The following is a 111,953-nucleotide window of genomic DNA, read 5'->3' on the forward strand; positions in this document are numbered from 1 at the left end:
GTGGGGGGGGGGGGGCCCCGCGCGCGGCGGGGGGGGGGGGGGGGGGGGGGGGGGGGCCCGGGGGGGGGGGGGGGGGGGGGGGGGGGGGGGGGGGGGCCCCCCCCCCCGCCCCCGTCGTTTGTGCGAGCAAGACCACGTCCGGGGAAACCGCTTCCGGGACGGCCGGGACGTGCGGCAGGATCCTGGGATGGAGCACGTACGTGATGTCTCTCAGCTGCCGAAGGCCCACCTCCACCTCCACTTCACCGGGTCGATGCGGCCCTCCACCCTGCTGGAACTGGCCGACAAACACGGCGTACGGCTGCCCGACGCGCTGACCGGGGCGCTGGTCAGCGGGGAGCCGCCGCGGTTGCGGGCGACGGACGAGCGGGGCTGGTTCCGCTTCCAGCGGCTGTACGACGCGGCCCGCTCGTGCCTGAGGGAGCCGGAGGACATCCAGCGGCTGGTGCGGGAGGCCGCGGAGGAGGATGTGCGGGACGGCTCGGGGTGGCTGGAGATCCAGGTCGATCCCACCTCGTACGCGCCGCGCCTGGGCGGTCTGATCCCGGCGCTGGAGATCATCCTGGACGCGGTGGACTCGGCGATGCGGGAGACCGGGCTCGGGATGCGGGTGCTGGTCGCCGCGAACCGGATGAAGCACCCGCTGGACGCCCGCACCCTGGCGCGCCTGGCGGTGCGGTTCCGCGACCGCGGGGTGGTGGGCTTCGGCCTGTCGAACGACGAACGCCGGGGCATGGCCCGGGACTTCGACCGCGCCTTCGCCATCGCCCGTGAGGGCGGACTGCTCTCCGCCCCGCACGGCGGCGAGCTGACCGGGCCGTCGTCGGTGCGCGACTGCCTGGACGATCTGCACGCCGACCGGGTGGGCCACGGGGTGCGCGCGGCCGAGGACCCGCGCCTGCTGAAGCGGCTGGCGGACCGCGGGGTGACCTGCGAGGTGTGCCCGGCGTCCAATGTCGCCCTGGGCGTCTACGAGAAGCCCGAGGACGTACCCCTGCGAAAGCTGTTCGACGCGGGCGTCCCGATGGCCCTGGGCGCGGACGACCCGCTGCTGTTCGGCTCGCGTCTCGCGGCCCAGTACGAGATCGCCCGCCGCGACCACGGCTTCTCCGACGCGGAACTGGCGGAACTGGCCCGGCAGTCGCTCCGCGCCTCCGCGGCCCCCGAGGACGTACGGGCGCGGCTGCTGGCGGGGGTGGACGCGTGGCTGGGGAGCGGGGGGTGAGGGGGCGCGCGGCGGTGGCGGCCGCGCGGAGGCGGGCCGGGGGCCGTCGCCGAGGACCGTCGCCGGGGGCCGTTGTGTGCCGCCGCCGGTCGGGTGGACACCTGACCATCCATCCGTGATCTGCGACGGAGTACGGGGTGCGGAGGTACTCATGAGCTCACCGTTTTCGGTGGGCCTGACAGTGGTCCGCACCGCTCTGGCGGACCAGGAGGAGGCCCGCGCCGCCGTCCGGGGCCGGGACGCGGTGCTGTCGGGGCTCGGCGCGCGCAGCCGGAAGGACGCCGGGGTCGCCACCCGGCTGACCCGGACGGTGCTGGACGCCATGGCGGCGGAGGGGGCGCGGCGGCTGCTGGTGGTCAGCGCCGCTCCGGTCGGCCCGGAGGTCGGGCTTCAGAGGGTGGAGCTTCGCAGGGTAGGGCTTCGGAAGTCAGCGCTTCGCAGGGTGAGGCTTCACAGGGTCACGCCGACCGTCACCGGTTCGTTGACCAGCGTGACACCGAAGGCCTCGCGGACCCCGGCGACCACCTCGCGGGCCAGGGCCAGCAGGTCCTCGGTGGTGGCGGCGCCCCGGTTGGTGAGCGCCAGCGTGTGCTTGGTGGAGATACGGGCCGGGCCGGTGCCGTATCCCTTGGTGAAGCCCGCCTTGTCGATGAGCCAGGCCGCAGAGGTCTTGGTGTGCCCGTCACCGGCCGGGTAGGCGGGGGGCTCGGTGTCCTCGCCCAGGCGCTGCTTCGCCCGTGCCCGGAAGGCGGCGAACTCCTCGTCGCCGAGGATCGGGTTGGTGAAGAAGGAACCCGCCGACCAGGTGTCGTGGTCCTCGGGGTCCAGCACCATGCCCTTCCCGGCGCGCAGCTTGAGGACGGTCTCGCGGGCGGCGGCCAGCGGCACCCGCTCCCCCGGCGCAACACCGAGGGCGCGGGCCGTCTCGGCGTACTTGACCGGGCCGGACAGCCCCTGGGCGTCCTCCAGCGCGAAACGGACGCGCAGCACCACATAGCGCTCGGGCTCGGCCTTGAAGCGGCTGTGGCGGTAGGAGAACGCGCACTCGGCGTTCGAAAGCGTGACCGTCTCGCGGGCCGTGCGGTCGTAGGCGACCACCTCGGTGATCGTGGCGGAGACCTCCTGGCCGTACGCCCCCACGTTCTGGATCGGGGTGGCGCCCGCGGAGCCGGGGATTCCGGCGAGGCACTCGATCCCGGCGAGTCCGGCCTCCACGGTGTGGGCGACGGCGTCGGTCCACACCTCGCCCGCGGCCAGCTCCAGCGCCGTGCCGTCGAGCGAGAAGCCCTCGGTGGCGATGCGCAGGGCGGTGCCGTCGAAGCCCTTGTCGCCGATGACCAGGTTGGATCCGCCGCCGATCAGCAGCAGCGGGGTGCCGGAGTCGTCGGCCTCGCGGACCGCGTCGATCACCTCGGCGTCGGTGGTCGCGGTGATCAGGCGGGTGGCCGGGCCACCGAGGCGGAAGGTGGTCAGCGGGGCGAGCGGGGCGTCATGGTGTTCCTGCACGCGCCCAAGACTACGAGACACCACCGACAGCCCCGGCACGACCGTGCTCGGGGGCCGACCCCGCACCCATGGACTGATGCGGGGCCGGACAGGGCTCTCAGGCCAGTCGTACGACCGCCCGGGACATGCCGAGGACCTTCTGGCCCGCGCTGGTGGCCGTGAGGTCGACGCGGACGGTTCCGTCGTCGAACTTGGCCGCGACCTTGCCGCTGACCTCGACGACGGCGCCCTGGTCGTCGTTGGGGACGACGACGGGCCGGGTGAAGCGGACCCCGTACTCCAGGACCGCTCCCGGGTCGCCCACCCAGTCGGTCACCACACGGGCCGCCTCGGCCATGGTGAACATGCCGTGTGCGATGACGTCCGGCAGGCCCACCTCCTTGGCGAACTTCTCGTTCCAGTGGATCGGGTTGAAGTCCCCGGAGGCTCCCGCGTACCGCACGAGCGTGGCGCGGGTGACGGGGAAGGTCTGCGCGGGCAGTTCCGTGCCGACCTCGACGGTGTCGTACGCGATCTTCGCGGTCATGGGGGTCACGCCTCCTCTTCCGCCGCGCGGGCGACGAGCTTGGTCCAGGCGGTCACCACATGCTCCCCGGCCTCGTCGTGGACCTCGCCGCGGATGTCGAGAACGTCGTTGCCGGCCAGCGACTTGATCGACTCGATGGTCGAGGTCACGCTCAGCCGGTCCCCGGCGCGCACCGGGCGGGTGTAGGCGAACTTCTGGTCGCCGTGCACGACCCGGCTGTAGTCCAGGCCGAGTTGGGGGTCCTGGACGACCTGACCGGCGGCCCGGTACGTGATCGCGAAGACAAAGGTCGGCGGGGCGATCACATCCGGGTGACCGAGTTCCTTGGCGGCGTCCGGGTCGGTGTAGGCCGGGTTGGCGTCCCCGATCGCCTCCGCGAACTCGCGGATCTTCTCCCGGCCCACCTCGTAGGGGTCGGTGGGCGGGTAGGACCGCCCCACGAAGGACTGGTCGAGCGCCATGGGCTCGGCACCTCCTGGTTGTTCTGCGGTTTCTGGCCTCACGGGGGACGCCGGGGCCGCGGCGGCGGGTTCGCCGTTCGGCCGGCCGGTCCGGCGGCCTGTGGCCGACGGGAGTCACACAACGGCCGGTCCGGCATGCTCGGGTCCCGGTCGGGCGGCCCGCGGCTCCGTGGGCCTCAACGACGTGAGGCCGTCCCCACGAATGGGGACGGCCTCACATACGAGCCTGATTTATCGCGTTTCGCGGTGCGCGGTGTGCGCATTGCAACGCGGGCAGTGCTTCTTCATCTCCAGACGATCCGGGTTGTTACGCCGGTTCTTCTTGGTGATGTAGTTCCGCTCCTTGCACTCCACGCAGGCCAGCGTGATCTTCGGGCGGACGTCGGTGGCAGCCACGTGAGTGCTCCTTGACGAACGGATTGACGGAGGTAATGCAAAAAGAGTAGCCGATCGAAGGACCGACCCCGCAATCGGCTACTATTAGTAGCGGTGACCGGACTTGAACCGGTGACACAGCGATTATGAGCCGCTTGCTCTACCGACTGAGCTACACCGCTGCGATGCGATCGGGCCCCGTCTTGCGACGGGAACCTCTCACATCAGAGCCCCAAAACGGAATCGAACCGTTGACCTTCTCCTTACCATGGAGACGCTCTGCCGACTGAGCTATTGGGGCGAGCGATGAAGACATTACACGGTCGTCCGCCGTTCGCCCAAATCCATTGCACCGGCCCCTCCACGACCCTCCGCAGCGCCCCGGCGGCCAGCACCACACCGGTACGACTATTGCGCTCCTCCCCGCCCCGGCCCGGTCGCCACCCTAGGCTCGACTCACTCTCCGTGATCTTGCCCCCTGGTGCGCAGCCGCCCGAGCCACAGGAGCGCGATGCCCGACAGCCGACCGCAGCCGCCCCACTCCTCGCCGCCGCCGTCGGGACCGGCCGACCCGAATCCGCTGCTGCTCTGCGGAGCGCGGCTCACCGACGGGCGGACGGTGGACGTGCGGCTGGGCGGCGGGCGCATCGAGGCCGTCGGCACCGCGGGCAGCCTCGCGGCGGGAGCGGCGGGCACCCGGGTCGACCTCCGGGGCTATCTGCTGCTGCCGGCTCCCGCCGAGCCCCACGCCCACGGGGACGCCGCCCTGTCCGCGGACGACGACGGGCCGGTCTCGCATCACCCCGAGGAGGTGCAGCGGCGCGCCACCGAGGCCGCGCTGCTCCAGCTCGGGCACGGTGCGACGGCCCTGCGCTCCCATGTGCACATCGGCGACGTCCAGGGTCTTGAGGGGCTGGAGGCGGTGCTCCAGGCGCGGCACTCCCTGAGCGGGCTCGCCGAGCTGACGACGGTGGCGATGCCCCGGGTGCTGACCGGGGCCGCAGGGGCGGACGGGCTGGCGATGCTGCGGGACGCGGTCAAGATGGGCGCCACGGTGGTCGGCGGCTGCCCGGACATGGACCCCGATCCCTCGGGCTATGTGGAGACCGTTCTCGAGCTGGCCTCCGAGTACGGCTGCCCCGTCGACCTGCACACGGACGCCGACGACCCGGCCCGGCTCGCCCGGATCGCGACCATGGCGGGCGGGCTGCGCCCCGGGGTGGCGCTGGGCCCGTGCGGGGGGCTGGCCCGGCTCCCGGAGGGCACGGCCGCCCGCACCGCGGACCTGCTCGCCGCCGCCGGGGTGACGGTGGTCTGCCTGCCCCAGGGCGGCTGCGGCGGCGCCGAGCGGCGCGACACGGCTCCGGTACGGCTGCTGCGGTCGGCCGGGGTGCGGGTGACCGCGGGCAGCGGGTCGCTCAGGGACGTCTCGAACCCGGTGGGGCGGGGGGATCCGCTGGAGGCCGCCTATCTGCTGGCGTCGCGCTACGGGCTCCGCCCCGAGGAGGCCTACGACACGGTGAGCGCCGCCGCCCGGGCCGCGCTCGGGCTGCCGGAGGTGCGGGTGGAGGCGGGCTTCCCGGCGGAGTTGCTCGCCGTGCGCGGCGAGCGGCTGTCGGGGGCCCTGTCGCTCGCCTACAGCCGGATCGTGGTGCACCGGGGCCGCGTGGTCGCCCGCACCAGCGCGGTACGCGAGTACTGCGGCTCGGCGGCAGTGGCCCTGGACCTACCACGCCAGGGCCGGGTCCAGCCTTCCTGAGGACGGGCGGGGGCCGTGCCGCCGGGCTTTCGGATGGGGCGGGGCACCGCGTGGTGCGGCTTGATGCGGCGCTGTGCCTCTGCCGGGCCGTGACCCGGGGCGTCCTGGCGGGACGGCGGGGCCGCGTCCGACGGGACGCGGGAGCGGCGCGGGGCCGTAACAGCCTTCGGGTGTGACGCGGCGGGACGCGAGGGCCCTCCCGGGCCGTTTGGGAGGTCGTGCGGCAGAGGCGCCCCCGCGGGCGTACGGTCGGAAACATGCGCATTGTCATCGCTGGTGGTCATGGTCAGATCGCGTTGCGGCTGGAGCGCCTGCTCGCCGCGCGCGGTGACGAGGTCGCGGGCGTCATCCGCCGGCCGGAACAGGCCGACGATCTGCGGTCGGCGGGTGCCGAACCGATCGTCTGCGACCTGGAGTCGGCGCCGGTGGAGGAGGTCGCGGCACGGCTGGAAGGGGCCGACGCGGCCGTCTTCGCGGCGGGAGCGGGCCCGGGCAGTGGCGCGGAGCGCAAGCACACGGTGGACCGGGATGCGGCGATCAAGTTCGCGGACGCGGCGGAACGTGCGGGCGTACGACGCTTCGTCATCGTCTCCTCGATGGGCGCGGACCCGGAGCACCCCGGCGACGACATCTTCGACGTGTATCTGCGGGCCAAGGGCGAGGCCGACGCCTATGTCCGCGCCCACAAGTCCCTTGACTGGACGGTCCTGCGCCCCGGGGCGCTGACGAACGACGCAGGCAAGGGCCTGGTCCGCCTGGAGGCCCACACCGGCCGCGGCCCGGTCCCGCGCGACGACGTGGCGGCGGTTCTCGCGGAACTCATCGACACCCCCGCGACCACCGGCCTGACCCTGGAACTGATCAGCGGCTCCACGCCCGTGTCGGTCGCGGTGAAGTCCGTGGCGGGCAACTGACGCCTCCCGAGCGGCGGCTGACGGGGCATCGGAAGCGTCGCCGTGCGGCCGCCGTACAGCCGCCGACCGGCAGATCAGAAGAGCGGCAGCTGACCTGGGAACTCCGGTACGACGTACCCGTCCAGCGTGGGCTGGGCGGCATCGGCGTGCGCGAGCCGACGGGACCCGGGGCACGACACCATGGCCCCCTCGGCACGCGCCCCCGGCGGATCATGCCGCGCGAACCGCCCCGCCACAACGGCGATTTCCCGGTGACACTCGGGACAGCTCCTACGACGCGACGACATGCCCCCAAGCCTACGGAACGCGCCCCCACGGCCAGGCACCCGCAACGTCCGGAGAATGCGGAACAGCGGGCCGCTCCGGACGGGAAACCCGGCAGCCGAGGCGAAGCCGCAGACGGCGGACTCTACCCGCCCAAAGCGCCGTACACCTCAACGCAAAGACCCCCTCTGACCTGTGTTTCCACAGGTCAGAGGGGGTCTTCCCCAAAGTGGCGGCGCTAGGATTCGAACCTAGGAAGGCGAAGCCGGCAGATTTACAGTCTGCTCCCTTTGGCCGCTCGGGCACACCGCCAGGGGTTGCCGCCGGGGAGCCGCTTTTCGGCGGTGTTCCTCGGCAACGACGTAAACGATACCTGATGGGTAGGGGTGCTTCGCCACCCGATAGATCGGCGTCCGGAGCGGGGCGGGGTGACTAGGCTTAAGCGGATGCGGCCCGGCGTCGGAACCGGGCCACGCGGCCGCGCTCCCGCACGCCGATACGCACCCCGATCCATCCCGATACAAGGAGCCACAGGACATGGCCGACTCCAGTTTCGACATCGTCTCGAAGGTCGAGCGGCAGGAGGTCGACAACGCCCTCAACCAGGCCGGCAAGGAGATCTCCCAGCGCTACGACTTCAAGAACGTCGGCGCTTCCATCTCCTGGTCCGGCGACAAGATCCTGATGCAGGCCAACTCCGAGGACCGGGTGAAGGCCGTCCTCGACGTCTTCGAGTCGAAGCTGGTCAAGCGCGGGATCTCGCTGAAGTCCCTGGACACCGGCGAGCCGCAGCTCTCCGGCAAGGAGTACAAGATCTTCGCGTCCATTGAGGAGGGCATCTCCCAGGAGAACGCGAAGAAGGTGGCGAAGATCATCCGCGATGAGGGCCCGAAGGGCATCAAGGCGCAGGTCCAGGGCGACGAGCTGCGGGTCACCTCCAAGAGCCGCGACGACCTCCAGGCCGTGATCGCCCTGCTGAAGGGCAAGGACTTCGACTTCGCGCTTCAGTTTGTGAACTACCGCTAGGTCCAGCTGTCCGGCTCTCGGTCCTCCAGGGGGTCGGAAGCCCGGTACGACCAGCCCGGCCGGTCGGGCCGCTACGGCCGGTACGAGAAGGGCGGGCATCCCTGCACGGGGTGCCCGCCCTTCTTCGCTGCCCGGTCGGCCTGCGGCTTCGGGGGCGCGGTCAGCGCCGTGAGTCGCCGAAGAGGACGCGGTAGAGGATCAGCAGCACCAGGGAGCCGCCGATCGCGGCCGCCCAGGTCGGGCCGTCGTAGAAGTGCTTGGCGATCGGGTGGTGCAGCCAGCGGGAGGAGATCCAGCCTCCGATGAACGCGCCCGCGATCCCGATGAGGGTCGTGCCGATGAAGCCGCCGGGGTCCTTGCCCGGCAGCAGAAACTTCGCGATGGCGCCCGCCAACAGTCCCAGAATGATCCAGCCGACGATGCTCATGCCCTGAACCTGCCTCTCCACGCTCTGCCTGTGCTGTGCTCCTGCTCCGGCCAGGCCTTGTGCATGCGTTGGCGTCGCCGCCTGTTGCTGCTGGTCGCGCTGTTCCTGCGGCCGTGTCCGTCACCGGGGAGGACGCCACCGGAGGCGTCCGCGGTTGCGAGTGGCTCGATGCGGTCCGTGGCGCAGCCCGGGGTGCGGCACGGACCCGGTGCGCGGACGGGGCCGCCCATGCCGTCCGTGTGGGGGCGGCCGTGCGTATGCGGAAGTCCGGCCAGGGGACCGGGTCCGGGCTGTCGGGGGACTGTTCATACCAGCCGGTGCCGTCGAGCCAGGCTCGGAGCCACTCCGCGAGGTCCGGGGCGTCCACATACCAGGCGTGGTCTGCGCTGTCCGCGTTCGGCTCGTAGAGCAGGACCGTGCCCTGCGGGCTGTGGCAGTCCACGCAGGCGACATGCCGCAGCCCCAGGGGGATATCGGCAGGACGCCCTCGGGCCAGGGCCACTCGGGGCCCTGACGGGCGCTCTCGCGGTGGGCGAGGTACTGCGGGACGGCGGCCGGTGCGCCGGGCCGGGGGCCTTCGAGCAGGGGCAGCAGACCGTACTCCGGGCCGAAGCCGCCGTCGGCCATCCGTACGTACAACTCGGCGAGCAGCGGCGGCAGGCAGAACCCCAGGGCCTCCTCGGCACGGGCGAGTGCGGCCCTGTCCACGGGGGCGGGAAGCGGGCGGATGCTGCGGGCCTTCTCCGCCACCCGGTCCAGCAACTGCTCGGTCTCGGTCATGGGTTCATGATGCAGGGCGCCTCTGACATGCGGGCGGCCTGTGGAAAACCCCGGCCGCCCGCCCTCTGCGACGTCCTCAGCGTGCCGAGAAGGGCTGGTCCGTGGGCACGATGTCGCGGCCCAGCGGCAGCAGCGAGACCGGGATGAGCTTGAAGTTGGCGATGCCGAACGGAATGCCGATGATCGTGACGCACAGGGCGATGCCCGTGACGATGTGGGCGAGGGCGAGCCACCAGCCCGCCAGGATCAGCCACAGGACGTTGCCGACGCAGGAGGGCGCGCCCGCGTCACGGCGCTCGACGGTGGTGTAGCCGAAGGGCCACAGCGCATAGACGCCGATACGGAAGGCCGCGATACCGAAGGGTATTCCGATGATCGTGATGCACAGCAGCACGCCCGCGAGCAGATAGCCGAGGAACAGCCAGAAGCCGCTCAGCACGAGCCATATGACGTTCAGGATTGTCTTCAACGGTGGCGACCTGCCATCTGTTCGAGCCGGGCAATGCGCTCCGCCATCGGCGGGTGCGTCGAGAACATCTTGGACACTCCCTGGCCCGGGCGGAAGGGGTTCGCGATCATCATGTGGCTCGCGGTCTCGATCCGCGGCTCGGGCGGCAACGGGAGCTGCCTGGTGCCCGCCTCCAGCTTGCGCAGGGCGCTGGCGAGGGCGAGGGGGTCGCCGGTCAGCTGTGCGCCGGAGGCGTCCGCCTCGTACTCCCGGGAGCGGCTGATGGCGAGCTGGATGAGGCTCGCGGCGAGCGGGCCCAGGATCATGATCAGGAGCATGCCCAGCAGACCCGGGCCCTCGTCGTCGTCCGAGCGGCCCACGGGGATCAGCCAGGCGAAGTTCACCAGGAACATGATCACGGAAGCGAGGGCTCCGGCGACCGACGAGATGAGGATGTCCCGGTTGTAGACATGGCTCAGCTCGTGTCCGATCACGCCGCGGAGCTCGCGCTCGTCGAGGATGCGCAGGATGCCCTCGGTGCAGCACACGGCCGCGTTGCGCGGATTGCGGCCCGTCGCGAAGGCGTTCGGCGCCTCCGTCGGCGAGATGTAGAGCCGGGGCATGGGCTGGCGGGCCTGGTTGGACAGCTCTCGGACCATGCGGTAGAGCCCGGGGGCCTCGAATTCGCTCACCGGGCGCGCGCGCATGGCGCGCAGAGCCAGCTTGTCGCTGTTCCAGTACGCGTAGGCATTGGTGCCGAGCGCCACGAGAAGCGCCACGACGAGACCCGTACGCCCGAAGAAGCTGCCGATGAGGATGATGAGCGCGGACAGCCCCCCGAGGAGTACTGCGGTCCTGAGCCCGTTGTGCCGGCGGTGCACGGTACGCCCTCCAAGTGGTGCGGCAGGGGAACCCTTTGTCTGCTTGTCTGCGGATGCTGCTGACTCCACCTCTCAGTGGACCCTCCCGTACTGGTCAACGCCAGGCGGGGAGCGCAAGTTCCCTTGTGCGGGCACCGGGGCGCGTAGGCCGTCCGGGTGACACGGTGGCCTCCCCGCGCGGGCCTGGTGTGGGGCGCCCGCGCGAGGGGCGGCGGTCAGAAGAGGGCGGCGGCCGAGAAGCGGAGCACCAGCTGCGGCGCTCCGGACAGGACGATGCCCAGGACGGCGGTCAGGGCGAGGGCCGCCGTGAGCGGGGCCGGGACGCGGTGCTTCTCGGGCTCGGCCTCGGGGGCGCGGAAGAGCAGGGCCGTCCACTGGAGGTAGTAGAAGAGCGCGATCACCACATTGACGGCCATGACCACGGCGAGCCAGCCCAGCCCGGCGTCGACGGCCGCGGAGAACACGGTGACCTTCGCGAAGAGACCGATGATGCCCGGCGGCAGACCGGCCAGGCAGAGCAGGAAGAACGCCAGCAGCAGCGCGGCGAGGGGGTGGGAGGCGTACAGGCCGCGGTAGTCGGCGAGCCGGTTCAGGGGCTTTCTGCGGCCCACGAGCGCGGCCACGGCGAAGGCGCCGAGGTTCACCGCCCCGTACATCAGTGCGTACGCGATGGTGGAGCCGACCGCCTTCTGGGCGTCCTTGGAATAGGCGGCCGCCGCGATCGGCACCAGGAGGTATCCGGCCTGGCCGACGGAGGACCAGGCGAGCAGGCGTACGGCGCTGTGCGCGCGCCCGGCCTGCTGGCGCAGGGCACCGACGTTGCCCACGGTCATGGTGAGGGCGGCCAGGGCGGCGAGCGCCGGTCCCCAGACGTCGGAGTACGACGGAACGGCCACCACGGTGACGAGGATCAGGCCGGTGAAGCCGACCGCCTTGCCGACGACCGACAGATAGGCGGCGACCGGCAGGGGCGCGCCCGCATAGGTGTCGGGGACCCAGAAGTGGAACGGTACGGCGGCCGTCTTGAAGGCGAAGCCGACCAGGGTGAGGACGACTCCTGCCTGGGTGAGGGTGTGCAGCTGGCCGTCCACGTGCTGGATCCGGTCGGCGATCCGGACGAGGTACAGGCTGCCGGTGGAGGCGTAGACGAAGCTGATGCCCATGAGGCTCACCGCGGTCGCGGTGACGGACGACAGGAAGAACTTCAGGGCCGCTTCGGAGGATTTCCGATCGCCGTACCGGATGCCGACGAGCGCGAACGCGGGCAGGGAGGCGACCTCCAGGGCGACGATCAGGGTCGCCAGGTCGCGGGAGGCGGGCAGCAGGGCGGCTCCGGCCGCGGAGGAGAGGAGCAGGAACCAGAACTCCCCCTCGGGGATCTCCTCGCGGGCGTCCTTCAGGGAGGTGACGGACAGCAGGGCCGCGAGGAGGGCGCCGACGAGGACGAGCAACTGGACGACGAGGGTGAAACGGTCCGCCGTGTAGCTGCACAGGCGCGGGTCCCCGGTCAGGCAGAAGGTGGCGCGGTCGCCGTCCAGGAGGGGCAGCAGCATGAGCGTGGCGGCGGCGAGCCCGGCGACCGAGACCCAGCCGAGGAGGGCCTTGCCGCGCTCGCCGGTGAAGAGGTCGGCGACGAGGACGCCGAGCCCGACGACCGCCGTGATGGTGGGCGGTGCGACGGCCAGCCAGTCGACGGACTGGACGAGGGAGCTCATCGGGTGCCTCCTGCGAGGAGCTGCTGCACGGCCGGGTCGGTCAGGCCGAGCAGGGCCCTGGGCCACAGGCCGGCGGCGACGGTGAGGACGACGAGCGGCGTCCAGGACGCGAATTCGTACGTGTGGACGTCGGCGAGGCGCGGGGTCTCCTGCGTCACGGCGCCCATGCAGACCCGCCGCACCACCACGAGCATGTACGCGGCGGTGAGCAGGGTGCCGAAGGCGGCGACCGACATGAAGGTGAGGTAGGCCGGGCGGCTGAGGTCGGCGGCAGGCCTGAAAGCCCCGAACATGGCGAGCATCTCGCCCCAGAACCCGGCCAGGCCGGGCAGTCCGAGCGAGGCCACGGCCGCGAAGGCGAGCAGACCGCCGAGGCGGGGGGCCTTGGCGTAGAGGGCGGCGCCGGTCTCCTCGGCGAGGGTGTCGAGGTCGGTGGTGCCGGTACGGTCCTTCAGCGCCCCGACGAGGAAGAAGAGCAGGCCGGTGATGAGGCCGTGGGCGATGTTGGCGAAGAGGGCGCCGTTCACTCCGGTCGGGGTGGCCGTCGCGATGCCGAGCAGCACGAAGCCCATGTGTCCGACGGAGGAGTAGGCGATGAGCCGCTTCAGGTCGCCCTTGGCGCCCCGTTTGGCGAGGGCGAGACAGGCCAGGGAGCCGTAGATGATCCCTACGACGGCGAAGGCCGCGAGGTAGGGCGCGAAGGTGTGGAATCCGTGCGGCGCGACCGGCAGCAGGATGCGGACAAAACCGTAGGTGCCCATTTTCAGCAGCACTCCGGCCAGCAGGACGGAGCCGACGGTGGGTGCCGAGGTGTGGGCGTCGGGCAGCCAGCTGTGCAGCGGCCACATCGGGGCCTTGACCGCGAGCCCGATCCCGATCGCCAGAACGGCGATGACCTGCACGGATGCAGTGAGTGACCGGCCGTTGTCAGTGGCGAGTGCCACCATGTCGAAAGTGCCTGCCTTGAGTCCGATCAGGAGCAGGCCCAGCAGCATGACGACGGAGCCGAGCAGCGTGAAGAGGATGAACCGCCACGCGGCCCGGGTCCGCCCCTCACCGCCCCAGCGGGCGATCAGGAAGTACATCGGGACGAGGACCGTCTCGAAGGCGAGGAAGAACAGCAGCAGGTCGAGGACGGCGAAGCTGGCGAGGGTGCCGGACTCGAGGACGAGCAGCAGGGCGACAAAGGCCTTCGGGGACGGTCCCGCAGGCGGCTTGAAGTACGAGTAGAGCGCGCAGAGGAAGGTCAGCAGCGCGGTCAGGACCAGAAGGGGGAGCGAGATGCCGTCGATGCCGAGGTGGATCCGCACATCGAGTGCCGGGATCCAGCTGATGTCGGTCGTGGCCTGCATCTTCGACGGGTGGTCGTGGTCGAAGCCGAGCGCGAGGGCGATCGCGGCGATGAGGACGGCGCCGGTGACGGTGACCCCGTGCCGCAGCACGGCCTGTTCCGGTGACGTTCCTTTCAGTCCGGGCGGGGCGGGCAGCAGGGCGGCGAGCGCACCGATGAGCGGCACGACGACGATGAATGCCAGAAGGAACTGCATCACGGACTCGCTGATATCGATCACGTCTGCTCACACTCCCGTGGCGACGAGGAGGGCGGCCACCGTCAGGACGACGGTGCCGGCGAGCAGCGCGCTCACATAGGTCTGCACATTGCCGGTCTGGGCTCGGCGCACGGCCGCACCGAAGAGGCGCGGCACGGCGCCCGCGCCGAGCACATAGGTCTCGACGACCTCGCGGTCCAGGAACCTGACGAGGGCGGCCGCGGCCGCGACCGGGCGGACGAAGAGCGTCTCGTACAGGGCGTCCAGGTGGAATCCGACGGCCGCGTGGCGGTGCAGCGGGCCGAGCAGGAGACGGCCCGGGTCCGCCGGGTCGGGCGCGTAGGCGACGCTTCCGTACGCGGCTGCGTGGGTGGCGATCGCTTCGGCTTCCACCAGTCCGGCGTCCGCCTCGGGATGCGCCGCGACCGCGCCCAGCGGTACGCGGGCCGCCAGGGCGGTGGTGTGCCGCCAGGCCCCGTAGGTCACGAGCACTCCGGCCAGGGCGAGTCCCGTGCCGAGGACGGAGGTGGTGAGCGCCGGGGTGAGGGAGCGTCCGTCGAACCAGCCGGGCAGTTCCCTGTAGGCGAGGCCGAAGGCGAGCGAAGGGACGGCGAGCACCCAGAGCACGGCGTTCATGGAGAGGGGCTGCCTGCCGTGGTCGGGTGCCTCGGGGCCGTGGCCGCGGAAGGCGAGCAGCCACAGGCGGGTCGCATAGGCGGCGGTCAGCAGGGCGGTGACCAGACCGGAGACGAGGACGATCCAGCCCGCGGCACCGGGCGCGTGGCCGGTGTGGCCGGTGGCGGTGTGCTCGGCGGCACCGAGGACGGACTCCTTGGAGAAGAAGCCCGCGAACGGCGGGATCGCGGCGAGCGACAGCAGCGCCACGGTCATCGTCCAGTAGGCGTCGGGGACGCGGGCCCGCAGGTCCTTCATCCGGGACATGGCGGCCAGCGAGTTGGTGCCCGCGGCGTGGATGAGCACGCCCGCGGCGAGGAACAGCAGTGCCTTGAAGGCGCCGTGCGCCAGGAGGTGGAAGACGGCGGCTCCGCGGTCGCCGACGGCGAGGGCACCGGTCATATAGCCGAGCTGGCCGATCGTCGAGTAGGCGAGGACGCGCTTGATGTCGTCCTGGGCGAGCGCGGCGAGTGCCGACCCGGCCATCGTCACGGCGGCCATCACGGCGAGCACCACCATCGCGGCCGAGGAGGCCTCGAACACCGGGAGGAGACGGGCGACGAAGTAGACACCGGCGGCGACCATGGTCGCCGCGTGGATCAGCGCGGAGACGGGGGTGGGGCCCGCCATAGCGTCGGGGAGCCAGGTGTGCAGCGGGAACTGCGCCGACTTGCCCGCCACTCCGGCCAGGAGCAGCAGGGCGATCAGGGTGGGGTGGTGCAGTCCGCCGCTCGCCGTGGTGCCGAGGATCCGGGTGATGCGGAAGGACCCGGCGTCGGTGCCGAGCGCGAACAGCCCGATGAGGAAGGGGACGTCGCCCAGTTTGGTGACGAGGAAGGCCTTGAGGGAGGCGGCGCGGGCCTCCGGGGTCTCCCAGTAGTGGCCGACCAGGAAGTAGGAGCAGATGCCCATGACTTCCCAGCCCACCAGCAGCACGATCAGGTCGCCCGAGTAGACGACCAGGAGCATCGCGGAGGTGAAGAGGGAGACGAGAGCGGCGTACGAGGGGTAGCGCGGGTCGTCGCGCAGATAGCCCGTCGAGTAGATCTGCACACCAGTGGCGACCACGCCGACCAGGACGGCGACGAGGGCGGCGAAACCGTCGATGTGCAGGGCGAGTTCGACGGGGACCGAGCCGGTGGGTGTCAGCTCGGTGGCGGAGTCGACGGCCGGACCGCCGCCCTGGCGCGCGGCCACCAGCACGGCCAGCGCAAGGGAGACGAGGGTGGGCAGCACCGCGAGGGGGCGGACGAATCCGGGTGCCGTACGGCCGAGCAGCAGTCCGGCCGCGGCACCGAGGAACGGGAGAAGGGGGACGAGGACGGCGAGGGTGGTCGTGGTCACGCGGTGGCCTCAGCCTTCTCGGCCGCGGGGGTGTCGTGGCCCTCGGCGGTGTCGCGGAGCCGGTCGATGTCCGAGGTGCCGCGGTTGCGGTAGACGGCGAGGACGATCGCCAGGCCGATGCCGATCTCGGCGGCGGCGATGGCGATGGTGAACAGGGTCAGGGCCTGGCCGGAGTGCAGCGTGTCGCGGGCGGTCCGGCTCAGCCAGACGTCGAAGGCGACCAGGTTGAGGTTGACGGCGTTGAGCATCAGCTCGACCGACATCAGGACGAGGATCGCGTTGCGGCGGGCGAGGACGCCGTAGAGGCCGGTGCAGAACAGGAGGGCGGAGAGTACGGCGGGATAGGCGAGGTGCATCAGCGGACGCCTTCCTTCTCGCTCCGGCCGGCGGGGACGGCCGGGGTGTCCGCGGTACCGGCCGCCGCGTCCGCCTTGGCCTTGCGGGACAGGACGATCGCGCCGACCAGGGCGGCGAGAAGGAGGACGGAGAGGGCCTCGAAGGGGAGGACCCAGTTCTGGAAGAGGCTGGCGCCCGTGACCTTGGTGGAGCCGGAGGCGGCGCCGCCGAGGTCGATCCAGGTCGACCGGAAGGCGTCGGTCACCACCCACACGAGTGCGGCAGCGGCGGCGACGGCCACGGTGAGGGCGGCCCAGCGGTTGCCGGAGTCGGCGTCCGGGGAACGGCCGATGGGCGCCCTGGTGAGCATCAGACCGAACAGCAGGAGGACGACGACGGAACCGACATAGATGAGGACCTGCACCCAGGCGATGAACTCGGCGGTGAGCAGGAGGTATTCGACGGCGAGCCCGCCGAGGGCCACCACCAGCCACAGGGCGGCGTGCACCAGCTGCCGGGTGGTGACGGTGACCAGCCCGGCGCCGAAGGTGACCAGGCCGACGAGGAGGAAGGCGACCTCCACGCCGGTCGGGGTGAGGAAGCCGTGCGTGGGGGCGGCCGCCGCGGCCGCCGCGGCGGAGACGAGGCTCACGACGCTCCTTCCTGCGGGTCGGCGGGGGCGCCGGGACCGGCGGGTTCTGTCGGCTCCGCCTGGGCGGCGGCCAGCTTCTCGGCGCTCTTGCGGGCGGCGGCGATCTCCTTGGGCTCCTCGGCACCGGGGTCGAGGGCGGGCGGGGCCGGCACGGTCCACATCCACTCGCGGAGCTTGTCGCGCTCGTGGGTGAGTTCGCGGATGTCGGTCTCGGCGTATTCGAACTCCGGGGACCAGAACAGGGCGTCGAAGGGGCAGACCTCGATGCAGATACCGCAGTACATGCAGAGGGAGAAGTCGATGGCGAAGCGGTCGAGGACATTGCGGCTGCGCTCGCGGCCGCCGGGGGCGGCGGCCGGGACCGTCTCCTTGTGGGAGTCGATGTAGATGCACCAGTCCGGGCACTCGCGGGCGCACAGCATGCAGACGGTGCAGTTCTCCTCGAACAGACCGATGACACCGCGGCTGCGGGGCGGCAGGGCGGGCTGGGCCTCCGGGTACTGCTCGGTGACGGACTTCCTCGTCATGGTGCGCAGGGTGACGGCCAGTCCCTTGGCGAGGCCGGAACCGGGGAACGACATCCGGGGCCTTTCGGGGGGCGTCGTCGAGGAGCGGTGGTCGGACGGGGTGCGGGACATGGTTAGGAGATCACCACCTTGACGATGCCGGTGAGGGCGATCTGGGCGAGGGAGAGGGGGACGAGGAGGGTCCAGGAGAACTTCTGGAGCTGGTCCTCACGCAGACGCGGGTAGGTGACGCGCAGCCAGATGACCACGAACGCGAGGATCGCGGTCTTCAGCAGGGTCCAGAGCCAGCCGAGGCCGTCGGCACCCCATGGGCCGTGCCAGCCGCCCAGGAAGAGAACGGTGGTCAGCCCGCACAGCACGACGATTCCGGCGTACTCGGCGAGCAGGAACAGGGCGAAACGGAGACCCGTGTACTCGGTGTACGCGCCGAAGATGATCTCCGAGTCGGCCACGGGCATGTCGAAGGGCGGCCGCTGAAGCTCCGCGAGGCCCGCGACGAAGAAGACGAAGGCCCCGACGATCTGCCAGGGCACCCACCACCACGCGAAGGCGTCGAGGATGCCGGGCAGGGAGACGGTGCCCGCCGCCATGGCCACCGAGGCGGCGGCGAGCAGCATGGGGAGTTCGTAGGAGAGGAGCTGTGCGGCGGTGCGGAGGCCGCCGAGGAGGGAGAACTTGTTCGCGGAGGCCCAGCCGGCCATCAGCGAGCCGAGGACACCGACGCCCATGACGGCCAGCACGAAGAAGATCCCGGCGTCGACGACCTGTCCGACCGCGCCCTCGCCGGGCCCGATCGGGATGGCCAGCAGCACAAGGAGGTAGGGCAGCAGGGCGACGGCCGGGGCCAGTTGGAAGATGCGGCGGTCGGCACCCGCCGGCACCACGTCTTCCTTCTGGGCGAACTTCACACCGTCGGCGACGAGCTGGGCCCAGCCGTGGAAGCCGCCCGCGTACATGGGGCCGAGGCGGCCCTGCATATGAGCCATGACCTTGTGCTCGGTCTGCCCGACGATCAGGGGGAAGGTCAGGAAGACGACGAACACGACGAGGAGCCGCAGAGCGACGTCGAAAGCGCCGTTCACTGCGTGCCTCCGGTGGGGTCGTCGGGGGTGGGGTCTTCGGGGGCGGGATCTTCTTCGGGGGTGGGTTCGCCGGGGGTGGGTTCTTGGGAGGCAGGGTCGTGGGGGGCGGGGTCGTTTTGAGTGGTTTCTTCGCCGGGGTGGGGTTGCTTGTCGGGGGCTCCTGCCTCCGGTGCGGACTCGGGCTTCGCCGGGCGCGCGGGATCGTCGAAGGCCGGGCGGGCGTGGTGCCACGGGGCGTCCGCGCTGTGCGGGGCGGTGGGGGGTTTGCGGTCCGCACCGGTATCGGCGTCATCAGCGGCCGCCGGGGCAGCCGCCCGCTGGGAGGCAGAGCCTCCCGAGGCACTGCGCGACCGACGGGCACCGGACGGAGAAGCAGTGGAGTCAGGAGATGGAGCGGAATCGGTGGGTGAGGAGGAAACGGTGGGTGAGGAGGACTCGGTGGGCGAAGAGGGGTCCGGAGGACCAGCCGTTGCGCCGTCGTCGCTCCCCGCGCGCTGCGAAGCCGAGCCCTGCGAGGCGCTCCGGGCGCGGCGCGGGCCTGCCGGGGCCGCGGATGACGTGTCGGCCTCCGCCCCGCGCTGCGAGGCCGAGCCCTCCGAGACAGTGCGGGCACGGCGCGGCGCGGGTGCGGCCTCCGTCGCTTCGGCGGCTGCCGGGGCCTGGCTCGCTGAGCCCTCGGCCGCCGCGCGGGTGCGTCGCACCGGGCGTTCGCCCGCCGCGCGGCCCGCGCCTCGGGCCGGGCGGGCGGGAGCCGGGGGCAGCTGCCCCTTGAGGGGCCCCCACTCATTGGGGTCGGGCACGCCCGGGGGGAGCATCTGGCGGCGCTTGGGGCCGCCGTGGTCGGACTCGCCCGGTTCCTTGGCGCCGGGCCAGGCCTTGGCGACCCGGGCCGCGAGGACGAAGTCCTTGCGCAGGGGGTGGCCCTCGAAGCCCTCGGGGAGCAGCAGATGGTCCAGCGCCGGGTGACCCTCGAACGTGATGCCGAACATCTCGTGGGTCTCGCGTTCGTGCCAGGCGGCCCCCGCGTAGATCTCCACGGCCGAGGCAAGAGCGGGAGTCCCGTGGGGGACCGTGGTCCGCACCAGGAGGCGGCGGACCGGGGCAAGGGCCACCACATGCGCCGAGACCCGCAGTCCGGTGCCCGGTTCGTCGACCGCGCTCAGCCAGTCGAAATAGGTGCAGCCCAGCTCGTCGCGGGCGGTCCGGAGCGCTTCCGTCCAGTTCGCGGGCGGAACGTCGACCGTCAGGACCTCGTAGGACTCCTCGGCCGTGGCCTCCGGTCCGAAGAGGTCCTCGACGGATACGGGCAGCCAGCCGACGGCGGTCATCGCCCCTCCCCGGAACCCGCATCCGAACCCGTATCCGAGCCCACATCCGCACCGGAGCCCGAGCCCGTGTCCGAGCGCCCCTCCGCGTCCGGGCCCGTATTCGAGCCCGCGCCCGGCCCCCCGGCCGTTCCCGAACCCGGAACCGGCGATGCCGACGGCGGCTGCACCAGCCCGCTCTGCAAAGCCGCGGCGGACGGGCGCGCGGTGCCGTACCGCTCCCCCAGCGACTCGCGGGCGATCTTCTCCTGGAGCTTGAGGATGCCCTGGAGCAGCGCCTCCGGGCGCGGCGGGCAGCCGGGGACATAGACGTCCACCGGGATGATCTGGTCGACGCCCTTGGTGACCGAGTACGAGTCCCAGTAGGGGCCGCCGCAGTTGGAGCAGGCGCCGAAGGAGATGACGTACTTCGGCTCGGGCATCTGCTCGTACAGGCGTTTGACCGCAGGAGCCATCTTGTCCGTGACCGTGCCCGAGACCACCATCAGGTCGGCCTGGCGCGGCCCCGGCGCGAAGGGGATCACCCCGAGGCGGATGAAGTCGTGCCGGGCCATCGACGCGGCGATGAACTCGATCGCGCAGCAGGCGAGGCCGAAGTTGAAGACCCACAGCGAGTAGCGGCGGCCCCAGTTCAGGACCACCTTCATCGGCTCGGGGGCGAGTCGGGCGAGCGCGCCGAGCCGCTTCGGCTCGGGCAGCAGCACCGACTCGGGTGCCACCGCGGCCGGGAGCGCGGCGGAGTCGGGCGAGGGGTTCACGTCCATGCCAGGACGCCCTTCTTGTATGCGTACAGCAGGCCAACGGCCAGGAAGCCGAGGAAGATGAACATCTCCACGAGCGTCGCCGCGCCGTAGCCGGGGGCGGCGAAGACCGTCGCCCAGGGGAAGAGGAAGATCGAGTCGACCGCGAAGATCACATAGAGGAACGCATAGACGTAGTAGCGGACCTGTGTGTGGGCCCAGCCCTCACCGACGGGGTCGACGCCGCACTCGTACGTCAGGAGCTTCTCCGGGGTGGGCACGACGGGCCGCAGCAGACGTCCCGCCCCGAAGGCGACGGCAACGAAGAGGACACCGATGACGGCGAGCAGCCCGACGACGGAGTACGACTGGAAGTAGCCCGCCGCGACGACGTTCCCCGCATGTCCGGCAGTCCCCGCGCTCCCGGTCTCCGCCATGACGGCAACGGCGGTCGGATCCGGCACGTCAGCCCCTCACTCCCTGACCTCGTGACCCTGATGGACCTTGTGTTCGACGATCTGTACGCACGGGAGTCTAGGCCCTGCTAAAGAGAGCGTAAGCAGACCGTCGCCCCTTGGGATGCGCCGGTCCCGCCCGTGCGCTTCGATCACGTACCCATGGTGCGACTCCGTGCACGGATCGGGCACGGCCGCGCTCGGGCGCCGCACGCCCCCCGCAATGCATCCCTACGCCCCTGTGGTGCACCTCGAACATCCCTGGAAGCAAGCCCGGGACCGCTGGAACGGGCCCGGGACCGGCGGAACGGGCCGGGGCCGCTGGAACAGGCCCCGGCGCTGCCCGTGGTGGGGTTTCCCCCACCGCAGCGCGGCGGACCGCCTCATGGTGTGGAGGCGGTCGGCACGGCAGGCTGAACGACATGACCGAACGAGGCCGGCAGATATGACCGAAGGCATGACGATCCACGGCTCCCAGGACGGCGACGGACATCCGCCGCCCCCGCGCTTCGCCCTGGACAGGCACACCCTGCGGGAAGTCGCACATCTGCTCCTGAACCTGCCGATGTCGCTGGTGGGATTCGTCTACGTGGTGGTGGTGCTGTCCACGGGTGCCGGGCTGACGGTGACCGTGATCGGCCTGCCGCTGCTGGCGGCCGGGCTGGTGGGCGGGCGGCAGCTCGGCAAGCTGGAGCGGGCCCGGGCCAGGGTGCTGCTCGGGATGCAGGTGGACGAGCCGACGCCGCTGCCGCTGCTCCGGAGCGGCGGACTGTTCCAGCGTCTGTGGATGGCGCTGAAGGATCCCGTCGGCTGGCGGACGATGCTGTACGGCTTCATACGGCTGCCCTGGGGGATCCTGACCTTCACGGTGACGCTGGTGTCCCTGTTCGTGCTGTGGCCGGTCCTGCCGTTCCTGGCACGCGGGATGGCGAACGTGGACCGGGCGATGGTGCGGGGCCTGCTGTCCCCCTCCGACGAGTTGGAGCGACGCATCGCCGAGCTGGAGTCCGACCGCGGGGTGGTCGTGGACACGGCGGCCGCCGATCTGCGGCGTATCGAGCGGGATCTGCACGACGGGGCGCAGGCACGGCTGGTGCATCTGGCGATGGGGCTCGGACTGGCAAAGGAGAAGCTGCTGGAGGACCCCGACACAGCGGCGGCGATGGTCGAGGAGGCGCACGGCGAGGTGAAGCTGGCGCTCCAGGAGCTGCGGGACCTGGCGCGGGGCATCCACCCCGCGGTGCTGACCGACCGGGGCCTGGACGCGGCGCTGTCCTCGGTCGCGGCACGGTGCACGGTGCCGGTGAAGGTGAGCGTGGACCTGGACACCAGACCGGCGGCGGCGATCGAGGGCATCGCCTACTTCACGGTCTCCGAGCTGCTTCAGAACGTCAGTAAGCACAGTGCGGCGAAGTCGGCCTCCGTCGATGTGTGGCGGTCCGAGCAGCGGCTGCTGATACAGGTGTGGGACGACGGCCGCGGTGGTGCCCGCCTGGACCGCGGCACGGGCATGGCAGGGCTGGCGGACCGGCTGGGCGCGGTGGACGGCCTGTTCGTCGTGGAGTCGCCGACGGGCGGCCCCACCACGGTCACGGCGGAGCTGCCCTGGCGGAACCGCGGGGACGAGGGGCACCGCCGGTAGGCGGCCACCCGGAGATTCCGGGGCGGGAAGCGGCTGCACGCGGGCGCGTGTGCGGCCGCTTCCGCGTACCCGGCCCTGTTCCGGCTCGCTGCGGAGCGACGTCCCGGAGCACGGGGGTGGGGAAAACCCCCGCCCCAACAGGCCGACGCGCTCCATGGTCCCGGGAGCACGGGACCGGGAGGGTGGACCTATGAACCCGGAGAGGGCCGAGCGCCCGACCGCGCCGGGGCGGACGACGAGGAGAACGGACGACACCGATGGCCACGCAGTACAGGCAGGGGTACGGAGAGTGGGACGCCCCGGGATCCCGGGACGGCGAACAGCGGGGGCACCGGCTTCCTGCGGTGCTGCGCGCACCACTGGAGGGACGCAGCTGGGGTGAGCTGTGCTATCTGCTGCTGAGCCTGCCCCTCGGGATCCTGATGTTCGTCTACGGCGTCACCATGCTCTCGCTCGGCGCCGGCATGCTGGTGACCTTCCTGGGGATACCGATCCTCGCGGGGGCGCTCGCCGGATGCCGCGGCTTCGGGGCGCTGGAGCGGGCCCGGGCACGCGGGCTGCTGGGCCTGGAGGTGGCCGACCCCGAGCCGTTGACGGTGAAGCGGCAGGGGCCGATGGCCTGGGTCGGGGCGATGCTCAGGAGCGGGACCTCTTGGCGGCATCTGCTGTACGCGGTGATCCAGTTCCCGTGGGCGGTCTTCTCGTTCGCCGTGGGCCTCCCCTTCTGGATCTGCGGCTGGACACTGCTCACCTATCCACTGTGGTTCTGGGTGTTCCCCGCGTACGCCGGTCAGGGCGGGATCCAGCTCTACGGCGACGCGACACACCGCGTCTACCTCGACACCCCGTTCGAGATCGCGGTCACCGCGGCGGCCGGGCTGCTGCTCACGCTGGCCACACCCTGGATCATCCGGGGGCTGACGACCGTGCACGGGCTGCTGGTGGAGGGGCTTCTCGGCCCGTCGCGGCTGGCTACCCGGGTGGTGGAGCTGGAGTCGGACCGCGGGGTGGTGGTCGACACGGCGGCGGCCGACCTCCAGCGCATCGAGCGGGATCTGCACGACGGGGCGCAGGCCCGGCTGGTGGCCCTGGCCATGGACCTGGGGCTGGCCAAGGAGAAGCTGACGCAGGATCCCCAGGCGGCGGCACGGATGGTGGAGGAGGCACACGGCGAGGTCAAGACGGCGCTTCAGGAGCTGCGGGACCTGGCACGGGGGATCCATCCGGCGGTACTGACGGACCGAGGCCTGGACGCGGCACTGTCGGCGGTGGCCTCCCGGTGCACCGTGCCGGTACGGGTGGAGGTGGACCTGCCGGCGCGCCCGGCACCGGCGATAGAGGGGATCGCCTACTTCACCGTGTCGGAGCTGCTTCAGAACGTCAGCAAGCACAGCCGGGCGACGTCGGCCTCCGTGGACGTATGGCGCAGTGAGGACCGGCTGCTGCTCCAGGTGACGGACGACGGGCGGGGAGGCGCGGTGGCCTCGGGAGGTTCGGGGCTGGCCGGGCTGGCGGAGCGCCTCGGCGCGGTGGACGGAATCCTGCTGGTGGACTCGCCGCCCGGCGGCCCCACCCGCATCACCGCCGAACTGCCCTGGCGAACGCCCTGACCGACCGCCACAGACCCCCGGCCAACGGCCACCGGCCCCCGACCACCGGCCTCCCCTCCCAAACGGACCCCCCGCGGCCGCTCCACCCGCGCGGCCGAAGGACCCGCACCTCCAAAGAGCCTCCCCCCGGACACCCCCGCCCCGGACACCCCCACCCCCTCGCACCCCAACCCCTCACACCCCCGCCCCCGCGTCGAATCGCCCCTCAACACGGCCGTGGAAGGCTTTTCCACAGGCCCCCTATGGAAGTGTGGATCGCGCGATACTGACTGCCGAGGACGGGCCGGGCGGCAGGCGCCCGGGACACCGCCGGTCGCGCGGACGCACGGCCGAAGACGAGGGGCACGGGGGGCCGAGGATCGTGGAGGACAGGGTGCGGGTGGTCATCGCCGAGGATTCAGTGCTGCTCAGGGAGGGCCTGACCCGGCTGCTGACCGACCGCGGGCATGATGTCGTCGCCGGTGTCGGGGACGGGGAAGCGCTGATCAAGACCATCACCGAGTTGGCGGACAGCGGCGAGCTGCCCGATGTGGTGGTGGCCGATGTACGGATGCCGCCGACCCATACGGACGAGGGCGTCCGGGCCGCGGTCCGGCTGCGCAAGGCGCATCCCGGGCTCGGGGTGCTGGTGCTGTCGCAGTACGTCGAGGAGCGGTACGCCACCGAACTGCTGGCCGATTCCAGCCGGGGCGTGGGCTATCTGCTCAAGGACCGGGTGGCCGAGGTGCGTGAGTTCGTGGACGCCGTGGTCCGGGTGGCCCAGGGGGGTACGGCGCTGGACCCGGAGGTGGTCGCGCAGCTGCTCGGGCGCAGCCGCAAGCAGGACGTGCTCGCCGCGCTCACCCCGCGCGAGCGTGAGGTCCTGGGACTGATGGCCGAGGGGCGGACGAACTCCGCGATCGCCCGCCAGCTCGTCGTGAGCGACGGCGCGGTGGAGAAGCACGTCAGCAATATCTTCCAGAAGCTGGGCCTGTCGCAGAGCGACGGGGATCACCGGCGTGTTCTGGCCGTGCTCACCTACCTCAACTCCTGATCGGCCGACACTGTGTCAGGCGACAGCACCCGTGCGCGCCGGTCCGACGCCCTCCGGGGCCGGACCGGGCACCGGCGCGGTCCGGCCGCTATACCCCCGAAGGACCAGCACCAAAGGATGAACAGGGAGCGTCTGAGAAAGCAGCGCCGGGAGGCGGATAAATCATGGGAAATCAGGGCGGCGGGCTGTCCTGCGGTGGTGTTCCTCGTACGCATCACCAGGGGACGGCGGCCCTTACCGACGTAGGGTTGATGGCGGGAAGGCCGTCGGGACGGCCAGGCCCGGACAGCTGCCTCGAAGGAGGTCCAGTTCAGTGACCAGCCAGGTCAGCAGAACAGCGGAGCAGGCCGACGGAGCCGTCGTAGGAGAACAGCGCAGACCGGCGGGCACCAAGGATGTGCGCACGCTCGACCGGGTGATCATCCGCTTCGCGGGCGACTCGGGTGACGGGATGCAGCTCACCGGTGACCGTTTCACCTCGGAGACGGCGTCCTTCGGGAACGACCTGTCCACCCTGCCGAACTTCCCCGCCGAGATCCGTGCCCCCGCCGGCACCCTGCCGGGTGTCTCGTCGTTCCAGCTGCACTTCGCGGACCACGACATCCTCACCCCGGGTGACGCGCCCAATGTCCTGGTGGCCATGAACCCGGCCGCCCTCAAGGCGAACGTCGGCGACCTGCCGCGCGGCGCGGAGATCATCGTGAACACCGACGAGTTCACCAAGCGGGCGATGCAGAAGGTGGGCTATGCCGCCAGCCCGCTGGAGGACGGCACGCTGGACGGCTACAGCGTCCACCCGGTGCCGCTCACCACTCTCACCGTCGAGGCGCTCAAGGAGTTCGACCTCAGCCGCAAGGAGGCCGAGCGCAGCAAGAACATGTTCGCGCTGGGGCTGCTGTCGTGGATGTACCACCGGCCGACCGAGGGCACCGAGAAGTTCCTGAGTTCGAAGTTCGCGAAGAAGCCGGAGATCGCGGCCGCCAATATCGCCGCCTTCCGCGCCGGGTGGAACTTCGGCGAGACGACGGAGGACTTCGCGGTCTCGTACGAGGTCGCACCGGCCACCCAGGCCTTCCCGGTGGGCACGTACCGCAACATCTCCGGGAATCTGGCCCTCTCCTACGGCCTGATCAGCGCCTCCCGGCAGGCGGATCTGCCGCTGTTCCTCGGTTCCTATCCGATCACCCCGGCCTCGGACATCCTGCACGAGCTGTCCCGGCACAAGAACTTCGGTGTGCGGACCTTCCAGGCCGAGGACGAGATCGCGGGTATCGGTGCCGCGCTGGGGGCGGCGTTCGGCGGGTCGCTGGCGGTCACCACGACCTCCGGGCCCGGGGTGGCCCTGAAGAGCGAGACCATCGGCCTGGCGGTGTCCCTGGAGCTGCCGCTGCTGGTCGTCGACATCCAGCGCGGCGGCCCGTCCACGGGCCTGCCGACCAAGACCGAGCAGGCCGACCTGCTCCAGGCGATGTACGGGCGGAACGGCGAGGCGCCCGTGCCGGTGATCGCCCCCTGCACCCCGGCCGACTGCTTCGACGCGGCCCTGGAGGCGGCCCGGATCGCCCTCTCCTACCGCACTCCCGTGTTCCTGCTGTCCGACGGCTACCTGGCCAATGGCTCCGAGCCCTGGCGCATCCCCGAGCTGGACGAGCTGCCGGATCTGAGGGTGCAGTTCGCCCAGGGGCCGAACCATAGGCTGGACGACGGCACCGAGGTGTTCTGGCCCTACAAGCGCGACCCCCGCACCCTGGCCCGCCCGTGGGCCGTCCCCGGCACCCCGGGCCTGGAGCACCGGATCGGCGGCATCGAGAAGCAGGACGGCACGGGCAACATCTCCTACGACCCGGCCAACCACGACTTCATGGTGCGCACCCGCCAGGCGAAGATCGACGGGATCGAGGTCCCCGAGGTGGAGGTGGACGATCCGCACGGGGCGCGCACCCTGGTGCTCGGCTGGGGGTCGACGTACGGCCCGATCACCGCGGCGGTCCGGCGGCTGCGTACCGCGGGCGAGTCGATCGCACAGGCCCATCTGCGGCACCTCAACCCGTTCCCGCGGAATCTCGGCCCGGTGCTCAAGCGTTACGACAAGGTGGTGATCCCCGAGATGAACCTCGGCCAGCTCGCCCTGCTCATCCGGGCGAAGTACCTGGTGGACGCCCATTCGTACAACCAGGTGAACGGGATGCCGTTCAAGGCCGAGCAGCTCGCCGCGGCTCTCAAGGAGGCCATCGATGGCTGAGACGACCATGGAAGGCACGGATACGATCGAGGCGCTTTCCCTCGTGCCCAAGTCGGCGGCCCGGCAGTCCATGAAGGACTTCAAGTCCGACCAGGAAGTCCGCTGGTGCCCCGGCTGCGGGGACTACGCGATCCTCGCCGCGGTCCAGGGCTTCATGCCGGAACTGGGCCTGGCCAGGGAGAACATCGTCTTCGTCTCGGGCATCGGCTGTTCGTCGCGCTTCCCGTACTACATGAACACGTACGGTATGCACTCCATCCACGGCCGCGCCCCCGCGATCGCGACCGGGCTCGCCTCCTCCCGCCGCGATCTGTCGGTATGGGTGGTCACCGGTGACGGCGACGCCCTCTCCATCGGCGGCAATCACCTCATCCACGCCCTGCGCCGCAACGTCAATCTGAAGATCCTGCTGTTCAACAACCGGATCTACGGGCTGACCAAGGGCCAGTACTCGCCCACCTCCGAGGTCGGCAAAATCACCAAGTCGACCCCGATGGGGTCGCTGGACGCGCCCTTCAACCCGGTGTCGCTGGCGATCGGCGCCGAGGCGTCCTTCGTGGCCCGTACGGTCGACTCCGACCGCAAGCATCTGACCGGGGTGCTGCGCGAGGCGGCCGCCCATCCGGGCACGGCCCTGGTGGAGATCTACCAGAACTGCAACATCTTCAACGACGGTGCCTTCGACGCCCTCAAGGACCAGCAGACCGCCGAGGAGGCGGTGATCCGACTGGAGCACGGGCAGCCGATCAGGTTCGGGCCGGACGGCTCGCGCGGTGTCTTCCGCGACCCCCGCACCGGCGACCTGAGGACGGTGCCGGTCACTCCGGAGAACGAGGCGGAGGTCCTGATCCACGACGCGCACGCCGATTCGCCCACGACGGCGTTCGCCCTGTCCCGGCTGGCCGATCCGGAGACCCTGCACCACACCCCGATCGGGGTCTTCCGCTCCGTGCACCGGCCCGTCTACGACGCGCAGATGACCGACCAGCTCGATGCCGCCATCGAACAGAACGGCAAGGGCGACCTGGCCGCGCTTCTCGCGGGCGGGGACACCTGGACGGTGGTCGGCTAGCGACCGGAGCCGGAGGCGCCACCGATCGACGAGGCCCGGGCCCGCTGCGCCCGGGCCTCGTCGTATGCGTCGCGGGCGCGTTCGACCTCGGGCATGCGCTCCTGTGTCCACCGGGCCAGCGCGCGGACCGGCGGACTCGGTCACCGCGGTGGTCCGCAGCCCGGAGAAGGCCGCCGACCTGCGCGACCGCGGTGTGCGCATCGCCGTCGCCGACTACAACGCCCCCGAGACCTTCGACGGCCTCTTCACGGCCGGCGACACGGTGCTGCTGATCTCGGGCACCGAGTTCGACAAGGGCCGGGTCGCCCAGCACAAGGCCGTCCTGGACGCCGCCGCGGCGGCCGGGGTCGCGCTGTTCGCGTACACCAGCGCCCTCGGGAGCCTGACGGCCGCGCTGGCGGACGACCACCGGGCCACCGAGCAGCTGATCCTCGCGTCGGGCGTGCCGTACGTCCTGCTGCGCAACGCTGGTACCACGAGAACTACACCGAGAACCTGGCCCCCGTACTGGAGCACGGCGCCGTCGTGCAGGCCGCCGGTGCGGGCCGGGTAGCCTCCGCCTCCCGCGCCGACTACGCGGCCGCCGCCGTGGCGGTGCTGACCAGCGAGGGCCATGAGAACGCCGTCTACGAGCTGAGCGGCGACACGGCGTGGAGCTTCGCCGAGTACGCCGCCGAACTGAGCGGGCGGACCGGCCGGGAGATCGCCTACAACTCCGTACCGCTGGATGTCTACACCGGCATCCTGACCGGCGCCGGGCTCCCCGGCCCCCTGGCCGCGATCCTGGCCGGGGTGGACGTCTCCATCGAACAGGGCGAGCTGGCCGTCACCACCGGCGACCTCTCCCGCCTCATCGGCCGCCCGGCCACGCCGATCGCAGAGTCGATCGGCGCGGCGCTCAAAGGCTGAGAACCGGCCGGGCGGGTCCTGTCCGGTCTCCGGTCTCCGCTCTCCGGTCTCCGGTCTCCGGTCTCCGGTCTCCGGTCTTCCCAACTACCGGGACCGGGGTGTGGTGCCCGCCCGCCGGGATGTACCGCACGTCACCCGCCTCTGTCATGACCGTATGGCGAAACGGGAATGACGGGCGAGGGTGCTCGCGTTACGTTCGTGGATGCTGGGCGGAAACGGTTGAGCGAGCGGGGAGGGCCTGTGGCCGACAGGTCGAGGGGTGAACAGCGGACAGGTCTGCTGAACGGCTTCGCGGCGTACGGGATGTGGGGGCTCGTCCCCCTCTTCTGGCCGCTGCTGAAGCCCGCGGGAGCGATGGAGATCCTCGCGCAGCGGATGGTGTGGTCGCTGGGTCTGGTCACCGTGGTGCTGCTGGTGATGCGGCGCTGGGCCTGGGCGGGCGAACTGCTGCGGCAGCCCCGCAAGCTGGGGCTGATCGCCATCGCCGCGGCGGTCATCACGGTCAACTGGGGCATCTACATCTGGGCCGTGAACAGCGGCCATGTGGTGGAGGCCTCGCTCGGCTACTTCATCAACCCGCTCGTCACCATCGCGATGGGCGTACTGCTCCTCAAGGAACGGCTGCGGCCCGTCCAGTGGACGGCGGTCGCGGTCGGCTTCCTCGCCGTACTGGTCCTGACGATCGGATACGGCCGCCCGCCGTGGATCTCCCTGTGCCTGGCCTTCTCGTTCGCCATCTATGGGCTGGTGAAGAAGAAGGTCGGCATGGGCGGTATCGAGTCGCTGGCCGCGGAGACCGCCGTGCAGTTCGTACCGGCGCTCGGCTATCTGCTGTGGCTGTCGGCGCAGGGCAGCGCGACGTTCGCGTCCCATGGCGCCGGGCACGCGGCGCTGCTCGCCGCCACCGGGGTGGTCACCGCGCTCCCCCTCGTCTGCTTCGGCGCCGCCGCGATCCGGGTGCCGCTGTCCACGCTCGGGCTGCTCCAGTATCTGGCGCCGGTGTTCCAGTTCCTGCTGGGCATCCTGTACTTCCACGAGGCGATGCCGCCCGAGCGGTGGGCGGGCTTCGCACTGGTCTGGCTCGCGCTGATCATGCTGACCGGCGACGCCCTGCGCACGGCGCGGGCGACGGCGCGCGCACTCCGGGACCGTTCCGCGGACCCCGCCTCCGCGCTCGCGGCGGCCGCGACCACGGCCGTGGCGCAGCAGCCCGAGGACAGGGTGGCGGGTCCCGGCCCCGATCCGGTGGACGCCAGGCCGTAGACCGCGGGACGGGCCCCAGGGGCCTGGGGCCCGGCGGTCAGCAGGAGTGCGGGGCTCCCGCGTCGGCCGCGGTGCGGGCGCGCTCGGTCAGGCGTCCCATGCGGGTGCGGGCGCGCTCCAACTGCGCCACGTCGTCCGCGGCGGGGCCCGGAGCGGCGACGAGTTCGGTCCATACGCCGATGAGTTCCCGGCCGAGATCCAGTCCCTGGAGCGGGTCGCGGACGGCGCGCCAGGCGGCGGCCGCGCTCTGGACATCACCGTACGCGCCACGCCGGTCACCCATACGGTGGCGGAGCCGGGCCAGGTCGATCGAGAAGCGGAACGAGCGCAGCGGCTCGTCCGCCAGGTAGGCGATATAGGCGGAGAGTTCGCGCAGGTGGAGTGCGTCGGGGTGGTCGCCGCCGAGAGCACGGGACGCTTCGGCGAGGGTCCGCTCGGCCGTCCCGGAGGCCTCCGCGAGCCGCCCCTGCTGCACGGCCTCGCTGATCCGGGCCAGGGGCCCGGCGAGGGGACCGCCCATGCCCGAGTCCGGCGCGAGCACGGCCTCGGCGACGGAGTCGAACTCGCGTACCGGCGGCTCCTTGGGCTCCTCCTCGGCATGGGCCTCGGCGCCGGAGGCGAGCCAGGGAGCCGGGGAGGGGCCCCGGCCGGACGGAGCGTACGGGTCGTCGGACAGGTGCGTTCCGCCGGTGAGCGGCTCGGACGTCTGTGCCTCGCCCGTCAGCGGCTCGGGCAGCAGCGCCTCGGAGAGTTGCGGTTCGTCCGGTCCTTCCGGTGCCGCCGGCCATACGGGAGCGGCCGGGGCGGACGCCGGACCCGCCGGGCCCTGCCCCAGGTCCGGGACGACGGCTCCGGCCCGCGGCCACACCTGGGCCGGTCCCGAGGTGGCGTTGATCAACGGGAGCCGTTCGGGCGCCCGCTGCACCATGCAGGTGGTGACGCCGCCGCCGAGAGGCTCGGGGGCGTCAACCGTTGCGTCCGCCGTGGTGTCCGCGTCCGCCGTGGTGTCCTCGGTCAGCGGGATCGGCTCCTGCGTGAACTCGCTCGACCCGTCCACCAGCACCCGGACCGGCATCACATAGCCGATCCGCTCGTCGCGGACGGCGGCAAGGACGGGGCGGCCCGCGGTGAGGGCGAGACGGTGGAGGTGGTTCAGGACGGCCTGCTGGACCGACTGCCCGGGCGCCACGACCAGCGGTGCCCCGCCGACGGTCGCCCCGGCGCCCGTCTCGCCCCCGTCGCGGCCACCGGCCGGTACATGGACCTCGATCGGCGTCATCGCGGGCTCCGTTCCCTGCGTGGACGCGGCCGCGGAGGCGGAGCGTCCCCGCTCGTGTGCGCGGCTGGGTCGAGACATCGTTCCCCTCATTCGGGTCGGACCGTCGAGGAGAACGCGGGGGTGCGGGCGCCCGCGGCGACGGGCATCCGGCAGGCAAGCGTACGCGGACCCGGCGGGGCACAGTGCGCCCCGCGCCCCGCGGCCGACCTGGGCGCCTCACGCGCCGTACGCGTCATCCTCTGTTCCCTCCCGCCTCGGCCCGGACATGGTCCCGGGCATCTACACACAAGTGTCCGGCTGCCGTGCCCGCCCGGCGTCACCGCAGCGTCACAGGCCTGTCCCAGCGGTACGCCGCGTCACCCCCCCACCGCCGGACCCCTCACCCGCACCCCGCACCCATCGCCCGGCCACCCCTTGCTATTAATTGCACGCGCATTTAATGTGTGTGCACGTACAGACCGCGTACCGTCGTCTCTCAGGGGTCCTCATGAGTCGCCGTTTTCTCTTCGTACTGGGCAGCTCCCGCAGCGAAGGCAACACCGAGCTGCTCGCGCGCCGCGCCGCCGAGCACCTGCCCCGCGAGGTCGAGCAGCAGTGGATCAGCCTGATCGAGCACCCGCTGCCCGATTTCTCCGATCCACGGCACGACGGCGACTACCCGCCCCCCACCGAGGGCACTACGGCGATGCTGCTGGAGGCCACGCTCGCGGCGACGGACCTGGTGATCGCGTCGCCGCTGTACTGGTACTCGGTGTCCGCGCAGACCAAGCGCTATCTGGACCACTGGTCGGGCTGGCTCCGCGTGCCCGGGCTCGACTTCAAGAAGGCCATGGCGGGCCGCACCCTGTGGGGTGTCACCGCACTCGCCGACGAGGAGCAGGACGTAGCGGCTCCCCTGGTCGGCACGCTCAACAACTCGGCCGCCTATCTGGGCATGCGCTTCGGCGGGGTCCTGCTCGGCAACGGCAGCAAGCCCGGCGACGTACTGCACGACACCCGGGCACTGGACCGGGCCGAAACGTTCTTCGGGCAGCAGGCGCCGCTCGCCCGCTTCCCCTACGAGACGGCACTCGTCTGATTCCCCCCGGCCCCCACACCCCTGTGGGGGCCGCCGGGCGCCTTCAGGCCGTGATGTCCTTCGTGGTGAAGCGCGCCCAGGCCGCCGAGCCGAAGACGGCCGCGTACAGGGCCTGGAGTTCGAGGTTGCGGACCAGGTCGTCCCAGTAGACGGGGTCGCGCATGAGGTCCGCGAAGGACATCCAGTAGTGCGGGAAGAAGTACAACTGGAACGCGTGCAGTTGGGGGATCTGGTCGAGGATCTGCACGGTGATCACCAGGCCAACGGTGGTCGCCATGGCCCCGATCCCGCTGTTGGTGAGGGTGGAGACGAACAGGCCCAGGGCCGCGAGGCCGAGCAGGGACGCGGCCACGGTCAGGGCGATGAGCAGGGCGCGGAGCAGTCCGTCGCCCAGGCCGATGCGGGTGCCCGAGATCGTCGTCGGATCACCCAGCGGGAAGAGCAGGGCGCCCACCGCGAGCGCCGAGAGGGCGACGACGAGTGTGGCGAGCAGGCAGAAGGCCGCCGTGGTCGCGTATTTGACGAGGAGGAGGCGGGTGCGGCCCGCGGGGGCGACCAGGAGATAGCGCAGTGTGCCGGAGTTGGCCTCGCCCGCGATCGCGTCCCCCGCGATGACACCGACCGCCATCGGCAGGAAGAACGGCAGCGTGACGGCGAGTGCCGTGAAGACCAGGAACAGCCCGTTGTTGGTGATCTGCGCGATGAACGCGGGACCGCCGTCGCCGCCCCGCCCGCCGCCACCGGAGCCGCCGCCCGTCTGCACCTTGACGGCGACCCCCACCAGGACCGGTACGGCCGCCAGTACGCCGAGCAGCGCGAGCGTGCGCCAGCGCCGCAGGGTCGTCACCAGCTCGCTGCGCAGCAGCCCGAGCGTCCACAACGGGCCGGTCCTCGGCGCGGCCGAGGGCCGTTCAGCCTTCTCCAGCCGCTGAATCCGGTCGGCCCGGTTGGCCCGCTCGGCCCAACCGATGTCGGGCCGCCCGGCCCGGTCGGTCTGCCGTCCCTGCTCACCCCGCGACATCGAATCCCTCTCCCGTCAGCGCCACGAACGCGTCCTCCAGGGAGGCCTGTTCGACGGTGAAGCCGCGCACCCGGACGCCCGCGGTGACCAGCGCGGCGTTCACATCCGCCGTCTCGCCCTCCGGGGGCTCCCCCGTCACCCGGCCCTCCCCCGCCACCACCTCGGCGATGCCCCGCTCCTTCAGGACGCGGGCCGCCTCCGCCACGTCCGGGGTGGTCACGACGAGCCGTCCGCGCGCCCCGGCCGCCAGGTCCGCCACCGCGCCCTGCGCGATCAGCCGGCCGCGTGCCATCACGGCGGCGTGGGTGCAGACCTGTTCGATCTCGTCGAGCAGATGGGAGGAGAGGAAGACGGTCGTACCGTCGGACGCGAGTTCCCTGACCAGGGTGCGGATCTCACGCATGCCCTGCGGGTCCAGGCCATTGGTCGGCTCGTCCAGGACGAGGAGCCGACGGGGCTGGAGCAGGGCGGCCGCGAGACCCAGGCGCTGCTTCATCCCCAGGGAGTACGCCCTCGCCTTCTTGGCAGCCGCCGACGTCAGGCCCACCCGGTCCAGTGCGGCCCCGACGCGTGCGCGCCGGGTGCGCGGATCGGCGGTCGGGTCGGCGGCGTCGTAGCGCAGGAGATTGTCGCGGCCGGACAGGAAGCCGTAGAGCGCCGGGCCCTCGATCAGGGCGCCGACCTGCGGGAGTACGGTGCGCGCCGCACGGGGCATGGGCCGCCCCAGCACGCGTGCCGTGCCCGAGGTGGGCTCGATCAGGCCCATCAGCATGCGAATGGTGGTGGTCTTGCCGGAGCCGTTCGGCCCGAGGAAGCCGAAGACACTGCCCGCCGGGACGGTCAGGTCGAGTCCGTCCACGGCGAGCTGTCCGCCGCGGTAGCGCTTGGTGAGGGCGCGGGTGGCGATGACCGGGGTGTCCCGGTCGGCCGCCCTGCCCGGCCCGGAGTCCTTCGACTCCCCCTCTGCGGCTTCCGCGGCGGACAGTTCCTCCATGCCTTCTCCTGCTCCAGCCGTTCGTGCCGTGCGGGATCCGGACGGGCCTACTTGCCTGCGTCGGCCGCCTTGATCAGCGTGTCCTTGGTGACCGCGCCCGCGTAGACCCTGCCGTCGTCCGTCATCAGGGCGTTGACCAGGCGGGTCGAGAAGACCGTGCCCGAGCCGAACTTGCCCTTGACCTTGTCGCCGAGGGACCCCATGAAGCCGGAGGCCAGGTCGTTCTTGGACGAGGCGCCCGAGGGCACGCCGCCCTTGGCGCCGGTGTCGAGGACGACGATCGAGGTCCAGCCCTCGCCGACGGTCCTGGGGCCGGTGCCACGGGCACCCTTCTCAAGGCCGTTCCCCGGGCCGTGCCCGGCCTTGCCGCCACCGCCCTGGGACGGCGCCGTGCCCTGGTGCTTCAGGTCGTCGTCCTGGGTGACCTTGGCGCCCTTGGGCGGGGTGAAGTCGAACGTCGATGCGGACGGCTTGGTGAAGGACACCTGGGTGAAGCCCGCGTCGACGACGGCAGCGCCGCCCGTCGCCGGGGTCAGGGTGAACTTCAGCGGCAGCCCGGTCTTCGCGTCGACCGCGATGCTGATGGCGCCGACGGTCGTACCGGACTGCCTGGGCTTGATGAGCAGCTTGTAGGCGTCCCGGCCCGCGACCTGAGCGGTGCCGTCGACCGTGACCGAGGTGGTCTTGTCGGCGGCCTTCAGGGCCTCCTCGGCCAGGTCCTTCGGGGTGGCCCGCATGTCCTCGGGGGCCGCCTTCGCGCCCTTGTGGTCGCCCGCGCCGGTCGAGTGGTACGCCTCGTTGGAGGCGCTGTCGTACGCCCACACCTGGTCGCCGTTGCGGATGACGCTGTACTCGGCGGCCTTCTCGACGAGGGAGACCTTCTGGCGGTCCTGGCCGTCGGCGGCGACCCGCAGGGTGTGGGTGCCGGACGCCAGTTCCATCAGCTTGGCGCTCGGGTCGGCGGTCGAGCCGCCCTTGCCGCCCGCGCCCTGCCCCAGCGCGCCGGAGGCGAGACCGCCCTCCAGGCCGCCCAGGTCGGGCAGGCCGAGATCGGTGCTGATCTTCACCGTGCCGGACAGCTGCTGGACGTCCGACTTTGCGATCTTCTCGATGAGCTGCTGCGCGCTGATCTTCGGCAGGTCGGGGTCCCCGGATCCGGCGAACGCCGGGACGAGCCCGATCGTCGCGGCCGCCACCCCCACCACCGCAACCGGAACGACGTACCGGGCGGCCGCGCGCCGCCCGTCGCGTACGTCCTCGGCCTCACCCGCGGGCGTGCTGCCTTCGGATTCGTACGGTGCCATGTGTGCCTTACCTCCGTCATCGGCGGCGGCCTGCCATCCATGCCCCGGCCCACCCCTGTGCCGCCATTCTCACCCGAACTCCTGTGAGGTGGTGTCTCCCATCTGACCAAATCGGCGCGGCAGATGCGTCAGACCGCGGGCTCAACTCCGCGTAATCCTGGGGTATGACACCGCGGGCCCGGCACCTGCTCCGACCCGTAGGGGTTCTACGGCGACGCGGGCGCCGGGGGCTCGACGGAGAGGCCGCGCCAGGCACGGAGAGTCACACGCGGAACACGAGGAGCACGCGGTGCGGGAGCGGTCGCGGACCGTGACGGGCCGCCCGCGGCCTCAGCTCACCCGGTGCACCACGACGTCGCACAGCTCCACCAGGGCCGCCTTCGCGTCGCACTCCGGCAGCGGGGCCAGGCCCGCGCGGGCGTCCTCCACATAGCGGACCATGTCGCGGCGCGCCTGCTCCAGGGCCGGGTGGGCCCGCAGCAGCGCGAGGGCCTCGGCGTGCCGGGCGTCATCGGTGAGGTCGGAGTCCAGAAGCGCGCACAGGGCGATGTCCTCGGGCAGCCCCAGGCGCTCCGCCCGCTCACGCAGACGCAGCACGGGGAGGGTGGGGATGCCCTCACGGAGGTCGGTCCCCGGGGTCTTTCCGGACTCGTGCGAGTCCGAGGCGATGTCCAGGACGTCGTCCGCCAGCTGGAACGCCACACCCAGCCGCTCGCCGTACTGGGTGAGCACGTCCACCACCGTTTCATCGGCGCCCGACATCATCGCCCCGAAGCGGCAGGCCACCGCCACCAGCGAGCCGGTCTTGCCGCTCAGGACGTCGAGGTAGTGCTCCACCGGGTCGCGGCCGTCACGGGGGCCCGCGGTCTCCAGGATCTGGCCCGTGACCAGCCGTTCGAACGCCTCCGCCTGGATCCGCACCGCCTCCGGGCCGAGGTCGGCCAGGATGTGCGACGCCCTGGCGAAGAGGAAGTCACCCGTGAGGACCGCGACCGAGTTGCCCCAGCGGGTGTTCGCGCTGTCGACCCCGCGCCGCACCTCGGCCTCGTCCATGACGTCGTCGTGGTAGAGCGTGGCGAGGTGGGTCAGCTCCACGACCACGGCCGAGGGCACGATCCCGGGCGCATACGGGTCGCCGAACTGCGCGGCGAGCATCACGAGCAGCGGCCGGAACCGCTTCCCGCCCGCGCGCACCAGATGCTGGGCCGCCTCCGTGATGAAGGGGACCTCGCTCTTGGTGGCTTCGAGCAACCCTTCCTCGACAGCGGCCAGTCCGGCCTGGACATCGGCCTCCAGAGCCTGGTCCCGCACGCTCAGCCCGAACGGCCCGACGACGGTCACGTGGGGTCTCCTGTCTGCTGACGTCTGCTGACGATCACGGTCGGTCTCAAGGACGGTCACTCGGTCGATGACGCCGCCCGTCGACACGGCTTATCGCGTTTGTCGATCTGTCGTCGCCCTCACTCAAGTCAGCGTATCCGGTCACGTTTCGATCACCGCTAGCGCCCACTGTTCCAGGCCGGGTGGTATCGGATCACGAACGGTATGTTCTTGATCATCTGATACGACCAGACATCCCCTGACATAGCCCATACCCACCCCCTGCGGGCACATGGAGGCCGACGCCCGGATTGCGAGCGGCGCCGGACGCCACCACCACCCCCACGACTGCCCGTCCGGACCCTCCGCACACACGGCCGAAGGTGCGCCCGCCGCCCGGGAAATCACCTTGCCTTCTGTCCGTTTTATCCGTATATGCCACTTACGCGAGTAAGTCCAGCATCAACCCCCGGCGACGGCAGTGACATAGCTCACGTGCGCGACATGGGGGCCATCGCGGCGATGCCATCAACTCCCGCTTTGCTAACGGCAACTTGAGCTTTGCTCAACAAACTGGATCATCGGCCCTATTCCCGCACTTCAAGGTCGATTCGGAAGGACTGTGACTTCAGGGCTTGTTCCCGACATGTGCTGTCGCATACCTTCCCATCGATCCGAGCGGAACGCCGAATCCTGCCGCCGCTCGAGAACCCACCGACCCCGACGGCAGGAGCGGGGGACCCAGGTAAGCCGCCGGTCCGGACACACACGGAACGGCTTGGGGTGAAGCCGCGGCCTCGGCAACGAGGACATGGCCGGGCACCTTTCCGCCCGAACCCGACAGCTCACCTCGCAGGCGCCGGAGAGGAATACGACATGTCCGCTTTCGCACTGCCCGCACGCCGCCGGGACCGTGGCTCCAAGGCCACCCGTCTCACCCGTGCCCTCGCCATCGCGGGGACGGGTGCCGCCGTTCTCGCCATGCCGGTCCTCGGAGCCACCAGCGCTTCCGCCGCACCCGGCGCACCGGCGGCGGCCCCTGCCGCCACCACGTCCACCGTCAGCACCGTGAAGACCCAGGGCACCACCCTCGACAGCTGGATACGCCAGTCGCTCGAGGTCATGGCCCAGCACGGGATCCCCGGTACGTACAACGGCATCTACCGCAATGTGATGCGCGAGTCGTCCGGCAACCCCAGGGCCATCAACCTCTGGGACTCCAACGCCCGCGCGGGCATCCCGTCGAAGGGCCTGCTCCAGGTCATCGACCCGACCTTCGCCACGTACCACGTGCCCGGCACGTCGTACGACCCCTACGACCCGGTGGCCAACATCACCGCCGCGTGCAACTACGCCGCCCACCGGTACGGCTCGATCGACAACGTCAACAGCGCGTACTAGTAGCTCCGCCAGTACTCCGCTGGCACCCCGCTAGTAGTCCCGGCAGTGTCCGACGGACCGCCGGCCGACGCGCTCGGCCGGCGGTCCGTCGTAGCCCTCGCGGCCCTCGCGGCCCTCGCGGCCGAAGAGCCTTTCGAGGACGACGGCGATACCGTCGTCCTCGTTGGACAGGGTGATCTCGTCCGCCACGGCCTTGAGTTCGAGGTGGGCATTGGCCATCGCCACCCCGTACGCGGCCCAGTCGAACATCGGCACATCGTTCGGCATGTCGCCGAAGGCGATGGTGTCCAGCGGGCCGAGGCCCAAGTGGTCGGCGGCCAGGGCGAGCCCCGTCGCCTTGGTGATGCCGCACGGCTGGAGCTCGACCGTGCCGGGCCCGGACATGGTGACCGTCGCGAGGGAACCGACCGCGGCCCGCGCCGCCGTGGCCAACTCGTCGTCCGACAGGGCGTGATGGCGCAGCAGCACCTTGCTGATCGGCTCGCACCACAGGTCGTCGCGCCGCTCGACCCGTACCGCGGGCAGGGTGGGGTGCGGCATCCGGTAACCGGGCTCGATCAGGGTGAGCCCGTCCACTCCGTCCTGGTCCACGGCCGCGTACACCTGCCCCACCTCGGCCTCGATCTTGCCGAGCGCCGTCTCCGCCAACTCCCGGTCCAGGGTGATGGAGAACAGCAGCCGGTTCGCACCGGCGTCGTACACCTGCGCGCCCTGCCCGCACACCGCGAGCCCCGTACTGCCGAGGTCGTCCAGCAGCGGCCGCGTCCTGGGCGCCGGGCGCCCCGTCACGACGAGGTGCTGGGCGCCTGCCGCCATGGCCCGCGCCAGCGCGGCCCTCGACCGGTCGGAGAGCGTGTCGTCGTCACGCAGCAGCGTTCCGTCCAGGTCGGTGGCGATGAGTGCATATGCGAGGGGTGCGGCCATGATCAGAGAATACGGATGGAACGCCCCCGCGACTCGGCGCGAACCGGACGACGTCCGCCGTCCCGCACGCCCCGAACTCCCATGCGCCGAAAACGGAGTTGCCCCACCAGCGCACGGCCCGGCACACCCCGGCACCCTTCCCGAACGACGTACCCCGGCACTCTTCCCGAACCACGTACCCGGGCGCTCATCCCGCACGACGCGCCCCGGCCCCCACCCCGCGACGACGTACCCCGGCACCCCACCCCGCAGGACATCCCGCGGCGCCCTCCCGCCGGACATGTCCCGCCCGTGCCCCGCAGGCCGGTTGGGTGGGGAGGCCGGATGGGTGGGAGGCTCCCACCCGGAGCCTCCCACCCGTACCGTCAGCCGTGTGCCGCCGCCAGATGCCCGGCCAGCCGGGGTGAGGCGAACTCCGTACCGCACACGAAACGCATCACCGGCCCGTACGAGGACGCCGCGGGCAGACCCGTGAAGTACAGGCCCGGCACCGAGGACGCATAGCCCGCGCCGAGCTTCGGCGCGCCCCGGCTCACCGCCAGTCCGGTCCGCAGTTCATGGCCCAGGAAGTCCATCGCCGCGATGTCCACGCGGTATCCGGTCGCGGCGATCACATGGTCCGCCGTGAGTTCCTCCGTGCGGCCGGTGTGCGTCCGCACCGTCAGCACGGGGCTCCCGTCCGGGGCTGCCGCACCGACCACGCGGTCGATCTCGCGCACCTGCACCGTGCTCTGGAAGCGGTCGCGCAGCCACCAGGCGCCGAGCGGTCCGAGGACCCGGCGGACCAGGTAGTGCCGGGTCCCGGCCGGGAGGAACCGGTACGGCTGCGGGTAGTGGCTCAGCGCCCACAGCGACCAGGCGCGCCCGAAGGGCGACTCGGGGCGGAACTTCGGCTGGGCCCACGGCGCCGAACCGAAGGCCACGGTGCCCTGTCCGCGGGCGACCACCCGGACCCGCGCCCCGGCCTCGGCCGCCAGCGCGGCGGTCTCCAGGGCGGACTGCCCCGCCCCGACGACCAGCAGATCCTTGCCGGAGAAGCGGGTGAGGTCATGGTGCTGGGAGCTGTGGGAGACGGGTGCGGTGGGGGCGGGGCCGTCCGGCGCGGCGGCGGCCAGCTCCCGCGGAAGGTGGGCCAGGCCCGACAGACCGGTGGCCACCACCACCGCCCGCGCCGCGAACTGCTCGCCCGAGTCCAGCTTCAGTTCGAAGCCGCCGCCCGGGCGGCGGTCCACGGAGACGACCCGGACCCGCTCCAGCTCGGGCACCAGCTTCTGCTGGAACCACTCGCCGTAGGCGATGAACGTCTCCACCGGGATGATGTCCTCGTCGGTCACCAGCCGGGGTATGCCCGCCGCGTCGCAGTAGTCGGCCAGGGTGTGGCCGCGCTGGGGGGCGTCGAGGTTCGAGGCGGCCGGGGTCGACTTCAGCAGCATGCCCTCGGGCATGTGGTCGCGCCAGCTGACCATGGGTTCGCCGAAGACACGGACCGGGAGACCGCGGGCCCGCAGATGGGCGGCGGTGGACAGACCGAACGGCCCGGCACCGATGACTGCTACAGGTTGAATCACGAAGTCCCTCCCCAAGGACGCATGTGCCTACTTCGTGCTGGAGCCGTACGCGCTGGGCGTACCTGGTGGTTGCGGCCGTACGCGCTAGGGCGTATCCGGCGGCTGCGGCCGTACGCGCGGGGGCGTACGGGTGGTCGAGCCGCGGCGGTTGGTCCGCCACAGCTGATAGAGGTGCTTCGCGCCCGGCCGCACGAAGCGTGCGAGCATCGTGAAGAAGGGCCGCGGGTCGTCGCCCGCGAACCAGGCCAGTTCCGTACCGCTCGCGCGGGCCGGTGCGTGCGGCGTCGTATAGCCGCCGCGCCGGTAGGCGAGCAGGGCCGGCAGGTCGATGTTCTCCACGATGTACCGGTGGCCGGCGCGCTGTTCCCCCTCCGGGACCGGGCGGCCGGTCAGGTCGAGATGCATGGCGCGGACGACGTCCACCCCCGCCTCGTTCTCGAAGAGGCGGAACTGGGCGCCCATCCGCGGGTTGAAGTCGAGCAGTTTGTAGCGTCCGTCGCGGCGGTCGAAGCGCAGATCCAGATCGACGATGCCGGTGAAGCCGATCTGCTTGACGAAACGCGCGGCGAGGTCCGCGAGTTCCGGGTTGTCGACCACATACGCGTTCGCCGTCATGCCTGCGTGCGGCGGCCAGGAGCGGACCTTGACGCCGGTGAACAGGGCGAGCGGGCTGGAGTCCTGGCCGAAGTAGGCGTGCACGATCCAGTCCTCGGCCTCCTCCCGCGGCAGATACTCCTGGAGGATCACTCCGGGGCGCTCGCCCCAGCCGCGGGCCAGCGCGAGCAGGCCCTCGCGGGTGGTGATCCTGGTGGTGCCGTTCACCGCGGGCCGTTCACGGCGTACGAACGCCTCGCGGTTCTTGGCCACCAGCGGGAAACGGGCCTTCTCGGCGAAGCGCACGATGTCCTCGTACGACTGCGGGAAGGCGGCCTGCGGGCTGGGGACTCCGTGTTCCACGCATAGTTCGTGCAGGCCCTGCTTGCTGGCGAGACGGCGCGGAAGCTTGGCGTCCACTTTCGGGAAGAGGAAGGCGCCGTCGAGCATGTCCTGATGCTCGGCGATCAGCACGGCGGCCTCCTCGTCGGTGGGAATGAGCACGGTCGGCCGGCCGATACGGCGCCCGATGCGCAGCAGTCCCTCCACCAGGCGTTCCGGTTCCTCCGTGCCCGTGGTCGGCCAGACGAAGGCCCGCCGCAGATAGCGGGAGAGCGCGGCCGGTGTGTACCGGTCCTCGGTGATCGCGTACATGGGTATGCCGAGCCGCCCCAGGCTCCGGATGGCCCCCACTCCGCCGTGATGCAGTGGATAGTCGCCGAACTTCACAATGAGCCCGGGCACCTCGCGCGCCGCGTCGAACGGCATGCCGGTGCTGCTGGCCACGGGTCCCCCCACGTGTCCCCCTCTACGGACCGGACCCACCCCGTCCGTGTCCCCAAAGGACGCTAAGCCGGAATTGCACGCTCCGACAAGGCCCTTTCGGACATTGCGAACTCTTTAGCCCCTGCCCAAGACCAGCGACTCACCCGTAACGTGTGCGGCGACCACATGGCACGCACCCCCCTGCACGGCACTTGCGACGTGCACGAAAGCGAGGCAGCAACCCATGCCCCCCTTCGACGTCCCCGAAGGCCACCCCTTCGGACCGCACAACCTTCCCTACGGCGTGTTCTCGCCCGTCGGCTCCGACGAGCGGAGGGTCGGCGTCCGGCTGGGCGACCAGGTGCTCGACGCGGGCGCGGCCGCACGGGCGCTCGGCTCCCCGCATGCCTCCCTGTTGGCGGCGCCCTCTCTGGGCCCCCTGCTGGCGGCGGGCCGCGCCGCCTGGTCTGAGGTGCGCCGGGCCCTGACGGCATGGCTGACCGAGCCCGCACACCGGGAAACCGTCGCGCCCCTGATGCACCCGCTCTCCGAGGTGGCCCTGCATCTGCCTTTCGAGGTCGCGGACTACGTCGACTTCTACGCCTCCGAGAACCACGCCCGCAATGTCGGCCGGATCTTCCGCCCGGACGCGGCCGACTCCCTGACCCCCAACTGGAAGCATCTGCCGATCGGTTACCACGGCCGGGCGGGCACGGTCGTGGTGTCCGGCACGGACGTCGTGCGGCCCCAAGGGCAGCGCAAGGCGCCCACGGACCCGTCCCCGGTCTTCGGACCCTCGATCCGCCTGGACATCGAGGCGGAGGTGGGCTTCGTGGTGGGCGTGCCCTCGCAACTGGGCCGCCCCGTACCGCTGTCGGCCTTCCGCGACCATGTCTTCGGGCTCTGCCTGCTCAACGACTGGTCGGCGCGGGACATCCAGGCCTGGGAGTACGTGCCGCTCGGCCCCTTCCTCGGCAAGTCCTTCGCCACCTCCGTCTCCGCGTGGATCACCCCGCTGGAGGCCCTGGAGGAGGCCCGGATCGCACCCCCCGGCCGCACCGAGCCGCTGCTGCCGTACCTGGACGACGCGCACGAGGAGCCCGCGGGCTACGACCTGCGCATCTCCGTCGCGATCAACGGCCATACGGTTTCCGAGCCGCCGTTCTCCACCATGTACTGGACGGCCGCCCAGCAGCTGGCCCAGATGACGGTGAACGGGGCCTCGCTGCGGACGGGCGACCTCTACGGCTCCGGCACCGTGAGCGGCCCGACGGAACAGGAGCGCGGCTCGCTCCTCGAACTGACCTGGAACGGCCGCGACCCGCTCGAACTCCCGGACGGCAAGCGGGCCTTCCTGGAGGACGGCGACACGGTGACCATGACCGCCTGGGCCCCCGGCCCGGACGGCAGCCGGGTGGGACTGGGAGAGGTCACGGGACGGGTGGTGTCGGGGGGCTGAGGGGTACGGGTTCCGGCGGCGCGGCCGGGCCCGGCGGCTCACATCCAGTCGTCGGGTTCCGGCTCCGGTTCCTCGTCGGGCTCCGTGTCCGGCCAGTCGTCGAACGGAGCCCGGTGACCGGCCGAAGCCCCGCCGCCCGCCCGCTCCCTGCTGCCCACCGGAGCCGCGCCGCCCACCGGGGCCGAGGCCGCGCCCGGAGTCGTGCTGCCCGTCGGGGCCGGGGCGTGTGCGGGGGCTTCGGTCAGTGATGCGAGGACTTCGAGTACTCCCTCGCCGTAGGTGGCGAGCTTCTTCTCGCCGACGCCGCCGATGCTGCCCAGCTCGGTGATCGTCGTGGGGCGGGCGGTGGCGATCTCCCGGAGGGTGGCGTCGTGGAAGATCACATAGGCCGGTACGCCCTGTTCCTTCGCCTGGGCCGCGCGCCAGGAGCGCAGCGCCTCGAAGACGGGCACCAGCTCCGGCGGCAGCTCGGCGGCGGCCTTCGGGCGCCGTTCGCCCTTGGGTGTCGCGGCGCGGGCGGTCGCGGGCCTGGCGGCCTCCTTGCGCAGCGGCACCGCGCGCTCCCGCCGCAGCACCGCCCCGCTCGGCTCGGTCAGGACCAGCGTCCCGTACTCACCCTCGACGGCCAGCAGGCCCTGGGCCAGCAGCTGCCGTACGACTCCGCGCCATTCGCCCTCGGTCAGCTCCTCGCCGATGCCGAAGACGGACAGCTGGTCGTGGTCGAACTGGATGACCTTGGCCGTGCGGCGCCCCAGCAGGATGTCCACGATCTGCACCGCGCCGAACTTCTGCCGCCGCTCCCGGTGCAGCCGCCACACCGTGGACAGCACCTTCTGCGCCGCGACGGTCCCGTCCCAGGTCTCCGGGGGGACCAGACAGGTGTCGCAGTTGCCGCAGCCACTCGGGGCGGGCTCCTGGCCGAAGTAGGCGAGGAGCTGGCCGCGGCGGCAGTGGGCGGTCTCACACAGGGCCAGCATCGCGTCCAGGTGGGACTGGGCCCGGCGGCGGAAGGCCTCGTCCCCCTCACCGGACTGGATGAGCTTGCGCTGCTGTATGACGTCGTTCAGCCCGTAGGCCATCCAGGCCGTGGACGGCAGGCCGTCGCGGCCCGCGCGGCCGGTCTCCTGGTAGTAGCCCTCGACCGACTTCGGCAGGTCCAGGTGGGCGACGAACCGCACGTCCGGCTTGTCGATGCCCATGCCGAACGCGATGGTCGCGACCACGACCAGGCCGTCCTCGCGCAGGAACCGGGACTGGTGCTCCGCCCGGGTGCCCGCGTCCAGGCCCGCGTGGTACGGCACCGCGTCGATGCCGCTGCGGGTCAGGAATTCCGCGGTCTTCTCGACCGAGTTGCGCGAGAGGCAGTAGACGATGCCCGCCTCGCCCGGGTGCTCCTCGCGCAGGAACGCCAGCAGCTGCTTCTTGGGGTCGGCCTTGGGGACGATCCGGTACTGGATGTTGGGCCGGTCGAAGCTCGCCACGAAGTGGCGGGCCTCCGGCATGTTCAGCCGCTGGGTGATCTCCTGGTGGGTGGCGTGGGTCGCGGTCGCCGTGAGCGCGATCCGGGGGACGTCCGGCCAGCGCTCGCCGAGCAGGGACAGGGACAGATAGTCCGGGCGGAAGTCGTGGCCCCACTGGGACACGCAGTGCGCCTCGTCGACGGCGAACACCGAGATCTTGCCGCGCGAGAGCAGGTCGAGGGTGGCCTCCAGGCGCAGCCGCTCGGGGGCCAGATAGAGCAGGTCCAGCTCACCGGCCAGGAACTGCGCCTCCATCACGCGCCGCACGTCGAAGTCCTGGGTGGAGTTGACGAATCCGGCGCGCACGCCGAGCGCCCGCAGGGCGTCCACCTGGTCCTGCATCAGCGCGATCAGCGGTGAGACCACCACGCCGGTGCCGGGCCTGACCAGGGCCGGGATCTGGTAGCACAGCGACTTGCCGCCGCCGGTCGGCATGAGGACCACGGCGTCGCCGCCGGCCACCACATGCTCGATGACCGCCTGCTGCTCACCGCGGAATGCCTCGTATCCGAAGACCCGGTGCAGGACGCCGAGCGCCTCGCTCTCCTCGTCCGGCGCCGGACTCACGCCCGCCTCGGCCATCACTACCGTCCCGTCCATCGCCCGTCCCCCGTGTGCCGTCCCTCGACCACTCCTCCACCATAGGGGGCCGCGCCGACAGCCCCGGAGTTATCCACAGACCGCTCCCTTTTCCCCGGTTCAAGGACACGAGAGTCGTTCACACGTTTGCGGGAGACCTGCCCGTTTCCGGCCGATAGTCTGAATGGACCGACGAGACTCCGCCCCCTGGGAGCACTGATGAGCGTCGCACCGAAGGCGTCCGGATCCACATGGCCGATTCCGCCCGAGGGCGGCTGGACCGCCGACGACCTGGACCGGCTTCCGAATCTTCCGCCGCACACGGAATTGATCGACGGGAGCCTGGTCTTCGTGAGTCCGCAGACCCTCTTTCACGCGCGCGCTGTCGACTTCTTCAACTGGCAGCTCCAGTCCCTCGCTCCTGCGGATCTTGAGGTGGTCCGCGAGTTCACCATCGACATCGACCGCCAGAACAGGCCCGAGCCTGACGTGGTGGTCGTGCGCGGCGATGTGGTGGAGGATCCGGAGCAGACGCGGTTTCCCGCGGACGCCGTTGTGCTGGCCATCGAGGTCGTTTCGGAGGACTCCGTGTCACGGGACCGTGAGACCAAGCCCGTGAAGTACGCCCGGGCCGGGATCCCCCACTACTGGCGGGTCGAGAACGAGCAGGGTCGGGCCGCGGTGCATATCTTCGAGCTGGAGCCCGCGACCGGTGCGTACACCGGCACGGGCATTTTCCGGGAGCGGATGAAGGTGGCCGTCCCCTTCACCATGGACCTGGACCTGACCGCGATCAGGGCGCGCCGCGCGGCGGACCGGTAGGGCGCGTGGAACGGCCCGGCACCCCCCGAGCGGGCACCGGGCCGTGGTCTGTGGCGGTATGGGTGTCAGCGTACGAAGACGCTCGCCTGGCTCGCCAGGTTCAGGAAGTACTGGGGTGCCACGCCCAGGACCAGGGTGACCGCGACTCCCGTCCCGATCGCCGTCATCGTCAGCGGTGAGGGCACGGCCACGGTGGGTCCCTCGGGCCGCGGTTCGCTGAAGAACATCAGGACGATCACGCGGATGTAGAAGAAGGCCGCGACCGCCGACGAGATCACACCGATCACGACCAGCGGGACCGCGCCGCCCTCGGCGGCCGCCTTGAAGACGGCGAACTTTCCGGCGAAGCCCGAGGTCAGCGGGATGCCCGCGAAGGCGAGCAGGAACACCGCGAACACGGCCGCCACCAGTGGTGACCTGCGTCCCAGTCCGGCCCACTTGGACAGGTGGGTGGCTTCTCCGCCCGCGTCGCGGACCAGGGTCACGACGGCGAAGGCGCCGATCGTCACAAAGGAGTACGCGGCCAGGTAGAAGAGGACGGCGGAGATGCCGTCGGGGCGGGTGGCGATGACACCCGCGAGGATGAATCCCGCGTGGGCGATCGACGAGTACGCGAGGAGCCGCTTGATGTCGGTCTGGGTGATCGCGACGATCGCGCCGCCCAGCATGGTGACGATGGCGACGGCCCACATCACCGGCCGCCAGTCCCAGCGCAGCCCCGGCAGGACCACGTAGAGCAGGCGCAGCAGGGCGCCGAAGGCCGCCACCTTGGTGGCTGCGGCCATGAAGCCGGTCACCGGGGTCGGTGCGCCCTGGTAGACGTCGGGTGTCCACATGTGGAAGGGCACGGCGGCGACCTTGAAGAGCAGGCCCATCGTGATCAGTGCGGCGCCGATGAGCAGGAGGGCGTCGTTGCCCATGGTGTTGGCGAGGGCGGGGTCGGTGGTGGTGACCGTGCCGTCGACGACGTGGGCGATCGACGCGTAGGACACCGAGCCCGCGTAGCCGTACAGCAGGGCGATGCCGAACAGGGTGAAGGCGGAGGCGAAGGCGCCGAGCAGGAAGTACTTGACCGCGGCTTCCTGTGACATGAGCCGCTTGCGGCGGGCCAGGGCGCACAGCAGGTACAGCGGCAGGGAGAAGACTTCCAGGGCCACGAAGAGGGTCAGCAGGTCGTTGGCGGAGGGGAAGACGAGCATGCCGCCGACCGCGAAGAGCAGCAGCGGGAAGGCCTCGGTGGTGGTGAAACCGGCCTTGACGGCGGCCTGCTCGCTCTCGCTTCCGGGTACGGAGGCGGCCTGGGCGGCGAAGGAGTCGACGCGGTTGCCGTGGGCGGCGGGGTCGAGGCGCCGTTCGGCGAAGGTGAACACGCCGAGGAGCCCGGCCAGCAGGATCGTGCCCTGGAGGAACAGGGAGGGTCCGTCGACGGCGATGGCGCCCATGGCGGCGATGTGGGCCCTGGTGGTGCCGTAGCCGTCGGCGGCGAGCGCCACGACGGCGGCGAAGGCGGCGGCGAGCGCGACGACGGAGACGAAGACCTGCGCGTAGTAGCGGGACCTGCGCGGGACGAACGCCTCGATCAGCACGCCGACGAGCGCCGCACCGATGACGATCAGGGTCGGTGACAGTTGGCCGTACTCGATCTTCGGTGCCTGGATCTTGGAGATCGGGTCGGCCGCGGTTGTCCACAGGCTGTGGACGGCTGCTGTGCTCACTTGGCCGCCTCCACCGCGGGCTTGGGATCGGTCTTGTGTACGTCGGACATGGTCTGCTTGACCGCCGGGTTCACGATGTCGGCGAGGGGCTTGGGATAGACGCCCAGGAAGATCAGCAGAACGATCAGCGGGGCGACCACCAGCAGTTCCCGCACCCGCAGGTCGGGCATCCTGGCGACCTCCGGCTTGACCGGGCCCGTCATGGTCCGCTGGTAGAGGACGAGGGTGTAGAGCGCGGCCAGGACGATGCCGAGGGTGGCGATGATGCCGATCGCCGGATGGCGGGCGAAGGTGCCGACCAGGACCAGGAACTCGCTGACGAAGGGTGCGAGTCCGGGCAGGGACAGGGTGGCCAGGCCGCCGATCAGGAAGGTGCCGGCGAGGACCGGGGCGACCTTCTGCACGCCCCCGTAGTCCGCGATCAGACGGGAGCCGCGGCGGGTGATCAGGAACCCGGCGACCAGCATCAGGGCGGCGGTGGAGATGCCGTGGTTCACCATGTAGAGCGTGGCCCCGGACTGGCCCTGGCTGGTCATCGCGAAGATGCCGAGGACGATGAAGCCGAAGTGGGAGATCGAGGCGTAGGCCACCAGCCGTTTGATGTCCCGCTGGCCGACCGCGAGCAGGGCCCCGTAGATGATGCTGATGAGGGCCAGGACCAGGATGACGGGGGTGGCCCACTTGCTGGCCTCCGGGAACAGCTGGAGGCAGAAGCGGAGCATCGCGAAGGTGCCGACCTTGTCGACGACCGCCGTGATCAGGACGGCGACCGGGGCGGTGGCCTCCCCCATGGCGTTGGGCAGCCAGGTGTGCAGCGGCCACAGCGGCGCCTTCACCGCGAAGGCGAAGAAGAAGCCGAGGAACAGCCAGCGCTCGGTGCCGGTCGCCAAGTGCAGTGAGCCGTTCGCCCGGGCCGCCGCGATCTCCGGCAGGGAGAAGTTGCCCGCCTGCACGTAGAGGCCGATCACCGCGGCCAGCATGATCAGGCCGCCGACCAGGTTGTAGAGGAGGAACTTCACGGCGGCGTAGGAGCGCTGGGTGGCCGCGGCCTGCTCGCCGTGCTCGTGGGCGTGGTCCCCGAAGCCGCCGATGAGGAAGTACATCGGGATGAGCATGGCTTCGAAGAAGATGTAGAAGAGGAAGACGTCGGTGGCCTCGAAGGAGATGATCACCATCGCCTCGACGGCCAGGATCAGGGCGAAGAAGCCCTGGGTGGGCCGCCAGCGGCGGCTTCCGGTCTCCATCGGGTCGGCGTCGTGCCAGCCCGCCAGGATCACGAACGGGATGAGCAGCGCGGTCAGCGCGATGAGTGCCACCGCGATGCCGTCCACGCCCAGTTCGTAGCGCACCCCGAAGTCCCTGATCCAGGAGTGCGATTCGGTGAACTGGTAGCGGGCGCCGCCGGGTTCGAAGCGGAACCCGGTCACCGCGGCGAGCGCGAGTGTGGCGAGGGAGACCACCAGGGCCAGCCACTTGGCGGTGGTGCGCCGGGCGGCGGGGACCGCGGCCGTGGCGATCGCCCCCACGGCCGGGAGCACCGCCGTCGCTGTCAGCAGGGGAAAGGACATCGCTATCAGACCGCCCTCATCAGCAGGGTCAGGGCGACGAGCACCGCCGCACCGCCGAACATCGAGACCGCGTACGAGCGTGCGTAGCCGTTCTGGAGGCGGCGGAGCCGTCCGGACAGGCCGCCGACCGTGGCGGCCGTGCCGTTGACGACACCGTCGACCAGGGTGTGGTCCACGTACACCAGGGAGCGGGTGAGATGGGCTCCGCCGCGTACGAGGACCACATGGTTGAAGTCGTCCTGGAGGAGATCGCGCCGGGCGGCCCGGGTGAGCAGGGAGCCGCGCGGGGCGACGGCCGGGACCGGGCGGCGGCCGTACTGGGCCCAGGCGATTCCGGCGCCCACCAGCAGCAGGACCAGGGTCGCGGCCGTGACCGTCCCGGCGCTGACCGGGGAGTGGCCCTCCGCGTGCCCGGTGACGGGCTCCAGCCAGTGCAGGAAGCGGTCGCCGACGGAGAAGAGGCCGCCCGCGAACACCGACCCGAAGGCCAGCACGATCATGGGGATCGTCATCACCTTGGGCGACTCGTGCGGGTGCGGCTCATGGCCGTGCTCGTCCGGCTGCCAGCGCTTCTCGCCGAAGAAGGTCATGAGCATCACACGGGTCATGTAGTACGCGGTGATGGCCGCGCCGAGCAGGGCCGCGCCGCCGAGGATCCAGCCCTCGGTGCCGCCCTTGGCGAACGCCGCCTCGATGATCTTGTCCTTGGAGAAGAAGCCGGACAGGCCGGGGAAGCCGATGATCGCGAGGTAGCCGAGGCCGAAGGTGACGAAGGTGACCGGCATGTACGTGCGGAGGCCGCCGTATTTCCGCATGTCGACCTCGTCGTTCATGCCGTGCATCACCGAGCCCGCGCCGAGGAACAGCCCGGCCTTGAAGAAGCCGTGGGTCACCAGGTGCATGATCGCGAAGACATAGCCGATGGGGCCGAGGCCCGCGGCCAGCACCATGTAGCCGATCTGCGACATGGTCGACCCGGCGAGCGCCTTCTTGATGTCGTCCTTGGCGCAACCGACGATCGCACCGAAGAGCAGGGTGACCGCGCCGACCACGGTGACCGTCAGCTGGGCGTCGGGCGCGGAGTTGAAAACCGCGCCGGAGCGGACGATCAGATACACGCCCGCGGTCACCATGGTCGCCGCGTGGATGAGGGCGGAGACCGGGGTCGGGCCCTCCATGGCGTCCCCGAGCCAGGACTGGAGCGGCACCTGGGCTGACTTGCCGCAGGCGGCCAGCAGCAGCATCAGGGCGATCGCGGTGAGCTTGCCCTCACCGGCCTTGCCGACGGCGTCGAAGACCGGCCCGAAGGCGAAGGTCCCGAAGGTCGTGAACATCAGCATGATGGCGATGGACAGGCCCATGTCGCCGACCCGGTTGACGAGGAAGGCCTTCTTCGCCGCGGTCGCCGCGCTGGGCTTGTGCTGCCAGAAGCCGATCAGCAGGTAGGAGGCGAGACCGACGCCCTCCCAGCCGACGTACAGCAGCAGGTAGTTGTCGGCGAGGACGAGCAGCAGCATCGCCGCGAGGAACAGGTTGAGATAGCCGAAGAAGCGGCGCCGTCGCTCGTCGTGCTCCATGTACCCCACCGAGTACAGATGGATGAGCGAGCCGACGCCGGTGATCAGCAGGACGAAGGTCATCGACAGCTGGTCGAGCCGGAAGGTGACGTCGGCCTGGAAGCCGGCCACCGGGATCCAGCTGAACAGGTGCTGGGTCACGGTCCGGTGGTCGGCCGCCTTGCCCAGCAGGCCGGCGAAGAGGACGACGCCGAGGGCGAAGGAGGCGGCGGCGAGCGCCGTGCCGATCCAGTGGCCGACGGCGTCCAGCCTTCTGCCGCCGCACAGCAGGACGGCCGCTCCGAGCAGGGGCGCCGCGATCAGCAGCGCGATCAGGTTCTCCACGATTCTTCCGACCCCTTACAGCTTCATCAGGCTGGCGTCGTCGACCGAGGCCGAGTGGCGGGTGCGGAACAGCGACACGATGATCGCGAGCCCGACCACGACCTCCGCGGCGGCGACGACCATCGTGAAGAAGGCGATGATCTGGCCGTCGAGATTGCCGTGCATCCGGGAGAAGGTGACGAAGGCGAGGTTGCAGGCGTTGAGCATCAGCTCGATGCACATGAACACCACGATCGCGTTCCGCCGGATCAGTACGCCGGTGGCGCCGATGGTGAACAGCAGCGCGGCGAAATACAGGTAGTTGACCGGGTTCACTTCGACGCCTCCTCGGTCCTCTTCAGCGCCGGCCGCTCGTCCTCGTCCCGCTCCAGGCGTGCGGCGGCCCGCTCTTCCAGTGCCTTCAGGTCGGCGATGGCCTCGTCGGACACATCGCGGACCTGCCCGCGGTCCCGGAGCGTCTTGCTGACGGTCAGCTCGGACGGGGTGCCGTCCGGGAGCAGACCCGCGATGTCCACCGCGTTGTGCCGGGCGTAGACACCGGGGGCGGGCAGCGGCGGCAGGTGGGTGCCCTCGCGCACCCGCTGCTCGGACAGCTCGCGCTGGGTCCTGGCCCGTTCGGTGCGCTCGCGGTGGGTGAGCACCATGGCGCCGACCGCGGCCGTGATCAGCAGGGCACCGGTGATTTCGAAGGCGAACACGTATTTGGTGAAGATCAGGGCCGCGAGGCCCTCCACATTGCCGTTGGCGTTGGCCGCGCCCAGGCCGTCGAAGTCCTTCAGGGAGGCGTTGGCGATGCCCGCGAGCAGCAGGATCCCGAAACCCGCCCCGCACAGCAGGGCCAGCCAGCGCTGGCCCTTGATGGTCTCCTTGAGGGAGTCCGCCGCGGTGACACCGACCAGCATCACCACGAACAGGAACAGCATCATGATCGCGCCGGTGTAGACGACGATCTGCACGATGCCCAGGAAGTAGGCGCCGTTGGCGAGGTAGAAGACCGCCAGGACGATCATGGTGCCGGCCAGGGAGAGCGCGCTGTGCACGGCCTTCTTCATGAAGACGGTGCCGAGCGCGCCGAGCAGCGCGACCGCGCCGAGGACCCAGAACTGGAAGGCCTCTCCGGTGGAGGTGGTGTAGGCGGCGAGTTCGGGGTTCATGCGTCCGCCCCCCGTTCCCCGGCCGGGCCCGGGGTGCCGGCACACTCGGGCTGCTCGCCCTGGGAGACGGCGGCCTGGCGTTCGGTGCCGGGCGCGGCCTCGGTCACCAGGCCCCGGTAGTAGTCCTGTTCGTCCGTGCCCGGGTAGAGGGCGTGGGGGGTGTCGACCATGCCCTCGTCGAGCCCGGCGAGCAGCTGCTCCTTGGTGTAGATCAGGTTGGCGCGGCTGGAGTCCGCGAGTTCGAACTCGTTGGTCATGGTGAGGGCGCGGGTGGGGCAGGCCTCGATGCACAGTCCGCACAGGATGCAGCGGGCGTAGTTGATCTGGTAGACCCTGCCGTACCGCTCGCCCGGGGAGTAGCGCTCCTCGTCGGTGTTGTCCGCGCCTTCCACGTAGATCGCGTCGGCGGGGCAGGCCCAGGCGCACAGCTCGCAGCCGACGCACTTCTCCAGGCCGTCCGGATGGCGGTTGAGCTGGTGCCGTCCGTGGAACCGCGGGGCGGTGGTCTTCTTCTGCTCCGGGTACTGCTCCGTCAGCCGCTTCTTGAACATGGCCCTGAAGGTCACGCCGAAGCCGGCCACGGGGTTCTGGAAGCCGGGCTTGGTCCGCCCGGACTCCTGGGGTTCCTCAGCCATCGGACGCCTCCTTTCCCTCCGAAGTTCCGTCACTGACAGTGTCCGGTCCGCCACTGACAATCAGCTCCCGGTCCCGGTGCGAGCGGCGCCTGGGCACCGGGGGCAGCGTCTGTCCCGGCAGCGGCGGGACGGGGTAGCCGCCCGCCATCGGGTCGAAGGCGGCGGGGCCCGCCGCGGGCCGCTCGGGCTCCTTGGCCTTCTCGCGGAACATGTCGACGAGGAAGGACAGCAGCAGCAGCGCGAGCACCGCGCCCCCGATGGAGAGGGCGATGCCGGAGAAGCCGTAGTGCTCGTTGCGCAGTGCCCGCACGGTGGCGACCAGCATCAGCCAGACCACGGAGACCGGGATGAGGACCTTCCAGCCGAGTTTCATCAGCTGGTCGTAGCGGACGCGCGGGAGTGTGCCGCGCAGCCAGATGAAGAAGAACAGCAGCAGCTGGACCTTGATGACGAACCAGAGCAGCGGCCACCAGCCGTGGTTGGCGCCCGCCCAGAAGCCGCTGATGGGCCAGGGGGCGCGCCAGCCGCCGAGGAAGAGGGTGGTGGAGACGGCGGAGACGGTCACCATGTTGACGTACTCGGCGAGCATGAACATCGCGAACTTGATCGAGGAGTACTCGGTGTTGAAGCCGCCGACGAGGTCGCCCTCGGACTCCGGCATGTCGAAGGGGGCGCGGTTGGTCTCGCCGACCATGGTGATGATGTAGATGACGAAGGACACCGGCAGCAGGAGGATGTACCAGCGGTCGTGCTGCTGTTCGACGATCCGGGAGGTCGACATCGACCCCGAGTAGAGGAACACCGAGGCGAAGGCGGCGCCCATGGCGATCTCGTACGAGATCATCTGCGCGCAGGAGCGCAGGCCGCCGAGGAGCGGATAGGTGGATCCGGAGCTCCATCCGGCGAGCACGATGCCGTAGATGCCGACCGAGGCGATCGCGAGGATGTAGAGCATGGCGATCGGCAGGTCGGTGAGCTGCATCGCGGTGCGGTGGCCGAAGACCGAGATCTCGTTGCCCGCGGGTCCGAAGGGGATCACCGCGATCGCCATGAAGGCGGGGATGGCCGCGACGATCGGCGCCAGGATGTAGACCGCCTTGTCGGCGCGTTTGACGATGACGTCTTCCTTGAGCATCAGCTTCACGCCGTCGGCCAGCGACTGGAGCATGCCCCAGGGGCCGTGCCGGTTGGGGCCGATGCGCAGCTGCATCCAGGCGACGACCTTGCGCTCCCAGACGATGGAGAACAGCACGGTCACCATCAGGAAGGCGAAGCAGAAGACCGCCTTGACGACGACCAGCCACCAGGGGTCGCGGCCGAACATGGAGAGGTCTTCGACGGCGAGGTACGGGCTCATGCCTCCACCTCCTCGGGGGCCGCGGCGGCGGGTGCCGCCCGGCTGATGCGGACGAGGTCACCGGGGAGCGCACCGGTGTCCGAGGCGACGCCCCCGCCGGTGGAGTTCAGCGGGAGCCAGACCACCCGGTCCGGCATCTCGGTGATCTGCACGGGAAGTTCCACGGTCCCTTCGGGGCCGGTCACGGAGAGCGGGTCGCCGTCCCTGATGCCCGCCTCCGCCGCGGTGGCGGGCGACACCCGGGCGCGGGCCGCGTGGCGGGTGCCGGCGAGTGCCTCGTCGCCGTCCTGGAGCCGCCCCCGGTCCAGCAGCAGCCGGTGACCGGCGAGCACCGCCTCCCCGGCGGCCGGGCGGGGCAGCTGGCCGCCGATCTCCAGGGGGTTGGCGGCGCGGGGTCCCTGCCAGGGGCCGAGCCGGTCCAGCTCGGTGCGGATGGTGCGCAGGTCGGGCAGTCCCAGATGGACGTCCATGGCGTCGGCGAGCATATGGAGCACACGGGCGTCGGAGGGGGCCAGGGACCGGGTCATCTGGTCGGGCTTGAGCGCGGCCTCGAAGAAGCGGGCCCTGCCCTCCCAGTTGAGGAAGGTCCCGGCCTTCTCGGCGACGGCCGCGACCGGCAGCACCACATCGGCGTGTGCGGTGACCTCGCTCGGCCGCTGTTCCAGCGACACCAGGAAGCCCGCGGCGGCGAGCGCCTCGCGGGCGCGGGCCGGGTCGGGCAGGTCGGCGACCTCGACCCCGGCGACCACCAGGGCCCGCAGTTCGCCGGTGACTGCGGCGTCGACGATCTGGCCGGTGTCCCGGCCGAAGCGCTGCGGGAGTTCGGCGACACCCCAGGCGGCGGCGACCTCGTCCCGGGCGCGCGGGTCGGTGGCCGGGCGGCCGCCCGGCAGCAGCGTGGGCAGGGCGCCCACCTCGACGGCACCGCGCTCGCCCGCCCGCCGCGGGATCCACACCAGCTGCGCCCCGGTGGCGGCCGCGGTGCGGACGGCGGCGGTGAGGCCGCCCGCGGTGTCGGCGAGCCGCTCGCCGACGACGATTACCGCGCCCTCGGTGCGCAGGGCCTCGGCGGCGCGTACGCCGTCCTCCTCCAGGCCGACCCGCCCGGCCAGCGCGTCCAGCCACTCGGTCTCGGTGCCGGGCGCGGCGGGCAGCAGGGTGCCGGCCGCCTTCTCCAGGCCCCGGGTGGCGCAGGTGGCGAGGGCGAAGACCTGCTGGCCGTGGCCGCGCCAGGCCTTGCGCAGCCGCAGGAAGACGCCGGGCGCCTCCTCCTCGGCCTCGAACCCGACGAGCAGGACGGCGGGTGCCTTCTCCAGGGCGGTGTACGTGACTCCGGTGCCGTCGAGGTCGCGGCCGCGCCCGGCGACCCGGGCGGCCAGGAAGTCGGCCTCCTCACCGCTGTGCACCCGGGCCCGGAAGTCGATGTCGTTGGTGGTGAGGGCGACGCGCGCGAACTTGCTGTAGGCGTAGGCGTCCTCGACGGTGAGCCGTCCGCCGGTCAGTACGCCGGTGCGGCCGCGGGCGGCGAGCAGGCCCTCGGCCGCGGCCTGGAGCGCCTGGGGCCAGGAGGCCGGTTCCAGTTCGCCGGACCCGCCCCGCACCAGCGGGGTGTCCAGCCGGTCCGGGAGTTGGGCGTAGCGGAAGGCGAAGCGTCCCTTGTCGCAGATCCACTCCTCGTTGACCTCGGGGTCGTTGGCCGCGAGGCGGCGCATGACCTTGCCGCGCCGGTGGTCGGTGCGGGTCGCGCAGCCGCCGGAGCAGTGCTCGCACACGGACGGCGAGGAGACGAGGTCGAAGGGGCGGGAGCGGAAGCGGTACGCGGCCGAGGTGAGCGCGCCGACCGGGCAGATCTGGATGGTGTTCCCGGAGAAGTACGACTCGAAGGGGTCGCCCTCGCCGGTGCCGACCTGCTGGAGCGCGCCCCGCTCCAGCAGCTCGATCATGGGGTCGCCCGCGATCTGGTTCGAGAACCGGGTGCAGCGGGCGCACAGCACGCACCGCTCGCGGTCCAGCAGCACCTGGGTGGAGATCGGGACGGGCTTCTCGTAGGTGCGCTTGCGGCCCTCGAAGCGGGACTCGGCGCTGCCGTGCGACATGGCCTGGTTCTGGAGGGGGCACTCACCGCCCTTGTCGCAGACCGGGCAGTCCAGCGGGTGGTTGATGAGCAGCAGCTCCATCACACCCTTCTGGGCCTTCTCGGCGACGGGTGAGGTGAGCTGGGTCTTGACGACCATGCCGTCGGTGCAGGTGATGGTGCAGGACGCCATGGGCTTGCGCTGGCCCTCGACCTCGACGATGCACTGGCGGCAGGCACCGACCGGGTCCAGCAGGGGGTGGTCGCAGAACCGGGGGATCTCGATGCCGAGCTGTTCGGCGGCCCGGATGACGAGGGTGCCCTTGGGCACGCTGATCTCGATGCCGTCGATGGTCAGCGTGACGAGGTCCTCCGGCGGGAGGGCCGCCGCGCCCCCTCCCGTGGGGGCGCTGGTGGTCACAGTCATGCGGTCACCTCCGCGGGCCTGTCGGCCCAGGCCGTGGACTTCGCCGGGTCGAAGGGGCAGCCCCGGCCCGTGATGTGCTCCTCGTACTCCGCGCGGAAGTACTGGAGGGAGGAGAAGATCGGTGAGGCGGCGCCGTCACCGAGGGCGCAGAAGGACTTGCCGTTGATGTTGTCGGCGATGTCGGCGAGCTTGTCGAGGTCGGCCATGGTGCCCTTGCCCGCCTCGATGTCGTGCAGCAGCTGCACCAGCCAGTACGTGCCCTCGCGGCAGGGGGTGCACTTGCCGCAGGACTCATGGGCGTAGAACTCGGTCCAGCGGGTGACGGCGCGGACCACGCAGGTCGTCTCGTCGAAGCACTGGAGGGCCTTGGTGCCGAGCATGGATCCGGCGGCGCCCACGCCCTCGTAGTCGAGCGGGACGTCGAGGTGTTCGTCGGTGAACATCGGTGTGGAGGAGCCGCCGGGCGTCCAGAACTTGAGGCGGTGGCCGGGCCGCATGCCGCCGCTCAGGTCGAGGAGCTGGCGGAGCGTGATGCCGAGCGGGGCCTCGTACTGGCCGGGTCCTGCGACATGGCCGCTGAGCGAGTAGAGCGTGAAGCCGGGGGACTTCTCGCTGCCCATCGACCGGAACCACTCCTTGCCCCGGTGCAGGATCGCGGGAACCGACGCGATGGACTCGACGTTGTTCACCACGGTGGGGCAGGCGTACAGACCCGCGACCGCGGGGAAGGGGGGACGCAGCCGGGGCTGGCCGCGGCGGCCTTCGAGGGAGTCGAGCAGTGCGGTCTCCTCGCCGCAGATGTAGGCGCCCGCGCCCGCGTGCACGGTGAGTTCGAGGTCGAGTCCGCTGCCGAGGACGTTTTCGCCGAGGTAGCCCGCCTCGTACGCCTCGCGGACGGCGGAGTGCAGCCGCCGCAGTACGGGGACGACCTCACCGCGCAGGTAGATGAAGGCGTGCGAGGACCTGATGGCGTAGCAGGCGATGACGATGCCCTCGATCAGGCTGTGCGGGTTGGCGAAGAGGAGCGGGATGTCCTTGCAGGTGCCGGGCTCCGACTCGTCGGCGTTGACGACGAGGTAGTGCGGTTTGCCGTCGCCCTGGGGGATGAACTGCCATTTCATCCCGGTCGGGAAGCCCGCGCCGCCGCGGCCGCGCAGTCCGGAGTCCTTGACGTAGGCGATCACCTCGTCGGGGGTCATGGCGAGGGCCTTGCGGAGTCCCTCGTAGCCGTCGTGGCGCTTGTAGACGTCCAGCGTCCAGGACTTCTCCTCGTCCCAGAAGGCCGACAGCACGGGGGCGAGCAGCTTCTCGGGGCTGCCCTCTCCCCCGCCCTCGAACTTTCCGTCCTCGGTGGTCACGGTCATCACTCCCCCTCCTCCGCGACGGGACCCGACGGGTGGGCCGGGTCGGAGGCCGATGTGTCCTGCGGGGCGTCGTGCGAGCTGAGGTGTTCGGTCGGCGAGGGCCGGTGCCCGGTGGCGTCCGGTGCCTCGTCCTGCGGTCCGCCGTCCCGGGGGTGGACCACGCGCGCGGCGGTGCCCTCCCCCTTGGCCAGCCGCAGCCCGGCCAGCGAGGCGGGGCCCGCGCCGCCGGTGGCGTCGACGGCTCCGTCCCGTTCGTCGGGGAAGCCGGCCAGCATCCGGGCGGTCTCCCGGAAGGTGCACAGGGGGGCGCCGCGGGTGGGGTCGGCCCGCCGTCCCGCGCGCAGGTCGTCGACGAGGCGCTTGGCGCTGTCGGGGGTCTGGTTGTCGAAGAACTCCCAGTTGACCATCACGACCGGCGCGAAGTCGCAGGCCGCGTTGCACTCGATGTGCTCCAGGGTGACCTTGCCGTCGTCGGTGGTCTCGCCGTTGCCGACGCCGAGGTGCTCGCGGAGGGCGGAGAAGATGGCGTCGCCGCCCATCACCGCGCACAGGGTGTTGGTGCAGACGCCGACCTGGTAGTCGCCGGACGGGCGCCGCCGGTACATGGTGTAGAAGGTGGCTACGGCGGTGACCTCGGCGGTGGTCAGGCCGAGGACGTCGGCGCAGAAGCGCATCCCGGTGCGGGTGACGTGCCCCTCCTCCGACTGCACGAGGTGCAGCAGCGGCAGCAGGGCGGAGCGCGGGTCGGGGTAGCGTCCGACGATCTCGCGCGCGTCCTGCTCCAGGCGCGCCCGGACCTCGTCCGGGTAGGCGGGGGCGGGCGGCTCGGGCATGCCGAGGCTGACGCCCCGCTCCGAAGAACTGGTGGTCACCGGTCGACGCCTCCCATCACGGGGTCGATGGATGCGACGGCGACGATCACGTCGGCGACCTGGCCGCCCTCGCACATCGCTGCCATGGCCTGAAGGTTGGTGAAGGACGGGTCGCGGAAGTGGACCCGGTACGGGCGGGTGCCGCCGTCGGAGACCGCGTGCACGCCGAGTTCGCCCTTGGGCGACTCGACCGCCGCGTAGGTCTGTCCGGGCGGGACGCGGAAGCCCTCGGTCACCAGCTTGAAGTGGTGGATCAGGGCCTCCATGGAGGTGCCCATGATCTTCTTGATGTGGTCGAGGGAGTTGCCGAGGCCGTCCGGTCCCAGGGCGAGCTGGGCGGGCCAGGCGATCTTCTTGTCGGCGACCATGACCGGGCCGGGTGCCAGCCGGTCCAGGCACTGTTCGATGATCGCCAGCGACTGCCGCATCTCCTCCAGGCGGATGAGGAAGCGGCCGTAGGCGTCGCAGCTGTCGGCGGTCGGGACGTCGAAGTCGTAGGTCTCGTAGCCGCAGTAGGGCTGTGCCTTGCGCAGGTCGTGCGGGAGTCCGGCGGAGCGCAGGATCGGGCCGGTGACGCCGAGGGCCATGCAGCCCGCCAGGTCGAGGTAGCCGATGTCCTGCATACGGGCCTTGAAGATGGGGTTCCCGGTGGCGAGCTTGTCGTACTCCGGGAGGTTCTTCTTCATCTTCTTGACGAACTCGCGGATCTGGTCGACCGCGCCGGCCGGGAGGTCCTGGGCGAGTCCGCCGGGGCGGACATAGGCGTGGTTCATCCGCAGGCCGGTGATCAGCTCGTAGATGTCGAGGATCAGTTCCCGGTCGCGGAAGCCGTAGATCATGATGGTGGTCGCGCCGAGTTCCATGCCGCCGGTGGCGATGCACACCAGGTGGGAGGACATCCGGTTCAGCTCCATCAGGAGCACCCGGAGGACCGTGGCGCGGTCGGGGACCTGGTCCTCGATGCCGAGGAGCTTCTCGACCGCGAGGCAGTACGCCGTCTCGTTGAAGAACGGCGTCAGATAGTCCATGCGCGTCACGAACGTGGTGCCCTGGGTCCAGGTCCGGTATTCGAGGTTCTTCTCGATACCGGTGTGGAGGTAGCCGATGCCGCAGCGGGCCTCGGTGACGGTCTCGCCGTCGATCTCCAGGATCAGCCGCAGCACCCCGTGCGTGGACGGGTGCTGGGGGCCCATGTTGACGACGATGCGCTCGTCGTCGGCGCGGGCCGCGGACTGGACGACCTCGTCCCAGTCGCCGCCGGTGACCGTGTGGACGATGCCCTCGGTGGTCTCGCGGGAGGCCGCGGAGGAGGGGGACTGTGTGCTCATGAGTACGACCTCCGCTGGTCCGGAGCCGGGATCTGGGCGCCCTTGTACTCGACGGGGATGCCGCCGAGGGGATAGTCCTTGCGCTGCGGGAAGCCCTGCCAGTCGTCGGGCATCATGATCCGCGTCAGTGCGGGGTGGCCGTCGAAGACCAGGCCGAAGAAGTCGTACGTCTCCCGCTCGTGCCAGTCGTTCGTCGGATAGACGGGGACCAGCGAGGGGATGTGCGGGTCGGCGTCGGGGGCGCTCACCTCAAGCCGGATCAGCCGGTTGTGGGTGATCGACCGCAGATGGTAGACGGCGTGCAGCTCGCGGCCCTTGTCGCCGGGGTAGTGCACTCCGCTGACGCCCGTGCACAGTTCGAAGCGGAGCGCCGGGTCGTCGCGGAGGGTGCGGGCGACGGTGACCAGGTACTCGCGTTCGACGTGGAAGGTCAGCTCGTCGCGGTCGACGACGGTCTTCCCGATCGCGCTGCCGGGGGCGAGCCCCTGTTCCTCCAGGGCGCCTTCGAGTTCGTCGGCGACCTCGTCGAACCAGCCGCCGTAGGGCCGGGCGGCGGGGCCGGGGAGCCGGACGGAACGGACCAGTCCGCCGTAGCCGGAGGTGTCGCCGCCGTTGCGGGCGCCGAACATGCCGCGCTGGACGCGGATCTCCTCCCCGCCCTCGCCCCGCATGCCCGGGAGGTTGGCCGCGCCGAGGTCCTTCTCGGGGTTGACGCCGTTGCCGTTCGCCGCGGCACCCTTCGCGTCGTCGCCCGGCGTGCCCGCGCCGTTGCTCTTCGCGCCGCTCATCGCAGCAGCCCCTTCATCTCGATCGTGGGGAGTGCCTTGAGCGCCGCTTCCTCCGCCTCACGGGCCGCCTCCTCGGCGTTGACGCCGAGCTTGGCGGTCTGGATCTTGTGGTGGAGCTTGAGAATCGCGTCCATCAGCATCTCCGGCCGCGGCGGGCAGCCGGGCAGATAGATGTCGACGGGGACGATGTGGTCGACGCCCTGCACGATCGCGTAGTTGTTGAACATGCCGCCCGAGGAGGCGCAGACCCCCATGGAGATCACCCACTTGGGGTTCGGCATCTGGTCGTAGACCTGCCGCAGGACCGGCGCCATCTTCTGGCTGACCCGTCCGGCGACGATCATCAGGTCCGCCTGCCGGGGCGAGCCGCGGAACACCTCCATGCCGAAGCGCGCCAGGTCGTAGCGGCCGGCTCCGGTGGTCATCATCTCGATGGCGCAGCAGGCGAGGCCGAAGGTGGCGGGGAAGACCGAGGCCTTGCGCACCCAGCCCGCGGCCTGCTCCACGGTGGTCAGCAGGAAACCGCTCGGCAGCTTTTCTTCGAGTCCCATGACTAAAGGCCCCTCAGTCCCATTCCAGGCCGCCGCGCCGCCATACGTACGCGTACGCGACGAAGACGGTGAGCACGAAGAGCAGCATCTCCACGAGCCCGAAGATCCCCAGGGCGTCGAAGGTGACGGCCCAGGGGTAGAGGAAGACGATCTCGATGTCGAAGACGATGAAGAGCATCGCCGTCAGGTAGTACTTGATCGGGAAGCGCCCGCCGCCCGCCGGCGTGGGGGTCGGCTCGATGCCGCACTCGTAGGCCTCGAGCTTCGCGCGGTTGTACCGCTTCGGACCGATCAGCGTGGCCATCACCACGGAGAAGATCGCAAAGCCTGCCCCGAGGGCTCCCAGTACGAGGATGGGCGCATACGCGTTCACCGCTCCTCGCTCCTCTCAGTCGGCACTGACTGCTTGGCGGTCTCCCCGGGCCGAGCGGAGCCGTGGCCCCGGGGAGGTGGCGCTGTGCTCACACCCGCCCCACCAGCCCCACGAACCCCGCCCGCCCCGGCGAAGATCGCGGACATGTGAAGCAGGTCACAAGCCCAACTGCCCCGCATCCTATGCCCGGCGATGTGTGATCTGCGACACGGGGGTCAGCACCTCCTTTGTGATCTCCACCACCTGGCGAAGGATCATGAAGTCGGATGAGCGGTGACCTTCATACGCGAAGCAGTCGAGCGATCACCAAGAGGTGACATTCTCGCTCGTCTTCGCAGGTCGAGGGCATCTTGCAATATCAGCGAAGAGCCGCTCAATGCAAATTGGCCACCGGAATGGATCTCTTGATATAGGGGCGCGTTCACACGTGAGAGGGAAGAGCGGGCCCGGGAGTGAACGCGTGCACGCGTTCACAAGCAGGGACATACGTGACCACTCGTGAAGGCGTGTGACCGCGAGGTCGGCGCGAGGTGACGTGCGTGCGCGGGACGCACCCCGAAGGGAGACCGTTCCGTGACCTGTGCCACACCTGTGTGAGGGGCCCATAAAGCGGGCTTGGCCATGCGTCGTGACCGGTGATAAGCGCAGAGCAATCCGGACAGAACGACGAAAACACGTGATCACAGGCTTGATCACAGGTGTCCGCAATGCCCGTTACGGCGTCAATAAAGGCTGCCACACCCGGGGTTTGGGGCTGCCGTTGAACAACTGTGGCGCAGCACACGTTTCTTGAAGGTATGGAGGAGCCCCTGATACCGCTTGTACCCATGTCCCACACCGCTCACATACGCAGCCACCGGAAGCCCCGCAGCCGCAGCGCGTCGACGATCGCGATGCGGGCCGGAGTTGCGGGTGGCGTCCTCAGCACGCTGGCCGTTGCCGGCGCCTCGGCCTCGGCCAATGCCGCCGAGCCGGTGACGCAGACCCTCGAACTGCCGACCCTGACGGCCGACATGGCCACGCAGGTCGCCCAGTCCGCGGAGGCCACCCAGCAGACCGCCGCCAACTACCAGCTCCAGGCCGAGCGCGACTCGGCCGCCGCGAATGCCGCGAAGCAGGCCAAGTCAGACCTCGCGCAGGCCAAGCAGAAGGCCGCCGAGGCCGAGCGCAAGGCCGAGGCCGCGCGCAAGACGGCGGCGGCCGCCGCCTCCCGCAGCGCCGAGCGCACCGTCCTGTCCGCCGCTTCCGACACCGCCTCGTCGACGAGCACGTCCACGGCCACCGGGTCCGCCGCGTCGGTCATCGCGTTCGTCAAGGCGCAGCTCGGCGACGCGTACGTCTCCGGCGGCACCGGCCCGAACTCGTGGGACTGCTCGGGCCTCGTGCAGGCCGCGTTCAAGCAGGTCGGCGTCGACCTGCCGCGCGTCTCCCAGGACCAGTCGACCGTCGGCACCCAGGTCTCGCTGGACAACCTCCAGGCGGGCGACATCCTCTACTGGGGCAGCTCCGGCAGCGCGTACCACGTGGCCGTGTATGTGGGCGACGGCATGTTCGTGGGTGCGCAGAACCCCTCCAGCGGCGTCGTGGAGAAGCCGCTGTCCTACGACCCGCCGACGGGCGCCGTCCGCGTGCTCTGAGCCGTCAGAGGTGCCGTCCCGGGGCTCTACGGGGTCTACGCGGGTCAACGGCGTCCACGGGCTCACGGATTGAAGGGCCGCCGTGCCGGAAGGCATGGCGGCCCTTTCCTGCTGCCCGGACGAAAATTCACCCCAAAGGGCCACAGACCAGCAGAGCTGACAAGAAACGCCCCCGCCGACAACGGCGGGGGCGTCGGGGTGTTCTGGCAGAACGCGGACCTACGCCTTCGGGGCCACCTTGGACAGGCCGTTGATGACCCGGTCCATCGCGTCGCCGCCCGTCGGGTCCGTCAGGTTGGCCAGCAGCTTGAGCGTGAACTTCATCAGCATGGGGTGGGTCAGGCCGCGCTGCGCGGCGATCTTCATCACCTTGGGGTTGCCGATCAGCTTCACAAAGCCGCGGCCCAGCGTGTAGTAGCCGCCGTAGGTGTCCTTGAGGATCTTCGGGTAGTGCTGGAGGGCCAGTTCGCGCTGGGCGGGGGTGGCGCGGGCCATGGCCTGGACGATGACGTCGGCGACGATCTGGCCCGACTCCATGGCGTAGGCGATGCCCTCGCCGTTGAAGGGGTTCACCAGGCCGCCCGCGTCACCGACGAGCAGCAGGCCCTTGGTGTAGTGCGGCTGGCGGTTGAAGGCCATCGGCAGGGCGGCGCCGCGGATCGGGCCGGTCATGTTCTCGGGCGTGTAGCCCCAGTCCTCGGGCATCGAGGCGCACCACGCCTTGAGCACCTCGCGCCAGTCCAGCTCCTTGAAGGACTCCGAGGTGTTCAGCACGCCCAGGCCGACGTTGCTGGTGCCGTCGCCCATGCCGAAGATCCAGCCGTAGCCGGGGAGCAGCCGCTCCTGGCCGCCGCGCCGGTCCCACAGTTCGAGCCAGGACTCCAGGTAGTCGTCCTCGTGGCGCGGGGAGGTGAAGTAGGTGCGCACCGCGACGCCCATCGGGCGGTCCTCGCGGCGGTGCAGGCCCATCGCCAGGGAGAGCCGGGTGGAGTTGCCGTCCGCGGCGACGACCAGCGGCGCGTGAAAGGTGACCTCGCGCTTCTCCTCGCCGAGCTTGGCGGTGACGCCGGTGATGCGGCCGGTGCGGTCGTCGATGACGGGACCGCTGACGTTGCAGCGCTCGTAGAGGCGGGCGCCCGCCTTCTGGGCCTGGTGGGCCAGCTGCTCGTCGAAGTCGTCGCGCTTGCGGACCAGTCCGTAGTCCGGGAAGGAGGCGAGATCCGGCCAGTCCAGCTGGAGCCGGACACCGCCGCCGACGATCCGCAGGCCCTTGTTGCGCAGCCAGCCGGCCTCCTCGGAGATGTCGATGCCCATGGCCACCAGCTGCTTGACGGCGCGCGGGGTGAGGCCGTCGCCGCAGACCTTCTCCCTGGGGAAGGCGGTCTTCTCCAGCAGGAGGACGTCGAGCCCGGCCCTGGCCAGGTGGTACGCGGTCGTGGAGCCTGCTGGCCCCGCGCCCACGACGATCACATCGGCGGTGTTGTCGGAGAGGGGCTCGGTCACGGCGGGATCTCCCCAAGGTTCGGAATGTACGTGCCGACGGGCACTGGACATGGGCAGTCTATTCAGCACGATTGATCACCCCGCTGAAGGGCTGCCCCGTGAACCGAGCACTCCCCGCAGTACGGTTGCGCGTTCCCACCGACGAGGACGCCGTCGCCTGGCACCGGGTCTTCGACCACCCGGAGGTGATGGAGTTCTACGGCGGCAGATCCGCCGGGCTGTCCGTCTACGAGGAACTCACCGCCCGGCAGCGGCGGCACGACGCCGAGCGGGGCTTCTGCCTGTGGACCGTGCTCGACGACACGGGCCGGGTCATCGGTTTCACGGGCGCCCAGCCGTGGCCCCAGGACTGGGGTCCGCGGGGTGAGATCGAGATCGGCTGGCGGCTCGGCCGGGAGCACTGGGGCCGGGGCTATGTCACCGCGGCCGCCCGGCTGACCCTGGAGCGGGTGCGGGCGGCGGGAGTGCCCGGGGTGGTGGCCATGGTCGACTCCGGCAACACCCGGTCGATCGCGGTCACCCGGCGGCTGGGCATGAACCTGGCCGAGGTCTTCACCACGCCGGTGTCGCAGCGGGAGGCGCACTGCTACCGGCTGGCGCTGTGACGGGACGCAGCGGGCGGTGACGGGCAGTGGCTGACCGGGTCCGGGTCAGTCCTTCTTGAAGCCGCGGTGCAGCGCGACGATGCCGCCGGTGAGGTTGCGCCATGCCACGTTCGACCAGCCCGCCGTGCGCAGCCGCTCGGCCAGGGCGGGCTGGTCGGGCCACGCCCGGATGGACTCGGCGAGATAGACGTACGCGTCCGGGCTGGACGACACCGCGCGGGCCACCGGCGGCAGCGCGCGCATCAGGTACTCGCTGTAGACGGTGCGGAAGGGCGCCCAGGTGGGGTGCGAGAACTCGCAGATCACGACCCGCCCGCCCGGCTTGGTCACCCGGTACAGCTCGCGCAGCGCCGCGTCGGTGTCCTGCACATTGCGCAGCCCGAAGGAGATCGTCACGGCGTCGAAGACGTCGTCCCGGAACGGCAGCCTGGTCGCGTCGCCCGCGGTGAACGGCATCCAGGGGTGGCGCTTCTTGCCGACCCGGAGCATCCCCAGCGAGAAGTCGCAGGGCACCACGTAGGCGCCCGCCCGTACGAAGGGCTGCGAGGAGGTCGCCGTACCGGCCGCGAGGTCGAGGACCTTCTGCGCGGGCCGCGCGTCGACCGCCTTGGCCACCTCCTTGCGCCAGCGCCGGTCCTGGCCGAACGACAGCACGTCGTTCGTCAGGTCGTACCGTTCCGCCACGTCGTCGAACATCGAGGCGACTTCGTGCGGCTGCTTGTTCAGGGAGGCGCGGGTCACCGGCCCATTCTTGCAGCCGCCCGGGCGGGGCCTACAGCTCGCCCCGCACCACCGCGCCGACAAACCCCGCGAAGGCCGCGGGCGTGACGGTGAGGTGGCCTCCGGCCGGGTTCTTGCTGTCGCGGAGGGCGACGTGGGCGTCGAGGTCGGCGTACTCGACGCACTGTCCGCCGGTGTCGCTGCTGTACGACGACTTCCGCCAGACGGCGCCGTTGAGCGGGGCGCACTCGACGCAGTCGCCACCGGTGTTGCCGCTGTAGGAGGACTTACGCCACCGGATGTTCGCCGACTGCTGGGCGGGAGCCATACCGTTCCTCCATCACGCGCTTGATCAAGTGCGCTGAATCCTCTTGGGAGAGGGCAGCAGCCTGCAAGCTAGCGTAACGGCGGGCGCCTTCGCGAACGATCTCCAGATTGGCGGTCATGTGACCGGAGATGAGGTCCTCGGTGTAGACGAGTTCGGGGTCCTTGGCGAAGCGCAGCATGTTGAACGACCCCACCAGGCTCGCATGCGCGCCCACGGAGTTGGGCAGCACCTGAATCTGCAACCAGGGGCGCTCGGCGCACTTCAGCAGGTGGCACAGTTGTGCGCGCATCACCTCCGTGCCTCCGACCGGACGGTGCAGCACAGCCTCGTCCAGGATGGCCAGCGTCAGCGGCGGGCGACCCGCTTCCAGGATGCGCTGCCGTTCCAGACGTGCCGCGAGCAGTTCGTCGACCCGCTCCGCATCACCTGTCTCCAATACGGCACGGGCGTACTGCGGCGTCTGCAAGAGCCCGTAGACCAGTTGCGCCTGGTAGGTGGAGATGTACGTCGCCTTCGCCTCCATCTCCGCGTACGGCTGGAACCAGGTGGGAAGTTGACTTCGCAGGACCAGGCCCACCAGGCGGGAGAACATCCCGTCCGTGTTCAGGGCGGCGTCCACCCGGGCGGAGAAGTCGCGCGTCGGCACCTTCAGCGCCGTCTCGATCTGGCCCACCAGGGAGCCGGTGCAGAACACGATCTGGCCCAGGTCGGCCAGTCTCAGGCCCGCGGCCTCCCGGAGGCGGCGCAGCTCGGCGCCGTAGTAGTCCAAGGGCGAGGCGCTGGGGTCGAGTTGCTTGACATTGGTCATGCGGCAGTCACTCCTCTCTCCCTCACCGAGAGTAAGTGCAACGCATCACCCTGTGGCGCCGATCACTAAAGTCTTAATAGTCGCACTTATGCGCTGCGGTACACGAGCCGTCCGCCCACCACCGTCACCACACAGCTCCCGTCCCCGGCGAGCACGGTGAAGTCGGCGCGACCGCCCGGGGCGAGAGCGGGGGCGCCGGAGCCGACCAGGACGCCCGAGCGCTGGACGGCGGTCCGTACCGGCGGCCGGGTGAAGGGCCCGGCGACGGCCGTCACCCCGCGCCCCAGCATCCGCTGGAGCCCGCGCCGGGCGCTCCCGCCCCAGCGCGCGTCCGTCATCGGGGCGGACCCCGCGGGCAGCGGCTCTGTGCCCAGCTCGTCGGCCTCGCGCGGGTCGGGCCAGTAGAACGTCTCCAGCAGCCGTACGGCGTCCGGCTCGTACCGCCCGGCGGTGAGGGTCCCGGCCCACTCGCGGACCCGGGCGCGGTCACCGTGGGCCGCGTACAGCCCGGCGTACGGACCGAGGGCGGCGATCCGGCCGCCCTCGGTCACGACGGACACCGAGTCGTCCGCGAGCGGACGGTGAATCGTCAGCACGGCGGGCTCAGTTGGAGGTCAGCAGCTTCAGCTCGGGGTGGGCCGTGCCGCCCTCGATGGCCGTGGACGAGATGTGGGACACGACCCGCTCGTCCACGGGGTCGTTCGCCGGGTCGTCGTGCACCACCAGGTGCTCGTACGTCGTGGCGCGCTGCGCCGGGACGCGGCCCGCCTTGCGGATGAGGTCGATGATCTCCAGGCGGTTGGAGCGGTGCTTGGCACCGGCCGAGGAGACCACGTTCTCCTCCAGCATGATCGAGCCGAGGTCGTCCGCGCCGTAGTGCAGGGAGAGCTGGCCGACCTCCTTGCCCGTGGTCAGCCAGGAGCCCTGGATGTGGCGGACGTTGTCCAGGAAGAGGCGGGCGATGGCGATCATCCGCAGGTACTCGAAGAGAGTGGCCTGCGTCCGGCCCTTCAGATGGTTGTTCTCGGGCTGGTAGGTGTACGGGATGAAGGCACGGAAGCCGCCCGTGCGGTCCTGTACGTCACGGATCATCCGCAGGTGCTCGATGCGCTCGGCGTTGGTCTCGCCGGTGCCCATGAGCATGGTGGAGGTCGACTCCACACCCAGCCGGTGCGCGATCTCCATGATCTCCAGCCAGCGTTCGCCGCTCTCCTTCAGGGGCGCGATCGCCTTGCGGGGCCTCTCGGGCAGCAGTTCGGCGCCCGCTCCGGCGAAGGAGTCCAGTCCGGCGGTGTGGATGCGGGTGATGGCCTCCTCCACCGAGACACCGGAGATCCGCGCCATGTGCTCGACCTCGGAGGCCCCCAGGCTGTGGATGACCAGCTGCGGGAAGGCGTCCTTGATGGCCTTGAAGTGCTTCTCGTAGTACTCGACGCCGTAGTCCGGGTGGTGGCCGCCCTGGAACATGATCTGGGTGCCGCCGAGTTCCACGGTCTCCGCGCAGCGGCGCAGAATGTCGTCGAGGTCCCGGGTCCAGCCCTTGGCGGTGTCCTTGGGGGCCGCGTAGAAGGCGCAGAACCGGCACGCCGTCACACAGACGTTGGTGTAGTTGATGTTGCGCTCGATGATGTACGTCGCGATGTCCTCGGTGCCCGCGTACAGGCGGCGGCGTACGGCGTCGGCGGCGGCGCCGAGCGCGTGCAGCGGAGCATCGCGGTAGAGGACGAGCGCCTCTTCGGGGGTGATCCGCCCGCCGGCGGCGGCACGGTCGAGGACGGCTGTGACATCAAAAGACGTGGGGTCGGCCTTCTCGGTCACCGGGCGTCCCTTTCGTCGAGGAGAGAAAATCAGGCGCGAAGCGCGTTCCGGGCGGCTGGCGGACGGACTCGCCCAGCCTACGCCAGGGGTGTGTCCCCACCGACGTCAGGCCGCTGCGGCCCCGGTCAGCAGGCCCAGCAGGGCGCCCGCGGCCAGGAACGGCCCGAAGGGGATCGCGGTGCGCCGCCCGGCCCGGCGGGCGAGGACCAGCGCGAGCCCGTAGAGCCCGCCGAAGAGGAAACCGGCGAAGGTGCCGAGGACCACGGTCGGCCAGCCGTACCAGCCGAGGGCGGCGCCGAGTCCGAGGGCGAGTTTGACGTCGCCGAAGCCCATGCCGTTCGGATGGACGAGGAAGAGCACGCCGTAGCCGCCGCCCAGCACCAGGGTCCCCAGCAGCGCGGTGCGCCAGTGGCCCGCGTGGCCGGGCAGCGCCGCGGCGGCGGCGAGCAGGAGCAGGGCGGCGGCCGCGAGCGGCAGGGTGAGCACGTCGGGCAGCCGCTGCACCCGGAAGTCCACGATCGTCAGCAGGACGCCGACGGGGGCGAGCAGCAGCCAGACCGCCAGTTCGGGCCGGGTGCCGGTGGCGAGGGCGAGGGCGGCGCAGACCAGGGCGGTGGCGGCGCAGACCGCGGCGGTGCCGGGGCCGTGGGCCTGCCCGTCGGCGCACCGGGCGTCTCCGAGCCAGCCGTTGACCGGGTGCCCCTGCGGGCAGCGGTCCCGCCAGGGCTGCCCGGGCTCGACGCAGAGCCGGTACGCGGCCCGGGGCAGCAGCGCCCCGGCGCCCGCACCCCACACCGCGGCCCCGGCGGCCGCCCAGAGGTCCAGATCCACGGGCCCAGAGTACGGGCGCCGGTCCGGTCCCGACTGGGCTTTGCGGAGGGCTAGTTGACCTTTCCCAGGCGGGCGGTGGGGTTTCCGGCGTCGGGGTTGTCGGTCTCGTAGCGGAGGTCCGCTCCGGCGGGGGTCAGCCGGACCTCATGGCTTCCGGTGGTGCAGGTGGGCGGGTTGGTGGTCCGGGCGACGCCGGTGGCGACGAGCTGCCGGGCCGAGGCGCGCTTCAAATAGAGGATGTCCTCGCAGACGCCGCCGATCTGGTCGGTGGACCGGAAGGTGCCGATCTCGCCGCCCGCTCCACCCTGACGGAGCGTGATGCGGAAGGTGCCCGCGGGCAGGGTGCCGCCGAGCGCGAGGGCGTCGCCCTCCCAGGTGCCGAGGTAGAAGGAGGGGACGGCGGCCCCTCCGGTGGCCGGGAGGGACGCGCTCGCGGCGGCCGAGGGGGAACGGGAGGCGCTCCCGGTGCCGTCCCCGGGCGTCGTGCCCCCGGACGCGGGGGCGCTTCCGGCGCTGTTCCCGCCGGGGGAACCGCCGTCGAACAGCCCGGTCATGAAGGACACCCCGACCGTGACCGCGGCCAGCGCTCCCGCGACCGCCAGCGCCACCGTGCAGCTCAGCCGCCGCCCCCGGCCGTCGGCACCGGGGGCGGAGGTGGCGGCGACGCTCACCGCGACCTTCCCGGGTCCGCCGTCGGCGGGCACCACGGCGCCCTGGGTCGGCGCGCCGTGCGCGGGCGTCCCCGCGGGACGGCCGGACATGGCGGGCGGCGGGCCGAAGGCTCCGACGGTCCGCCCCGCGGGCCGGTCGGCGCCCCCGGGCACGGCCACCGGTGCTCCGGAGCCCGCGGTGGGCGGCGGGCCGGGCTGCGACGGGCTGCTGAAGGTCAGCGGGCCCGAGCCGGGGACCTCGGACGGCTCCAGGTTCAGCAGCTGCACGGCCCGGCGGCTGACCTGTTCCACCAGGGGGCCCGGGAGCCAGCCGCCCGCCACCAGGCGGGCGGCGCCCTGCGGGGCCAGGGTCCGGGCCACCTCGTCCGGGGCGGGGCGCGCCGCCGGGTCCTTGGCCAGGCAGACGGCCGCCAGGTCCCGCAACTCCCCGTCCATCCCGTCGAGTTCGGGCTCCTCGTGGACGACCCGGTACAGCAGGGCCGCCGAGGAGTCACCGGGGAACGGGGGCCGTCCGGTCGCCGCGTAGGCCAGCACGGCGCCCAGGGAGAAGACGTCCGCCGCGCCCATGGCGTCCCTGCCGAGGATCTGTTCGGGGGACATATAGCCGGGCGAGCCGACGGAGACGCCCGTGGCGGTCAGCGACGCCGTGCCGTCGGTGGCCCGCGCGATGCCGAAGTCGATCAGCAGCGGGCCGTCCAGGGTGAGCAGGACGTTGGACGGCTTCACATCGCGGTGCACCAGGCCCAGCCCGTGCACCGCCGCCAGCGCCTCCGCGAGGCCCGCGCCCAGCGCCCGTACCGTGTGCGCGGGCAGCGGGCCGCCCTCGGTCACCGCGGCGGCCAGGGACGGCCCGGCCGCGTAGCCAGTCGCCACCCAGGGGACCGGCGCCCCGGGGTCCGCGTCGAGGACGGGCGCGGTCCAGGCGCCGCCGACCCGCCGCGCGGCCTCCACCTCCCGGCGGAAGCGGGCGCGGAACTCCTCGTCCAGCGCGAAGTGCGGGTGCACGACTTTGACCGCGACCGTGCGGCCGCCCGCGCTGCGCCCCAGATAGACCCGGCCCATTCCGCCCGAGCCGAGTCTGCCGAGCAGTCGGTAGGGCCCCACCGCGGTGGGCTCCCCCGCATCGAGCGGCTGCATGGCGCCACCCCTCCCCCGTACGACGTACCGGCAGGGTAGTTGGCGCCGGGGCGGGCCGTTACGGCTCCAGCAGCTTCACCGTCACGTCGGCGGGGAAACCGGTGGTCGGGCCGACCCGGCGGGCGAACTCGGTGACCGCCGCCAGCTGCGGGTCCCCGAAGCGGAAGTCCAGGGTGGTGAAGTACTGCTCCAGCACGCGTTCGTCGAAGGACTCCCAGCGGGCCGCCTGCTCGGCGACCTTGCCGACCTCCTCCAGGGAGAGGTTGCGGGAGTCGAGGAACGCCTCGTGCACCCGCCGGGTGGTGTCCGGCTCGCGCTCCAGGTAGTCGCGGCGGGCGGCCCACACCGCGAAGACGAACGGCAGGCCCGTCCACTCCTTCCACAGCGTGCCGAGGTCGTGCACGGCGAGGCCGTAGCGCGGGCCGTCGTGGAGGTTGGCGCGCAGGGCCGCGTCCCCGATGAGGACGGCGGCGTCCGCCTCCTGCATCATCAGGCTGAGGTCGGGCGGGCAGGTGTAGTAGTCCGGCGTCACCCCGTACCGCTCGGCCAGCAGCAGCTGGGCGAGGCGTACGGAGGTCCGGGAGGTGGAGCCGAGGGCGACCCGGGCGCCGTCGAGCTGGTCCAGGGGGACCTGGGAGACGATCACGCAGGACATCACGGGCCCGTCGCAGCCGACCGCGATGTCGGGGAAGGCGACCAGGTCGTCGGCGTTCTTGAGGAACTCGACCAGGGTGACGGGACCGATGTCGAGATCGCCCCGCACCAGCATCTCGCTGAGCTTCTCGGGGGTGTCCTTGGTCAGCTCCAGATCGAGGAGCGTTCCGGTTCTCGCGAGCCCCCAGTACAGGGGCAGGCAGTTCAGGAACTGGATGTGGCCGACGCGCGGCCGGGTGCGAGAATTGTCCACATCGCGACAGTAGACCCCGTGCGGTACGGTGCAGGCTTCAGGGTCCGCGAGCCGCTCCGGACGCCTCGTGGATCTCCGGCGTCCACCTCCGCTTCGGCCATGCGACACCTTCTCGTCAGTTCAGCTCGCACCCGTTCAAACATTTGGGTGAAGTGATCTTGGCCTCTATTGCGTTCGGGTGCCTGCATGCTAGGCTCGCCGCAAGTTGCAGTTTGGTTTCCTTGCAGTACAGAGCCTGCGGAGCATGTGACCGCGGGCTCTCGTCGTTTTCAGAGACATGCAGTTGTGCGGCGCTTAAGTTTTCACACTTGCAGGTTCTGGAGCAGGGCAACCCTTTGGGCCCAAGGAGGGCTTATGGCTACCGGAACCGTGAAGTGGTTCAACGCCGAAAAGGGCTTTGGCTTCATCGCCCAAGAAGGCGGCGGCCCCGACGTCTTCGTCCACTACTCCGCGATCAACGCGAACGGCTTCCGCTCGCTGGAGGAAAACCAGCAGGTGAGCTTCGACGTCACGCAGGGCCCGAAGGGTCCGCAGGCGGAGAACGTCACCCCTATGTGAGGTCGCTGACCCGGAGTTTTCGGTCTTCGGTTCCAGGCCTTCGGCTCACCGGCCTTCCGGCCCATTGAGTCCGATGCTTTGATCCGGAACGGATTGCAGTACCCAAGGAGCCCCGCGCGCCGTACGGCGCAGGGGGCTCCTGCTTTTTGTGCTCCGGCGGGCCGGCTCGGCTACCACTCCACCGGCAGTTCCAGCGGGAAGCGCCGGATGGTCTCGGTGTCCCAGCGGATCTCCCCCGGCTCCACCGCGAGCCGCAGGTCCGGGAAGCGCTCAAGGAGCCGCCCGATGGCCACCTCCAGCTCCGCCATGGCCATCGGCACCGCGATGCACCGGTGGCCGCCCCAGCCGAAGGTCATGTGCGGCATGGTCGGCCGGTCCGGGTCGATGAGGTCCGGGTCGGGGTAGCGCTCCGGGTCGCGGTTCGCGGTCAGGTACGACACATGGACGTAGTCGCCCTCCCGGATCCGGACACCGTCGATCTCCACGTCCTCCAGCGCCACCCGGGGGATGCCGACCCCCTTGCGAAAGGGGATGTAGCGCAGGATCTCGTGCAGGGTGGCCGTCAGGGTCTCCGGCCGGTCCCGCAGCTGCCGCATCAGCGCGGGCCGGGTCAGCAGCAGATAGGCGATGTCGCTGATCTGGCAGGTGGCCGTGTCCTGGCCGCTGAGCACCAGGGTCAGCGCCATGACCGCCAGCTCCTGGTCGTCGAGCGTGTCCTCGCCCTCCCGGGCGGCGGCCAGGGCGCTGATCAGGTCGGGGCCGGGGGTGCGGCGCCGCAGGGCGACCTGCTCGGCGAAGTAGTCCCGCAGCCCGGCCTTGGCGGCCGCGGCCGTCTCGCGGCTGTCCGGGCCGGTGGCGAGCAGCTGGTGGACGTACTCCTGCATCCGGTCCCAGTCCTCCTCGGGAATGCCGAGGACGTCGAAGATCGTGCGGCGGGGAAGCGGGTTCGACAGATGCTGGACCAGGTCCGCGGGCGGCCCCGCGGCCTCCATCCCGTCCAGCAGGGTGTCCGCCAGCCGGGTGATGCGCTGCCGCATCAGCTCCACCTGCCGCTGGGAGAAGGCCTGGGAGGCGAGGTGGCGCAGCCTGCTGCTGTGCGGCGGGTCCATCACATTGACGGACTCCGGGGAGACGATGGGCTCCGGGGTCAGCCGGGGGTAGTCGGTGCCGATGATCGCGGCCCGGCTGAACCGCTGGTCACTGGTCACCTGCCGGACCCCCTCGAAGTCGGTGACCAGCCAGGCGTCGCCGTCGCCGTAGGGGAGCCGGATCCGGGTGAGGGAGTCACGGCCCATGAGCTTGGCGAGCGAGGGGTCGAACTCCAGCCCCTCACTGAAGTCGAACGGGCACATGAGCGGTTCGTTGGCCGGGGTCGTCATCGTGCGGTCTCCGTTTCCAGGGGGCGGGTGGTTGGGGGGCGTGCGGGGGTTTCGGGGGCCGCGCGGCGGGGGCGTGCGGCGGGGGTTCGGGGTCTGCGCGACGGGGGTTCGGGGGGCGTGCGGCGGGTCCGGGGATTTGCACGGCGGGTCCGGGATCCGCGCGGCGGGGGTTCGGGGTCCGCGCGGCGCAGGGTCGGGGGTCCGCGCGACGGGGTCCGGAGTCCACACGGTGGGGGTTCGGCGGAGCCCGGCCCCGGTGGTCACCGTGCCTGCCGCTCCTGGCCGTCGTCGTCGGCGCGGCGGCGGCCAGGGGCAGCGCACCGCGCGGACGGCGGCGGGGGTCGGGCGCGTGCCACGGGCGGTGCGCCGGGCGGCCGCGCCCCGTCCCCGTGCTGCGCGGGTGCCCGGGCGGGAGTCCTGCGGTCGGTGCCCGGCCATCGTCTGTGCCTCCTGACGGGATGGAAACACGCGGGCTCCCGCACACCGGCCAGCACCGCCGCCGCCCTGGGCCGGGTGGGCTAACCGTCCGTCGGTGAAGCGGGTGACGGCCCGCGGCGGGCCCCCGCCGCGCCTTCAGCGCCCCGGGCGCGCGCGGCAGCGTCAGTGCCCCCGGGGCGGGCGCGGGAGCGGCTCGGCCCTCCCGGGGCTCCCGGACCGCGGGCCGCAGCGCGGCTCAGTACTCCCGGGCCGCGGCCCGCCGCAGCGCGGCTCAGTACTCCCGGGGCCCCCGGGCCGTGGCCCGCAGCGCGGCTCGGCCCTCCCGGGGCTCCCGAGCCGCGGCCCGCAGCGCGGCTCAGTGCTCCCGGGCCGTCGCGCGCAGTGCGGTGAGGGTCCAGTCGAGGGCTGCGCGGAGGTGGGTGGAGCGGCCGGTGGCGAGGAGGACCGTCACGCCGCCCTGGATTCCGGCGAGCAGGGCCGCCGCCGTCTGGTCCGGGTCGACGGTGCCGGGGAGGTGCCCGGCCCGCTGCATGGCGCGGACGCCCGCGGCCAGGCTCGCCTGCCAGCGGTCCATCAGGGTGTCCACCACGGCCCGCGCGCCCGGTGTGGTCCGGCCGAGGTGCAGGGTGAGCGAGCCGAGCGGGCAGTGGTCGCCCTGCTCCTCGTAGCGCCGCAGCACGGTGTCCCGCCACTGCTCCCAGGCGTCCCAGGAGTCCAGGCACCCCAGATACGGCTGCTGGTCCTCCAGCACCTGTTCGGCCTCGAACTCCGCCACGGCCAGCAGGAGTTCGTCCTTGCCGCCGGGAAAGTAGTGGAAGAGCTGGCTCTTGCTGGTCCGGGTCCGGGCCAGCACATCGTCGAGGGTCGCCAGCACGACGCCCTTCTCCCGGAGCACCTCGGCCGCGCCCCGGACGATCCGGCCGCGGGTGGCCCGGCCCTTGGCCGTCAGTGTGCCTGGCATGGAGCGCGCCCTCCCGGACAGTGGACCGACGGGTCCAGAGTAGCCGGGGGCGGGGCAAGATTGGACTTGCGGGTCCATTTTTTGCGGCGCAGGGTGGGGCGCATTCCGTCCGTACCGAGGAGAGTGCCCAGACCATGACCGCACGTCTTCAGCACAAGAACGCCCTGGTCACCGGGGCGACCAGCAACATCGGCCGCGCCATCGCGCTGGCCTTCGCCGCGGAGGGGGCGTACGTCGCCGTCTCCGGGCGCAGCCGCGAGCGGGGGGAGGCCGTGGTGGCGGAGATCCACGCGCGGGGCGGCGCCGCCGTCTTCGTCCCCGCCGACCTGGACGGTTCCGCCGCCGCCTCCCGCCGACTGGCCGAGGACGCTCGCCGCGCGCTCGGCGGGCGGCTGGACATCCTGGTCAACAACGCGGGCATCTACCCCGGCCCCACCACGCCCGACACCGACGAGGAGACCTTCGACCGGGTCTACGCGGTGAACGTGAAGGCTCCCTTCTTCCTGACGGCGGCGGTGGCCCCGGCGATGGCCGCCGCGGGCGGCGGCGCCGTGGTCAACCTCGGTTCCTGGATCACCCGGCTGGGCATTCCGGTCGGCGCGCTCTACAGCTCCTCCAAGGGCGCCCTGGAGACGCTCACCCGGGCCTGGGCCGCGGAGTTCGGGCCGGGCGGGGTCCGGGTCAACGCCGTCTCCCCCGGTGTGGTCCACGAGGAGGCGGCGAACGGGAAGGGGCCGCACCCCGCCGAGGCCATGATGCGCGGCACCCCGGCCGGGGTCGTCGGCTCTCCCGAGGCCGTCGCCCGGGCCGCCGTCTATCTGGCCTCCGACGAGGCCGAGTTCGTCCACGGGATCACCCTCGACGTGGACGGCGGCCGCACCACGACGGCGGTGATCGCCGCCTGAGCGGCACCGCGCCCTCCCGCCCGGGAGGTGCCGGCCGCCCGCCGCGCGCGGACCACTCGGTCAGGGGCCGTACAGCCCCTCCACCTCCGCGGCGAAGTCCCGCAGGATCGCGTCCCGGCGGAGTTTCATCGACGGGGTGAGATGTCCGGCCTCCTCGGTGAAGTCCACGGGGAGGACGGCGTAGCGGCGGATCGACTCGGGGCGGGAGACGAGCTTGTTGGCCTCGTCCACCGCGCGTTGCAGCACCGCGTGCAGCTCCTCGTCGTCGAGCAGGAGTTCCGGCGGCACCGGATGCTTGCCGATCATCTGGCGCCAGTGGGTGATCCCCTCGGGGTCGAGGGTGATCAGCGCGCCGATGTAGGGGCGGCCGTCGCCGAGGACCAGGCACTGGGAGATCAGGGGGTGGGAGCGGAGCCAGTTCTCCAGCGGGGCCGGGGCCACGTTCTTGCCGCCCGCGGTGATCAGGATCTCCTTCTTCCGGCCGGTGATGGTGAGATAGCCCTCCTCGTCCAGGCGGCCGATGTCGCCCGTCGGCAGCCAGCCGTCGGGGCCCGCCGGGACCACCCCGCCCGCCCCCGGGTCCCAGTATCCGCGGAAGACCTGGCCGCCGTTGAGCAGCACCTCGCCGTCGGCCGCGATCCGCACCCGGGTGCCGGGCAGCGGCCAGCCCACCGTGCCCAGCCGGGGCTTGAGCGGCGGGGTCACGGTGGCCGCGCCGGTCGTCTCGGTCAGGCCGTAGCCCTCGTAGATCCCGATGCCCGCGCCCGCGAAGAAGGCGGCCAGGGGGCGGCCCAGCGGGGAGCCGCCGCAGATGACATGGCGGACCCTGCCGCCCAGGGCGTTGCGGATCCGGCGGTAGACGAGTGGGTCGTAGAAGGCGCGGGCCGTCTTCAGGGCGCGGCCCGGGCCGGGGCCGGTGCCGTGCTGCCGGGCCTCGGTCGCCTCGCCGTGGCGGCGGGCCACGTCCGCCGCGCGGTCGAAGAGCGCCGCCCGGCCGCCGCGTTCGGCGGTGGCCCGGGCGTTGTTGTAGATCTTCTCCAGCATGTACGGGATGGCCAGCAGAAAGGTCGGCCGGAAGCTCCCGAGGTCGTCCAGGAGGTCCTGCGCCTCCAGGCTCGGGGCGTGGCCGAGCCGGACCCGGGCGCGGATGCAGGCGACCGCCACCATCCGGCCGAAGACGTGCGACAGGGGCAGGAAGAGCAGGGTGGAGGGCTCCTCGTCGTCCTGGGCATGGAAGACGGAGTGCAGCAGCGCGGTCGCGTTGTCCACCTCGGCGAGGAAGTTGCCGTGGGTCAGCGCGCAGCCCCGGGGGCGGCCGGTGGTGCCCGAGGTGTAGACGAGGGTGGCGAGGGTGTCCGGGCCGAGCATGCCCCGGCGTACCGAGATCTCCTGGTCGGGGATGTGCTCCCCCACTTCCGCGAGCCGGTCGACGTGCCCCTTCTCCATGACCCACACATGGCGCAGGCCGGGCATGTGGGGCCGCTCCGGGCCGAGGGCCGCCGCCTGGGCGAGGGTCTCCGTGACCAGGGCGGCGACGCCCGCGTCCTGGAGGATCCAGCGGGCCTGGAAGACGGAGGAGGTGGGGTAGACGGGGACCGTCACCAGGCCCGCCGCCCAGGCCGCGAAGTCCAGCAGGGTCCACTCGTACGTGGTCCGTGCCATGACGGCGATCCGGTCGCCCGGCATCAGGCCCTCGGAGATCAGGCCCTTCGCCACGGCCAGGACCTGTTCGGCGAACCGGGCCGCGGTCACGTCCGTCCAGCCGCCGTCCGGGTCGCGGCGGCTGAGGGCCCGGTGGCCGGGCTCCTCTGCGGCGTTCTCGAACGGCAGGTCGGCGAGCGAACCATGGGTCACCCGCGGTGCCAGCGGGGGGACATAGGCCTCCCGCACCTCGCCGTTCAGCCGCCGGATCTCCGGCCCGGCCGGCACCGGGCCGCCGTCGTGGCCGAGGCCGGTGGGGGCGGCGACGGGTACGGAGGAGTACGAGATGGGCATGGGCAGCTCCTGGGGCCAGCAGCGGTGCACTGCTTTGCTGCATGGGGGTACGCGCCGGGTGCACCGAAAGGTTCAGCGGCGGTCGCGGCTCGCGTGTTACCGCCGGTCAGGGCCCGGATCGTACGGGCCCCGGATGGGGAATCCGTGCATGTTCGGGAAGGGATCCGGGACGGTCCCGGGACGGGCGTGTGCAATGTCCCCGCACGGCTGCGCGGCTCCGGGGCGCGGCCGTGCGGCGGGGCCCACCGGGACACCCGACGCCCTGCGGGGACCGCATGGGTACGGTGCAGGGGGGTACCGGGAGACCATGGGTGTGCTGGCCCGCCTGGACGGCTATCAGCGACGGCATCGCTGGGCGGGCTTCCCTCTGGCCGTCGCCTACAAGTTCTTCGACGACCAGGCCGCGTATCTGACCGCGCTGCTGACCTACTACGGCTTTCTGTCGCTGTTCCCGCTGCTGCTCTTCCTCGTCGCCGTGCTGGGCTCCCTGCTCAGCGGCAACCCGCAGCTCCAGCAGGCGGTACTGAACTCGGCGCTGGGCGAGTTCCCGGTGATCGGCGACCAGCTCGGGCACAACATCCACTCCTTCCACGGCAACGGTGTCGCGCTCGGGGTGGGTGTCGCGGGCAGCGTCTACGGCGCCCTGGGCATAGCCCAGGCCGCCCAGCTCGCCCTGAACAAGATCTTCGCGGTGCCCCGCCACGCCCGCCCCGACCCGTTCCACTCGCGGCTGAAGGGCCTGAAGTTCCTCTCGCTGCTCGCCCTCGGGCTCTGTGTCACCACGGCGCTGTCCGCCGGGGAGGGCGAGGCCAGCGTGTTCGGTGCCCGGCTGGCCATCGGGGCGCGGCTCGCCGCCGCGGCCACCGCCGTCGTGCTCAACGCCGGACTGCTGATGCTCAGCTACCGCATACTGGCGCGCCGCAGGCTGCCGGTGCGCCTGATGTACGGCCCGGCGCTCGGCGGCGCCTGTGCCTGGCAGGTGCTCCAGTGGGGCGGCTCGTACTACGTGGGCCATGTCCTGCGGGGCGCCACGGCGACCTACGGCCTCTTCGGCATCGTGCTCGGTCTGATCGCCTGGCTGTATCTCGGCGCGCTCGTCTATCTCATCACCGCGGAGATCTGCGCGGTGCGCTCCATGCATCTGTGGCCGCGCAGCCTGCTGAGTCCCTTCACCGACCGCGTCCACCTCAGCGCGGGCGATCTGCGCGCCTACCGGTCGTATGCGACGACGGAGTCCTTCAAGGGCTTCGAGAAGGTCACGGTGCACTTCGACCATCCCCCGCACCCGCCCCTGGACGGCGGTGCGCCGGAGGGGCGGCCCCCGGGAAAGAGCTAGGGTCTTTCGTGGGGATCACGCCGGGCTCGCGGGCCCGATCCCAACGAAAGACCCCAGTCCTACGAGCCCCGGGTGCCCGGCGGGTGTCCGCTACGAGGTCTGGCCCTGCACCCGCGCCGAGTCGTCGGCCGAGTCCTCCTGGGCGCGGTTCGCCTCGATGTTCTCCTTCATCCGGTCGACCTTCCGCACGATCTGCACGGAGGCCCGGTCCCGCTCCCCGCGCAGCACCACGAAGCTGATCGGAGCCGAGATGACCAGGGCCAGCAGGGCGATCCACAGGCCGTTGGACGCGCCGAGGCCGCGCGGGGCGACACCCGAGTAGACAAGGCCCCAGACGACCACGAGGCAGCCCGCGAAGATACCGAGGCGCATCAGCGTGTAGCGGAGCATCTCTATCCACTCTTCCGTTCGGTCGGAATCCCCCAGTTGGTCACCGTCCAGTGAAACACGCGCGATGCCCGGTCCCGCACCGGGGTGGGGGCGGCGGTCAGTGCAGCGGCAGCAGCATGGTGATGTCGTCGCGGTCGTCGCCGGGCGCCACCCGTATCCCGCCGGGCACCCGGCCGACCTCCTTGTAGCCGCAGGAGGCGTAGAAGTGCTCAAGGCCGAGGCCGCCGCGGCAGCCGAGCCGGATCGCCTCGATGCCCGCCATGCCGCGGGCCCCGTCCGCGGCGGCGGCCAGCAGGTCGCGGCCGTAGCCCCTGCCCTGGTGCCGGGGGTGCACCATCACCGTGTAGAGCCACAGCCAGTGCGCCATCAGGCGGTGGGTGTTGCGGGTGAGGAAGGCGCACGCGGCCACCCGCCCCTCGGGGTCCCGCCCGACCAGCAGCCGGGTGCGCCCCTCGTCCATCGCCGCCAGATGGCGGAGCAGCTCGGGCCGGACCGCCTCGCGGGCGACCGGCGCCACGAAGCCGACGGCCCCTCCGGCGTTGGAGACATCCGTCCACAGGTCGAGGACGCCGTCGCGCAGGGCGGGGGTCATGGGCGGATCAAGGACGAACGTAAGGGGCATGGCGGGAGGCTATCCATTACCCGGTTGCGGGCTCAAGCAGATGTGGCGCCCCTCACCCGCCCCGGGCGCCCCTGGAACGCGGGCAGGCCCCGGCGGAGATGCCGGGGCCTGCTCCGCACGCGGTGCGGGGTCGAACGCGGTGCGGGTCAGACCCGCATCGGCTGGGGCGCGTCACGACGGGCCGGGTCCGGGCCCTCGTACTCGCGGATGATCTCGTAGCGCGTGTTGCGCTCCACCGGGCGGAAGCCCGCGTCCCGGATCAGGTCGAGCAGGTCCTCGCGGGTCAGCTTGTTCGGCGTGCCGTAGTTGTCCGCGTCATGCGTGATCTTGTACTCGACGACCGAGCCGTCCATGTCGTCGGCGCCGTGCTGGAGGGCAAGCTGCGCGGTCTGCACGCCGTGCATCACCCAGAAGACCTTGACGTGCGGGACGTTGTCGAAGAGCAGCCGGGAGACCGCGAAGGTCTTCAGCGCCTCCGCGCCCGTGGCCATCTGGGTGCGCGCCTGGAGGCGGTTGCGGACCTTGCCGTCCTTCATGTCCACGAAGTCGTGCTGGTAGCGCAGCGGGATGAAGACCTGGAAGCCGTTGGTCTCGTCCTGGAGCTCCCGCAGCCGCAGCACATGGTCCACGCGGTGGCGGGGCTCCTCGATGTGGCCGTAGAGCATGGTGCTCGGGGTCTTCAGACCCTTCTCGTGCGCCAGCCGGTGGATCCGGGACCAGTCCTCCCAGTGGGTGCGGTGGTCCACGATGTGCTGCCGGACCTCCCAGTCGAAGATCTCCGCGCCGCCGCCGGTCAGCGACTCCAGACCGGCGTCGATCAGCTCGTCGAGGATCTCGGAGGCGGACATCCCGGAGATGGTCTCGAAGTGGTGGATCTCCGTCGCCGTGAACGCCTTCAGCGAGACGTTCGGGAGAGCCGCCTTCAGCTCCCGCAGCGACCGGGGGTAGTAGCGCCACGGCAGGTTCGGGTGGAGGCCGTTGACGATGTGCAGCTCGGTGAGGTTCTCGCCCTCCATCGCCTTGGCGAGCTTCACCGCCTCCTCGATGCGCATCGTGTACGCGTCCTTCTCGCCCGGCTTGCGCTGGAACGAGCAGTAGGCGCAGGAGGCCGTGCACACGTTCGTCATGTTGAGGTGGCGGTTCACGTTGAAGTGGACCACGTCGCCGTTCTTGCGGGTGCGCACCTCGTGCGCCAGCCCGCCGAGCCAGGCCAGGTCGTCCGACTCGTACAGCGCGATGCCGTCCTCGCGGGTCAGCCGCTCACCGGCCCGGACCTTGTCCTCCAGCTCGCGCTTGAGCCCGACATCCATGCTTCTGCCTCTCCCTCTGGACAAACCGACCCCACCGTACTCCCCGCCCCGCGGACGGGCGGCGCCCCACCCGGACTCCCGCCCCGCCCGGGGCGCCCGGCCGCCGTGCCTACTGCGGCTCCGGAAGCTCCCCGACCCGGTTCTCCCACTTGGTGGACAGCACGATCGTGGTCCGGGTGCGGGAGACGCCCTGGGTGCCGGACAGCCGGCGGATCGTCTTCTCCAGGCCGTCCACGTCGTCCGCCCGCACCTTGAGCATGTAGGAGTCGTCACCGGCGATGAACCAGCAGTCCTCGATCTCCTGAAGGTCCTTCAGCCGGTGCGCCACGTCCTCGTGGTCCGCGGCGTCGGAGAGCGAGATGCCGATGAGGGCGGTGACCCCCAGGCCGAGGGAGGCCGCGTCGACGGTCGCACGGTATCCGGTGATGACACCGGCCGACTCCAGGCGGTTGATGCGGTCGGTGACACTGGGCCCGGACAGGCCGACGAGGCGTCCCAGCTCCGCGTAGGAGGCCCGGCCGTTCTCCCTCAGGGCCTGGATGAGCTGCCTGTCCACGGCGTCCATGCGATCGAAGCCTTCCGCTGAAGAGATCTGAAGAGATCCGAAGAGAAAACCGACGAGAAAAAGAAGAGACGAGAAAAGAGACGTCAGAAAGGGATCCGGCGGTCTCAGCGGTGCGGGCGGTGCGGGGGCCGCCGCGGGCCGCCCGGCCCTCAGGGCGTACGGCTGCCACCGCCCAGTTCGCCCTTCCAGCGGCGGTAGAGCCGGTGCTCCACCCCCACCGCGTCGAGCACCCGCCCGGCCACGAAGTCCACCAGGTCCTGGATGTGCGTGGCCCCGGCGTAGAAGGCGGGCGAGGCGGGCACCACGGCCGCGCCCGCGTCGTCCAGCGCCACCAGATGACGCAGCGTCTGGCCGTTCAGCGGGGCCTCCCGGACGGCCACCGCCAGCGGGCGGCCCTCCTTGAGGGTGACGCTCGCCGCCCGTTGCAGCAGGTCCTTCGACAGCCCGAGCGCCACCCCGGCCACACAGGCCGTCGAGGCGGGCACGATCAGCATCCCCTTGGCCGGGTACGACCCCGAGGACGGCCCGGCGGCCAGGTCCCCGGCGGTCCAGTGCCGCACCCCCGCGAGGTCCACCTCGAAGGTGCCGGGCTTGCCGTCGGCGCCGCGGGACAGCCAGGCCCGCAGGTCGTCCTGCCAGTGGGCGTCCCGGAAGGGCAGGCCGGTCTCGTCGAGCAGGGTGAGCCGGGAGGCCCGGCTGACCACCAGGTCGACGCTCTCCCCGGCCGCCAGCAGGGCGCGCAGCACGGCCGCGGCATAGGGAGTGCCGGAGGCGCCCGACACCCCCACGATCCAAGGCGTGCGCTGCGTCAGTCCTGGGTTCATGACCTGGAGCCTATCCGTCAGCTCTCATCGCCCAGACCGTGAGGTCGCATCACTCAGACCGTGAGGCCGCGAACCAGCAGATCCAGCAGCGCACACACGAACAGGGCGATGCCGATGAATCCGTTGACGCTGAAGAAGGCGCGGTTGAGGCGGCTGAGGTCGTGGGGCCGCACGATCGAGTGTTCGTAGACGAAGGCACCCGCCACGACGACCAGGCCGAGCCAGAAGAAGAACCCGGCCCCGGTGGCGAGGGCGTACCAGACGAACAGCGCCGTGACGACGGTGTGGCAGACCCGGGCGCCCCGGATCGCCGCCGGGATGCCGAAGCGGGCGGGCACCGACATGACGCCGATCTCGCGGTCCGTCTCCACGTCCTGGCAGGCGTAGATCAGATCGAAGCCGCCGATCCAGATGCCCACCGCCAGGCCCAGGATCACCGCGTCCCAGTCCCATGTGCCGCTGATCGCCAGCCAGCCGCCGACCGGGCCCATCGCCTGGGCGAGGCCGAGGATGGCCTGCGGGAAGTTGGTGAACCTCTTGCCGTACGGGTACACCACCATCGGGATCACCGCGATGGGGGCGAGCGCCAGGCAGAGCGGGTTGAGCAGGGCCGCGGCGCCGAGGAAGAAGACCAGTGCGATCAGCGCGCCGGTCCAGGCGTGCCGCACCGACATCGCGCCGGTGACCAGCTCCCGCTGGGCCGTGCGCGGATTGCGGGCGTCGATCTCGCGGTCGATGATCCGGTTCGCCGCCATGGCGAAGGTGCGCAGGCCCACCATGGCGACGGTCACCAGGAGCAGACGCACCCAGTGGACGGTGCGGTCCTCCTGGTACATCGCGGTGAGCGCGGCAGTGTACGCGAAGGGCAGGGCGAAGACGGAGTGCTCGATCATCACCAGGCGCAGGAACGCCTTGGTGCGTCCCGGCTGCGGGAGTGCCGCGGAGGCGCTGCTCACAGGCCGTACTCCTTCCAGCGGCGATCCACCAGGGCCGCCGTATCCGGGTCCGACAGGACCATCTCGGGCCACCCGCCGTCGCGCGTGTACCCCTCCTCGGGCCACTTGCGCGTCGCGTCGATGCCCGCCTTGCCGCCCCAGAACTGCTGGTAGGAGGCGTGGTCGAGGTGGTCGACGGGACCCTCCACGACGGTGAGGTCGCGGGCGTAGTCCGTGTTGCCGAGGGCCCGCCAGGCGACCTCGTGCAGGTCGTGGACGTCGCAGTCGGAGTCCACCACCACGATCAGCTTGGTGAGGGACATCATGTGGGCGCCCCAGACCGCGTGCATGACCTTCTGGGCGTGCTTGGGGTACTTCTTGTCGATCGACACGATCGCACAGTTGTGGAAGCCGCCCGCCTCGGGCAAGTGGTAGTCCACGATGTCCGGCACGATGATCTTGAGCAGGGGCAGGAAGAAGCGCTCGGTGGCACGGCCCAGCGGCCCGTCCTCGGTCGGCGGGCGTCCCACCACGATGGACTGGAGCAGCGGCCGCTTCCGCATGGTGACGCAGTCGATCCGCAGGGCCGGGAAGGGCTCCTGGGGGGTGTAGAAGCCGGTGTGGTCGCCGAACGGCCCCTCGGGGAGCATCTCGCCGGGCTCCAGCCAGCCCTCCAGGACCACTTCGGCACTGGCGGGCACCTGGAGCGGGACCGTCTTGCAGTCGACCATCTCGATCCGACGGCCCGCGATGAACCCGGCGAAGAGGTACTCGTCGATGTCGCCGGGCAGCGGTGCGGTGGAGGCGTAGGTCACGGCGGGCGGGCAGCCGAAGGCGATGGCGACCGGGAGGCGTTCGCCGTGGCGGGCGGCCACCTGGTAGTGGTTGCGGCTGTCCTTGTGGATCTGCCAGTGCATGCCGATGGTGCGCCGGTCGTGGCGCTGGAGGCGGTACAGCCCGAGGTTGCGGATCCCGGTCTCCGGGTCCTTGGTGTGGGTGAGCCCGAGGTTGAAGAAGGAGCCGCCGTCCTGGGGCCAGGTGAACAGGGCGGGCAGGGCGTCCAGGTCCACGTCGTCGCCGTGCAGCACGACCTCCTGCACCGGCGCGCTGTCCTGCTTGACCTTCTTCGGCGGCACATGGGCCATCGCGCCGAGCTTGCCGAAGGCCTCGCGGACCCCGACGAAGCCGTGCGGCAGCTCGGGCCGCAGCAGGCCGCCGATCTTGTCGGAGATCTCGTCGTACGACGTCAGGCCGAGCGCCTTGAGCAGACGGCGGTCGGTGCCGAACACGTTCATGGCGAGCGGCATGCGCGAGCCGCGCACGTTCTCGAAGAGGAGCGCGGGGCCGCCCGATTTCTGCACCCGGTCGACGATCTCCCCGATCTCCAGATGGGGGTCGACCTCGGCTTTGATGCGCTTGAGGTCTCCCTCGCGCTCCAGCGCCCGGAGCAGGGACCGAAGATCGTCGTAAGCCATGCGTTCCAGTATCCGGTACCGGCTAACCTGACCCCGTCACCGGGGCCGTCCCATGCCCCGTCGTCGTCTTCGGGGGGTCGCACCGGACATGCTCAGGTATCTGCCCTATCTGCTGGTCCTGGCATTGTGGACCTACGCCTTCATCGACTGTCTGAACACCCCCGAGGAGCAGGTGCGGGGGCTGCCCAAGGTGGTCTGGGTGATCATCGTGCTGCTCTTCGGCGAGGTGCTGGTGGGACCGGTCGCCTGGCTTGTCGCGGGCAAGGTGCGGCACGCTGCGGCGGACGGCTCCGCCCCCTCCGGGCGCGGCACGGGCTGGGTGGCCCCCGACGACAATCCGGAGTTCCTCCGGTCGCTGAAGGCGGAGGGCGGCAAGGACGAGACGCTGCTGAAGGACTGGGAGGCCGACCTGCGCCGCCGCGAGGAGGAACTGCGGCGCCGGGAGCGCGGCGAGGACAGCCAGGGCTGAGCGGGGTCACCAAGGGGTGAGCGGGAGCGGGGGCTCCGGAGGCGGGGCGGAAGCGGGGGCTCCGAGGGACTGGGCGGCGGTCCGACGCGGAACGATCACATCCGGTACGACTCCGGCTACCTTCTGTCGCCCAAAAGAACAGTACGCGCCCTAGTCCGAAGCAACTCCCCCTTTTTACACTGGTATTGGTAGACCTCACAGCAGCACATCGGATCGGACCGCTCCGGGGGGAGGCGCGGTGCACAGACCGCTGCACGGCCGGGGACCGCTGTTCGACACGGAGCCGCCCGGCCTCGCTGCGCGGCTCGTCGGTCTGCGCCCCCATCAGCTCCGCTCCTCGCCGTACGAACACCGGGGCGACCTGCCCTTCGTGGTGTTCGCGGGCGGGCGCGGAATCGGCAAGAGCGCCCTGCTCGCCGAGGCGCGCACCGCCTATCAGGGGCATACGCCCGTCGCGCTGATCGACGGCGAGGACGCGCAGTTCGCGGCGGCGCCGCCGGAGCAGCCCGGCGAGGCCTGGTCACCGGTCGCCCAGGCCCTGACCACCGTCGCCGAGCAGCTCGCCGAGCCGGTGAAGGGCGCAGGCCGGATCAGCTTCCCGCGGCTCGCCTCGGGGCTGCTGGCCGTCGCGGCGGGCGGCTGGAGCGACCGGGACGTGCCGCGGATCCGGCAGGAGGCCGAGCGGATCCTGCTGCTGAACGACGCCCGGTCCTTCCTCGACGGGTTCGCCGGACGCTGGGTGGGCAAGGTGGTCGCCAAGCTCGTCGCCTCCATGTCGAACACCGGGCCCGTGGTGGAGCCGATCATCGAGGCGACCCTGGAGTCCTTCAGCGAGGGGGTCTCGCCGACCCACCGGCGGCTGCGCAAGGCCGCCACCTGGTACCGGGACTACCCCAACGCGGGCGGCAACCCCAAACTGGGACTCATCCTGCTCTCCGGGCACTTCCGGGCGGGCGGCGACTCCCGCGCCCACGCCGAGCGCCATCTCGTCCGGGCCCTGCTGGCCGACCTCGACGACGCCTTCACCGGGGTCGTGCAGCGCTCCCACCGGCTGGGCCGCCCGCTGGTGCTGATCGACAACGTGCAGACGCCCGCCGGGCGGGGCCTGATGGAGGCCGTGCTGCGCGACCGGGCGGACGGCATCGGCGACCAGGTGGTGTTCCTCGCGGCCCTGCGCGGCCACGGCGACCCCGCGCTCCGCAACGCCGCCCGCCGCACCCTCGCCGAGGTCGCCCGCACCACCGGTTGGGAGCCGGGCCCCACCCCCTCCTCCCGGGCGCTGCTGGTGTCGCTGACGCAGCTGACGCCCGACGACACCCTGCATCTGGTGGGCGCCCTGTGCCCGGGGCTCGCCGTGCCGCCCCAGCTCCCGCACGCCGCCCACCGGTTGACCGGGGGCAATCCGCTCGGCATCACCCTGCTCGCCGAGTCGGCCCGGCAGAACCTGCCCCGGGGGGCCGGGTCCCTCGGGACGCTGCTCGCCGCGGACGTCGCCCTGTCCGAGGACCGCGAGGGCCGCGCCGCCTACCGGGAACTCCTCGACCGGCTGGTGCCCGGTGGCCAGTTGGACGAGCTGACCGTGCTGGCCGCCGCCCACGACCGCGGCTCGGCGCTGGCACTGGCCGAGGACCGGCTGCCGGACGACTTCGGCGCCGCCGGGGTGCTCGGCCTCCAGGAGCGGCTGGCCGGGGAGGGCTGGCCGTCCGCGTCCGGGCAGTTCGTCGGCGACCGGTTCCTGCGGGCGCTGCTCCTGCTGCGGCTGCACCGCCTGGACCCGGGCGGCGCCTCGTGGCGGGCGGTGCACCGGGCGGTCATCGACCACTACGGGGAACGGGACACCGAGGACGCGGCCCGCTACCGGCTGCACCACGAACTGGCGCTCGGTGAGGCCGACTTCGCGGTGGCCCATCTGCGGGACACCTTCGCCGGGGCGGAGACCGGCGCCTGGCTGTCCGAGCTGGTCTTCATCGCGTCCGCGCCGCACTGCCCGGCACCCGGCCCCGGGGGCCCCGAGGCGGACGGCCGGGACGACCGGATCGCGGTGGCGCTCGGCCGCACCGACCGGGCGCAGCGGCCGCCCGAAGGGGTGGACGCGGCCCTGCATCTGCGGGTGCGGCGGCTGCTGCACGCGGTGTGGCAGCTGACCGATCCGCTGGTGCTGCCCGACCCGAAGGTGGCCGAGCGGCTGCGGTTCGAGCTGGAGCAGCTGTCCAATCTGCGTCCCGGGGGCACGGCCCTGCTGTGGCGCGCCTCGCGGGACTGGCCCGCGGACGCCCTGGCCGGGCGGCCGCTGCGCATCCCGCGCGACGACGAGGACGGGGACCAGGGGTGAGGCACGGCGCGAGGGCGGCGGTTTCCTACGAGGACGGGGGTCGGTGATGGCGGCACGGCTGTGGAGATGGCTGCGCGAGGACGTGTGGGAGATTCGCTTCCGCCGCTATGTGGCGCTGCTGGTGGCCGCCGTGGTCGTGGCCGCGGCCGTCTGGTCCGGTGTGGTGATGACCAGGGAGGACCGGTCCTGTGCGCCGGGGGTGTCCCGGCCGCCGGGCAGCGGCGACTGCGTGGGGGTGTCGGAGACGGCGTACGACTTCGGCCGGTCCGCGTTCACCCCGACCGTACGGGCGATCGACCGCGAGAACCGCCGTCTCAAGCCCGGCACTTATGTGACCGTCGCCCTGTTCCTGCCCTTCACCTCGACCGCCCCGGCCAGCCTGGGTGACATCCAGCACCAGTTGCAGGGCGCCTATCTGGCCCAGTACCGCGCCAACCACGGCACCACGGGCCAGACCCCGTCGATCCGGCTGGTGCTCGCCAACCCCGGTGCGGACGGCACGCACTGGCAGGGTGTCGTCGACCGGCTGGCCGCGATGACCGGCGGCCCGGACACCCTGCGGGCGGTGATCGGGATAGGGCAGAGCACCGACAGCAACAAGCAGGCGGTCCAGGCGCTGACCCGGCGGGGCATCCCGGTGATCGGCACCTCGATCACCGCCGACGACCTGGCCAACGGGCAGGGCAGCAAGGACCCCTACCCGGGGCTGGCCCGGGTCGCCCCCACCAACACGGACGAGGCGCGCGCCCTCACCTCCTTCGCCCGGGTCTCCGGCGGCCGGGCGCTGCTGGTGTACGACAAGCCGGGCGACCCCTACACCCGGACCCTCCAGGACTCCTTCGAGAAGCTGCTGTCCGGGTCGCCGATCGCGCCGCAGTCGTTCACCCCGCCCGCCGACCGCACCCTGGACGGCACCACCGGCAACCAGTTCCGGCAGATCGCGTCCCTGGTGTGCGACACCCCGGCCTCCGTGAACACCATCCTGTTCGCCGGACGCCACACCCAACTGCGCCAGTTCGTCAACGCGTTGGGGGACCGCGGCTGCACCGACCGCAAGCTGACCGTGCTCACCGGCGACGAGGGCTCGTACCTCACCGGGGACACCAAGCTCGACCGGGACGCCCTCACCCGCAATCTCGCCGTCCGCTACACCTCGCTGGCCCATCCGGACGCCTGGACGAAGGACGCCCCGGCGACCGGCGGCAGCCCCGCGGACGCCAAGGCGCTGAACGACCAGCTCGCCCGGAGCACGGCCGCGCCGCTCGGTCCGATCGGGCCGACGTCCCTGGCCGACGGACAGCTGATCATCGCCTACGACGGGATGCAGCTCGCGGTGCAGGGGCTGCGGGAAGCCACCCCGACCGGCCGGACGGTGCCCGCGCTCACCGATGTGGTCAACGAGTGGGCGTACATCAAGGGCTCGCACCGGGTGGACGGGGCGAGCGGCTGGATCTGCCTGGACGGGCACGGCAACCCCTACGACAAGGCGGTGGCGGTCGTGGAGCTGACGCCGTCGGGCGGGTCGCGGTTCGTGAAGCTCGCCTGGCCCGAGGGCAGGCCGCCCGCCAAGGAGTGCCTGCCGCCCGCGTGAGCCGTCAGCGGGCACCGGCCTCCACCGCGGCGAGGAGCCGCTCGAACCGCTCCCGCCAGCCCGGATCGCCGCCCTGCCCGCTCTCGTGCGTGAAGCGGACCAGGGTGCCGCCGGGGCGGCCGGGCTCCAGATGGAAGCGGATCCGGCCGCGGCCCTCCACGGTGTACTCGGCGACCCGCTCCACGTCCCAGGCGGTGACCCGGCCCCGGGCGGTGCCCTCGGGCAGCCGGAACGCCACCGCGCCGCCGAGCCGCGGTTCGAAGGGCCCGGCCGGGGCCAGCCAACGGCCGAGGCCCGCGGCGGTGGCGAGGGCGGGCCAGACCTCCTCCACGGGCCGGTCCAGGCGGAGCAGGCAGTGGCGGACGCGCCGGTCCCCCCGCTGCTCGGCGGTGCCCTCTTCGATGGAACCGGTCATGACACCAGCCTGGCCCGCCCGCCGGGGATCCGCATCAGGGGACCGGCCCGCCCCGGCCCGCGGTACGGCGAAGGCCGGTCCCGGTGAACCCGTCACCGGAACCGGCCTTCGCCACGCAGGACTCAGACGCCCGCGTAGGAGTGCTTGCCGCCCACGAAGATGTTCACGCCGTAGTAGTTGAACAGCCAGCAGCCGAAGGCGATGAGCGCGATGTACGCGGCCTTGCGGCCCTTCCAGCCGGCCGTGGAACGGGCGTGCAGATAGCAGGCGTAGGCGACCCAGGTGATGAAGGCCCAGGTCTCCTTGGGGTCCCAGCCCCAGTAGCGGCCCCAGGCGGACTCGGCCCAGATGGCGCCCGCGATGATGGTGAAGGTCCACAGCGGGAAGACGGCGGCGTTCACGCGGTAGGCGAACTTGTCCAGGGACGCCGAGGCGGGCAGCCGCTCCAGGACCGAGGTGGCGAAGGTGCCGGGCTTGCCGCCGCTCGCGAGCTTGTTCTCGTAGGCGTCCTTGAAGAGGTACAGCAGGGTGCCGACCGCGCCGACGTAGAAGACCGCACCGCAGATGATGGCGGTGGAGACATGGATGTACAGCCAGTACGAGTGGAGCGCGGGGACGAGCTGGTCGCTGGCCGTGTACAGGACGGTGACGGCGAGACCCAGGTCCAGCAGGACCGAGGTGGTGAGGAAGAGGCCGAGCCACCGCACGTTCTTCTTCAGGGCGAGCAGCGTGAGGTACACGGCGACGGCGACCGTGGAGAAGGTGATGTTGAACTCGTACATGTTGCCCCAGGGCGCCCGCTGCACGGAGGCCGCGCGGGTGACGACACCGGCCAGCTCCACCACGAAGGCGAGCACGGTGAGGGACACGGCGATCCGGCCGTAGAGGTCACCCTGGGCGTCGCCGCCGTGGGCGCCGGGCCCGTCCGGCACGTCACGGGCGCCGGACGCGGAGCGGGTGACGACCTTCGGGCGCTCCAGCACCGCGGTGCCCCCGGCCTTGTTGACCGTGACCGCGGGCGCCGCGGCGCTCTTGGCGGGGGTGGCGGTGAGGGCATTGGCGGTGCGGGCGACCTTGCTGCGGCTGCCGAAGAGCCATTCGGCGATGTACGCGAAGAAGGCCAGGGTGTAGACGGCCATCGCGGAATAGATCAGCGTGTTGCTGATATTCGCGAGGTGTTCGTTGGTGGCGGTGGCGAGGGTCACTTCTTCTGAGCCCCTTCAGCGGCGGGTACGGGGGTGTCGGCGCCCGGCTCCTGATCGGGGTCGGCGTCTTTCTCGTCGGTCTTCGTGGGTGCGTGGTCGTGGACGAGGGCGGCCAGATCGCCGAGTTCCTCGGGCAGCTTCGCGGACTCGCTGCGGCCGAGGCCCGCCATCTCCACGACGGTGACCCCGTCGGCCCCGGCCGTGGCCCGGACCCAGACGCGGCGGCGCTGGATGAACAGGGAACCGGCCAGACCGAAGATCGCGGCGAGCGCGCCGCCGAGCGCCCAGCCGGTCGCGGGCTGCTGCACGATCTGGAAGCCCGCCCACTCCTTGATCTGTTTGTCGAAGGTGATGGAGCCGTTGCCGCCGGGCAGCTGCATGGTCTCGCCGGGCAGCAGACGCGCCTTGACGAGATTGCCCTTGGCGTCCTTGAACGGCGTCAGGTTCTTCGTGTTGAGCTGGTACACGTTCTGCGGGATGCCCGCGTTGACGCCCAGGTCGCCGTGGTACGCGGACAGCGCGAGCACCGGGAAGTCCAGCCCGGGGAACTGGGAGAACATCGTGCCCTTGCCGGCTCCGGCGAAGGTCGGCACGAAGAACGCGGCGAAGCCCAGCTGGTCGGCCTTGCCCTGGGCGTCGCGGTAGCCGTCGTAGACCTTGACGGCGCCCTGGGAGGTGACGTTGGAGTCGATCGGCAGCAGCGGCACGGCGTCGTGGTAGACGACGTCGCCCTTGCCGTCGCGGACGGTGACGACGGGCGCGTAGCCGTGGCTGACCAGGTAGACCTTGGCGTCACCGATGTTGAGCGGCTCGTTGACCTTGACGGAGGTCTTCCGGCTCTTGCCGTAGGCGCCCTTGTTGTAGGTGAGGTCCGCCCGGTAGGTGCGCGGGGTGCCCTTGTTGGGGCCGGTCCGCTCGTACGTCCCGGTGAAGTTGTCCAGCGTGAAGCTGAAGGGCACCAGGTCGTCGTCGGTGAAGAGGTTGCCGGACTTGAAGTCGTCGTACTGGGTGAGGGTGTTGGAGAAGCCGTCGCCCTCGACGATCAGCTTGTTGCCCTCGGACTTCAAAAGCTGGCCCCAGGCGAAGGCGATCAGCATCACGATCAGGGCGCTGTGGAAGACCAGGTTTCCGGCCTCGCGCAGATAGCCCTTCTCGGCCGCGACCGCGTCCCCGGTCTCGTGCACCCGGAAGCGGCGCTTCCGCAGGGCCTTCAGGGCCGCCTCGCGGACCTGCTCGGGCCCGGCGTCGGTGCGCCAGGTGGCGTAGGCGGGCAGCCGGGTCAGCCGCTTGGGCGCGGCCGGGGGCCGCCCCCGCAGCTGGCCGACGAACTGGCCGGTGCGCGGGACGATGCAGCCGATCAGCGAGATGAACAGCAGGATGTAGATCGCCGAGAACCACACCGAGCTGTACACATGGAACAGCCCGAGCTTCTCGTAGACCGGGCCCAGCGTCTTGTGGGCGGCCATGAAGTCGGCCACCTTCAGCGCGTCGGTTCCGGTCTGCGGAATGAGCGAGCCGGGGATCGCGCCGAGCGAGAGCAGGAAGAGCAGGATCAGCGCGACCCGCATGGAGGTCAGCTGCCGCCAGAACCAGCGGGACCAGCCGATCACCTCGCGTGCGGTCCAGGTGATCCAGCCGCGGGCGCCGGGCGCCCGGGAACCGCCGAAGGAGCCGGGCATGGCGACTTCGGCGGGGGCGGTGGACAGTTGCGAACCGGCCGCGCCGAGATCGCCGTCGGGGGTGGTGTCCGTCGTTTCGCTGTGCACGTCGGTGCTCCGTGTGTCGCTCATGGATCAGATCCCCACCGTGAAGCCGCCGGACCAGCTCTGCATCTGCTGCACGATCCCGTCCCAGACGCCGGTCAGCAGCAGCACGCCGGTCACGATCATCATGGTGCCGCCGATGCGCATGACCCAGACGTAGTGGCGCTTGACCCAGCCGAAGGCGCCGAGCGCCTTGCGGAAGGCGACCGCGGCGACGACGAAGGGGACGCCGAGTCCGAGGCAGTACGCGACCGTCAGTATGGCCCCGCGGCCCGCGCTCGCCTGCTGGGAGGAGAGCGCCAGCACGGAGGAGAGGGTCGGTCCGATGCAGGGCGTCCAGCCGATGCCGAAGAGGGCACCGAGGAGGGGCGCGCCCAGCAGACCGGTGGCGGGCCTGCGGTGGAACCGGAACTCGCGCTGGGTCAGCCAGGGCATCATGCCCATGAAGAACACGCCCATGACGATCATCAGGACGCCGAGCACCTTGGTGAGGACGTCCCGGTTCTCCTGGAGCGTCTGCCCGAAGAAGCCGAACAGTGCGCCGCCGGAGACGAACACCGCGGTGAAGCCGAGGACGAACAGGGAGGCTCCGGCGGCCATCCGGCCCCGCCTGGCCTCGGCGAGGTCGGTGCCGGTGACGCCGGTCACATAGGAGAGGTAGCCGGGGACGAGCGGCAGCACGCACGGCGAGAAGAAGGAGACGAGACCGCCGAGCAGGGCGACCGGAAGGGCCACCAGCAGCGCCCCGTTGAGGACCGTCTGGTTCGGGTCGCCGGCGGCGGCGAGCAGGGACACTCCGGTCACGTCACTTCTCCGCGACGACCGGGTCGAGCATCTCGCGCAGCTTCTCCTCGGTGAGGGGCTGGAGCGTCCGCGCGGCGATCTTCCCGTTCCGGTCGAGGACCAGGGTGGAGGGGATCGCCTGCGGGTTCAGGGTGCCCCGCTTGAAGCGGAGCATCAGGCGGCCGGTCGGGTCGTACAGGCTCGGGTAGGTGACCCCGTACTGCTTCTCGAAGGCGCGGGCGGGCTCGGTGCTGGTGTCGCGGGTGTTGATGCCGACGAACTGGACGCCCTTGCCCGCGGTGTCCTTGGCGACCTGGACGAAGTTGCTCGCCTCGGCGCGGCACGGCGGGCACCAGGAGCCCCAGACGTTGATGACGACCACCTTGCCCCGGTAGTCGGCCACGTCCAGCTTCTTGCCGTCGATGGTGGTGCCGGAGAGATCGGGGGCGGTGGACCGCTCGTTCTTCGCGACGGTCGCGATCCCGTCCTTGCCAGCGACGAAGTTGCTTTGGCCGGAGCCCCCGGAGGTGCCACCGGAACCACAGGCGGACAGCACAAGCGCCGCGGCGGCGGCCCCGGCGACGGCCAGGGCGCCGCGGCGGCGGGTGCGGCTACGGGTGCGGTTCAGGCGCTGGGGGGCGCGGCAGGCGGCACTCATGTGAAAAGTTTCGCATGTCCGTTCCGGGGATCTTGCGCACCCCCCTTGCGGGTGGAAAACCGCATTTCAGGCGGCGTTCGACGGCGTCCCCGCCGAGCTGCTCCCACTGTCCGCGAGGAACTGCTTCCAGCCACCCGTCGGCTGCTGCCCCACCCCGAGGCCCTGGAGCTTGCGGACCGTCTCGGGCCGCTGCACGTCGAGCCAGTCGGTGAACTGCCGGAAGGAGACCAGCCGTACGTCGGCGCCCTTCTCCTTCTCGCGTGCGATGTGCTTGAACGCCGCTTCCACGGCGTCCATGTAGATGCCGCCGTTCCAGTGCTCGAAGTGGTTGCCTATGAAGAACGGTGCCCGGTTTGTCTTGTATGCCCGCTCAAATCCGGCTATGTAGGACTGCGTCGCCTGGGTGCGCCAGCCCGGGTAGTTGGACGGCGGCGCCTTCGTGGTCGCGATCGACTGGTTGGCGAGGATGTTGTAGTCCATGGACAGCACCTCGAAGCTGTGCCCCGGGAAGGGCATCGCCTGGAGCGGGTAGTCCCACACGCCCTGCCGCTTGACCGGCCAGACCTGGCGGCCGCCGGGCGAGGAGGCGTCGTAGCGCCAGCCCAGCTTCCGGGCGGTGGGCAGCAGGTTGTCCTGCCCGAGCAGACACGGCGTACGGCCGCCGGTCAGCTCCCGCTCGTAGTCGAAGGGCAGCGGCGGCAGGTCCTTGAACCCGGTGTTGGTCTTCCACTCCTTGACGAAGGCCTTGGCCTGGTCGATCTCGCTCTGCCACTGCTTGGGCGTCCACCACTTCACCGAGGTGTGGGACTCGCCGCAGAAGTGGCCGTTGAAGTGGGTGCCTATCTCATGGCCCTCGAGCCACGCCCGGCGCACGTTCGTGAGCGTGGCGCGGATGTGCTCGTCGCTCAGGTAGCCGATGGCGGAGGCGCCCGGCCGGTTGTTCGGCGGAAGGTACATGCGCTGCTTCGACTCGGGCAGCAGATAGAGCCCGGAGAGGAAGAAGGTCATGTGCGCGCCGTGGTTCTTGGCGAGGTCCAGGAAGCGCGGGAAGAGGCCGTTGCCCACCTCACCGGCGCCGTCCCAGGAGAACACCACGAACTGCGGCGGGGTCTCGCCGGGCTCCAGCGGCACCGGCCTGCCCGGCTGGTACGGCTGCTTGCCGGTGTCGGCGGTGGAGCCGTCACCGATCAGCCGGGCCTTGCGCGAGGGGCCGTTGGAGGAATCCGGGCCGCCCTTGCCGGAACCGTTCCCGGAGCCCGCGTCGTCCCGACCTTGGGTGCCGCAGGCGGCCAGCCCCATCGCGGCCGCGGCGCCCGCGCCGAGTCCGATCAGTCCCCGTCGGCTGAAGTCCCGCATCCCGTCCTCATCTCATAGCGCCCTCTCAGCGGTCACACAATGAGAGGGCGCTACGGGGACGGAGGTTCCGCCAAACGGCTTACTTACAACGGATTTTACGAAAATAGCACTGGATGACAGGACCGAACACGCTTTGTGACGAAGCGTACGCCGCGCCCTGCGGAGTGCGTCGCGTCACAGCCACCCCGCCGGGTGCGCCCCGTCACCCTCGTCCTCGCACGGGGCCCGGTCAGGCGCTGGACGTACGGCCGCCCGGTCAGGCGCCGAACGCCTTGCCCCCGCCCTTCACCGGCTTGGCGCCCGCGAGCAGATGGGCCGGGACCAGATCCCGGGCCGGCTCGCTGTACCCCACGGACACGATCTTGTCGCCCTGGTACGTGAACGAGGTAAGAGAGGCGAGCGTGCACTGCCGCTTGCGCGGGTCGTGCCACAGCCGCCGCTTCTCCACGAAGCTGCGCACGATCCAGATCGGCAGCTGGTGGCTGACGCACACGGCCTCATGGCCCCGCGCCGCGTCCTTGGCCGCGTCCAGCGCCGCCGTCATCCGGACGACCTGCTCCAGATAGGGCTCACCCCAGGACGGCCGGAACGGGTTGACCAGGTACTTCCAGTTCTCCGGCCGCCGCAGCGCGCCGTCCCCGACACCGAAGGTCTTGCCCTGGAACACGTTCTCGGCCTCGATGAGCCGCCCGTCGGACGCGAGGTCGAGGCCGTGCGCCTTGGCGATCGGGGTGGCCGTCTCCTGGGCCCGCTCCAGCGGGGAGGCGACGACATGGGTGATGTCCCGGGAGGAGAGGTGATCGGCGACCCGGTCGGCCATCTTCCGGCCGAGCTCGGAGAGGTGGTAGCCGGGCAGGCGCCCGTAGAGCACCCCGTCGGGATTCTCGACCTCGCCGTGCCGCATCAGGTGGACGACGGTGATGTCACTCATGCTGCTGTGGCCTCCGCTGCTGCCCGGGCCGCCGTCGGAAGCGCGTCGGCGATCCGCTGGACCGCCCGCTCGTCGTGGGCGGTCGAGACGAACCAGGATTCGAACGACGAGGGCGGCAGATAGACGCCCTGGGAGAGGAGAGAGTGGAAGAAGGCGGTGAACCGGAAGGACTCCTGCGCCTTCGCGTCCTCGTAGTTGGTCACCGGCCGGTCGGTGAAGAACACGGAGAACATGTTGGAGGCGTTCTGGAGCCGGTGCGCCACGCCTTCCTTGGTGAGCGCGTCCGTGACGAGCGCCTGGATCCCGGCGGACACGGCGTCGACCTTCTCGTACGCCGCGTCGTCGAGGAGCCGCAGCTGCGCCAGACCGGCGGCGGTGGCGACCGGGTTACCGGACAGGGTGCCCGCCTGGTAGACCGGACCGGCCGGGGCGAGGTGCGCCATGACGTCGGCGCGGCCGCCGAAGGCAGCCGCAGGGAAGCCGCCGCCCATGACCTTGCCGAAGGTCATGAGGTCGGGCTCGACCCCGTCGACGCCGTACCAGCCCGCGCGGCTGGTGCGGAAGCCGGTCATGACCTCGTCGGAGATGTACAGGGCGCCGTTCGTCCGGCACAGGTCCTTCAGGCCCTGATTGAACCCGGGCAGCGGCGGCACCACGCCCATGTTCCCGGGCGAGGCCTCGGTGATCACACAGGCGATCTCACCGGGGTGGGCGGCGAAGGCGGCCCGCACGGCGTCGAGATCGTTGTACGGGAGCACGATCGTGTCCCCCGCCTGGGCACCGGTGACCCCGGGGGTGTCGGGCAGGGCGAAGGTGGCCACCCCGCTTCCGGCCGCGGCCAGCAGCGCGTCCACATGGCCGTGGTAGCACCCGGCGAACTTCACCACCTTCGACCGCCGGGTGAAGCCGCGGGCCAGCCGGATCGCCGACATGGTGGCCTCGGTCCCGCTGGACACGAGCCGCACCTGCTCGACCGGCTTCACCCGGGCGACGATCTCCTCGGCGAGCGCGACCTCGCCCTCGCCGGGGGTGCCGAAGGAGGTGCCGCGCGCGACCGCCTCCTGGACGGCCGCGATCACCTCGGGGTGGGAGTGCCCGAGGATCATGGGCCCCCAGGAACACACAAGATCGACATATTCGCGTCCGTCGGCATCGGTCAGATAAGGACCGTTTCCGGACACCATGAACCGGGGCGTACCGCCCACGGCGCGGAAGGCGCGCACCGGAGAGTTCACGCCGCCGGGCGTGACGGCCGCCGCGCGCTCGAAAAGAGTCTGCGAAACTGGGGCTTCGTACGGATAGCTCACACTAGCCATGGTGTCAGAGGCCGCGAAGATCCTGCGGACAGGTGTTTCACCGCACGTTTCGGCGCGCGGCCGTGGGGGAGGTCACTGACACGATGATCGGGTTGCGCGGCGGGGGCCACGCGTCCTAGAACAGCAGTCGGGTGGAGATATGCATCGCGGTGGCGGACTGGGCGAGGGGACCGATGACCTGGGTCCTCGACGTGCCCGGCGGGGAAGACACCGGCGCGAGGCGGAGGAAACGACCGAAACACGTCGGGCACAGGGGCCTCACGAGGCACATGAGCCAGGGGCTTCACGCGGCCCCGGCGCTCTCCCGAGCCCGGCTGATCAACCGGTTTCTCGGGGTTCGCACAGTTCACAAGGTTCACAAGGCGCACAGGGTTCGACGGCTTCACCGGCCGGTCCTGAGCGAATCGAGCGCCCGGCGCGTATGGACTCCCGAGGCCGCGCGGTCGACCGGCTGCGGGCAGGGAGCGGGAATGGTGGTCGGGTGGGGGTGACGTACAAATACTTCGGCGCGCCGGACGGCGCCACGGCTGCCCGCGTCCCGATCTCGATGCGGCCGGAGGAGCTGGGCGGCGACGAGCTGGGCATGGGCGGCATGTTCACCAAGATCAAGCCGGAGACGATGGCTGCGATGGTCCTCACGGGCATCGAGGGCGTCCCGCTGTACAAGGTCCCCCCGCTGGAACTGGTGGTCCTGCACCCCGACTACGCCGTCGTCAAACTCCCGATGACGGTGGTGGACCCGCTGCGCGGCATCGGCGAGGAGGCGGTGGGCGCGGCAGCCTTCATCTGGTCCACGGTCCCCGACCGCGGCGGCCCCCGTGACGCCTTCAACGTCTACCAACTCCTCCACGAGTGGCAGGACTTCAGCCATCGGCTGCATGAGGCGGGGCATCAGCCGTACTGCCTGGTATGGCCCTGAGCCGGGCTTTTCTTGCGGATCGGGCGGGGCTTTGGGGCCCCGCCTTCTTCGTGCCGAGGGGCGCAGGTCACTGAACCCGTCGGCTTTGCGGACCGCCCCCGGCAAAGCCGCCCGGGGGGCCGCGCCCACGGGTGGCATGGGCCGCGCTTACGGGTGGCACGGACGGACCGCACCCAGGGGTGGTCTGGTCCTCGGCGTCGGGTCCCGGTGCGGCCGCCGAGGTGCGGCCCCGGCCTTACCCGGTGTGAGCGCCTACGCTGCGCGGGAAGGGTAATCGTGAAATGCGGCACCGGTGGAGAGGAGACACGCGCGTGGCGAACGACCGACCGGACCTCGCCGGGGCTCCCACCGACGCCTCCCGGCACATCCCTCCCGGGCAGCACCTGGTGCACGGCTGGCCGGTGTCGCACTACGGCTCCGTGCCCCGCTTCCGCCCCGAGCGCTGGAACCTGCGGGTCTTCGGCGCGACCGCCGAGCGCGCCGAGCGCGTCTGGACCTTCGACGTCCTGACCGACCTCCCCCGGGTCACCGTCGTCGCCGACCTGCACTGCGCGTCCGGGCCCACCACCCTCGACCACGAGTGGTACGGGATCCCCGCCTCCGCCGTGCTGGACCTGGTCCCCCCGGCACCGGGGGTCACGCATGTCATGGCCTGGGCGGAGTACGGCTACACCACCAACCTCCGCCTGAGCGACTTCACGGCACCCGGGACCCTGCTGGCCACCCACCACAACGGCGAGCCCCTCACCGCCGAGCACGGCTTCCCGCTCCGCCTGGTCGTGCCGCACCTGTACGGCTACAAGAGCGCCAAATGGCTGCGCGCGATCGAATACCTCACCGAGGACCGCCGCGGCTTCTGGGAGGAACGCGGCTACCACAACATCGGCGACCCCTGGCAGGAGCAGCGCTACTCCCACCAGGAGAAACCGGGCGAGGGCCCGGTGCCCAGCGACCAGCGGCGACCGTCGTAATTCGCTGGCCTCCGCAGAGGGGAAGGGCAGGAGACCGTCCTCGCCGTCGTGATCTCCCGCGAGGGCTTCGAGTGGGCGCTGGAACACGCCCGTCTGTCCCACTACGTGCCGGAGATCCACGCCGACCAGGCCGCCTGGAGGCGCCAGTTGAAGCAGGCGCCGGCCCGGGTCCAGTGGGAACCCGAGCGCGATCTGCACCTCCAGCCGCTCCCCCACCGCTCTCTCCAACTCGGTCTCGCGGGGGAAGCCGCCCAGCACTACGCCGACGACTGGATCGTCTCCATCACCGATGTCACACCGCTCGCCCGGGCGGTCCACGCGCACGTCAGGGACGGTGAGTTGGACGCCGCGTGGCAGCTCCTGCCGAGCGAGAGTCCGTACGCCGTGGACGACAATCTCCTGGCTCACTTGCGGTGACAAGGGGAAGAGGAGGGAGGAGTTCCCGGTCCTGACTCCCTCTTACCGGGCACTGGCACACTGTCCGGACCCGGCGAAGGAGAGTCCCGTATGTCGATGGTCGGCAATCTGCGCAAAGTGGCCGGCCTGGCGCGGCAGCACCGGCGCCGAGTGGATCTGAGCCATCCGGCCCGTTCCCCGCTCGGCTCCTCGGTGGTCAACTGCGTCCTCTACCGCGACGGCACCCGGCAGCCCGGCACCGACACGGTCGAGGAGGCCGTACGGCAGGTGCGGGGACGCGGGCACGACTTCGTGTGGCTGGGGCTGCACGAGCCGACCGAGCCGGAGTTCGCGCGCGTCGCCGAGCTGTTCGGTCTGCACCCGCTGGCCGTCGAGGACGCCGTCCAGGCGCATCAGCGGCCCAAGCTGGAGCAGTACGGCGATGTGCTGTTCGCGGTGTTCAAGACGGTCACCTATGTCGAGCACGAGCGGCTGACCGCCACCAGCGAGGTGGTCGACACCGGAGAGATCATGGTCTTCACCGGCCCCGACTTCGTGGTGACCGTCCGCCATGGCCGTCATGGTTCCCTCGGCCCCCTGCGCGAGGACCTGGAGGCCGTGCCCGAGCAACTGGCCAAGGGGCCCTCGGCGGTGCTGCACGCGATCGCCGACCATGTGGTCGACGAGTATCTGACCGTGGCCGACGCCGTCCAGGAGGACATCGACGAGGTCGAGACCGAGGTCTTCTCCCCCAGCGCGGGCCAGACCGCCGACGCGGGCCGTATCTACCAGCTCAAGCGCGAACTCCTGGAGTTCAAGAGGGCCGTGGTCCCCCTCGGCCGCCCCCTGGAGACCCTGTACGCCACCCCGCTGCGCGCCGTCGATCCCGGCATACGGGCCTACTTCCGCGATGTCGCCGACCATCAGATCCGGGTCACCGACCAGATCACCGGCTTCGACGCCCTGATCGACTCGATCCTCCAGGCCCATCTGGCGCAGGTCGCGGTCGCCCAGAACGACGACGCCCGCAGGATCACCGCGTGGGCCGCCATCGTCGCCGTACCGACCATGGTGTGCGGCGTCTACGGCATGAACTTCGAACACATGCCGGAACTCCACTGGCGTTACGGGTATCCCGTCGTACTGGCCGTCATCGCCGCCTCCTGCTTCTTCCTGCACCGGGGGTTCAAGCGCAACGGCTGGTTGTGAGGGCCTGTCCGCCGGGCCCGGCGGACAGGCCGGGCGCGGCGTCAGTCGTCGTCGCGCTGGCGGCGGATCCTCGCCGCCACGTCGTTCTGCTCGGTCTCCCACCAGGGGCGTACGCGCTCGGCAACCGGCGGGGCGTCGCTCTGCACCGGAGCCGCGGCGGAGGCAGTGGCGGTCGCAGTCGCCGTCGCCGTCGCGGTCGCGGGGGACGTGGCCGCGGCCGTGGCCACGGGGGTGAGTTCCGCGTCCAGGCGGCGGTCGAGCGCCGCGTTCTGGGCGCGTTCGGCGCGTGCCCACTGGACCAGGATGGCCAGCAGGAAGGGCAGCGCGACCAGTTCCGCGATGCTGAGCATCGCCCCGCCGCCGATCTGCTGGTCGTGCTGGACGTCCGGTGACCAGGAGGGGGCGTGGTGGAGGTACCAGGCACCCGCGATCAGCGTGCCGTGCGTCATGACGACGATCCCCGGCACCGCGTCCACGATCCCGTCCAGGAACACCAGCGCGGCCCGCACCGGATGGGTGCACCAGGCGGGCAGGGTCTCCTCGCGGGTGAGCACCGGCACCACGAACAGGCAGCCCGCCGCCAGCAGATGGAGGTACATCAGCTCGTGCAGCCAGTTGACGCGCAGCGCCGTGGCGAAGTACGGGGTGAAGTAGACGGTCAGCTCGGTGGCGAGCACGAAGGCGGTGCTGACCAGCGGAAAGGTCAGCACCCGTACCACCCGGCCGGTCATCGCCCGGCGGACCCGGGCGGCCGTGGTCTCCGGCAGCGCCTCGACGGCGAGCCGCAGGGGGTCGCCGAGGGCCAGGCCGAGCGGGGCCACCAGGTCGAGCAGGATGTTCTGCACGGCCGCGGGCCAGAACAGCACATGGTCGTAGACGGCCAGGGCGGACATCGTGGCCACCACCAGCGCACCGAGTCCGAGCAGGACGAAGGCGGCGGCACGGGCGGGCGGCCAGACGGCTCCCCGGCGCCGCAGCCGTACGACGCCCCAGCCGTAGAGCCCGCCGAGGAGGAGGACCAGCAGCAGCGCGGGGACGTCCAGCTGCCACGAGGACAGCAGGCGTCCCGTGGTCAGCTCCGCGAGCGGCCCCGCGGACAGGATCGACGGGGTGGACATCCCGGTCATCGCGTGATCAACCATGCGGATCACCCTCCTTCAGCCCGTACCGTAGCGAGCCGCCACGGCTCCCAGGCGAAGGTAGCCCCCGGCGACCGAAGACCGAACGGCGGGGTGGGCCCGGACGGCGGGGAGCCTCCACCACGGCCGCCACGGCCGCCAGGTCCACCACGGCCGCACCGACCCCACGGCCGACAGAGGCAAGGCAAGGAGAAGGGGCGCCCCGGGCCCGGGGCGCCCCTTCGGCCTCTCGATGTCACCGCTCAGTGGCTTCTCTCGATGCCACCCGCGGGACACCTCGTGGCGTCACGTCACCGCACGGTCAGGATCACCGTCGGGGACATGGTGTTGCCGTGGATGACACGGAAGCGCTCCGTGCCCTTCGCGGCGAGCTTGGTGGCCGAGATGGCGAAGGTGTCACCCTGCGCGACCTTGACGCTCTTCACGATGACCCACTTGCCACCGCTGTAACGCTGGAGGTTGAGCACCTGGCCGGCCCTCAGGCCCTGGGTGCGGCCCGAGAAGCTCACCGACTCGCCCATCCGCAGCACGGACTTGGAGGGCTTCACGGTGATGGAGGCGGCGATGACGTTGGTGCTCTTCGTCTCCGTGTGCGTGGCGGCGAAGGCGCCGGGGGCCCCGGCCGTCAGCAGTGCGACGGCGACCAGACCGGCGGGAAGGGCACGGGCGGAGCGGGTACGAAGCGAGGATTTCACGTTTCTCTCCTGTGCTGAGACAGATCCCCCCTGACGGATTCCCCCAACTGCGCGCACCTTTGAGGCTTCCATGGAGCCGACCGGGCGGCGACCCGGCGATCACTGCAATGCAGTAATACAAAGGCCGGAAAAGCAGTCACTCAACGTGATACGACGAGGTCATTTGCGTTATCAGAAACATCTCATTTCTTACCTTCGCTTCATATGCCCGACCGCTCGCCACGCCCTCATGCGAGTGAAAGGGCCCCGGGTCCGCCGCGTCCGCTGTGCGGAGGCACCCGCAATGCACTCTGCCTAGGCTGGTAAGGCGGTCTTCCCGATGGCCGGAGTCGTTCGCGGAGCCGTACGCCATACGCCAGGAGTGCACGCCGATGGCCACCACCGAACGCCCCCCTGCGAGCCGATTGCGGGAGTGGATGCTGGAGGGGCTGTCCGACATGGGCAAGGGCACCTCGCAGGGCCCCTACGCCCAGCCCGAACCCGCCCACCGCGGCCAGCGCTGGTGGCGGGTGATGTGCCTGACCGGCGTCGACTACTTCTCCACCCTCGGCTACCAGCCCGGCATCGCCGCCCTCGCCGCGGGACTGCTCTCCCCCATCGCCACCGTCGTACTGGTGATCGTCACCCTCGCCGGGGCCCTGCCCGTCTACCGCCGCGTCGCCGTCGAGAGCCCGCACGGCGCGGGCTCGATCGCGATGCTGGAGCGTCTGCTCTCCTTCTGGCAGGGCAAGCTCTTTGTGCTCACCCTGCTCGGCTTCGCCGCCACCGACTTCCTGATCACCATCACCCTCTCCGCGGCCGACGCCTCCACCCACCTGGTGGAGAACCCCCACCTCACCGGGGCCCTCCACGGCCACCAGATGCTGATCACCCTGCTCCTGGTCGCCCTCCTCGGCGCCGTCTTCCTCAAGGGCTTCCTGGAGGCCATCGGCGTCGCCGTCGCACTCGTCGGCATCTATCTCGCCCTCAACGTCGTGGTCGTGGCCGTCGGCCTCTGGCACGTCCTCACGGCCGAACACGTGGTCACGGACTGGACGGGCGCCCTGACCACCCAGCACGGCAATGTCTTCGTGATGGTCGGCCTGGCGCTGCTCGTCTTCCCCAAGCTGGCCCTGGGCCTGTCCGGCTTCGAGACCGGTGTCGCCGTGATGCCGCACGTCCAGGGCGACCCGGCCGACACCGAGGAGAAGCCCACCGGCCGGATCCGGGACACCAGGAAGCTGCTCACCACCGCCGCCCTGATCATGAGCGTCTTCCTGATCACCACCAGCTTCATCACCACCCTGCTGATCCCCGCGGGCGACTTCAGAGCCGGCGGCCCGGCCAACGGCCGCGCCCTCGCCTACCTCGCACACCTGTATCTCGGGGGCGCCTTCGGCACGGTCTACGACATCTCGACGATCGCCATCCTGTGGTTCGCGGGCGCCTCCGCCATGGCCGGTCTGCTGAACCTGATGCCGCGCTATCTGCCCCGCTACGGCATGGCCCCGCACTGGGCCCGCGCCGTACGGCCCATGGTCATGGTGTTCACCCTGATCGCCTTCCTCGTCACCTGGATCTTCGACGCCGACGTCGACGCCCAGGGCGGCGCCTACGCCACCGGCGTCCTCGTCCTGATCAGCTCCGCCGCCATCGCCGTCACCATCGCCGCCCGCAAGGCCCGCCAGCGCAGGTGGACCATCGCCTTCGCCACCATCGCCACCGTCTTCCTCTACACCACCGTCGCGAACGTCATCGAGCGGCCGGACGGTGTGAAGATCGGCGCCTGCTTCATCGCCGGGATCATCCTGGTCTCCCTGCTCTCCCGGCTGGCCCGCGCCTTCGAACTGCGGGTGACCAGCGTGACCCTCGACGACCTGGCGGAACGCTTCGTACGGGACATCGCCAGCCGCCGTATCCGCTTCATCGCCAACAAGCCCGGGGAGCGGGACGCCACCGAGTACCGGGAGAAGATCGAGCAGATCCGGGCGGACAACGAGCTGCCCCCGCAGGAGGACTTCGTCTTCGTGGAGGTGACGGTCACCGACCCCTCGGAGTTCGAGGCGGGCCTGACCGTCCGCGGGGAGGTCCTGCACGGCCGCTACCGGGTGCTCACCCTGGAGTCCTCCTCCATCCCCAACGCCCTCGCCGCCCTGCTCCTGCACGTCCGCGACACCACCGGCTGCACCCCCCACATCTACTTCGAGTGGACCGAGGGCAGCCCGTTCTCCAACTTCCTGCGCTTCTTCCTCTTCGGCCAGGGCGAGGTCGCCCCCGTCACCCGCGAGGTGCTCCGCGAGGCGGAATCCCACCGCGACCGGCGCCCCCGCGTCCACGTCGGCTGAACCGGGACCGTACGCGGCCGGAACCGAACCCGGCCAGGGCCGTACCCGGCGGCCAGGGCCGTACCCGACTAGGGCCGCACCCGGCCAGGGCCGGGAAACCGCCTGCTCACGCGGTATCGGACCCCGTGCCGCCGCCGAGCGTGAAGCCGATCACCGATCCCCCGCCCTCGCGCCGGTGGGCGAAGGACGCTCCCCCGTGGGAGATCGCCACGTCCCGCACGATCGACAGCCCGAGGCCCGAGCCGGGCAGGCTGCGGGCGTCGGCCGCGCGGTAGAAGCGGTCGAAGACGCGGAGCAGGTCGCTCTCCTCGATACCGGGCCCACGGTCGAGGACCTCGATGCGCACACTGCCCAGCGGGGGGCCGGTGTGCGGTTCGTCGGACTCCAGCGGCTCGGCCGGGTGGGCCGGGCCGGTGACGGCGATCTCGATCGGCGACCCGGCGTCGCGGTCGAACTTGGCGGCGTTCTCCACCAGGTTGGACACCGCCCGTTGCAGCGCCATGGCCCGCCCGTCGACCGTGGTGTCCCCCGTCACCCGCACCAGGACCTCCCGCCCCGTACGGCGGCGGGCGATCGACGCCGCGTCCTCGGCGATGTCGGCGAGGACCAGCCGCTGCACCGGTTCGGTGTCCGACTCCCCGGCCGCGAGATCGACCAGCTCGTTCACCAGGTCGGTCAGCTCACGGGACTCCTCGGCGAGATCGGCGACCAGTTCCTCGCGGGCGGCGGGCGGCAGCTCGTCGATGCGGCGCAGCAGGGAGATGTTGGTACGCAGGGAGGTCAGGGGCGTACGCAGCTCATGGCCCGCGTCCTGCACCAGGCGCCGCTGGTCCTCCTCGGACTGGGCGAGCCGCCCCAGCATGCGGTCGAACGAACGTCCGAGCCGGGCCACCTCGTCGTTCCCGGTGAACGGGACCTGGATACCCAGCCGCCGGGTGCGCGCCACATCCTCGGCGGCACCCGCGAGCCGCACCAGCCGCCCGGTGATCCGCCGCGCCAGCCACCAGCCGAACAGCCCGGCCGCGATCACCACCCCGCCCATCAGCACCGCCGTACGCTGCTGGAGGCTGCGCAGCAGGTCCTCGGTGCTGCTCAGCTCCTGGGCGACCTGCACCGCGCCCTGGCCGCGGCCGAGCGCCACGGTGGCGACCCGGTAGACATCGCCGCCCACGCTGACGCTGTTGTGCTGGACCAGTTTGCCCGCGGTGGCGGTCGCGGCGATCCGCCAGTCGGAGCTGTCGATGGGCAGCGCCGGATTGGAGTGGTCGACCACCCTGCCGCCGGGCCCGAGCACCTGCACCACCGTGCGGCTGGGCCGGATGATGTCGTCGCGCGGGGTGTCGTGGTCCTTGTCGGAGATGGCGAAGTCGTCCGGCATCAGCGGCTTCTGTCGGACCTGCGTCCGCAGATCGGCCACGACCTGCGCGAACACGGTCTGCTGGTCCACCCGCACCAGCCGGGCGGCGGCGTCGTAGCTGAGGAAGCCGACCAGCACGGTGACACCGGCGGCCACGGCCGCGAAGGACAGGGTGAAGGTGGTCCGCAGCGACGAGATCCGGCGCAGCCGGGACCGCAGCCGCAGCCTGCGGCGCAGCCGGGCGGGCAGTCGGCGCCACAGGCGCATCCCGATCCCGGTGCCGTCCCCGGGGCCGGGGCGCGAGGGCGGGGCCACGGGTCCTCAGTCCTCCCTCAGCACGTACCCCACACCGCGCACCGTGTGGATCAGGGCCGGGGCGCCCGGCTCGTCGAGCTTGCGGCGCAGATAGCCCACGTAGACGGCGAGGTTCTTGGACCCGGGGCCGAAGTCGTAGCCCCAGATGCGGTCGTAGATGGTGGCGTGGTCGAGGACGATGCCCGCGTTGCGGGCGAGCAGTTCCAGCAGGTCGAACTCGGTCCGGGTCAGCTCCAGCTCCCGGTCCCCGCGCCAGGCCCGGCGGGCCTGCACATCCATGCGCAGCCCGGCGACGGCGACCTGCCCGGTGGGGATCTTCTCCTCCTCCTTCGGGATCTCGAAGGAGGAGCCGTTGGTACGGCGCAGCAGGGCGCGCAGCCGGGCGAAGACCTCCTCGACATCGAACGGCTTGACGACATAGTCGTCGGCGCCCGCGTCCAGTCCCGCGATCCGGTCGGCGGTCTCCACCAGGGCGGTGAGCATCAGGATCGGGGTGCGGTCGCCCTCGGCGCGCAGCACCCGGCACACCTGGAGTCCGTCGATGCCGGGCATCATCACATCGAGGACGAGCACATCGGGCTGGGTGCGGTGGGCCTGGGCCAGGGCCTCCACCCCGTCCGCCACGGCGGTCACCTGGTAACCCTCCAGCGTCAGCGCGCGTTCCAGGGCATGGCGGATGGCGCGGTCGTCCTCGGCGAGCAGCACTGTCTGGGTCACGCCCCCAGTCTGCCAAGGCCAGCGTGGTGCACCACCGGGTGGGCGGAGCCGGGAGCGGGCTTCTTACCCGCCTCTCACCGCCCCGGGCGGGCCGGTTTACCCGGCAGGGCCACTGTGTCGGCTACGTCGCCCGGGCTCTTCGGGTGCCCACGACGGACTCGCCGGGGCCTGCGCGACGGCGGCGGGCGTCGCGGGCCTGCGCCGGGCACGCGCGGGGAGCCGCAGCCATGAAGCCCGCCCGGGTACGCCGTCCCAGGGCGCACCCGCCCGGCCGCTAACTGCGCAGCGCGGCCAGCTGCTCCGCGAAGGGCACCACCCGGAACTCCGCGGACTCCGCGGCCCCCACAGCAGTAGCGGCAGCGGTAGCCGGCCCCATCAGCGCGGCCAGTTCCCCGGCCGCCCGGTCGATCCGCTCGGGCAGTCCTTCCGCGCCCCAGTCCTCCGAGGCCGCGTAGACGCCGGTCGGGGCGACCACAGCCCGCAGAGAGGAGAAGAGGGGACGCAGGGCGTGGTCCAGGACCAGCGAGTGCCGGGCGGTGCCGCCGGTCGCGGCGATCAGGACCGGCTTGCCCGCCAGCGCGTCCTTGTCGAGCACATCGAAGAACGACTTGAACAGCCCGCTGTACGACGCCGAGAACACCGGCGTGACCACGATCAGCCCATCGGCCCCGCTCACCGCCTCCTGTGCGGCGGCGAGCGCCCGCCCGGGAAAACCGTTGGTGAAGTTGTGCGCGATCTCCACGGCGAGGTCGCGCAGCTCGATCATCTCCACCTCGGCCGGCCGCCCGACGACCGCAGGCCCGGCGGCCGGAACCGTCCGCTGCACGGCGGCGGCCAGCCGCTCGGCCAGCAGCCGGGTGGAGGACGGGACGCTCAGCCCCGCCGAGACGACGACCAGCTTCATGCCGCGCTCACCCCCTCCTCCGTACTGTCTC

100 protein-coding genes, 3 tRNA genes, 4 pseudogenes and 1 riboswitch (1 of these 108 running past the window's edge) are annotated in these 111,953 nt (G+C 71.3%); of the genes and pseudogenes, 29 read left to right on the forward strand and 78 right to left on the reverse strand.

Annotated features, from left to right (window positions below; translation table 11 throughout):
- Positions 1 to 187 precede the first annotated feature (187 nt).
- Both ACIHAA_RS26555 and ACIHAA_RS26560 read left to right on the forward strand, forming a co-directional pair.
- Positions 188 to 1,225 (forward strand): adenosine deaminase, encoded by a 1,038-nt coding sequence (locus ACIHAA_RS26555; protein WP_399821374.1) that lies wholly within the window; start codon positions 188 to 190, stop codon positions 1,223 to 1,225.
- A 175-nt stretch (positions 1,226 to 1,400) separates the two neighbouring features.
- Positions 1,401 to 1,604 (forward strand): annotated as a pseudogene (locus ACIHAA_RS26560) (NAD(P)H-binding protein); the annotation flags it as partial.
- Positions 1,605 to 1,675: 71 nt separating this feature from the next.
- Here the strand turns inward: ACIHAA_RS26560 and ACIHAA_RS26565 are convergent.
- The 6 genes from ACIHAA_RS26565 to ACIHAA_RS26590 all read right to left on the reverse strand — a co-directional run bounded on the left by ACIHAA_RS26565 (position 1,676) and on the right by ACIHAA_RS26590 (position 4,394).
- Complete coding sequence (locus ACIHAA_RS26565; protein ID WP_399821376.1) at positions 1,676 to 2,731, reverse strand: UDP-N-acetylmuramate dehydrogenase; 1,056 nt, start codon at positions 2,729 to 2,731, stop codon at positions 1,676 to 1,678.
- A gap of 97 nt (positions 2,732 to 2,828) precedes the next feature.
- The gene (locus ACIHAA_RS26570; RefSeq protein ID WP_399821378.1) at positions 2,829 to 3,257 is read right to left on the reverse strand and encodes a MaoC family dehydratase; all 429 of its coding nucleotides are present in this window, start codon (positions 3,255 to 3,257) and stop codon (positions 2,829 to 2,831) included.
- Positions 3,258 to 3,262: 5 nt separating this feature from the next.
- Positions 3,263 to 3,718 (reverse strand): MaoC family dehydratase N-terminal domain-containing protein, encoded by a 456-nt coding sequence (locus ACIHAA_RS26575; RefSeq protein WP_399821380.1) that lies wholly within the window; start codon positions 3,716 to 3,718, stop codon positions 3,263 to 3,265.
- Positions 3,719 to 3,949: 231 nt separating this feature from the next.
- Entirely contained in the window at positions 3,950 to 4,114 is a 165-nt protein-coding gene (gene rpmG / locus ACIHAA_RS26580) for a 50S ribosomal protein L33 (RefSeq protein ID WP_003948671.1), read from the reverse strand.
- Positions 4,115 to 4,202: 88 nt separating this feature from the next.
- Positions 4,203 to 4,275: transfer RNA gene (locus ACIHAA_RS26585), tRNA-Met, on the reverse strand.
- Between the two features lie 46 nt (positions 4,276 to 4,321).
- Positions 4,322 to 4,394 (reverse strand) — tRNA-Thr (locus tag ACIHAA_RS26590).
- A gap of 210 nt (positions 4,395 to 4,604) precedes the next feature.
- Between ACIHAA_RS26590 and ACIHAA_RS26595 the strand changes: the two genes are divergently transcribed.
- Positions 4,605 to 5,852, forward strand: coding sequence for an amidohydrolase family protein (locus ACIHAA_RS26595; RefSeq protein ID WP_399821382.1), 1,248 nt, complete (start codon positions 4,605 to 4,607; stop codon positions 5,850 to 5,852).
- Positions 5,853 to 6,109: 257 nt separating this feature from the next.
- Positions 6,110 to 6,766, forward strand: a complete 657-nt coding sequence (locus ACIHAA_RS26600; RefSeq protein WP_399821384.1) for an SDR family oxidoreductase — start codon at positions 6,110 to 6,112, stop codon at positions 6,764 to 6,766.
- 74 nt (positions 6,767 to 6,840) lie between these two features.
- On the opposite strand, the gene ACIHAA_RS26605 is transcribed toward ACIHAA_RS26600, so the two are convergent.
- Both ACIHAA_RS26605 and ACIHAA_RS26610 read right to left on the reverse strand, forming a co-directional pair.
- Positions 6,841 to 7,053, reverse strand: a complete 213-nt coding sequence (locus tag ACIHAA_RS26605; protein WP_399821386.1) for a hypothetical protein — start codon at positions 7,051 to 7,053, stop codon at positions 6,841 to 6,843.
- A gap of 207 nt (positions 7,054 to 7,260) precedes the next feature.
- Positions 7,261 to 7,342: transfer RNA gene (locus ACIHAA_RS26610), tRNA-Tyr, on the reverse strand.
- Positions 7,343 to 7,567: 225 nt separating this feature from the next.
- On the opposite strand from ACIHAA_RS26610, the gene ACIHAA_RS26615 reads away from it, so the two are divergent.
- Positions 7,568 to 8,056 carry a YajQ family cyclic di-GMP-binding protein gene (locus ACIHAA_RS26615; protein ID WP_399821388.1) on the forward strand — a complete coding sequence of 163 codons (489 nt, stop codon included), beginning with the start codon at positions 7,568 to 7,570 and terminating at the stop codon, positions 8,054 to 8,056.
- A gap of 160 nt (positions 8,057 to 8,216) precedes the next feature.
- Here the strand turns inward: ACIHAA_RS26615 and ACIHAA_RS26620 are convergent, their stop codons facing one another.
- From ACIHAA_RS26620 to ACIHAA_RS26685, 14 genes and pseudogenes are all read right to left on the reverse strand, one after another.
- Positions 8,217 to 8,483 (reverse strand): GlsB/YeaQ/YmgE family stress response membrane protein, encoded by a 267-nt coding sequence (locus ACIHAA_RS26620; RefSeq protein ID WP_399821390.1) that lies wholly within the window; start codon positions 8,481 to 8,483, stop codon positions 8,217 to 8,219.
- A gap of 238 nt (positions 8,484 to 8,721) precedes the next feature.
- Positions 8,722 to 9,263 (reverse strand): annotated as a pseudogene (locus ACIHAA_RS26625) (SMI1/KNR4 family protein); the annotation flags it as partial.
- Between the two features lie 76 nt (positions 9,264 to 9,339).
- Complete coding sequence (locus ACIHAA_RS26630) at positions 9,340 to 9,732, reverse strand: YccF domain-containing protein (RefSeq protein ID WP_399821392.1); 393 nt, start codon at positions 9,730 to 9,732, stop codon at positions 9,340 to 9,342.
- The gene (gene htpX, locus ACIHAA_RS26635; RefSeq protein WP_399821394.1) at positions 9,729 to 10,592 is read right to left on the reverse strand and encodes a zinc metalloprotease HtpX; all 864 of its coding nucleotides are present in this window, start codon (positions 10,590 to 10,592) and stop codon (positions 9,729 to 9,731) included. Before htpX ends, ACIHAA_RS26630 begins: the two co-directional genes overlap by 4 nt.
- A 215-nt stretch (positions 10,593 to 10,807) precedes the next feature.
- Positions 10,808 to 12,307, reverse strand: a complete 1,500-nt coding sequence (locus ACIHAA_RS26640; protein ID WP_399821396.1) for an NADH-quinone oxidoreductase subunit N — start codon at positions 12,305 to 12,307, stop codon at positions 10,808 to 10,810.
- A complete protein-coding gene (locus ACIHAA_RS26645) occupies positions 12,304 to 13,878 on the reverse strand; it encodes an NADH-quinone oxidoreductase subunit M (protein WP_399821398.1) in 1,575 nt (524 codons plus the stop codon). Before ACIHAA_RS26645 ends, ACIHAA_RS26640 begins: the two co-directional genes overlap by 4 nt.
- A 6-nt stretch (positions 13,879 to 13,884) precedes the next feature.
- On the reverse strand, positions 13,885 to 15,876 hold the full coding sequence (locus ACIHAA_RS26650) for an NADH-quinone oxidoreductase subunit L (protein WP_399821400.1): 1,992 nt from the start codon (positions 15,874 to 15,876) through the stop codon (positions 13,885 to 13,887).
- Positions 15,873 to 16,232 carry an NADH-quinone oxidoreductase subunit NuoK gene (gene nuoK, locus ACIHAA_RS26655; RefSeq protein ID WP_399821402.1) on the reverse strand — a complete coding sequence of 120 codons (360 nt, stop codon included), beginning with the start codon at positions 16,230 to 16,232 and terminating at the stop codon, positions 15,873 to 15,875. Before nuoK (ACIHAA_RS26655) ends, ACIHAA_RS26650 begins: the two co-directional genes overlap by 4 nt.
- Positions 16,232 to 16,864, reverse strand: a complete 633-nt coding sequence (locus tag ACIHAA_RS26660) for an NADH-quinone oxidoreductase subunit J (protein WP_399821404.1) — start codon at positions 16,862 to 16,864, stop codon at positions 16,232 to 16,234. The genes nuoK (ACIHAA_RS26655) and ACIHAA_RS26660 overlap by 1 nt, the downstream gene beginning before the upstream one ends.
- Complete coding sequence (locus ACIHAA_RS26665) at positions 16,861 to 17,445, reverse strand: NuoI/complex I 23 kDa subunit family protein (RefSeq protein ID WP_399821645.1); 585 nt, start codon at positions 17,443 to 17,445, stop codon at positions 16,861 to 16,863. The genes ACIHAA_RS26660 and ACIHAA_RS26665 overlap by 4 nt, the downstream gene beginning before the upstream one ends.
- Before the next feature lie 59 nt (positions 17,446 to 17,504).
- Positions 17,505 to 18,473: an NADH-quinone oxidoreductase subunit H gene (locus ACIHAA_RS26670; RefSeq protein WP_399821406.1), complete on the reverse strand. Its 969-nt coding sequence runs from the start codon at positions 18,471 to 18,473 to the stop codon at positions 17,505 to 17,507.
- The gene (locus ACIHAA_RS26675; RefSeq protein ID WP_399821408.1) at positions 18,470 to 19,801 is read right to left on the reverse strand and encodes an NADH-quinone oxidoreductase subunit C; all 1,332 of its coding nucleotides are present in this window, start codon (positions 19,799 to 19,801) and stop codon (positions 18,470 to 18,472) included. The genes ACIHAA_RS26670 and ACIHAA_RS26675 overlap by 4 nt, the downstream gene beginning before the upstream one ends.
- A complete protein-coding gene (locus ACIHAA_RS26680) occupies positions 19,798 to 20,562 on the reverse strand; it encodes an NADH-quinone oxidoreductase subunit B (RefSeq protein ID WP_399821410.1) in 765 nt (254 codons plus the stop codon). Before ACIHAA_RS26680 ends, ACIHAA_RS26675 begins: the two co-directional genes overlap by 4 nt.
- Positions 20,553 to 20,975: an NADH-quinone oxidoreductase subunit A gene (locus ACIHAA_RS26685; protein ID WP_399821648.1), complete on the reverse strand. Its 423-nt coding sequence runs from the start codon at positions 20,973 to 20,975 to the stop codon at positions 20,553 to 20,555. The genes ACIHAA_RS26680 and ACIHAA_RS26685 overlap by 10 nt, the downstream gene beginning before the upstream one ends.
- 475 nt (positions 20,976 to 21,450) lie before the next feature.
- On the opposite strand from ACIHAA_RS26685, the gene ACIHAA_RS26690 reads away from it, so the two are divergent.
- The 7 genes and pseudogenes from ACIHAA_RS26690 (at position 21,451) to rarD (ending at position 30,764) form a co-directional block, all read left to right on the forward strand.
- Positions 21,451 to 22,635 (forward strand): sensor histidine kinase, encoded by a 1,185-nt coding sequence (locus ACIHAA_RS26690; RefSeq protein WP_399821412.1) that lies wholly within the window; start codon positions 21,451 to 21,453, stop codon positions 22,633 to 22,635.
- A gap of 257 nt (positions 22,636 to 22,892) precedes the next feature.
- Positions 22,893 to 24,245, forward strand: coding sequence for a sensor histidine kinase (locus tag ACIHAA_RS26695; protein WP_399821414.1), 1,353 nt, complete (start codon positions 22,893 to 22,895; stop codon positions 24,243 to 24,245).
- Positions 24,246 to 24,606: 361 nt separating this feature from the next.
- Positions 24,607 to 25,278 (forward strand): LuxR C-terminal-related transcriptional regulator, encoded by a 672-nt coding sequence (locus tag ACIHAA_RS26700; RefSeq protein ID WP_399821416.1) that lies wholly within the window; start codon positions 24,607 to 24,609, stop codon positions 25,276 to 25,278.
- Positions 25,279 to 25,591: 313 nt separating this feature from the next.
- Positions 25,592 to 27,520 (forward strand): 2-oxoacid:acceptor oxidoreductase subunit alpha, encoded by a 1,929-nt coding sequence (locus ACIHAA_RS26705; RefSeq protein WP_399821418.1) that lies wholly within the window; start codon positions 25,592 to 25,594, stop codon positions 27,518 to 27,520.
- Complete coding sequence (locus tag ACIHAA_RS26710; RefSeq protein WP_399821420.1) at positions 27,513 to 28,592, forward strand: 2-oxoacid:ferredoxin oxidoreductase subunit beta; 1,080 nt, start codon at positions 27,513 to 27,515, stop codon at positions 28,590 to 28,592. Before ACIHAA_RS26705 ends, ACIHAA_RS26710 begins: the two co-directional genes overlap by 8 nt.
- Positions 28,593 to 28,719: 127 nt before the next feature.
- Positions 28,720 to 29,501 (forward strand): annotated as a pseudogene (locus ACIHAA_RS26715) (NAD(P)H-binding protein); the annotation flags it as partial.
- Positions 29,502 to 29,741: 240 nt separating this feature from the next.
- Positions 29,742 to 30,764: an EamA family transporter RarD gene (rarD, locus tag ACIHAA_RS26720; protein WP_399821422.1), complete on the forward strand. Its 1,023-nt coding sequence runs from the start codon at positions 29,742 to 29,744 to the stop codon at positions 30,762 to 30,764.
- 37 nt (positions 30,765 to 30,801) lie between these two features.
- Here the strand turns inward: rarD and ACIHAA_RS26725 are convergent, their stop codons facing one another.
- Entirely contained in the window at positions 30,802 to 32,043 is a 1,242-nt protein-coding gene (locus tag ACIHAA_RS26725; RefSeq protein ID WP_399821425.1) for a tetratricopeptide repeat protein, read from the reverse strand.
- Positions 32,044 to 32,530: 487 nt separating this feature from the next.
- On the opposite strand from ACIHAA_RS26725, the gene ACIHAA_RS26730 reads away from it, so the two are divergent.
- The gene (locus tag ACIHAA_RS26730; protein ID WP_399821427.1) at positions 32,531 to 33,121 is read left to right on the forward strand and encodes a flavodoxin family protein; all 591 of its coding nucleotides are present in this window, start codon (positions 32,531 to 32,533) and stop codon (positions 33,119 to 33,121) included.
- Between the two features lie 43 nt (positions 33,122 to 33,164).
- Here the strand turns inward: ACIHAA_RS26730 and ACIHAA_RS26735 are convergent, their stop codons facing one another.
- The 4 genes from ACIHAA_RS26735 to ACIHAA_RS26750 all read right to left on the reverse strand — a co-directional run bounded on the left by ACIHAA_RS26735 (position 33,165) and on the right by ACIHAA_RS26750 (position 37,781).
- Complete coding sequence (locus ACIHAA_RS26735) at positions 33,165 to 34,142, reverse strand: ABC transporter permease (protein WP_399821428.1); 978 nt, start codon at positions 34,140 to 34,142, stop codon at positions 33,165 to 33,167.
- Complete coding sequence (locus ACIHAA_RS26740; protein ID WP_399821430.1) at positions 34,129 to 35,136, reverse strand: ATP-binding cassette domain-containing protein; 1,008 nt, start codon at positions 35,134 to 35,136, stop codon at positions 34,129 to 34,131. The genes ACIHAA_RS26735 and ACIHAA_RS26740 overlap by 14 nt, the downstream gene beginning before the upstream one ends.
- A 47-nt stretch (positions 35,137 to 35,183) precedes the next feature.
- Positions 35,184 to 36,440, reverse strand: a complete 1,257-nt coding sequence (locus ACIHAA_RS26745) for an outer membrane lipoprotein carrier protein LolA (protein ID WP_399821432.1) — start codon at positions 36,438 to 36,440, stop codon at positions 35,184 to 35,186.
- A 330-nt stretch (positions 36,441 to 36,770) separates the two neighbouring features.
- Positions 36,771 to 37,781 carry a polyprenyl synthetase family protein gene (locus ACIHAA_RS26750; RefSeq protein ID WP_399821434.1) on the reverse strand — a complete coding sequence of 337 codons (1,011 nt, stop codon included), beginning with the start codon at positions 37,779 to 37,781 and terminating at the stop codon, positions 36,771 to 36,773.
- A 681-nt stretch (positions 37,782 to 38,462) separates the two neighbouring features.
- A riboswitch (cyclic di-AMP (ydaO/yuaA leader) is annotated at positions 38,463 to 38,632 on the forward strand.
- A 4-nt stretch (positions 38,633 to 38,636) separates the two neighbouring features.
- Between ACIHAA_RS26750 and ACIHAA_RS26755 the strand changes: the two genes are divergently transcribed.
- A complete protein-coding gene (locus tag ACIHAA_RS26755; RefSeq protein WP_399821436.1) occupies positions 38,637 to 39,161 on the forward strand; it encodes a transglycosylase SLT domain-containing protein in 525 nt (174 codons plus the stop codon).
- A gap of 30 nt (positions 39,162 to 39,191) precedes the next feature.
- On the opposite strand, the gene ACIHAA_RS26760 is transcribed toward ACIHAA_RS26755, so the two are convergent.
- The 3 genes from ACIHAA_RS26760 to ACIHAA_RS26770 form a co-directional block, all read right to left on the reverse strand.
- Positions 39,192 to 40,085 carry an HAD family hydrolase gene (locus tag ACIHAA_RS26760; RefSeq protein WP_399821438.1) on the reverse strand — a complete coding sequence of 298 codons (894 nt, stop codon included), beginning with the start codon at positions 40,083 to 40,085 and terminating at the stop codon, positions 39,192 to 39,194.
- A gap of 365 nt (positions 40,086 to 40,450) precedes the next feature.
- Entirely contained in the window at positions 40,451 to 41,653 is a 1,203-nt protein-coding gene (locus tag ACIHAA_RS26765) for an FAD-dependent oxidoreductase (RefSeq protein WP_399821440.1), read from the reverse strand.
- Positions 41,654 to 41,737: 84 nt separating this feature from the next.
- Positions 41,738 to 43,015 (reverse strand): ATP-grasp domain-containing protein, encoded by a 1,278-nt coding sequence (locus tag ACIHAA_RS26770; RefSeq protein WP_399821650.1) that lies wholly within the window; start codon positions 43,013 to 43,015, stop codon positions 41,738 to 41,740.
- Between the two features lie 241 nt (positions 43,016 to 43,256).
- Between ACIHAA_RS26770 and fahA the strand changes: the two genes are divergently transcribed.
- Complete coding sequence (gene fahA / locus ACIHAA_RS26775; protein WP_399821441.1) at positions 43,257 to 44,471, forward strand: fumarylacetoacetase; 1,215 nt, start codon at positions 43,257 to 43,259, stop codon at positions 44,469 to 44,471.
- Between the two features lie 38 nt (positions 44,472 to 44,509).
- On the opposite strand, the gene recQ is transcribed toward fahA, so the two are convergent.
- A complete protein-coding gene (recQ, locus tag ACIHAA_RS26780; RefSeq protein WP_399821443.1) occupies positions 44,510 to 46,591 on the reverse strand; it encodes a DNA helicase RecQ in 2,082 nt (693 codons plus the stop codon).
- 198 nt (positions 46,592 to 46,789) lie between these two features.
- Between recQ and ACIHAA_RS26785 the strand changes: the two genes are divergently transcribed.
- Complete coding sequence (locus ACIHAA_RS26785; RefSeq protein ID WP_399821445.1) at positions 46,790 to 47,392, forward strand: Uma2 family endonuclease; 603 nt, start codon at positions 46,790 to 46,792, stop codon at positions 47,390 to 47,392.
- 65 nt (positions 47,393 to 47,457) lie between these two features.
- On the opposite strand, the gene nuoN is transcribed toward ACIHAA_RS26785, so the two are convergent.
- From nuoN to ACIHAA_RS26855, 14 genes are read right to left on the reverse strand one after another with little or no spacing between them, the layout of a single operon-like run.
- Complete coding sequence (nuoN, locus tag ACIHAA_RS26790) at positions 47,458 to 49,107, reverse strand: NADH-quinone oxidoreductase subunit NuoN (RefSeq protein ID WP_399821446.1); 1,650 nt, start codon at positions 49,105 to 49,107, stop codon at positions 47,458 to 47,460.
- Positions 49,104 to 50,675: an NADH-quinone oxidoreductase subunit M gene (locus ACIHAA_RS26795; protein ID WP_399821448.1), complete on the reverse strand. Its 1,572-nt coding sequence runs from the start codon at positions 50,673 to 50,675 to the stop codon at positions 49,104 to 49,106. Before ACIHAA_RS26795 ends, nuoN begins: the two co-directional genes overlap by 4 nt.
- A 5-nt stretch (positions 50,676 to 50,680) precedes the next feature.
- Complete coding sequence (nuoL, locus tag ACIHAA_RS26800) at positions 50,681 to 52,576, reverse strand: NADH-quinone oxidoreductase subunit L (RefSeq protein WP_399821450.1); 1,896 nt, start codon at positions 52,574 to 52,576, stop codon at positions 50,681 to 50,683.
- Positions 52,577 to 52,591: 15 nt separating this feature from the next.
- On the reverse strand, positions 52,592 to 52,891 hold the full coding sequence (gene nuoK / locus ACIHAA_RS26805) for an NADH-quinone oxidoreductase subunit NuoK (protein ID WP_399821452.1): 300 nt from the start codon (positions 52,889 to 52,891) through the stop codon (positions 52,592 to 52,594).
- Positions 52,888 to 53,730 (reverse strand): NADH-quinone oxidoreductase subunit J, encoded by an 843-nt coding sequence (locus tag ACIHAA_RS26810; protein ID WP_399821454.1) that lies wholly within the window; start codon positions 53,728 to 53,730, stop codon positions 52,888 to 52,890. Before ACIHAA_RS26810 ends, nuoK (ACIHAA_RS26805) begins: the two co-directional genes overlap by 4 nt.
- Positions 53,727 to 54,365 carry an NADH-quinone oxidoreductase subunit NuoI gene (nuoI, locus tag ACIHAA_RS26815; protein ID WP_399821455.1) on the reverse strand — a complete coding sequence of 213 codons (639 nt, stop codon included), beginning with the start codon at positions 54,363 to 54,365 and terminating at the stop codon, positions 53,727 to 53,729. The genes ACIHAA_RS26810 and nuoI overlap by 4 nt, the downstream gene beginning before the upstream one ends.
- Complete coding sequence (gene nuoH, locus ACIHAA_RS26820) at positions 54,358 to 55,722, reverse strand: NADH-quinone oxidoreductase subunit NuoH (RefSeq protein WP_399821457.1); 1,365 nt, start codon at positions 55,720 to 55,722, stop codon at positions 54,358 to 54,360. The genes nuoI and nuoH overlap by 8 nt, the downstream gene beginning before the upstream one ends.
- Positions 55,719 to 58,223: an NADH-quinone oxidoreductase subunit G gene (locus ACIHAA_RS26825; RefSeq protein ID WP_399821459.1), complete on the reverse strand. Its 2,505-nt coding sequence runs from the start codon at positions 58,221 to 58,223 to the stop codon at positions 55,719 to 55,721. The genes nuoH and ACIHAA_RS26825 overlap by 4 nt, the downstream gene beginning before the upstream one ends.
- Positions 58,220 to 59,587 (reverse strand): NADH-quinone oxidoreductase subunit NuoF, encoded by a 1,368-nt coding sequence (gene nuoF, locus ACIHAA_RS26830; protein ID WP_399821462.1) that lies wholly within the window; start codon positions 59,585 to 59,587, stop codon positions 58,220 to 58,222. Before nuoF ends, ACIHAA_RS26825 begins: the two co-directional genes overlap by 4 nt.
- Positions 59,587 to 60,459, reverse strand: coding sequence for an NADH-quinone oxidoreductase subunit NuoE (gene nuoE, locus ACIHAA_RS26835; protein ID WP_399821464.1), 873 nt, complete (start codon positions 60,457 to 60,459; stop codon positions 59,587 to 59,589). The genes nuoF and nuoE overlap by 1 nt, the downstream gene beginning before the upstream one ends.
- Positions 60,456 to 61,787: an NADH-quinone oxidoreductase subunit D gene (locus tag ACIHAA_RS26840; RefSeq protein ID WP_399821466.1), complete on the reverse strand. Its 1,332-nt coding sequence runs from the start codon at positions 61,785 to 61,787 to the stop codon at positions 60,456 to 60,458. The genes nuoE and ACIHAA_RS26840 overlap by 4 nt, the downstream gene beginning before the upstream one ends.
- A complete protein-coding gene (locus ACIHAA_RS26845; RefSeq protein WP_399821468.1) occupies positions 61,784 to 62,575 on the reverse strand; it encodes an NADH-quinone oxidoreductase subunit C in 792 nt (263 codons plus the stop codon). The genes ACIHAA_RS26840 and ACIHAA_RS26845 overlap by 4 nt, the downstream gene beginning before the upstream one ends.
- Positions 62,572 to 63,126, reverse strand: coding sequence for an NADH-quinone oxidoreductase subunit B family protein (locus ACIHAA_RS26850; protein ID WP_361285256.1), 555 nt, complete (start codon positions 63,124 to 63,126; stop codon positions 62,572 to 62,574). Before ACIHAA_RS26850 ends, ACIHAA_RS26845 begins: the two co-directional genes overlap by 4 nt.
- 13 nt (positions 63,127 to 63,139) lie before the next feature.
- Positions 63,140 to 63,499, reverse strand: coding sequence for an NADH-quinone oxidoreductase subunit A (locus ACIHAA_RS26855; protein ID WP_003992243.1), 360 nt, complete (start codon positions 63,497 to 63,499; stop codon positions 63,140 to 63,142).
- 827 nt (positions 63,500 to 64,326) lie between these two features.
- On the opposite strand from ACIHAA_RS26855, the gene ACIHAA_RS26860 reads away from it, so the two are divergent.
- Complete coding sequence (locus ACIHAA_RS26860) at positions 64,327 to 65,136, forward strand: C40 family peptidase (protein WP_399821471.1); 810 nt, start codon at positions 64,327 to 64,329, stop codon at positions 65,134 to 65,136.
- Positions 65,137 to 65,355: 219 nt separating this feature from the next.
- On the opposite strand, the gene ACIHAA_RS26865 is transcribed toward ACIHAA_RS26860, so the two are convergent.
- The gene (locus tag ACIHAA_RS26865; RefSeq protein ID WP_399821474.1) at positions 65,356 to 66,690 is read right to left on the reverse strand and encodes a geranylgeranyl reductase family protein; all 1,335 of its coding nucleotides are present in this window, start codon (positions 66,688 to 66,690) and stop codon (positions 65,356 to 65,358) included.
- 47 nt (positions 66,691 to 66,737) lie between these two features.
- Here ACIHAA_RS26865 and ACIHAA_RS26870 point away from each other — a divergent pair, with 47 nt between their 5' ends.
- Positions 66,738 to 67,244, forward strand: coding sequence for a GNAT family N-acetyltransferase (locus ACIHAA_RS26870; RefSeq protein WP_399821477.1), 507 nt, complete (start codon positions 66,738 to 66,740; stop codon positions 67,242 to 67,244).
- Positions 67,245 to 67,289: 45 nt separating this feature from the next.
- Here the strand turns inward: ACIHAA_RS26870 and ACIHAA_RS26875 are convergent, their stop codons facing one another.
- From ACIHAA_RS26875 to ACIHAA_RS26910, 8 genes are all read right to left on the reverse strand, one after another.
- Positions 67,290 to 67,985: a demethylmenaquinone methyltransferase gene (locus tag ACIHAA_RS26875; RefSeq protein WP_399821480.1), complete on the reverse strand. Its 696-nt coding sequence runs from the start codon at positions 67,983 to 67,985 to the stop codon at positions 67,290 to 67,292.
- Between the two features lie 31 nt (positions 67,986 to 68,016).
- Entirely contained in the window at positions 68,017 to 68,292 is a 276-nt protein-coding gene (locus ACIHAA_RS26880; RefSeq protein WP_399821482.1) for a DUF397 domain-containing protein, read from the reverse strand.
- Entirely contained in the window at positions 68,252 to 69,100 is an 849-nt protein-coding gene (locus ACIHAA_RS26885; protein ID WP_399821484.1) for a helix-turn-helix domain-containing protein, read from the reverse strand. Before ACIHAA_RS26885 ends, ACIHAA_RS26880 begins: the two co-directional genes overlap by 41 nt.
- An 86-nt stretch (positions 69,101 to 69,186) precedes the next feature.
- Positions 69,187 to 69,696 carry a hypothetical protein gene (locus ACIHAA_RS26890; RefSeq protein WP_399821486.1) on the reverse strand — a complete coding sequence of 170 codons (510 nt, stop codon included), beginning with the start codon at positions 69,694 to 69,696 and terminating at the stop codon, positions 69,187 to 69,189.
- A 7-nt stretch (positions 69,697 to 69,703) separates the two neighbouring features.
- A complete protein-coding gene (gene mqnC, locus ACIHAA_RS26895) occupies positions 69,704 to 70,918 on the reverse strand; it encodes a cyclic dehypoxanthinyl futalosine synthase (protein ID WP_399821488.1) in 1,215 nt (404 codons plus the stop codon).
- A gap of 105 nt (positions 70,919 to 71,023) precedes the next feature.
- The gene (locus tag ACIHAA_RS26900) at positions 71,024 to 71,749 is read right to left on the reverse strand and encodes a prepilin peptidase (protein WP_399821491.1); all 726 of its coding nucleotides are present in this window, start codon (positions 71,747 to 71,749) and stop codon (positions 71,024 to 71,026) included.
- Between the two features lie 50 nt (positions 71,750 to 71,799).
- Positions 71,800 to 73,557, reverse strand: coding sequence for a protein kinase (locus ACIHAA_RS26905; protein ID WP_399821493.1), 1,758 nt, complete (start codon positions 73,555 to 73,557; stop codon positions 71,800 to 71,802).
- 58 nt (positions 73,558 to 73,615) lie between these two features.
- Positions 73,616 to 74,464 carry a menaquinone biosynthetic enzyme MqnA/MqnD family protein gene (locus tag ACIHAA_RS26910; protein WP_399821495.1) on the reverse strand — a complete coding sequence of 283 codons (849 nt, stop codon included), beginning with the start codon at positions 74,462 to 74,464 and terminating at the stop codon, positions 73,616 to 73,618.
- Positions 74,465 to 74,818: 354 nt separating this feature from the next.
- Between ACIHAA_RS26910 and ACIHAA_RS26915 the strand changes: the two genes are divergently transcribed.
- On the forward strand, positions 74,819 to 75,022 hold the full coding sequence (locus tag ACIHAA_RS26915) for a cold-shock protein (protein ID WP_030379745.1): 204 nt from the start codon (positions 74,819 to 74,821) through the stop codon (positions 75,020 to 75,022).
- Positions 75,023 to 75,192: 170 nt separating this feature from the next.
- On the opposite strand, the gene ACIHAA_RS26920 is transcribed toward ACIHAA_RS26915, so the two are convergent.
- Both ACIHAA_RS26920 and ACIHAA_RS26925 read right to left on the reverse strand, forming a co-directional pair.
- Positions 75,193 to 76,401: a cytochrome P450 gene (locus tag ACIHAA_RS26920; RefSeq protein WP_399821497.1), complete on the reverse strand. Its 1,209-nt coding sequence runs from the start codon at positions 76,399 to 76,401 to the stop codon at positions 75,193 to 75,195.
- A gap of 793 nt (positions 76,402 to 77,194) precedes the next feature.
- Positions 77,195 to 77,800, reverse strand: a complete 606-nt coding sequence (locus ACIHAA_RS26925; RefSeq protein WP_399821499.1) for a TetR/AcrR family transcriptional regulator — start codon at positions 77,798 to 77,800, stop codon at positions 77,195 to 77,197.
- 134 nt (positions 77,801 to 77,934) lie between these two features.
- Here ACIHAA_RS26925 and ACIHAA_RS26930 point away from each other — a divergent pair, with 134 nt between their 5' ends.
- A complete protein-coding gene (locus ACIHAA_RS26930; protein ID WP_399821501.1) occupies positions 77,935 to 78,705 on the forward strand; it encodes an SDR family NAD(P)-dependent oxidoreductase in 771 nt (256 codons plus the stop codon).
- Between the two features lie 60 nt (positions 78,706 to 78,765).
- Here the strand turns inward: ACIHAA_RS26930 and ACIHAA_RS26935 are convergent, their stop codons facing one another.
- Positions 78,766 to 80,700, reverse strand: coding sequence for an AMP-dependent synthetase/ligase (locus ACIHAA_RS26935; RefSeq protein WP_399821503.1), 1,935 nt, complete (start codon positions 80,698 to 80,700; stop codon positions 78,766 to 78,768).
- Positions 80,701 to 81,007: 307 nt separating this feature from the next.
- On the opposite strand from ACIHAA_RS26935, the gene ACIHAA_RS26940 reads away from it, so the two are divergent.
- Complete coding sequence (locus ACIHAA_RS26940; RefSeq protein ID WP_399821505.1) at positions 81,008 to 82,036, forward strand: YihY/virulence factor BrkB family protein; 1,029 nt, start codon at positions 81,008 to 81,010, stop codon at positions 82,034 to 82,036.
- Between the two features lie 90 nt (positions 82,037 to 82,126).
- Here ACIHAA_RS26940 and ACIHAA_RS26945 read toward each other — a convergent pair whose 3' ends face one another.
- From ACIHAA_RS26945 to ACIHAA_RS26975, 7 genes are all read right to left on the reverse strand, one after another.
- Entirely contained in the window at positions 82,127 to 82,426 is a 300-nt protein-coding gene (locus ACIHAA_RS26945; protein WP_399821507.1) for a DUF4229 domain-containing protein, read from the reverse strand.
- A gap of 97 nt (positions 82,427 to 82,523) precedes the next feature.
- Positions 82,524 to 83,048, reverse strand: coding sequence for a GNAT family N-acetyltransferase (locus tag ACIHAA_RS26950; protein WP_399821509.1), 525 nt, complete (start codon positions 83,046 to 83,048; stop codon positions 82,524 to 82,526).
- 146 nt (positions 83,049 to 83,194) lie between these two features.
- The gene (mqnE, locus tag ACIHAA_RS26955) at positions 83,195 to 84,358 is read right to left on the reverse strand and encodes an aminofutalosine synthase MqnE (RefSeq protein ID WP_399821511.1); all 1,164 of its coding nucleotides are present in this window, start codon (positions 84,356 to 84,358) and stop codon (positions 83,195 to 83,197) included.
- Between the two features lie 109 nt (positions 84,359 to 84,467).
- Positions 84,468 to 84,923, reverse strand: a complete 456-nt coding sequence (locus ACIHAA_RS26960; RefSeq protein WP_399821513.1) for an Lrp/AsnC family transcriptional regulator — start codon at positions 84,921 to 84,923, stop codon at positions 84,468 to 84,470.
- Between the two features lie 149 nt (positions 84,924 to 85,072).
- Positions 85,073 to 85,747, reverse strand: a complete 675-nt coding sequence (locus ACIHAA_RS26965; RefSeq protein ID WP_399821515.1) for a UbiX family flavin prenyltransferase — start codon at positions 85,745 to 85,747, stop codon at positions 85,073 to 85,075.
- 53 nt (positions 85,748 to 85,800) lie between these two features.
- On the reverse strand, positions 85,801 to 86,703 hold the full coding sequence (gene mqnP, locus ACIHAA_RS26970; RefSeq protein WP_399821517.1) for a menaquinone biosynthesis prenyltransferase MqnP: 903 nt from the start codon (positions 86,701 to 86,703) through the stop codon (positions 85,801 to 85,803).
- Positions 86,700 to 88,157, reverse strand: a complete 1,458-nt coding sequence (locus ACIHAA_RS26975; RefSeq protein WP_399821519.1) for a menaquinone biosynthesis decarboxylase — start codon at positions 88,155 to 88,157, stop codon at positions 86,700 to 86,702. Before ACIHAA_RS26975 ends, mqnP begins: the two co-directional genes overlap by 4 nt.
- Before the next feature lie 88 nt (positions 88,158 to 88,245).
- Here ACIHAA_RS26975 and ACIHAA_RS26980 point away from each other — a divergent pair, with 88 nt between their 5' ends.
- From ACIHAA_RS26980 to ACIHAA_RS26990, 3 genes are all read left to right on the forward strand, one after another.
- The gene (locus tag ACIHAA_RS26980) at positions 88,246 to 88,626 is read left to right on the forward strand and encodes a PLD nuclease N-terminal domain-containing protein (RefSeq protein WP_399821521.1); all 381 of its coding nucleotides are present in this window, start codon (positions 88,246 to 88,248) and stop codon (positions 88,624 to 88,626) included.
- A 238-nt stretch (positions 88,627 to 88,864) separates the two neighbouring features.
- Positions 88,865 to 90,958: a hypothetical protein gene (locus tag ACIHAA_RS26985; protein ID WP_399821523.1), complete on the forward strand. Its 2,094-nt coding sequence runs from the start codon at positions 88,865 to 88,867 to the stop codon at positions 90,956 to 90,958.
- A 46-nt stretch (positions 90,959 to 91,004) separates the two neighbouring features.
- On the forward strand, positions 91,005 to 92,549 hold the full coding sequence (locus tag ACIHAA_RS26990; protein WP_399821525.1) for an ABC transporter substrate-binding protein: 1,545 nt from the start codon (positions 91,005 to 91,007) through the stop codon (positions 92,547 to 92,549).
- 4 nt (positions 92,550 to 92,553) lie between these two features.
- Here the strand turns inward: ACIHAA_RS26990 and ACIHAA_RS26995 are convergent, their stop codons facing one another.
- The 8 genes from ACIHAA_RS26995 to hemL form a co-directional block, all read right to left on the reverse strand.
- Positions 92,554 to 92,964, reverse strand: coding sequence for an SRPBCC domain-containing protein (locus ACIHAA_RS26995; RefSeq protein ID WP_399821526.1), 411 nt, complete (start codon positions 92,962 to 92,964; stop codon positions 92,554 to 92,556).
- Between the two features lie 122 nt (positions 92,965 to 93,086).
- Positions 93,087 to 94,169, reverse strand: a complete 1,083-nt coding sequence (ccsB, locus tag ACIHAA_RS27000) for a c-type cytochrome biogenesis protein CcsB (RefSeq protein WP_399821529.1) — start codon at positions 94,167 to 94,169, stop codon at positions 93,087 to 93,089.
- Positions 94,166 to 95,959 carry a cytochrome c biogenesis protein ResB gene (locus tag ACIHAA_RS27005; RefSeq protein ID WP_399821531.1) on the reverse strand — a complete coding sequence of 598 codons (1,794 nt, stop codon included), beginning with the start codon at positions 95,957 to 95,959 and terminating at the stop codon, positions 94,166 to 94,168. Before ACIHAA_RS27005 ends, ccsB begins: the two co-directional genes overlap by 4 nt.
- A 3-nt stretch (positions 95,960 to 95,962) precedes the next feature.
- A complete protein-coding gene (locus ACIHAA_RS27010) occupies positions 95,963 to 96,736 on the reverse strand; it encodes a cytochrome c biogenesis CcdA family protein (protein WP_399821533.1) in 774 nt (257 codons plus the stop codon).
- Position 96,737: 1 nt separating this feature from the next.
- Complete coding sequence (locus ACIHAA_RS27015; RefSeq protein ID WP_399821535.1) at positions 96,738 to 97,373, reverse strand: TlpA family protein disulfide reductase; 636 nt, start codon at positions 97,371 to 97,373, stop codon at positions 96,738 to 96,740.
- Between the two features lie 66 nt (positions 97,374 to 97,439).
- Complete coding sequence (locus ACIHAA_RS27020) at positions 97,440 to 98,729, reverse strand: hypothetical protein (RefSeq protein WP_399821537.1); 1,290 nt, start codon at positions 98,727 to 98,729, stop codon at positions 97,440 to 97,442.
- A 256-nt stretch (positions 98,730 to 98,985) separates the two neighbouring features.
- Positions 98,986 to 99,660, reverse strand: coding sequence for a histidine phosphatase family protein (locus ACIHAA_RS27025; protein WP_399821539.1), 675 nt, complete (start codon positions 99,658 to 99,660; stop codon positions 98,986 to 98,988).
- Positions 99,657 to 100,976 (reverse strand): glutamate-1-semialdehyde 2,1-aminomutase, encoded by a 1,320-nt coding sequence (gene hemL, locus ACIHAA_RS27030; RefSeq protein WP_399821541.1) that lies wholly within the window; start codon positions 100,974 to 100,976, stop codon positions 99,657 to 99,659. Before hemL ends, ACIHAA_RS27025 begins: the two co-directional genes overlap by 4 nt.
- Before the next feature lie 421 nt (positions 100,977 to 101,397).
- On the opposite strand from hemL, the gene ACIHAA_RS27035 reads away from it, so the two are divergent.
- The 4 genes and pseudogenes from ACIHAA_RS27035 (at position 101,398) to ACIHAA_RS27050 (ending at position 104,471) form a co-directional block, all read left to right on the forward strand.
- Positions 101,398 to 101,895, forward strand: a complete 498-nt coding sequence (locus ACIHAA_RS27035) for a hypothetical protein (RefSeq protein WP_399821543.1) — start codon at positions 101,398 to 101,400, stop codon at positions 101,893 to 101,895.
- Positions 101,896 to 102,206: 311 nt separating this feature from the next.
- Positions 102,207 to 102,866, forward strand: coding sequence for a sulfite oxidase-like oxidoreductase (locus tag ACIHAA_RS27040; protein ID WP_399821545.1), 660 nt, complete (start codon positions 102,207 to 102,209; stop codon positions 102,864 to 102,866).
- A 21-nt stretch (positions 102,867 to 102,887) separates the two neighbouring features.
- Positions 102,888 to 103,283: pseudogene (locus ACIHAA_RS27045) on the forward strand (DUF4291 family protein); the annotation flags it as partial.
- A gap of 90 nt (positions 103,284 to 103,373) precedes the next feature.
- A complete protein-coding gene (locus ACIHAA_RS27050) occupies positions 103,374 to 104,471 on the forward strand; it encodes a magnesium and cobalt transport protein CorA (protein ID WP_399821547.1) in 1,098 nt (365 codons plus the stop codon).
- A 41-nt stretch (positions 104,472 to 104,512) separates the two neighbouring features.
- On the opposite strand, the gene ACIHAA_RS27055 is transcribed toward ACIHAA_RS27050, so the two are convergent.
- Together ACIHAA_RS27055 and ACIHAA_RS27060 are read right to left on the reverse strand one after the other, a co-directional pair.
- The gene (locus tag ACIHAA_RS27055; protein ID WP_399821549.1) at positions 104,513 to 105,613 is read right to left on the reverse strand and encodes a cytochrome c oxidase assembly protein; all 1,101 of its coding nucleotides are present in this window, start codon (positions 105,611 to 105,613) and stop codon (positions 104,513 to 104,515) included.
- 287 nt (positions 105,614 to 105,900) lie between these two features.
- Positions 105,901 to 106,305: a hypothetical protein gene (locus tag ACIHAA_RS27060; protein ID WP_399821551.1), complete on the reverse strand. Its 405-nt coding sequence runs from the start codon at positions 106,303 to 106,305 to the stop codon at positions 105,901 to 105,903.
- A gap of 371 nt (positions 106,306 to 106,676) precedes the next feature.
- Here ACIHAA_RS27060 and ACIHAA_RS27065 point away from each other — a divergent pair, with 371 nt between their 5' ends.
- Positions 106,677 to 108,629 (forward strand): amino acid transporter, encoded by a 1,953-nt coding sequence (locus tag ACIHAA_RS27065; protein WP_399821553.1) that lies wholly within the window; start codon positions 106,677 to 106,679, stop codon positions 108,627 to 108,629.
- Positions 108,630 to 108,735: 106 nt separating this feature from the next.
- Here the strand turns inward: ACIHAA_RS27065 and ACIHAA_RS27070 are convergent, their stop codons facing one another.
- From ACIHAA_RS27070 to ACIHAA_RS27085, 4 genes are all read right to left on the reverse strand, one after another.
- Positions 108,736 to 110,253 carry an ATP-binding protein gene (locus ACIHAA_RS27070; protein WP_399821652.1) on the reverse strand — a complete coding sequence of 506 codons (1,518 nt, stop codon included), beginning with the start codon at positions 110,251 to 110,253 and terminating at the stop codon, positions 108,736 to 108,738.
- Between the two features lie 54 nt (positions 110,254 to 110,307).
- Positions 110,308 to 111,018 (reverse strand): response regulator transcription factor, encoded by a 711-nt coding sequence (locus ACIHAA_RS27075; RefSeq protein ID WP_399821555.1) that lies wholly within the window; start codon positions 111,016 to 111,018, stop codon positions 110,308 to 110,310.
- A 274-nt stretch (positions 111,019 to 111,292) separates the two neighbouring features.
- Entirely contained in the window at positions 111,293 to 111,922 is a 630-nt protein-coding gene (locus ACIHAA_RS27080) for an FMN reductase (protein ID WP_399821557.1), read from the reverse strand.
- Positions 111,919 to 111,953: the 3' end of an LLM class flavin-dependent oxidoreductase gene (locus ACIHAA_RS27085; RefSeq protein ID WP_399821559.1), read on the reverse strand. 1,066 nt of this gene lie beyond the right edge of the window; only the last 35 of its 1,101 coding nucleotides appear in the window; its start codon lies beyond the right edge, outside the window — the gene reads right to left on this strand; it ends in the stop codon at positions 111,919 to 111,921. Before ACIHAA_RS27085 ends, ACIHAA_RS27080 begins: the two co-directional genes overlap by 4 nt.

This window comes from Streptomyces sp. NPDC052040, from assembly GCF_044548405.1.
Classification (GTDB): Bacteria; Actinomycetota; Actinomycetes; order Streptomycetales; family Streptomycetaceae; genus Streptomyces.

What these genes read in the sequence shown, in the direction of transcription:
- ACIHAA_RS26555 (WP_399821374.1), top strand. Translation starts at nt 188, where the DNA reads ATGGAGCACGTACGTGATGTCTCTCAGCTGCCGAAGGCCCACCTCCAC.
- ACIHAA_RS26570 (WP_399821378.1), bottom strand. Translation starts at nt 3,257, where the DNA reads ATGACCGCGAAGATCGCGTACGACACCGTCGAGGTCGGCACGGAACTG.
- ACIHAA_RS26575 (WP_399821380.1), bottom strand. Translation starts at nt 3,718, where the DNA reads ATGGCGCTCGACCAGTCCTTCGTGGGGCGGTCCTACCCGCCCACCGAC.
- ACIHAA_RS26595 (WP_399821382.1), top strand. Translation starts at nt 4,605, where the DNA reads ATGCCCGACAGCCGACCGCAGCCGCCCCACTCCTCGCCGCCGCCGTCG.
- ACIHAA_RS26600 (WP_399821384.1), top strand. Translation starts at nt 6,110, where the DNA reads ATGCGCATTGTCATCGCTGGTGGTCATGGTCAGATCGCGTTGCGGCTG.
- ACIHAA_RS26605 (WP_399821386.1), bottom strand. Translation starts at nt 7,053, where the DNA reads ATGTCGTCGCGTCGTAGGAGCTGTCCCGAGTGTCACCGGGAAATCGCC.
- ACIHAA_RS26615 (WP_399821388.1), top strand. Translation starts at nt 7,568, where the DNA reads ATGGCCGACTCCAGTTTCGACATCGTCTCGAAGGTCGAGCGGCAGGAG.
- ACIHAA_RS26620 (WP_399821390.1), bottom strand. Translation starts at nt 8,483, where the DNA reads ATGAGCATCGTCGGCTGGATCATTCTGGGACTGTTGGCGGGCGCCATC.
- ACIHAA_RS26640 (WP_399821396.1), bottom strand. Translation starts at nt 12,307, where the DNA reads ATGAGCTCCCTCGTCCAGTCCGTCGACTGGCTGGCCGTCGCACCGCCC.
- nuoK (WP_399821402.1), bottom strand. Translation starts at nt 16,232, where the DNA reads ATGCACCTCGCCTATCCCGCCGTACTCTCCGCCCTCCTGTTCTGCACC.
- ACIHAA_RS26665 (WP_399821645.1), bottom strand. Translation starts at nt 17,445, where the DNA reads ATGTCGTTCCCCGGTTCCGGCCTCGCCAAGGGACTGGCCGTCACCCTG.
- ACIHAA_RS26675 (WP_399821408.1), bottom strand. Translation starts at nt 19,801, where the DNA reads ATGACCGCCGTCGGCTGGCTGCCCGTATCCGTCGAGGACCTCTTCGGA.
- ACIHAA_RS26680 (WP_399821410.1), bottom strand. Translation starts at nt 20,562, where the DNA reads ATGGACGTGAACCCCTCGCCCGACTCCGCCGCGCTCCCGGCCGCGGTG.
- ACIHAA_RS26685 (WP_399821648.1), bottom strand. Translation starts at nt 20,975, where the DNA reads ATGGCGGAGACCGGGAGCGCGGGGACTGCCGGACATGCGGGGAACGTC.
- ACIHAA_RS26690 (WP_399821412.1), top strand. Translation starts at nt 21,451, where the DNA reads ATGACGATCCACGGCTCCCAGGACGGCGACGGACATCCGCCGCCCCCG.
- ACIHAA_RS26695 (WP_399821414.1), top strand. Translation starts at nt 22,893, where the DNA reads ATGGCCACGCAGTACAGGCAGGGGTACGGAGAGTGGGACGCCCCGGGA.
- ACIHAA_RS26710 (WP_399821420.1), top strand. Translation starts at nt 27,513, where the DNA reads ATGGCTGAGACGACCATGGAAGGCACGGATACGATCGAGGCGCTTTCC.
- ACIHAA_RS26725 (WP_399821425.1), bottom strand. Translation starts at nt 32,043, where the DNA reads ATGACGCCGATCGAGGTCCATGTACCGGCCGGTGGCCGCGACGGGGGC.
- ACIHAA_RS26730 (WP_399821427.1), top strand. Translation starts at nt 32,531, where the DNA reads ATGAGTCGCCGTTTTCTCTTCGTACTGGGCAGCTCCCGCAGCGAAGGC.
- ACIHAA_RS26735 (WP_399821428.1), bottom strand. Translation starts at nt 34,142, where the DNA reads ATGTCGCGGGGTGAGCAGGGACGGCAGACCGACCGGGCCGGGCGGCCC.
- ACIHAA_RS26740 (WP_399821430.1), bottom strand. Translation starts at nt 35,136, where the DNA reads ATGGAGGAACTGTCCGCCGCGGAAGCCGCAGAGGGGGAGTCGAAGGAC.
- ACIHAA_RS26745 (WP_399821432.1), bottom strand. Translation starts at nt 36,440, where the DNA reads ATGGCACCGTACGAATCCGAAGGCAGCACGCCCGCGGGTGAGGCCGAG.
- ACIHAA_RS26755 (WP_399821436.1), top strand. Translation starts at nt 38,637, where the DNA reads ATGTCCGCTTTCGCACTGCCCGCACGCCGCCGGGACCGTGGCTCCAAG.
- ACIHAA_RS26760 (WP_399821438.1), bottom strand. Translation starts at nt 40,085, where the DNA reads ATGGCCGCACCCCTCGCATATGCACTCATCGCCACCGACCTGGACGGA.
- ACIHAA_RS26770 (WP_399821650.1), bottom strand. Translation starts at nt 43,015, where the DNA reads ATGCCGTTCGACGCGGCGCGCGAGGTGCCCGGGCTCATTGTGAAGTTC.
- fahA (WP_399821441.1), top strand. Translation starts at nt 43,257, where the DNA reads ATGCCCCCCTTCGACGTCCCCGAAGGCCACCCCTTCGGACCGCACAAC.
- recQ (WP_399821443.1), bottom strand. Translation starts at nt 46,591, where the DNA reads ATGGACGGGACGGTAGTGATGGCCGAGGCGGGCGTGAGTCCGGCGCCG.
- ACIHAA_RS26785 (WP_399821445.1), top strand. Translation starts at nt 46,790, where the DNA reads ATGAGCGTCGCACCGAAGGCGTCCGGATCCACATGGCCGATTCCGCCC.
- ACIHAA_RS26795 (WP_399821448.1), bottom strand. Translation starts at nt 50,675, where the DNA reads ATGTCCTTTCCCCTGCTGACAGCGACGGCGGTGCTCCCGGCCGTGGGG.
- ACIHAA_RS26810 (WP_399821454.1), bottom strand. Translation starts at nt 53,730, where the DNA reads ATGAACCCCGAACTCGCCGCCTACACCACCTCCACCGGAGAGGCCTTC.
- nuoI (WP_399821455.1), bottom strand. Translation starts at nt 54,365, where the DNA reads ATGGCTGAGGAACCCCAGGAGTCCGGGCGGACCAAGCCCGGCTTCCAG.
- nuoH (WP_399821457.1), bottom strand. Translation starts at nt 55,722, where the DNA reads ATGAGCCCGTACCTCGCCGTCGAAGACCTCTCCATGTTCGGCCGCGAC.
- ACIHAA_RS26825 (WP_399821459.1), bottom strand. Translation starts at nt 58,223, where the DNA reads ATGACTGTGACCACCAGCGCCCCCACGGGAGGGGGCGCGGCGGCCCTC.
- nuoF (WP_399821462.1), bottom strand. Translation starts at nt 59,587, where the DNA reads ATGACCGTGACCACCGAGGACGGAAAGTTCGAGGGCGGGGGAGAGGGC.
- ACIHAA_RS26840 (WP_399821466.1), bottom strand. Translation starts at nt 61,787, where the DNA reads ATGAGCACACAGTCCCCCTCCTCCGCGGCCTCCCGCGAGACCACCGAG.
- ACIHAA_RS26845 (WP_399821468.1), bottom strand. Translation starts at nt 62,575, where the DNA reads ATGAGCGGCGCGAAGAGCAACGGCGCGGGCACGCCGGGCGACGACGCG.
- ACIHAA_RS26850 (WP_361285256.1), bottom strand. Translation starts at nt 63,126, where the DNA reads ATGGGACTCGAAGAAAAGCTGCCGAGCGGTTTCCTGCTGACCACCGTG.
- ACIHAA_RS26860 (WP_399821471.1), top strand. Translation starts at nt 64,327, where the DNA reads ATGTCCCACACCGCTCACATACGCAGCCACCGGAAGCCCCGCAGCCGC.
- ACIHAA_RS26865 (WP_399821474.1), bottom strand. Translation starts at nt 66,690, where the DNA reads ATGTCCAGTGCCCGTCGGCACGTACATTCCGAACCTTGGGGAGATCCC.
- ACIHAA_RS26880 (WP_399821482.1), bottom strand. Translation starts at nt 68,292, where the DNA reads ATGGCTCCCGCCCAGCAGTCGGCGAACATCCGGTGGCGTAAGTCCTCC.
- ACIHAA_RS26885 (WP_399821484.1), bottom strand. Translation starts at nt 69,100, where the DNA reads ATGACCAATGTCAAGCAACTCGACCCCAGCGCCTCGCCCTTGGACTAC.
- ACIHAA_RS26905 (WP_399821493.1), bottom strand. Translation starts at nt 73,557, where the DNA reads ATGCAGCCGCTCGATGCGGGGGAGCCCACCGCGGTGGGGCCCTACCGA.
- ACIHAA_RS26915 (WP_030379745.1), top strand. Translation starts at nt 74,819, where the DNA reads ATGGCTACCGGAACCGTGAAGTGGTTCAACGCCGAAAAGGGCTTTGGC.
- ACIHAA_RS26920 (WP_399821497.1), bottom strand. Translation starts at nt 76,401, where the DNA reads ATGACGACCCCGGCCAACGAACCGCTCATGTGCCCGTTCGACTTCAGT.
- ACIHAA_RS26925 (WP_399821499.1), bottom strand. Translation starts at nt 77,800, where the DNA reads ATGCCAGGCACACTGACGGCCAAGGGCCGGGCCACCCGCGGCCGGATC.
- ACIHAA_RS26930 (WP_399821501.1), top strand. Translation starts at nt 77,935, where the DNA reads ATGACCGCACGTCTTCAGCACAAGAACGCCCTGGTCACCGGGGCGACC.
- ACIHAA_RS26935 (WP_399821503.1), bottom strand. Translation starts at nt 80,700, where the DNA reads ATGCCCATCTCGTACTCCTCCGTACCCGTCGCCGCCCCCACCGGCCTC.
- ACIHAA_RS26940 (WP_399821505.1), top strand. Translation starts at nt 81,008, where the DNA reads ATGGGTGTGCTGGCCCGCCTGGACGGCTATCAGCGACGGCATCGCTGG.
- ACIHAA_RS26945 (WP_399821507.1), bottom strand. Translation starts at nt 82,426, where the DNA reads ATGCTCCGCTACACGCTGATGCGCCTCGGTATCTTCGCGGGCTGCCTC.
- ACIHAA_RS26950 (WP_399821509.1), bottom strand. Translation starts at nt 83,048, where the DNA reads ATGCCCCTTACGTTCGTCCTTGATCCGCCCATGACCCCCGCCCTGCGC.
- mqnE (WP_399821511.1), bottom strand. Translation starts at nt 84,358, where the DNA reads ATGGATGTCGGGCTCAAGCGCGAGCTGGAGGACAAGGTCCGGGCCGGT.
- ACIHAA_RS26960 (WP_399821513.1), bottom strand. Translation starts at nt 84,923, where the DNA reads ATGGACGCCGTGGACAGGCAGCTCATCCAGGCCCTGAGGGAGAACGGC.
- ACIHAA_RS26965 (WP_399821515.1), bottom strand. Translation starts at nt 85,747, where the DNA reads ATGAACCCAGGACTGACGCAGCGCACGCCTTGGATCGTGGGGGTGTCG.
- ACIHAA_RS26975 (WP_399821519.1), bottom strand. Translation starts at nt 88,157, where the DNA reads ATGGCTTACGACGATCTTCGGTCCCTGCTCCGGGCGCTGGAGCGCGAG.
- ACIHAA_RS26980 (WP_399821521.1), top strand. Translation starts at nt 88,246, where the DNA reads ATGCTCAGGTATCTGCCCTATCTGCTGGTCCTGGCATTGTGGACCTAC.
- ACIHAA_RS26990 (WP_399821525.1), top strand. Translation starts at nt 91,005, where the DNA reads ATGGCGGCACGGCTGTGGAGATGGCTGCGCGAGGACGTGTGGGAGATT.
- ACIHAA_RS26995 (WP_399821526.1), bottom strand. Translation starts at nt 92,964, where the DNA reads ATGACCGGTTCCATCGAAGAGGGCACCGCCGAGCAGCGGGGGGACCGG.
- ACIHAA_RS27005 (WP_399821531.1), bottom strand. Translation starts at nt 95,959, where the DNA reads ATGAGCGACACACGGAGCACCGACGTGCACAGCGAAACGACGGACACC.
- ACIHAA_RS27015 (WP_399821535.1), bottom strand. Translation starts at nt 97,373, where the DNA reads ATGAGTGCCGCCTGCCGCGCCCCCCAGCGCCTGAACCGCACCCGTAGC.
- ACIHAA_RS27020 (WP_399821537.1), bottom strand. Translation starts at nt 98,729, where the DNA reads ATGCGGGACTTCAGCCGACGGGGACTGATCGGACTCGGCGCGGGCGCC.
- ACIHAA_RS27025 (WP_399821539.1), bottom strand. Translation starts at nt 99,660, where the DNA reads ATGAGTGACATCACCGTCGTCCACCTGATGCGGCACGGCGAGGTCGAG.
- hemL (WP_399821541.1), bottom strand. Translation starts at nt 100,976, where the DNA reads ATGGCTAGTGTGAGCTATCCGTACGAAGCCCCAGTTTCGCAGACTCTT.
- ACIHAA_RS27035 (WP_399821543.1), top strand. Translation starts at nt 101,398, where the DNA reads ATGGACTCCCGAGGCCGCGCGGTCGACCGGCTGCGGGCAGGGAGCGGG.
- ACIHAA_RS27050 (WP_399821547.1), top strand. Translation starts at nt 103,374, where the DNA reads ATGTCGATGGTCGGCAATCTGCGCAAAGTGGCCGGCCTGGCGCGGCAG.
- ACIHAA_RS27055 (WP_399821549.1), bottom strand. Translation starts at nt 105,613, where the DNA reads ATGGTTGATCACGCGATGACCGGGATGTCCACCCCGTCGATCCTGTCC.
- ACIHAA_RS27065 (WP_399821553.1), top strand. Translation starts at nt 106,677, where the DNA reads ATGGCCACCACCGAACGCCCCCCTGCGAGCCGATTGCGGGAGTGGATG.
- ACIHAA_RS27070 (WP_399821652.1), bottom strand. Translation starts at nt 110,253, where the DNA reads ATGCGCCTGTGGCGCCGACTGCCCGCCCGGCTGCGCCGCAGGCTGCGG.
- ACIHAA_RS27080 (WP_399821557.1), bottom strand. Translation starts at nt 111,922, where the DNA reads ATGAAGCTGGTCGTCGTCTCGGCGGGGCTGAGCGTCCCGTCCTCCACC.